This is a genomic window from Paenibacillus phytorum, assembly GCF_013141715.1.
In the GTDB taxonomy this organism is placed as follows: Bacteria; Bacillota; Bacilli; order Paenibacillales; family NBRC-103111; genus Paenibacillus_E; species Paenibacillus_E phytorum.
In genome coordinates this window covers 1-115,343 of record NZ_WHOA01000197.1, presented here as the reverse complement: position 1 = coordinate 115,343, position 115,343 = coordinate 1, and the positions used below count along the sequence as shown (strand labels likewise).

The 115,343-nt window shown below is 46.3% G+C and carries 92 protein-coding genes, 2 pseudogenes and 3 riboswitches (1 of these 97 running past the window's edge); of the genes and pseudogenes, 35 read left to right on the top strand and 59 right to left on the bottom strand.

Annotation, left to right across the window (positions count from 1 at the left end; all coding sequences use genetic code 11):
- Positions 1–8, bottom strand: partial view of a HoxN/HupN/NixA family nickel/cobalt transporter gene (locus tag GC098_RS27960; protein WP_171646470.1) — the 5' end (the start) only. The gene continues 1,018 nt to the left of window position 1, outside the view; 8 of the gene's 1,026 nt are visible here — the first part of the coding sequence; the start codon lies at positions 6–8; its stop codon lies beyond the left edge, outside the window.
- A gap of 138 nt (positions 9–146) precedes the next feature.
- Here GC098_RS27960 and GC098_RS27955 point away from each other — a divergent pair, with 138 nt between their 5' ends.
- From GC098_RS27955 to GC098_RS27945, 3 genes are all read left to right on the top strand, one after another.
- Positions 147–989, top strand: a complete 843-nt coding sequence (locus tag GC098_RS27955; RefSeq protein WP_246359016.1) for a sensor histidine kinase — start codon at positions 147–149, stop codon at positions 987–989.
- On the top strand, positions 989–1,660 hold the full coding sequence (locus GC098_RS27950) for a response regulator (protein WP_171646469.1): 672 nt from the start codon (positions 989–991) through the stop codon (positions 1,658–1,660). The genes GC098_RS27955 and GC098_RS27950 overlap by 1 nt, the downstream gene beginning before the upstream one ends.
- Positions 1,661–1,756: 96 nt before the next feature.
- The gene (locus GC098_RS27945; protein ID WP_171646468.1) at positions 1,757–2,383 is read left to right on the top strand and encodes a YcnI family copper-binding membrane protein; all 627 of its coding nucleotides are present in this window, start codon (positions 1,757–1,759) and stop codon (positions 2,381–2,383) included.
- Between the two features lie 60 nt (positions 2,384–2,443).
- On the opposite strand, the gene GC098_RS27940 is transcribed toward GC098_RS27945, so the two are convergent.
- Both GC098_RS27940 and GC098_RS27935 read right to left on the bottom strand, forming a co-directional pair.
- Positions 2,444–2,932 (bottom strand): dihydrofolate reductase, encoded by a 489-nt coding sequence (locus GC098_RS27940; RefSeq protein ID WP_171646467.1) that lies wholly within the window; start codon positions 2,930–2,932, stop codon positions 2,444–2,446.
- A gap of 30 nt (positions 2,933–2,962) precedes the next feature.
- On the bottom strand, positions 2,963–3,907 hold the full coding sequence (locus tag GC098_RS27935) for a thymidylate synthase (RefSeq protein ID WP_171646466.1): 945 nt from the start codon (positions 3,905–3,907) through the stop codon (positions 2,963–2,965).
- Positions 3,908–4,094: 187 nt separating this feature from the next.
- A riboswitch (PreQ1 riboswitch) is annotated at positions 4,095–4,138 on the top strand.
- A gap of 11 nt (positions 4,139–4,149) precedes the next feature.
- On the opposite strand from GC098_RS27935, the gene queF reads away from it, so the two are divergent.
- Positions 4,150–4,650, top strand: coding sequence for a preQ(1) synthase (gene queF, locus GC098_RS27930; protein WP_029198588.1), 501 nt, complete (start codon positions 4,150–4,152; stop codon positions 4,648–4,650).
- A gap of 63 nt (positions 4,651–4,713) precedes the next feature.
- Here the strand turns inward: queF and GC098_RS27925 are convergent, their stop codons facing one another.
- The 7 genes and pseudogenes from GC098_RS27925 to GC098_RS27895 all read right to left on the bottom strand — a co-directional run bounded on the left by GC098_RS27925 (position 4,714) and on the right by GC098_RS27895 (position 15,291).
- The gene (locus GC098_RS27925; protein WP_246359015.1) at positions 4,714–5,397 is read right to left on the bottom strand and encodes a DUF421 domain-containing protein; all 684 of its coding nucleotides are present in this window, start codon (positions 5,395–5,397) and stop codon (positions 4,714–4,716) included.
- A 41-nt stretch (positions 5,398–5,438) separates the two neighbouring features.
- Complete coding sequence (locus tag GC098_RS27920; protein WP_171646555.1) at positions 5,439–6,683, bottom strand: ATP-binding protein; 1,245 nt, start codon at positions 6,681–6,683, stop codon at positions 5,439–5,441.
- A gap of 153 nt (positions 6,684–6,836) precedes the next feature.
- Positions 6,837–7,259, bottom strand: a pseudogene (locus GC098_RS27915) (DNA alkylation repair protein); the annotation flags it as partial.
- Between the two features lie 81 nt (positions 7,260–7,340).
- Positions 7,341–10,739 (bottom strand): cadherin-like beta sandwich domain-containing protein, encoded by a 3,399-nt coding sequence (locus tag GC098_RS27910; RefSeq protein WP_171646465.1) that lies wholly within the window; start codon positions 10,737–10,739, stop codon positions 7,341–7,343.
- Positions 10,740–11,678: 939 nt separating this feature from the next.
- Entirely contained in the window at positions 11,679–11,930 is a 252-nt protein-coding gene (locus tag GC098_RS27905; RefSeq protein WP_171646464.1) for a hypothetical protein, read from the bottom strand.
- Between the two features lie 47 nt (positions 11,931–11,977).
- Positions 11,978–14,029: a molybdopterin-containing oxidoreductase family protein gene (locus GC098_RS27900; RefSeq protein WP_171646463.1), complete on the bottom strand. Its 2,052-nt coding sequence runs from the start codon at positions 14,027–14,029 to the stop codon at positions 11,978–11,980.
- Between the two features lie 74 nt (positions 14,030–14,103).
- Positions 14,104–15,291 carry a helix-turn-helix domain-containing protein gene (locus GC098_RS27895; RefSeq protein WP_171646462.1) on the bottom strand — a complete coding sequence of 396 codons (1,188 nt, stop codon included), beginning with the start codon at positions 15,289–15,291 and terminating at the stop codon, positions 14,104–14,106.
- Positions 15,292–15,508: 217 nt separating this feature from the next.
- Here GC098_RS27895 and GC098_RS41745 point away from each other — a divergent pair.
- The 6 genes and pseudogenes from GC098_RS41745 (at position 15,509) to GC098_RS27865 (ending at position 20,947) form a co-directional block, all read left to right on the top strand.
- Positions 15,509–16,547: pseudogene (locus tag GC098_RS41745) on the top strand (ABC transporter substrate-binding protein).
- Positions 16,548–16,599: 52 nt separating this feature from the next.
- The gene (locus GC098_RS27885) at positions 16,600–17,478 is read left to right on the top strand and encodes an ABC transporter ATP-binding protein (RefSeq protein WP_171646461.1); all 879 of its coding nucleotides are present in this window, start codon (positions 16,600–16,602) and stop codon (positions 17,476–17,478) included.
- The gene (locus GC098_RS27880) at positions 17,471–18,307 is read left to right on the top strand and encodes an ABC transporter permease (RefSeq protein ID WP_171646460.1); all 837 of its coding nucleotides are present in this window, start codon (positions 17,471–17,473) and stop codon (positions 18,305–18,307) included. The genes GC098_RS27885 and GC098_RS27880 overlap by 8 nt, the downstream gene beginning before the upstream one ends.
- Positions 18,308–18,333: 26 nt before the next feature.
- Positions 18,334–19,677 carry an LLM class flavin-dependent oxidoreductase gene (locus GC098_RS27875; protein ID WP_171646459.1) on the top strand — a complete coding sequence of 448 codons (1,344 nt, stop codon included), beginning with the start codon at positions 18,334–18,336 and terminating at the stop codon, positions 19,675–19,677.
- A gap of 13 nt (positions 19,678–19,690) precedes the next feature.
- Complete coding sequence (locus tag GC098_RS27870) at positions 19,691–20,614, top strand: TauD/TfdA dioxygenase family protein (RefSeq protein ID WP_171646458.1); 924 nt, start codon at positions 19,691–19,693, stop codon at positions 20,612–20,614.
- Between the two features lie 150 nt (positions 20,615–20,764).
- Positions 20,765–20,947, top strand: a complete 183-nt coding sequence (locus tag GC098_RS27865) for a hypothetical protein (protein WP_171646457.1) — start codon at positions 20,765–20,767, stop codon at positions 20,945–20,947.
- Between the two features lie 86 nt (positions 20,948–21,033).
- On the opposite strand, the gene sdaAA is transcribed toward GC098_RS27865, so the two are convergent.
- The 19 genes from sdaAA to GC098_RS27770 all read right to left on the bottom strand — a co-directional run bounded on the left by sdaAA (position 21,034) and on the right by GC098_RS27770 (position 44,348).
- Positions 21,034–21,921: an L-serine ammonia-lyase, iron-sulfur-dependent, subunit alpha gene (gene sdaAA, locus GC098_RS27860; RefSeq protein ID WP_047681686.1), complete on the bottom strand. Its 888-nt coding sequence runs from the start codon at positions 21,919–21,921 to the stop codon at positions 21,034–21,036.
- Entirely contained in the window at positions 21,922–22,599 is a 678-nt protein-coding gene (gene sdaAB / locus GC098_RS27855) for an L-serine ammonia-lyase, iron-sulfur-dependent subunit beta (protein WP_171646554.1), read from the bottom strand.
- A gap of 208 nt (positions 22,600–22,807) precedes the next feature.
- Positions 22,808–23,683, bottom strand: coding sequence for an SMP-30/gluconolactonase/LRE family protein (locus GC098_RS27850; RefSeq protein WP_171646456.1), 876 nt, complete (start codon positions 23,681–23,683; stop codon positions 22,808–22,810).
- A 7-nt stretch (positions 23,684–23,690) separates the two neighbouring features.
- On the bottom strand, positions 23,691–24,593 hold the full coding sequence (locus GC098_RS27845) for a fumarylacetoacetate hydrolase family protein (protein ID WP_171646455.1): 903 nt from the start codon (positions 24,591–24,593) through the stop codon (positions 23,691–23,693).
- Positions 24,594–24,616: 23 nt separating this feature from the next.
- Positions 24,617–25,906, bottom strand: coding sequence for an aspartate aminotransferase family protein (locus tag GC098_RS27840; protein WP_171646454.1), 1,290 nt, complete (start codon positions 25,904–25,906; stop codon positions 24,617–24,619).
- Positions 25,907–25,933: 27 nt separating this feature from the next.
- Positions 25,934–26,785: an amidohydrolase family protein gene (locus GC098_RS27835; protein ID WP_171646453.1), complete on the bottom strand. Its 852-nt coding sequence runs from the start codon at positions 26,783–26,785 to the stop codon at positions 25,934–25,936.
- 20 nt (positions 26,786–26,805) lie between these two features.
- Entirely contained in the window at positions 26,806–27,576 is a 771-nt protein-coding gene (locus GC098_RS27830; protein ID WP_171646452.1) for an IclR family transcriptional regulator, read from the bottom strand.
- A gap of 374 nt (positions 27,577–27,950) precedes the next feature.
- Positions 27,951–28,136 (bottom strand): twin-arginine translocase TatA/TatE family subunit, encoded by a 186-nt coding sequence (locus GC098_RS27825; protein WP_171646451.1) that lies wholly within the window; start codon positions 28,134–28,136, stop codon positions 27,951–27,953.
- 61 nt (positions 28,137–28,197) lie between these two features.
- On the bottom strand, positions 28,198–29,577 hold the full coding sequence (locus tag GC098_RS27820) for an extracellular solute-binding protein (RefSeq protein ID WP_171646450.1): 1,380 nt from the start codon (positions 29,575–29,577) through the stop codon (positions 28,198–28,200).
- 165 nt (positions 29,578–29,742) lie between these two features.
- Entirely contained in the window at positions 29,743–31,779 is a 2,037-nt protein-coding gene (locus tag GC098_RS27815; RefSeq protein WP_171646449.1) for a peptidase C14, read from the bottom strand.
- Positions 31,780–32,206: 427 nt separating this feature from the next.
- The gene (locus GC098_RS27810) at positions 32,207–33,934 is read right to left on the bottom strand and encodes an IlvD/Edd family dehydratase (RefSeq protein ID WP_171646448.1); all 1,728 of its coding nucleotides are present in this window, start codon (positions 33,932–33,934) and stop codon (positions 32,207–32,209) included.
- 36 nt (positions 33,935–33,970) lie between these two features.
- Complete coding sequence (locus tag GC098_RS27805; RefSeq protein WP_171646447.1) at positions 33,971–34,747, bottom strand: SDR family NAD(P)-dependent oxidoreductase; 777 nt, start codon at positions 34,745–34,747, stop codon at positions 33,971–33,973.
- Between the two features lie 272 nt (positions 34,748–35,019).
- On the bottom strand, positions 35,020–36,621 hold the full coding sequence (locus GC098_RS27800) for a type 2 periplasmic-binding domain-containing protein (protein ID WP_171646446.1): 1,602 nt from the start codon (positions 36,619–36,621) through the stop codon (positions 35,020–35,022).
- Positions 36,622–36,809: 188 nt separating this feature from the next.
- Positions 36,810–37,697 (bottom strand): carbohydrate ABC transporter permease, encoded by an 888-nt coding sequence (locus tag GC098_RS27795; protein ID WP_171646445.1) that lies wholly within the window; start codon positions 37,695–37,697, stop codon positions 36,810–36,812.
- A gap of 13 nt (positions 37,698–37,710) precedes the next feature.
- Positions 37,711–38,670: an ABC transporter permease gene (locus tag GC098_RS27790; RefSeq protein WP_171646444.1), complete on the bottom strand. Its 960-nt coding sequence runs from the start codon at positions 38,668–38,670 to the stop codon at positions 37,711–37,713.
- Positions 38,671–38,684: 14 nt separating this feature from the next.
- Positions 38,685–39,713, bottom strand: coding sequence for a zinc-dependent alcohol dehydrogenase (locus GC098_RS27785; RefSeq protein WP_171646443.1), 1,029 nt, complete (start codon positions 39,711–39,713; stop codon positions 38,685–38,687).
- A 269-nt stretch (positions 39,714–39,982) separates the two neighbouring features.
- Positions 39,983–42,097 carry a putative phage tail protein gene (locus tag GC098_RS27780; protein ID WP_171646442.1) on the bottom strand — a complete coding sequence of 705 codons (2,115 nt, stop codon included), beginning with the start codon at positions 42,095–42,097 and terminating at the stop codon, positions 39,983–39,985.
- A 44-nt stretch (positions 42,098–42,141) separates the two neighbouring features.
- On the bottom strand, positions 42,142–43,287 hold the full coding sequence (locus GC098_RS27775) for a GNAT family N-acetyltransferase (protein ID WP_171646441.1): 1,146 nt from the start codon (positions 43,285–43,287) through the stop codon (positions 42,142–42,144).
- A gap of 170 nt (positions 43,288–43,457) precedes the next feature.
- Positions 43,458–44,348, bottom strand: a complete 891-nt coding sequence (locus tag GC098_RS27770) for a helix-turn-helix domain-containing protein (RefSeq protein WP_171646440.1) — start codon at positions 44,346–44,348, stop codon at positions 43,458–43,460.
- A gap of 140 nt (positions 44,349–44,488) precedes the next feature.
- On the opposite strand from GC098_RS27770, the gene GC098_RS27765 reads away from it, so the two are divergent.
- Together GC098_RS27765 and GC098_RS27760 are read left to right on the top strand one after the other, a co-directional pair.
- Positions 44,489–45,499 (top strand): Gfo/Idh/MocA family protein, encoded by a 1,011-nt coding sequence (locus GC098_RS27765; RefSeq protein WP_171646439.1) that lies wholly within the window; start codon positions 44,489–44,491, stop codon positions 45,497–45,499.
- The gene (locus GC098_RS27760; RefSeq protein ID WP_171646438.1) at positions 45,496–46,482 is read left to right on the top strand and encodes a Gfo/Idh/MocA family protein; all 987 of its coding nucleotides are present in this window, start codon (positions 45,496–45,498) and stop codon (positions 46,480–46,482) included. Before GC098_RS27765 ends, GC098_RS27760 begins: the two co-directional genes overlap by 4 nt.
- Before the next feature lie 82 nt (positions 46,483–46,564).
- On the opposite strand, the gene GC098_RS27755 is transcribed toward GC098_RS27760, so the two are convergent.
- The 8 genes from GC098_RS27755 to GC098_RS27720 all read right to left on the bottom strand — a co-directional run bounded on the left by GC098_RS27755 (position 46,565) and on the right by GC098_RS27720 (position 59,045).
- Positions 46,565–47,920, bottom strand: coding sequence for a redoxin domain-containing protein (locus tag GC098_RS27755; RefSeq protein ID WP_216625448.1), 1,356 nt, complete (start codon positions 47,918–47,920; stop codon positions 46,565–46,567).
- A gap of 147 nt (positions 47,921–48,067) precedes the next feature.
- On the bottom strand, positions 48,068–51,118 hold the full coding sequence (locus GC098_RS27750) for a glycosyl hydrolase (protein ID WP_171646436.1): 3,051 nt from the start codon (positions 51,116–51,118) through the stop codon (positions 48,068–48,070).
- A 12-nt stretch (positions 51,119–51,130) separates the two neighbouring features.
- Positions 51,131–52,132 carry a glycoside hydrolase family 130 protein gene (locus GC098_RS27745; RefSeq protein ID WP_171646435.1) on the bottom strand — a complete coding sequence of 334 codons (1,002 nt, stop codon included), beginning with the start codon at positions 52,130–52,132 and terminating at the stop codon, positions 51,131–51,133.
- 30 nt (positions 52,133–52,162) lie between these two features.
- On the bottom strand, positions 52,163–53,053 hold the full coding sequence (locus tag GC098_RS27740) for a carbohydrate ABC transporter permease (RefSeq protein ID WP_171646434.1): 891 nt from the start codon (positions 53,051–53,053) through the stop codon (positions 52,163–52,165).
- A 17-nt stretch (positions 53,054–53,070) separates the two neighbouring features.
- Entirely contained in the window at positions 53,071–53,967 is an 897-nt protein-coding gene (locus GC098_RS27735; protein ID WP_171646433.1) for a carbohydrate ABC transporter permease, read from the bottom strand.
- A 78-nt stretch (positions 53,968–54,045) separates the two neighbouring features.
- On the bottom strand, positions 54,046–55,443 hold the full coding sequence (locus tag GC098_RS27730) for an ABC transporter substrate-binding protein (protein WP_171646432.1): 1,398 nt from the start codon (positions 55,441–55,443) through the stop codon (positions 54,046–54,048).
- Positions 55,444–55,609: 166 nt separating this feature from the next.
- On the bottom strand, positions 55,610–57,241 hold the full coding sequence (locus GC098_RS27725; RefSeq protein ID WP_171646431.1) for a response regulator: 1,632 nt from the start codon (positions 57,239–57,241) through the stop codon (positions 55,610–55,612).
- A complete protein-coding gene (locus GC098_RS27720; RefSeq protein ID WP_171646430.1) occupies positions 57,219–59,045 on the bottom strand; it encodes a sensor histidine kinase in 1,827 nt (608 codons plus the stop codon). Before GC098_RS27720 ends, GC098_RS27725 begins: the two co-directional genes overlap by 23 nt.
- Before the next feature lie 229 nt (positions 59,046–59,274).
- Between GC098_RS27720 and GC098_RS27715 the strand changes: the two genes are divergently transcribed.
- Positions 59,275–59,706: a VOC family protein gene (locus tag GC098_RS27715; protein WP_171646429.1), complete on the top strand. Its 432-nt coding sequence runs from the start codon at positions 59,275–59,277 to the stop codon at positions 59,704–59,706.
- Between the two features lie 56 nt (positions 59,707–59,762).
- On the opposite strand, the gene GC098_RS27710 is transcribed toward GC098_RS27715, so the two are convergent.
- The 11 genes from GC098_RS27710 to GC098_RS27660 all read right to left on the bottom strand — a co-directional run bounded on the left by GC098_RS27710 (position 59,763) and on the right by GC098_RS27660 (position 68,802).
- Complete coding sequence (locus tag GC098_RS27710) at positions 59,763–60,263, bottom strand: DinB family protein (RefSeq protein ID WP_171646428.1); 501 nt, start codon at positions 60,261–60,263, stop codon at positions 59,763–59,765.
- A gap of 150 nt (positions 60,264–60,413) precedes the next feature.
- Positions 60,414–60,623: a hypothetical protein gene (locus GC098_RS27705; protein ID WP_171646427.1), complete on the bottom strand. Its 210-nt coding sequence runs from the start codon at positions 60,621–60,623 to the stop codon at positions 60,414–60,416.
- Between the two features lie 155 nt (positions 60,624–60,778).
- Entirely contained in the window at positions 60,779–61,651 is an 873-nt protein-coding gene (locus tag GC098_RS27700) for a proline iminopeptidase-family hydrolase (protein WP_171646426.1), read from the bottom strand.
- A gap of 63 nt (positions 61,652–61,714) precedes the next feature.
- Positions 61,715–62,242: a TetR/AcrR family transcriptional regulator gene (locus GC098_RS27695; RefSeq protein ID WP_171646425.1), complete on the bottom strand. Its 528-nt coding sequence runs from the start codon at positions 62,240–62,242 to the stop codon at positions 61,715–61,717.
- Positions 62,243–62,328: 86 nt separating this feature from the next.
- Positions 62,329–62,733 carry a DUF6855 family protein gene (locus tag GC098_RS27690; protein ID WP_246359014.1) on the bottom strand — a complete coding sequence of 135 codons (405 nt, stop codon included), beginning with the start codon at positions 62,731–62,733 and terminating at the stop codon, positions 62,329–62,331.
- A gap of 154 nt (positions 62,734–62,887) precedes the next feature.
- A complete protein-coding gene (locus GC098_RS27685; protein ID WP_171646423.1) occupies positions 62,888–63,244 on the bottom strand; it encodes a YmaF family protein in 357 nt (118 codons plus the stop codon).
- 102 nt (positions 63,245–63,346) lie between these two features.
- Positions 63,347–63,718 carry a response regulator gene (locus GC098_RS27680; RefSeq protein ID WP_312880375.1) on the bottom strand — a complete coding sequence of 124 codons (372 nt, stop codon included), beginning with the start codon at positions 63,716–63,718 and terminating at the stop codon, positions 63,347–63,349.
- 164 nt (positions 63,719–63,882) lie between these two features.
- Positions 63,883–64,284, bottom strand: a complete 402-nt coding sequence (locus tag GC098_RS27675) for an S-layer homology domain-containing protein (RefSeq protein ID WP_171646422.1) — start codon at positions 64,282–64,284, stop codon at positions 63,883–63,885.
- A gap of 9 nt (positions 64,285–64,293) precedes the next feature.
- Positions 64,294–64,473 carry a hypothetical protein gene (locus GC098_RS27670; RefSeq protein ID WP_171646421.1) on the bottom strand — a complete coding sequence of 60 codons (180 nt, stop codon included), beginning with the start codon at positions 64,471–64,473 and terminating at the stop codon, positions 64,294–64,296.
- Between the two features lie 94 nt (positions 64,474–64,567).
- Positions 64,568–65,689, bottom strand: coding sequence for a response regulator (locus GC098_RS27665; RefSeq protein WP_171646420.1), 1,122 nt, complete (start codon positions 65,687–65,689; stop codon positions 64,568–64,570).
- 26 nt (positions 65,690–65,715) lie between these two features.
- On the bottom strand, positions 65,716–68,802 hold the full coding sequence (locus tag GC098_RS27660; RefSeq protein ID WP_312880373.1) for an ATP-binding protein: 3,087 nt from the start codon (positions 68,800–68,802) through the stop codon (positions 65,716–65,718).
- A 733-nt stretch (positions 68,803–69,535) separates the two neighbouring features.
- Between GC098_RS27660 and GC098_RS27655 the strand changes: the two genes are divergently transcribed.
- Positions 69,536–69,622, top strand: a complete 87-nt coding sequence (locus tag GC098_RS27655) for a putative holin-like toxin (RefSeq protein WP_171646552.1) — start codon at positions 69,536–69,538, stop codon at positions 69,620–69,622.
- Between the two features lie 152 nt (positions 69,623–69,774).
- Here the strand turns inward: GC098_RS27655 and GC098_RS27650 are convergent, their stop codons facing one another.
- The gene (locus GC098_RS27650) at positions 69,775–70,368 is read right to left on the bottom strand and encodes a sulfite oxidase-like oxidoreductase (RefSeq protein WP_171646418.1); all 594 of its coding nucleotides are present in this window, start codon (positions 70,366–70,368) and stop codon (positions 69,775–69,777) included.
- Between the two features lie 25 nt (positions 70,369–70,393).
- Complete coding sequence (gcvH, locus tag GC098_RS27645; RefSeq protein WP_171646417.1) at positions 70,394–70,783, bottom strand: glycine cleavage system protein GcvH; 390 nt, start codon at positions 70,781–70,783, stop codon at positions 70,394–70,396.
- A 186-nt stretch (positions 70,784–70,969) separates the two neighbouring features.
- Positions 70,970–71,066, top strand: a riboswitch (glycine riboswitch).
- 3 nt (positions 71,067–71,069) lie between these two features.
- Positions 71,070–71,177, top strand: a riboswitch (glycine riboswitch).
- A gap of 105 nt (positions 71,178–71,282) precedes the next feature.
- Between gcvH and gcvT the strand changes: the two genes are divergently transcribed.
- From gcvT to GC098_RS27605, 8 genes are all read left to right on the top strand, one after another.
- Positions 71,283–72,377 carry a glycine cleavage system aminomethyltransferase GcvT gene (gene gcvT / locus GC098_RS27640; protein WP_171646416.1) on the top strand — a complete coding sequence of 365 codons (1,095 nt, stop codon included), beginning with the start codon at positions 71,283–71,285 and terminating at the stop codon, positions 72,375–72,377.
- Positions 72,378–72,411: 34 nt separating this feature from the next.
- On the top strand, positions 72,412–73,767 hold the full coding sequence (gene gcvPA, locus GC098_RS27635) for an aminomethyl-transferring glycine dehydrogenase subunit GcvPA (RefSeq protein ID WP_171646415.1): 1,356 nt from the start codon (positions 72,412–72,414) through the stop codon (positions 73,765–73,767).
- Complete coding sequence (gcvPB, locus tag GC098_RS27630; protein ID WP_216625447.1) at positions 73,764–75,245, top strand: aminomethyl-transferring glycine dehydrogenase subunit GcvPB; 1,482 nt, start codon at positions 73,764–73,766, stop codon at positions 75,243–75,245. Before gcvPA ends, gcvPB begins: the two co-directional genes overlap by 4 nt.
- A gap of 940 nt (positions 75,246–76,185) precedes the next feature.
- Positions 76,186–78,423 (top strand): AraC family transcriptional regulator, encoded by a 2,238-nt coding sequence (locus GC098_RS27625; protein WP_171646414.1) that lies wholly within the window; start codon positions 76,186–76,188, stop codon positions 78,421–78,423.
- A gap of 253 nt (positions 78,424–78,676) precedes the next feature.
- Positions 78,677–79,618 carry an ABC transporter permease gene (locus GC098_RS27620; RefSeq protein WP_171646550.1) on the top strand — a complete coding sequence of 314 codons (942 nt, stop codon included), beginning with the start codon at positions 78,677–78,679 and terminating at the stop codon, positions 79,616–79,618.
- Positions 79,619–79,636: 18 nt separating this feature from the next.
- Positions 79,637–80,512, top strand: coding sequence for a carbohydrate ABC transporter permease (locus tag GC098_RS27615; protein ID WP_171646413.1), 876 nt, complete (start codon positions 79,637–79,639; stop codon positions 80,510–80,512).
- 66 nt (positions 80,513–80,578) lie between these two features.
- The gene (locus GC098_RS27610; RefSeq protein ID WP_171646412.1) at positions 80,579–82,252 is read left to right on the top strand and encodes an extracellular solute-binding protein; all 1,674 of its coding nucleotides are present in this window, start codon (positions 80,579–80,581) and stop codon (positions 82,250–82,252) included.
- A gap of 115 nt (positions 82,253–82,367) precedes the next feature.
- On the top strand, positions 82,368–87,419 hold the full coding sequence (locus GC098_RS27605) for an OmpL47-type beta-barrel domain-containing protein (RefSeq protein ID WP_171646411.1): 5,052 nt from the start codon (positions 82,368–82,370) through the stop codon (positions 87,417–87,419).
- Between the two features lie 73 nt (positions 87,420–87,492).
- Here the strand turns inward: GC098_RS27605 and GC098_RS27600 are convergent, their stop codons facing one another.
- The gene (locus GC098_RS27600) at positions 87,493–88,416 is read right to left on the bottom strand and encodes a Gfo/Idh/MocA family protein (protein ID WP_171646410.1); all 924 of its coding nucleotides are present in this window, start codon (positions 88,414–88,416) and stop codon (positions 87,493–87,495) included.
- A complete protein-coding gene (locus GC098_RS27595) occupies positions 88,416–89,696 on the bottom strand; it encodes an MFS transporter (RefSeq protein ID WP_246359013.1) in 1,281 nt (426 codons plus the stop codon). The genes GC098_RS27600 and GC098_RS27595 overlap by 1 nt, the downstream gene beginning before the upstream one ends.
- Before the next feature lie 125 nt (positions 89,697–89,821).
- Here GC098_RS27595 and GC098_RS27590 point away from each other — a divergent pair, with 125 nt between their 5' ends.
- A complete protein-coding gene (locus GC098_RS27590; RefSeq protein ID WP_171646409.1) occupies positions 89,822–90,379 on the top strand; it encodes a hypothetical protein in 558 nt (185 codons plus the stop codon).
- A 443-nt stretch (positions 90,380–90,822) separates the two neighbouring features.
- Here the strand turns inward: GC098_RS27590 and GC098_RS27585 are convergent, their stop codons facing one another.
- Both GC098_RS27585 and GC098_RS27580 read right to left on the bottom strand, forming a co-directional pair.
- On the bottom strand, positions 90,823–92,331 hold the full coding sequence (locus GC098_RS27585) for a leucyl aminopeptidase (protein ID WP_171646408.1): 1,509 nt from the start codon (positions 92,329–92,331) through the stop codon (positions 90,823–90,825).
- Between the two features lie 106 nt (positions 92,332–92,437).
- Positions 92,438–93,451, bottom strand: a complete 1,014-nt coding sequence (locus GC098_RS27580; RefSeq protein WP_171646407.1) for an aldo/keto reductase — start codon at positions 93,449–93,451, stop codon at positions 92,438–92,440.
- A 233-nt stretch (positions 93,452–93,684) separates the two neighbouring features.
- Between GC098_RS27580 and GC098_RS27575 the strand changes: the two genes are divergently transcribed.
- Positions 93,685–94,845 carry a PepSY-associated TM helix domain-containing protein gene (locus GC098_RS27575; protein WP_171646406.1) on the top strand — a complete coding sequence of 387 codons (1,161 nt, stop codon included), beginning with the start codon at positions 93,685–93,687 and terminating at the stop codon, positions 94,843–94,845.
- A 102-nt stretch (positions 94,846–94,947) separates the two neighbouring features.
- Here GC098_RS27575 and GC098_RS27570 read toward each other — a convergent pair whose 3' ends face one another.
- Complete coding sequence (locus GC098_RS27570; RefSeq protein ID WP_171646405.1) at positions 94,948–96,318, bottom strand: anti-sigma factor domain-containing protein; 1,371 nt, start codon at positions 96,316–96,318, stop codon at positions 94,948–94,950.
- A gap of 29 nt (positions 96,319–96,347) precedes the next feature.
- The gene (gene sigI, locus GC098_RS27565) at positions 96,348–97,127 is read right to left on the bottom strand and encodes an RNA polymerase sigma factor SigI (RefSeq protein WP_171646404.1); all 780 of its coding nucleotides are present in this window, start codon (positions 97,125–97,127) and stop codon (positions 96,348–96,350) included.
- Between the two features lie 197 nt (positions 97,128–97,324).
- On the opposite strand from sigI, the gene GC098_RS27560 reads away from it, so the two are divergent.
- Positions 97,325–97,966 carry a helix-turn-helix domain-containing protein gene (locus tag GC098_RS27560; protein WP_171646403.1) on the top strand — a complete coding sequence of 214 codons (642 nt, stop codon included), beginning with the start codon at positions 97,325–97,327 and terminating at the stop codon, positions 97,964–97,966.
- On the opposite strand, the gene GC098_RS27555 is transcribed toward GC098_RS27560, so the two are convergent.
- Positions 97,937–98,518, bottom strand: a complete 582-nt coding sequence (locus GC098_RS27555; RefSeq protein ID WP_171646402.1) for a hypothetical protein — start codon at positions 98,516–98,518, stop codon at positions 97,937–97,939. The two genes, GC098_RS27560 and GC098_RS27555, sit on opposite strands and share 30 nt — an antisense overlap.
- A 155-nt stretch (positions 98,519–98,673) precedes the next feature.
- Between GC098_RS27555 and GC098_RS27550 the strand changes: the two genes are divergently transcribed.
- Positions 98,674–99,519, top strand: a complete 846-nt coding sequence (locus GC098_RS27550; RefSeq protein WP_171646401.1) for a LytR/AlgR family response regulator transcription factor — start codon at positions 98,674–98,676, stop codon at positions 99,517–99,519.
- Between the two features lie 409 nt (positions 99,520–99,928).
- On the opposite strand, the gene GC098_RS27545 is transcribed toward GC098_RS27550, so the two are convergent.
- Positions 99,929–100,351 (bottom strand): hypothetical protein, encoded by a 423-nt coding sequence (locus GC098_RS27545; RefSeq protein ID WP_047680975.1) that lies wholly within the window; start codon positions 100,349–100,351, stop codon positions 99,929–99,931.
- Between the two features lie 215 nt (positions 100,352–100,566).
- On the opposite strand from GC098_RS27545, the gene GC098_RS27540 reads away from it, so the two are divergent.
- The 9 genes from GC098_RS27540 (at position 100,567) to GC098_RS27500 (ending at position 114,862) form a co-directional block, all read left to right on the top strand.
- Positions 100,567–101,073, top strand: a complete 507-nt coding sequence (locus tag GC098_RS27540; RefSeq protein ID WP_171646400.1) for a DUF4912 domain-containing protein — start codon at positions 100,567–100,569, stop codon at positions 101,071–101,073.
- Between the two features lie 9 nt (positions 101,074–101,082).
- On the top strand, positions 101,083–103,917 hold the full coding sequence (locus GC098_RS27535; protein ID WP_171646399.1) for a 1,4-alpha-glucan branching protein domain-containing protein: 2,835 nt from the start codon (positions 101,083–101,085) through the stop codon (positions 103,915–103,917).
- A 353-nt stretch (positions 103,918–104,270) separates the two neighbouring features.
- The gene (locus tag GC098_RS27530) at positions 104,271–106,679 is read left to right on the top strand and encodes a sugar phosphate nucleotidyltransferase (protein ID WP_171646398.1); all 2,409 of its coding nucleotides are present in this window, start codon (positions 104,271–104,273) and stop codon (positions 106,677–106,679) included.
- Between the two features lie 30 nt (positions 106,680–106,709).
- Positions 106,710–106,964 carry a hypothetical protein gene (locus GC098_RS27525; protein WP_216625446.1) on the top strand — a complete coding sequence of 85 codons (255 nt, stop codon included), beginning with the start codon at positions 106,710–106,712 and terminating at the stop codon, positions 106,962–106,964.
- Positions 106,965–107,123: 159 nt separating this feature from the next.
- Entirely contained in the window at positions 107,124–107,642 is a 519-nt protein-coding gene (locus tag GC098_RS27520; RefSeq protein ID WP_171646397.1) for a DUF4912 domain-containing protein, read from the top strand.
- Positions 107,639–110,713 (top strand): 1,4-alpha-glucan branching protein domain-containing protein, encoded by a 3,075-nt coding sequence (locus GC098_RS27515; RefSeq protein ID WP_171646396.1) that lies wholly within the window; start codon positions 107,639–107,641, stop codon positions 110,711–110,713. Before GC098_RS27520 ends, GC098_RS27515 begins: the two co-directional genes overlap by 4 nt.
- A 222-nt stretch (positions 110,714–110,935) precedes the next feature.
- On the top strand, positions 110,936–112,897 hold the full coding sequence (locus GC098_RS27510; RefSeq protein ID WP_171646395.1) for a glycoside hydrolase family 15 protein: 1,962 nt from the start codon (positions 110,936–110,938) through the stop codon (positions 112,895–112,897).
- A 185-nt stretch (positions 112,898–113,082) separates the two neighbouring features.
- Positions 113,083–113,661: a TetR/AcrR family transcriptional regulator gene (locus GC098_RS27505; RefSeq protein WP_171646394.1), complete on the top strand. Its 579-nt coding sequence runs from the start codon at positions 113,083–113,085 to the stop codon at positions 113,659–113,661.
- A gap of 73 nt (positions 113,662–113,734) precedes the next feature.
- On the top strand, positions 113,735–114,862 hold the full coding sequence (locus tag GC098_RS27500; protein ID WP_171646393.1) for a cytochrome P450: 1,128 nt from the start codon (positions 113,735–113,737) through the stop codon (positions 114,860–114,862).
- A gap of 321 nt (positions 114,863–115,183) precedes the next feature.
- Here the strand turns inward: GC098_RS27500 and GC098_RS42025 are convergent.
- On the bottom strand, positions 115,184–115,343 hold a 160-nt coding region (locus GC098_RS42025; RefSeq protein WP_512699024.1), incomplete at its 5' end, for a HupE/UreJ family protein.

The window sequence follows — 115,343 nt, the reverse complement described above, 5'->3', positions numbered from 1 at the left end:
TTCCACATGATTAACACCCTGCCTTTCTTTTCGTGTTACGATTTAATAATAATGTAGCACACGTGTGCATGACTTGAGAAGTACCTGCCTCATTTTTTTGTGAAGAAATCTAACACATATCTGATATAATAGAAACCGTTCCAAAGATGGACTATGGAAAGGAATGGATCGGCCCTATGTCTCTTCGTATTTTCAAGCTTTTTACGATTCTAGTGCCTGTTTTCATCATCGGCGGCTTTGAGTATATTCGTCATGAATTTTTACTTAATTATTTAACCATGGAAGCTGGTAATTTCACGATTACCATCATTACTTTGCTGCTTTCCTATCTCTTTGCTTCGTGGATGTTTCAAAGTATTGAGCGCAGCAATGAGAAAGTGACAATCGGTGAAGCCCGCAGAGCCGTGTATGAAGAACGCGAGCGTTTGGCCAGAGAGCTGCATGATGACTTGGCACAAACCCTTTTCTTCCTTAATGTGAAGTTGAAGCAAGGAGATTTGGAAGAAGCCAAAGCAGCGGTGTCCGAAATCGATAACTCGCTGCGACAAGCCATTTTTAATCTGAGAACACCACCGGAGGAAGGAGCTAACTTCCAGCAGCGCATCCATAAATTTCTGGAGAATTGGCAATTGGTGACAGGTATTGAGCTTCATGAGAAGTTAACCGTCGAAGAAAACAGCTTCTCTTCTGGAGAAGAAGTTCAGCTTTTCGGCATTATACAAGAAGCGTTCACCAATATACGCAAGCATTCCATGGCAACGCAAACTTCAATTATTCTGGAAGCTCATCCAGAGGAATGGCGTCTACACATTACCGATAATGGAAATGGATTGCATCACGGAACATCAAAAGGGAAGACCTATGGTGTTGAATTGATGCAGAAACGTGCAGCCGAGCTAGGTGCATCTTTCGAGTTAAATATGAAAGAACCGGGCCAGTTGGCTACGGGAACTACACTTTTGGTACAAGCAAATAGGAGGAAGAACTAATGCCCAGCAATCAGCCGTTCCGCGTTCTCATCGTAGACGATCATCCACTGGCTAGGAAAGCGATTCGCAGCATGCTGGAGCCTGTCTCCGACTTCTATATTGTAGGAGAAGCGAACAGCGGTGAAGAAGCTATTCTTCTTTGCGGCGAGGTCGCGCCTGATGTGGTTTTAATGGATATACATATGTCCCCTATGGATGGACTTGAAGCAACGCGGCGCATTAAGCAAGCATACGGGGCTATACGCATCGTCATGCTCACCGTGTCCGATGATGTAGCTGACCTTTTTACAGCGCTGCAATTCGGAGCTCAAGGCTATTTGTTAAAAAACATGGACCCAGACGAATGGCTCACTTACCTTCGAGCGCTGCTCGACGATAATTCAGAAGCCGCTAGGGGGATGGCGGATAAGCTTTTCCAAAGGTTCCGCGCCCCCATTGGTATGCATACAGAAGGCCCGTCACCGAGCATGTTGACCTCTCGGGAACAGGAAATTACCGCCTATGTTGCCTTAGGGGATAACAACCGGCAGATTGCAGAAAAGCTGCTGATATCCGAACATACGGTTAAAAACCACATGAAAAATATATTGGTAAAGCTTGGACTTGAGAATCGTGTCCAGCTCACCGCATTCGCCATTAAGCACGGATTGACACGAAAAGGACAAAACTAGTCAAAAAAATAGCCCAGTCGAGTCATACTCTTATGCTTGTCGATCAGGTAATATGGACAACATGATAAGAGTTAACTTAAAGGGGGAACACGTTTTATGTTTAAAAAACTGATGTTAAATGCAGGTATTATGTTAATTGGCTCTATGCTTCTCGCGGGTATCGCCAGCGCCCACGTTACTGTATATCCGAAAGAATCCACTCAAGGCAGCTACGAGAAATTCACGGTACGTGTGCCTTCAGAGAAAGACATTCCTACTGTGAAAGTAGAAGTGAAATTCCCTATGGATGCTGTAGCGGTTTCTCGCTTTGAGCCCAAAGCAGGTTGGACCTACGAGCTAGCTAAAGATACAGCTGGTAAAATTACAGGTGTCACTTGGAAAGCAACCGGAGATGGACTTGCTAGTACAGAATTCGGTGAATTCAATATGCAAGGCAAAGTAGCGGATGCTGCTACCGAGATCGTGTGGAAAGCATACCAAACTTATAAGGATGGCAGCGTAGTTGAATGGGTTGGCGCTAATGGATCTGACAAGCCTGCTTCTGTAACGACAGTTAAAGCAAAAGCAGCAACCGGTGCTACGACAGACAGCCACGGTCAAGTAACGGCTGGCAGTGCTGCAGCCAGTGGCACATCATCCAACACTCCTCTCTACCTCTCCATTGCTGCAGTCGTACTTGGAGCTTTATCCCTGATCGTGTCGCTTACAAAAAAGCGTAAATAATAAAAAAGGCCTTGAGCTCTCTGTGATAATAACAGATAACTCAGGGCCTTATTTATTTCCTTAAGCTTGTTTTCTTTGGTAGATTCGGAAGTAGTACTCGTAAGGATTTTTCTCGTTCCGTTCGCCTTGTTCACTGGATACCAACGTCCATTCAGACAAGTCTAGTTCGGTCATAAACGTATCCGCTTCAAACTCATGCTCGATGTGTGTAATATACATGCGGTCCACGACGGAAGTAAACAGTCGGAAGATTTCCGCCCCGCCGATAACGAACAGTTCCTGATCACGGAATTCGTCCACCGCTTCTTGCACAGAATGAATAACTTCACAGCCGTCCGCTTGGAACTGTGGATTTTGAGTGAGAATGACGTTGCGTCTGCCCGGTAACGGCTTGCCAATGGAATCATACGTCTTCCGCCCCATAAGAATAGGGTGACCCATCGTCACGGATTTGAAAAACTTCAGATCCCCTGGTAAATGCCAAGGCAATGTATTATTCACACCGATGGCTCGGTTGCGATCCATTGCAAAAATAAATGAAATACTCATGCAGGAGCCCCTCCCTTCGTCATATGTTGTTTATACAGCCACAGGTGCTTTAATCGTTGGATGCGGATTGTATTCCAGCATTTCAATATCACTAACGTCGAAATCAAATATTGAAGCGACATCCTTGTTCAGCTTGAGCGTTGGCAATTCGCGCGGCTCGCGGCTGAGCAGGGTTTGAATTTGATCCATATGATTCGTATAAATATGGGCATCTCCGATCGTATGGACGAACTCACCGACGCCTAACCCGCATTCATGTGCAATAAGATACGTTAGCAGTGCATAGCCAGCGATATTAAAAGGTACGCCAAGGAAAGTATCTGCGCTGCGTTGATATAATTGGCAGGACAGCTTGCCCTCCGCCACATAAAACTGAAACAAGGTGTGACAAGGTGGAAGCGCCATACTAGGTACGTCCTCCGGATTCCATGCAGATACGATGAGACGGCGAGAATCAGGGTTCGTTTTGATCATATGAATAACTTCTTTAAGCTGATCAATCGTACCTCCCTGCGTCGTCGTCCAATCCCTCCATTGCTTGCCATAGACATCCCCTAGCTCACCGTATTGCTTAGCAAACTCGTCATCCTCGAGCACCTTTTTCACAAACTCATCCATTTGCTCATCGTATTGAAGCTTGAAGGTCTCGTCTTGCTGTGAGCGTAACCCGAAGTTACTCATATCCGGTCCCGAATAATCCGCGCTCTCCACCCATTTCTTAAAAGCCCATTCATTCCATATGTGGTTATTATGTTGTAACAGATAACGAATATTCGTGTCGCCTTTAATAAACCACAACATTTCACTAGCGATTAAGCGAAAAGGCACTCTTTTCGTCGTCACCAAAGGAAATCCTGCCGCAAGATCGAAACGCATCTGTCTGCCAAATACTGAAATTGTCCCTGTCCCTGTTCTATCTTCCTTTTTCGTACCATTAGTAAGAATATCTTGTAATAGTTCCTGATAGGCTTTCAAGCTTACGAACCTCCATCTCTATGTTGCACATGTATTTATCTATTTTACCCGCATAGAGCCCATTTGGCTACATGTCTACAATCGTGAATATACGGAAACTTTCGTATGAAAATATGGCCTCTCCACGAAATCCCATCAGCGATGAGGATGCATTTTGCGTGCGTATATGGTACATTTCTAATGAAAAATACAAGAGGTTCGCGAACTCCCTCTCTAAAAAACTATGAAATGAGGAACCACCCATGTCAGCAGGCAGAAGCAATGAAGATTTGAAAGAGATTACCTTATTAGGCAATCAAGGAACCAAGTATGTATTCAACTATGATCCCACTTTATTAGAAGCATTCGATAACAAGCACCCGAACAGAGATTACTTTGTTAAGTTTAATTTCCCTGAATTCACTAGCTTGTGTCCAGTAACTGGACAGCCCGATTTTGCTACACTCTACATCTCTTATATTCCGAATATTAAAATGGTGGAGAGCAAATCACTTAAACTGTACCTGTTCAGCTTCCGGAATCACGGTGATTTCCACGAGGACTGCGTCAATATTATTATGAATGATTTGATCGAGCTGATGGCGCCTCGTTATATCGAGGTTTGGGGCAAATTCACCCCGCGCGGCGGCATTTCTATCGATCCTTATTGCAACTGGGGTCAACCCGGCACGAAGTTCGAAGCGATGGCTGAGCATCGATTGATGAATCATGACCTCTACCCGGAAAAAATCGATAATCGCTAATTAGCAGATCATAAGCATTTAGCCTAGTCAATCCCTTGGATTGGTTAGGCTTTTTTGCTAAATCTATTTAAGCTGATAGAAAAGTCCGTTTGAATCGGACCATTCGGCAAAAAGAACCCGTTCATGATGGCTGATTCCACTCAGCTGCAAAAGCTGCTTCAGCCATTCCGGGTCACGGCCGAGACGCCCCAGTGCTGCTTCATTGATACTCCCATTCTCAATAATACTCTCCGGCAGGCAGACTCTTTTCTTAGGGGAATCTGCCTCCCCATTGTTTTGGTTTGCCGGATCCATTTGGCGGAGCACACTAATGCTGCCATTCGTCTCGAACAACGCATAGGCGACTTCCCTCATAGAGAACACATCATTTTCCCGCAGCAGCATACTAAGTTGACCAAAGTCAAGATTGTTGCGCTTCATCGCCTTAAAGTCGATAATCCCATCACGGATCAGCAAATCGGGTGTTCCGGTTGCATATCGGGAAATCCAAGGGACTGTCCAGATAAACTTCTCAAGGGCAAGTGCAAGCAGTGTCCAGATCACAAGTGCGAAGACGAGATGGCTGAGATGAACATTGTCATCATAAATCGTATTTCCAACTAACTCACTAAGCATTAAGGAGGAGACAAAATCAAAAGCCGTAAGCTGAGAAATCTCTTTCTTTCCCAGAAGTCGTGTCATAATCAGCAATCCAACCAAAGCAACAACCAATTTTACGGCTATGCTTACATACATCGTAATTTCCATCATCATCACTCCCATATCTGTCACTTAAAATGGTATGACCCTTACAAAGGCAAAGTAATTGTGACAGTCGTACCGACGCCTTCCTCACTTTCGTAGTTCATTTCCCCATTCATCGTTTCTATAATCCGAATGCTAACGGCTGTCCCTAATCCCGTTCCAACATCTTTCGTCGAATAGAACAAATTACCGATACGAGAGAGCTGATCTTTCGTCATTCCCTTACCATTATCAATAACCTTGATTTCGGCTCGGCCAACCAATCTTTTTAAGCTTACCTGCACCTCTCCGTTGGCCGGCGTCGCTTCAATGGCATTTTTAATCACATTCACCAAGGCTTGCTGCAATTGTCCACGATCCGAAAAGATATAAATATGATCCTCAAGATTGACAGTAATCTCAACACCATTCTTCATCGCCATTGGCGTTAGAAGCACAATAATGTTGTTTAATACGTCAGAAAATGAAAAAGATTCTATTTTGGTTAGTTTCGGCTTGGAAAAATTTAAGTAATCATTAATAATCGATTCTGCTCTCGCTAGCTCCTCCATGGCAATATTCAGGTATTGTTGATTCTTCCCTTGCTCATTCGGGCGCATAAGCTGCAGAAACCCTTGAACAACAGTTAACGGATTACGAACCTCATGTGCGATGGATGCAGCTAACTCGCCAAGCGTTTTCATTTTTTCAGCTTTTTGAATTTGAACTTTCATTTTAAATCGCTCTTCATGTATTTCTTGCAGCAAGGATGATAACCAGGTTCCTAAAACTAGGAGTATACCAAATGATATCATAGCAGGAATAGTAGCAAGATCAAACGATTCAAAACCTTTGTAAAGAGACACATAGCTCATTAAAATGAGCAGCATAACCAGTAACGGACTTAACGAGACCAATATAGCTGCCTTTATTCGTGAACTTCCTGTTAATTCTTTGATCTTGTAAGAAGCTACAAAGGGGATAATAAAACTGAGTGTCATGCTGATATAGCCAAAAATAAGCGCATCGCCACCAAGATACGTACGCATCAGCAATATCATAATATAATTAGTAAAACCTGCTAAGGGTCCCCAATAAATGCTCGAAATTATAAGGGGAACATAACGTAAGTCCCAGTACAAATCAAGTTCGTAGTAAGAAAATAATAAGCAAAGTGAGGAGGCTGTTCCATAAAGCAAGCCCATCACGATCGGTGACTGATCATTGCGCCATCGATCTCCAAAGACACTCTGTAATAAGACAGGAGCAAGGACGATAAGGATGTTCAAAAATAATTTTTCTAATAACATAGCTGACACTGCGCTCCCTTCTATCCACACCTTCAATGTTTCTGCAAGGGTAAGCGTTATCCTTTTTTTAACAGGGGAAAAAATGTTAAAAAAGGCTGCAACCGAAGCGGCATCTTACACTGCCGTTCAGTCATAGCCTTGATAAACTCTTTTTTAACAAATACACGTCTTTTTCTTCGTTCCTACTCGGCCCATCGATTCCACTTTATGAATATATTCACTCGCGAGCGGTACTTTACAAGCCGTTTGACCGACGTCGACATGAACCTTGCCGATCTCATTAGCTACTTCCGTCGCAGCTTCAAATAGAGGAAAACAATACGCACCCACCGTAATAACGAAGGTGTTCATTGTATATCTAACACGATTTCTTTCCGCGTGAATCGTAGTTCTCACTTGCTCCAAAAGCTGCGCAATTTCGTGAAGGTCGAGCTTCTCATCGGGTGTGATACTAATATAGTTTGCATAAGTACTCCATCCGGATGTGGCAATTAATTCGTCGGGAGATTGCAGCCATTCCCTTGCCAATTGGGGCGCGCTGCTGCTTTCTGCAGCCACGCCCGCTACCGTATATTCTTGATGCGAAATCCCTTTGCCTTTTGCACAGAGTAAAGAGTCGAGAGGGAGACCCCGCCGACTCTTGATCATTTAATAGCTTTATTTGGCCTTGTCTTTTTCCTTTTCGCTGCCTCTCATCACAATGAGCTTGTATATATTAGTGGAGGTATCCTCAGCTGTCACCTGAACTTCAATCGTGTTCTCACCCTTTTTCAAGTGAATAACATCAGATGCTGCTCCACTTACAACTACTTCTCCGTTTACCGTTACCTTTGCCCGGCTGTCTGCAACAGTTGGCGTGACGGTGATCTTACTGGTTCCATTTGACACCGAAGCCGTGTATGCTGTTACATTCGCTCCGAATACCGGACTTAATGTTCCCGCACTAATCGTCAAGCTGCTTAGATTCGCATTGTTTGATAACAGCCGAGTTACTGTCAGTCGATAAGTCTTTGTAGAATGATCTTCGGCCGTAACAGTAATGTCGATCCTATTTTCGCCGACATTTAGCCGAATGTCATTGGAAGCCTCTCCATTTACAACTAATGCTCCGTTCACTGTTATCTTCGCTTGACTGTCTGCCGCCGTTGGATGGATGCTGATTTGAGCTATCTCATTAGACACACTTGACGTATATTCGGTTACAGCTGAATCAAATGCAGGACTTAATGTACCTGCTCTGATTGTCAAGCTGCTTAAGGTATTGTCGGTTGAAGGCCATATTCCCGTAGCCGTCACACCAGCTGCCTTTTCATAATTGGTCCCGATATTGTTTAAGAAATTCTTACTGACCGTAATGTTTGAGCCTGCCTGCAGCTGAATCCCATTCGTATTTCCTGTTAGCGTATTCCCTGTAATTTGTACGTTTTGAGGATCTCCCTGTCCTACACTATTGGCATTTTGGTCACCGTTATCGTGTTCGAGCAGAATTCCCCAGTAATTGCCCGCTGTATTATTGCGAATTAGATTATTGATAATCCTAGTACCTGGTCCGTTTAAAATGTTGATCCCAACGCCATTATTGACAGTTGTTGTGTTTTCAATTGTGTTATGCTCGATCAATGTATCTGGCGTACCCATCGTAACGACAATGCCTTCACGTGAGTTTCGAATGACATTGTCATGAATGTAGTTATTAGGTCCCGTTTTGCTATGGTTACTTGGCGCTGTACCACCTGTGTTTCCAAGACCTATGCCACCGCCGGTGAAGATGTTTTCGATCGTATTCCCGTGAACTTCGTTCAGGTACTCGAGCTCACCGTGAAGATCAATAGCATCCAATTTGGTATTGGTATAGTGATTATTTCTCAGAACGTTATTGTGCGCTACATTTTGGATGAGGGATCCATGACGCAAATACGGCCCTTCAAACGTAGAATTTTCCACCACATTCCAATACGTATCATTATCAAAACCGAGCCTGTCGACCTTCGGCATTCCTTGAATGGATGTTCCGTAGCCAGCTCCGCCGCCACCGAGATCGGTTGCATTGCGGAATGTACTGCCGCGAACTACGACATCATGACTGTTCTCAATCCGAATCGCCATCCGTCTAAACCGTTCAACAGTAACCTGATCAATGGTCACGTTATAGGACGGATTCTCGCCATAGTTCGCTATGGCAATCATACTGTCGGGTCCCCCGGCCTCTGGATTATTCGTAGCATGCTCTAAGGAAAATGTACGATTCCAAGTTGAGGTTACTGTCAGGTTCGAAACGACAATATCGTGTTGATTGGACGATTTCAAGACAGAACTATTCTTGACATCGTCAATACTTGATTTCAAAAGAGTGCCAGTTTGGCTTTCTCCCCTTACATTCACTCCGGATTTGAGTTTTATGTTAATAAACCCATCAGGCGACGTTTTTAAGTTATACACACCATTCGGTAAAAAGACTTCATCGCCGAAAGTGGCAGCATTGATGGCATTTTGAATAGCTATCCGGTCATCTTGTTCATTATCCGTAGGATCGGCGCCATAATCTACCACATTAATGGTATTTCCCGTTACAGCGTTAGGTGTATGCTTGGCATGCTCGGAACCATCTGGTTTCGTCAAGCCAGCCTTCGTGAAAGGAACTGTGCCTGGGGGAGCCGTAGGCGTAATATTCGGAACAATGGCTACCGGTGTATCTCCGAATAAAAATGGTGCATAAATCATCACTTCCGTTAAGCTGGTAAACGTACTTCCATCCGAATTACCATGTCCGACTACTCGTAGGAAGCGTGCATTGGTATCCGGGAAATCAAATGCCTGCATGTTAACCGTATTCGCGCGGCTGCTGCCACTAAACACATTCGTCCATGTTGTAGCGTCATTTGAAGTTTGAATATCGATAAGGGTAGAACGTTGATCTCCTTTATAAAAAGCTATGCCCACGTACCCGATACTCTTCGTTTGCCCTAAGTCAAACATCACATATTGACCATCGCCAGAAGCTGACCAACGGCTGTATAGATTGTTATCCAGCGTATTGCTCTCAACATTACCATCGCTGCTGCTAGCATTAACTTCCACAACCTGTAGGGGAGTAATAGGAGCAGTTAACGTTGTCGCGGTGTAAGTCAATGGGGTCGAGGAATAGTTCCCAGCCGCGTCTCCGGCGATAATCTTATAGGTATAACTCGTATTTGGTGTTAAGCCTTCGATGTTATAATACGTACTGCCATAAACAGTAGAAAGAACGGAGTCATTTTGATAGACCAAATAGTTGGTTACTAAGGTATCATCTACAGCTGCTGGCCAGGTTAATTGGACAAAGTCCGTTCCCAGATTGCTTGACTTTAAGGCAGCGTTTGATGGCCAAGTAGGTGGTGTATTATCACCTTGTACTACGCGTTTCACCACTAACTGCGGCTTAGGATTGGACGCCGTCGTTTCTTTGGAATACACATTAACGGATCTGCCTAAGCCTTGTGAATCACCGACAACAAAGGATACTGCACCATCCGATAAATGCTGTCTTACATAGTTGGTCACGTCTACCGTATATAGAGCCGGCTTGGATATCGTGTTAGGCTGAGTTACTGTAATTTGCCCGAGCTGAGCTAATTGAGCCAGATCTGTTTGAGGGGCTGTATTCCAAGTAATTGCTGCTTCCTGCCATGTCGTATCGCTCTGAGCGAACACTTGTAAAGCTGTGTCCACGTCATTTGTACCGCTCCCCCGTTTTGCTGAGACCTGCAAATAATACTTGTATGCACTGTCCGAAACCGCAGCCACGTTAAATTTATAGTAAGCCTGTCTTTTGACCGTGCTGCTGGATAAAATGTTGTAAATACCAGTCGTGGAGCTCGTTTTGGTATCAAAGTTCGTATTTGCGATTGCTGCATTCGTAGTGTCCATAGCGATAGCCGCATCCGCTGTAGGCAGCAGGGCAGCTACATCAACCTCAACATCAGTCGCTTTCCCTGGCGAAGGGATGAGGAGTAATGAGAAAACCATTGAAATCATTAACATCATGGCTAGCTTTCTTTGAATGAGATGAATTTTCATGTCAACAAGCTCCTTATTCTGTTTAATAGTTTGAAATATATATGTAAGCGCATACAAATACCTTGTGACCATCATCATACTCTCTTTCAAGCTAATTTTATTGTCATTTATTTAGGTCTTAGAGGGTATTATTAGGATTTTGGCGTCTTAGCGGCAATCCTCGTGCGACTTAGTTGCAAAAAGTGCAGCAAAATTAAATGATGCTGTCTCCTCTGGCAAGAATAACTGCATTTTGTGCAGCAAATATCAGCATTTCGAGCAAAAAAGGGTAGGTAAACGCCAAATTTGATGCACTATCTATATGCATCATTTCTCGTGAAAACGCTGATCTTGACAGATTTAGCTGCACTTATTACATTTGGCCTCCCGAACAGACTTTTCTGCCTTCTCAGGCCTGCAAACCCGCTGACTTACCTACTTTCGACAGTTGAGAAGTCTTTTTCAGACGTCTCGCTCCACTTTCGCTCCATCCGGGCCTCCGAGACAGTCTTTTCTGCCTTCTCAGGCCGCAAACCCTCTAAATTACCTACTCTCGACAGTTGAGAAGTCTTTTTCAGACGTCTCGCTCCACTTTCGCTCCATCTGGGCCTCCGAGACAGCCTTTTCTGCCCTCTCAGGCTGCAAACCCGCTAACTTGCCAACTCTCGACAGTTGTCCTTTTCAGACGTCTCGCTCCACTTTCGCTCCATCTGGGCCTCCGAGACAGCCTTTTCTGCCCTCTTAGGCTTCAAACCCTCTAACTTACCTACTCTCGACAGTTGTCCTTTTCAGACGTCTCTCCACTTTCGCTCCATCTAGATCATGGAACAACAGGGGAGTTATCGAGGAACTAAATTGAAACTAGCAGCAGTCCGCTTTTCACTTCAAAGGAGGGATTGCCCTACGTAGCTAAAAAGAAAAAACCGATCCATGGGGATCGGCATTCGGTATCTTCTTCTTTTAAACTAATATAAAGATTTTCGGTTGGTGCACCGGCGGTTGAGGCTGAGGGCATTGCGGGAATGGTAGAATATCTCGGATTTGATTGAAGGCATAATGTTTTGTAGTAAATTGGGTGTGGTATAAATATTCAATTATATAAATAGACCCACCTTGAATACTGCATAGAATACCTGAAACACCAGTCCCGTCCATTAGGGATACACCTACTGGACTTCCGATCCAGCCATACGCTTTGTGCTGTAATGACATAGGTCATCACCTCCTGAATTACCTTATGCGGCGAAGCGCCTAAGGATTCAGTTTACTTCGCGCTTCTCCACCCGCACACGGCCTGAGAAGAACGTAGCGCCGCCGCCCATATCGGCTACTCGGTCTGGCGTGAGCGCGTTAACCAAAGCTTTGTTCCCCGACAAATCCGCCCAAAGCCCTTGACTCACAACCACGCCTGGCAGCACATCCGAGCCAGCCGCTACGACTAATTCGCACTCTCCGCGATCATTCCAAACACGGGCAACATCGCCACTGACCAAGCCTAATGCGGACGCATCCGCCTCATTCATATGAAGCTTCGGCGTTTTCTCCATTCGGATATGCTTCTCGTTATGCGCAAACGTCGAATTCAAGAAGTTATGATTCGGTGCCGGAACGAACAAGAATGGCAGGTCCCCTTCATCCACAAGTGGCGTATATGTCGGAAGTGGCGGGAATCCTTTACTCTCCATCTCATGAGAATACAGCTCGATCTTCCCGCTCGGTGTCTTTAATTCCCCAGGGAATAATGGCTTAACATCCGCCTTAATAAACTGTTTTTCGAGCAGTGTTTCATACGATATGTTGTTCAGAGCTGGGTTTCCGGGATGATCCAAAGCTTGGCGAATCAAAGCTTCATCAGTATCCCTCAAAGCTTCATCCTCATAGCCCATCTCCGCCGCCAACAATCGAAACACATCCACATTCGCTTTGCTTTCCCCATAAGGAGTCATGACGGGAAGCTGAAGGTGCACATATTGATGCCAATAGGAGCGGTAAAAGTCCGTATTTTCAAAGGAGGACGTAGCAGGAAGCACAATATCAGCGAACTTCGCTGTTTCGGTCAGAAACAAATCATGAACCACGGTAAACAGATCCTCCCGCTGAAGTCCCTCCCTAACCTTATTCGCATGAGGAGCAACTAACGCTGGGTTGGAATTGTACACATAAAGCGAATGAATAGGCTGATCAAGCTCCAGCAAGGCGCTCCCGAGTAAATTCATATTGATTTGTCGAGCTTCCTTCTTCCGCAAATCGGGTCGCTGTAAGGCGGGAATATTGTGCTCCAAATAGCTGCCATTTCCTTTAATCGCGCCGCCGCCTTTATGCAGCCACTGCCCCGTTAATGCTGGTAAGCAAGCTATGGTCCGCACACACATACCACCGTTATCATGGTGCTGAATGCCGTTTCCAATTCGAATAAAAGATGGCGAAGTCTGACCGTATAAGCGAGCTAAGCGGTAGATATCTTCCACAGGGACGCCCGTTATTGTAGATACCACAGAAGGATCATATTGACGCACATGTTCCCTTAGCTCCTCATGCCCAGCGGTATATTGCTGCATAAAAGCTTCATCAACCAAATTCTCAGCGAACAAGATATGCATGATTCCGAGAGCAAGGGCAGCGTCTGTTCCTGGCAAAATCGGAATAAACCAGTCCGCCCAGCGGCCTGTTTGGTTCTTATGAGCGTCAATCACGATGATTTGCGCGCCATTCTTACGGGCTTTTTCAGCCAACATAACCTGATGCATATTCGTGCTGACCGCATTAATGCCCCACATGATAATCAGCTTGGCATGAACCGTATCCTCTGGATCTGTCCCGAAGCTGCCTCCCATCGTATACTTGTAGCCTACTGTGCCTGCTGATTCGCAGATCGAATAAAGCAGCCGGCTTGCTCCCATCCGATTAAAAAAGCGACGATCCATCCCTTCCGTCCCAATCCGCCCCATGTTGCCATAAAAGCTGTAAGGCAAGATAGATTCTGCGCCTTCATCCTCGATCAGCTGCTTCCACCGACTTGTTATGGTTTCGATCGCTTCTTCCCAGGTAATTCTTTCAAACTGGCTGCCTTCACCCTTAGGACCCACCCGCTTCATGGGATATTGCAGTCTTTTTTCATCATATATACGAGCCGTCATGTTGCGGACTTTATTGCAAATAGCCCCTTGTGTTACCGGGTGATTGGGGTCTCCCTCTATTTTAACGATCTTCCCAGCTTCTTTATGAAGCAGCAAACCGCATTGATCTGGACAATCCAGTGAGCATACGGATGGGAAAATGCCATTTTGTTCATCTCGCATTGTTGTAAGCATTCGGCACTCCTTTCAACACTTCCATTCTTTTTTACTATATACCGAAATGAAGCGAAGCGAAAGCCTCTTTGCATTCAGTACAACTGCTCCAAGGCCCAATCCCCTTCCAACGGATCGCAGCTCACAAGGGGCAGCTTTAATGCCTTAATGGCTAATTGCAAATATTCACCTTTGAAACAGATTTCTTTGGATAAAGGAAGTGATAGCTGCTGTAGAACGTTCATGTCTTTCGAATAAAAAGCAGCGTCCCATCTTACTTTGGCGATTATACGTGCTGTAATTTCTGGAGGAATTCCTTTGGCCCGGGAAATAAGCTCGGCAGCTGCACGAGGATGATTACGGATAAACGTGTGGACCCTAACATGTGCTTTTAAGTAAGCAACTGCGTCTCCTTCATGATGTCGCGCCCAATTCTCATCAGCAACAATTCCCGTTAAATAATTCTCCCCCATTCCCTCTGGAAAAAGCACCTGACCTACGCCATGGTATTGAGTCAAGCTGATATACGGCTCCCACATGACACTTCCGGCAAGCTTCCGCTTCACGATCCCCGCCATGCATTCATCCATTTCTTTATGTTCAAAATGATTCTCATGACCTCCAAGCGATTGAAGCAGCTTCGATAAACGATAACCCGCACTCGATTGCGCTGCCGATGAAAGCGGCCACTGGCAGATCTCCGAAATATCGGTGATCTCCAGCCCTTTGCGCATAACGAGTGAAATCCCTTGCCCACCGGAGGTTTTACCGTCAAAGGCGAGGAGAATAGGGCGAAATGCAGGCAGCGTCTGACTCAGTGATTGACTAAGTACAATCGGATAGTCTCCCAAGGAAGCAATCTGGATGCTGCCCCCAATCAATCCCTGCAGCAGCAACGTTCCATTTGTTGCATCAAACCATTTTACATGCACAGAACGGCTAGGATTTACTAAGATGAGCTCTTCCTCCAACCAGCCAAGCTCTTTCATGATGAGCGCTGTCCACATATGGGCCGTTCCGCTTTGATAACCAACCGTTATCGTGGGCAGCTCCTTAGAAGTGACGGTTGTTGAGGCGCCTGAAGCAAGTGCCGGATTCTGTAGGCTAAAAGAGTGATGACGAACCCACTGTTCCAGTTCATTCTTATCAATTAAGATCTCTTTCCCTATTTTCACAAAAGGAAGCTGCTTTAATTTACGCCATCTGTCAAAGGTGGATCGGCTTACACCAAGCAAATCGATCGCATCATGCAAAGAAATGAGGTTGAATCGCTGGTTGGTCATGGTCATCGCGCCTCCTGCCGGGGTTAAGATGGTCATTCATCGTCATTCATGTTCATGTGTTTCCAATTCATTGACAGTTCACTGGGCTGAGATTATATTTCATTATAGAAATATATTCATAGTAAGTCTATAGGAATTATATAATTTACGACCGGGCCTCTGGAGATAACTTGGTTAGAAATCAACGAAAGCAAATTATCGTTAGGGGGATTTGATCATGATTCATTTTGCTAAAAAAAGCTCCACGACAGCCATCGTATGCCTTCTTGCTTCCTCTCTCCTATTGACAGCCTGCGGCAAAACAGAGACGACGGCATCTGCGAGCGGCGGCGCACCCGAAGTAACGGAGCTTCGTTATCAAGGAGGTGTCGGCTCTGTTACTTTTCCAGAATTAGCTGATGATCTGGGGTACTTAGCTCCATTGAAGCTGAAATTTATCGGCAACACGATTAGCGGTCCGCAAGATATTCAAGCCGTCGTTACAGGGGATACCGACTTTGGCGGAGCTTTTAATGGGGCTATCGTGAAATTGATATCTGCCAAAGCTCCGATTAAGCCAGTTATTGCTTATTATGGTGTCGATGAGAATACGTGGACGGGATATTACGTTTTGGATGGCAGCCCCATCAAATCTGCAAAGGATTTAATTGGTAAGAAAATTGCAGTGAATACACTAGGCTCATCATGAATTCGTCATAAAGGAATACTTGCACAGAGCCGGCCTAACGACGGAGGAGATCAAGCAAGTGACGCTTGTTGTCGTACCGCCGGTCACAACGGAACAGACGCTGCGCGCAGAACAAATCGATGTAGCCACACTAGGCGGTGTGCTGCGTGACAAAGCGCTGGAGCGCGGCGGCATTCACCCTTTGTTTAAGGATATCGATCTGTTTGGCACCTTTAGTGCCGGCAGTTATGTGCTGACCGATAAATTCATCAAAGCGAATCTGAATGCCTCGCGTAAATTTGTCGAAGCAACCGCCAAAGCTATTGAGTGGGCTCGCACAACACCACGGGATGAAGTTGTTGCTCGATATGAGAAAATCATTAACGCCAGAGGCAGAAAAGAAGATACTTCTACTGTGAAGTTTTGGAAAAGCACCGGTGTTGCCGGTAAAGGCGGCTTGATCTCTGACAAGGAATTCGATACTTGGATCCATTGGCTGGAGGACGAAGGCGTACTTAAAGAGGGACAATTAAAGATCAAAGGTCTGTACACGAATGAATTCAATCCTTTTGTAAATGAGAAAAAGTAACTGCTTATGAAGCCAGTTTATGAATGATGAAACCGTTAAGGAGGTGCTGCAAATGACAGCTAAAATAAGCATTCAGCATGTGCAGAAATCGTTTCGAATCCAACGAAACCTGGGGCATTTGAAAGAAGATTTACAGCCTATTTCCGCCCTAAAGGATATCAATTTGGAGGTGAAGAAAGGCGAGTTCATGGTCATCGTAGGCCCTAGCGGCTGCGGCAAATCAACATTGCTCGACTTACTTGCGGGTTTAACGAAGCCAAGCAGTGGGCAGATTTTGTTAGACGGCAAGGCCATTACAGGACCGAATCTGGATCGCGGTATCGTGTTTCAGCAGTATGCGCTTTTTCCGTGGAAGACGACGCTTGCGAATGTGGAGTTTGGTCTCGAAGCCAAAGGGGTGGGTCGCAAAGAACGACGTAAAATTGCCCTAGAGTTCATTCATCTGGTTGGGCTTGCCGGCTTCGAAAACCGTTATCCCCATGAGATTTCAGGAGGCATGAAACAGCGGGTTGCGATCGCCAGAAGCTTGGCCTACGATCCTGAAGTGCTGTTGATGGATGAACCCTTCGCTGCGCTTGATGCGCAAACACGTGAAACCCTGCAAAGCGAACTGCTGCGTATTTGGGAGGCTACCCAAAAAACGATCATTTTCATCACGCATGGCATTGAAGAAGCGGTTTATTTAGGCCAGCGTGTCGCTGTAATGACCTCTCGTCCAGGAAGAATCAAGAAAGTCATTGATATCCCTTTTGAATCACGCAGAAGTGAAGAAGATTTGCGATCCCATCCTGACTTCGTCAAGCTGCGCCATGAGGTGTGGGATTTGCTTAAAGACGAAGTAACGAGAGCCCAGGAGCAAGAGATAGCCAAGAGCTTGGATGGCTTTGAGCACAATAAATCTGCGTTAAAAGGAGGCGTTATTAATGGCTAGTGTGAATGCGGGGAAAGCCCTGGTTCTTCGTGAAAAAGAAAGCTTTGATGTCGCCCTATGGTCCTTAGCGAAGCTAAGAAAACTGTTCAAAAATGCCATTGTCATCGTGGCCTTGCTTTTCGTATGGGAAGTGGCGCCTCGTATAGGGCTCGTTGATCGAACGTTCTTCCCTCCGATTTCCGAAATAGCGGCTGCTTGGTGGCAGTTGCTGCTATCGGGTGATCTTACCGAGCATACAATAGCCAGCTTATCGCGTTCTTTGGGCGGATTTACGCTGGCAATCCTCATCAGCATCCCTCTTGGTCTCGCCATCGGTTGGTGGAAGCCCGTATCGGAATATCTCAATCCCTTGCTCGAATTATTGCGAAATACGGCCGCACTTGCCATACTTCCGGTTTTCATCCTATTACTCGGACTTGGTGAAACCTCGAAGATTGCCATCGTGCTCTATGCCTGCACTTTCCCGCTTCTATTGAACACCATTAGCGGTGTCAAAAATGTCGATCCACTTTTGATCAAATCAGCTCGTTCGATGGGTTTATCGCCAGTTAGCTTGTTTCGCAAAGTGATTATCCCTGCTGCAACTCCGACTATTTTCGTAGGCATTCGGCAGGCTGGAGCCGGTTCTATTCTAGTGCTCGTTGCCGCTGAGATGGTCGGTGCGAAGTCCGGTCTCGGTTACTTAATTCAATACACACAGTTCAGCTTTCAAATTACGAATATGTACGCAGGCATTATCTCTATTTCGGTTATTGGTTTAATCATTAATTACCTACTTGTTACGCTAGAGAAGAGATTAACAGGCTGGAAGCAAACCTATAGTGAGTAAAAAAATAAAAGGGTGCGTGAGTGATCATGAGTAAAGCGAAAAGACAACTGCATTTAAATGTATTCATCATGAATACGGGGCATCATGAAGCATCATGGAGACACAAAAACACAGAGCCGGAGAATATTACGGATATTCGATATTTTCAACGGATTGCGCAAATTGCGGAACAGGCTAAATTCGACTCCCTCTTCTTGGCGGATGGATTGGCGGTCAGTCAAAACATCAAGCATGGCGCGTTTGTTGGGCTTGAACCATTCACTTTGCTATCTGCCTTAGCCGCGGTAACCGATCATATCGGACTTATCGGCACCGTCTCTACAACGTATAACGAACCCTTTCATGTTGCGCGCAAATTTGCCTCGTTGGATCACATAAGCAAGGGGCGAGCAGGCTGGAATATCGTCACATCCGGAAGCTCTTTTGAGGCTAGTAATTTCAGCAAAGATGACCATTTGGAGCACAGTAAGCGATATGAACGGGCCAAAGAATTCTTAGACGTAACGACCAGTCTGTGGGACAGCTGGGAAGATGAAGCTCTGATCATTGATCGAGAATCGGGCACCTTCGCAGATCGAAGTAAAGTTCGGGAAATCAATCATGTCGGCGATACCTTTAAAGTGCGCGGACCGCTGAATATACCAAGGTCTCCGCAGGGATATCCGGTGCTTGTTCAAGCCGGTTCTTCCGAATCTGGCAAAGAATTCGCCGCTCAGTATGCGGAGGCCATATTCACTGCTCAGCAAACACTCGTAGAGGCCCAACAGTTTTATTCAGATGTAAAATCTAGACTTGCCAAGTATGGACGATCTCCTGAGCAGTTGAAAATCTTGCCGGGCATCTGCCCCATTATCGGTCGCACCGAATCAGAAGCCAAAGAAAAAGAGCAAGAGTTAAACGAATTAACCGTTCCGGAATATGGGCTAAATCAGTTGTCCAATATGTTGAATATTGATTTATTCTCCTATCCGTTGGATGGACCTCTTCCGGAGCTGCCAAGCTTGTCCGACATCAATGGGAATAAAAGCCGCTTCCAGCTTGTCGCTGATTTAGCGAAGCGCGACAATTTAACCATTCGCGGGCTGCTTCATCGTCTCGCAGGCGGACGCGGTCATCGTACTTTTGCTGGTACGCCTATTCAAATAGCAGACCAGTTGGAAGAATGGTTCTTACACGGAGGCAGTGACGGCTTTAATGTGATGCCGCCTTATTTACCAGCCGGATTGGAAGAATTCGCACAATTCGTCATACCGGAACTGCAGCGAAGAGGATTGTTCCGAACGGAATATTCAGGAACTACCCTGCGGGGACATTTGGGCTTGTCCCGACCTGCTAATCAGTATGCGACTGCTGCCGTTGGAGGCGCATAAATATAATAATTAAATGGAACAAGTTAAGGTAACTCCCGGTCACATTGAGGTGCTTCCGATTGCAGGCAGAATTGGCGCAGAAATAAAAGGGGTGAGCCTTAACGCTGATCTGGATACTCAGACGGTTAAGACGATCCGCGAGGCTTTATTGCAGCACAAAGTCATTTTCATTCGTGATCAGCACCAGCTGGATGACGCAGGACAGGAGGCTTTTGCTCGCCTGCTTGGTGATCCTGTTGCTCATCCGACGGTGCCAATTAAAACCGGAACTGATTACGTTCTTGAGCTTGATTCCGCTCATGGCGGGCGGGCCGATTCTTGGCATACTGATGTGACCTTCGTCGATGCTTACCCGCAGGCCTCTGTTCTCCGTGCCGTCGTGGTTCCCGCTTCCGGCGGTGACACGGTTTGGGCGAATACCGCCGCCGCTTATGAGCACCTCCCCTCCGAACTGCGTACTCTCGTTGATCAGCTATGGGCGCTGCACAGCAACGACTACGATTATGCCGCGCAGCGTCCTGAAGTCTCTCCAGAGAAGGAGCGTCATCATCGGGAAGTGTTTGCCTCCACGGTGTATGAAACCGAGCATCCGATCGTTCGTGTGCATCCCGAGACGGGTGAACGCACCCTTGTGCTTGGCCATTTCGCGAAGAAAATCCTGGGCCTATCTTCCGCAGACTCTGCTCAACTACTGTCTCTACTTCAGGGGCATATTACTAAGCTGGAAAATACAGTTCGTTGGCGCTGGTCTGCCGGCGATGTCGTGATCTGGGACAATCGCGCAACGCAGCACTACGCGATCAACGATTATGGTGACCAGCATCGGATTGTGCGCCGAGTCACTGTAGACGGCGATATTCCAGTGGGTATCGATGGCCGACAGAGTGTAACACGCTTCAAACAACCGTCCGAGTCGTTAACTAAAACAAGTGCATAGATAAAGAAATGCCCCACTACAAGGTTATTGGCCTTGTAGGGGGCATTTGTTAGTTAATCCGCCACCCAGAACAATGGGGTGAATCCAGTGACTTTAAGCATGTTTTTCATTGTTACGGAGCCAATTTCTTGCGCTCCCCACACTTTAGCGATGAAAAACATCGTCTCAGCAGCATTCTTTGTTGGACGGGGCGGTTCCAGCGACTTTAAGCATGTTTTTCATCGTTACGGAGCTAATTTCTCTCACTCCCTCCACTTTAACGATGAAAAACATCGCCTCAGCAGCATTCTGCGTCAGGTGGGGCGAATTAAGAACAAAACAACCTTCGGGTGACGAACAACTGTATCCACTAAAGGCCGGAATTCATATTTTCAATACAAAAAAAGCCCGCAGGTGAACCTCACCCACAGACTTGATTATTAACGCTGCTTCTTACCCAGATTCAGCTCTTTCATGATTTGTTGGCCTGTCGGTGTTTGAGCTAAGCCACCTTTGGCTGTCTCCCGGTGTTTCTCCGGCATTGCCGTGCCTACTTCATACATCACTTGAACGACTTCATCCGAAGGAATGACGGATCTGACACCGGCCAAGGCCATATCGGCTGCTGCCATTGCATTAACCGCTCCAAATCCATTACGGACAATACAAGGAATTTCAACCAAACCGCCAACTGGGTCGCATATTAACCCCAAGGTGTTCTTCAGCGCGAGCCCAACTGCGTGCATCGCCTGTTCTGGCGTACCGCCGCGAAGCTCCACAAGCGCACCAGCTGCCATACCAATGGCGGACCCAACTTCAGCCTGGCATCCTCCTTCTGCACCGGAGACGAAGGAGTTGTTGGCGATTACATAACCGATCGCGCCAGCGCTTAACAAGCCATTGACCATATGGTCATCATCCCATCCAAATCGCTGCTGACTGCTAATGAAAACACCTGGAATAATTCCGCAGGAGCCAGCCGTCGGCGTGGCAATGATTCGTCCCATGGAAGCGTTAACTTCTGAAACAGCGAGTGCATAAGCCATCGCTTTGCAGGCTTCTTCGCCTAAGGATGCTTCTGTCGTTGTCATATAGCTCGCAACACGTTGAGCGTCTTTTCCCGTCAACCCGCTTCGGGATGTTGTATCTTCTGTCAATCCTTTGGCGACGGCTTCTTTCATGATTTGGTAATACGCTCGCATCTTTTCAAAGACATACTCAGGTGATTTACCCGATTCTTGGCTTTGATCAGCAAGCATGACTTCTGCAATGGTTAATCCTTCGGAAGCACACACTTCCGTTAATTGTTTCAATGTCCGGAATCTCATTTATTCGCCTCTTTCTGCGAGGTCTACTTTTTTTATTTCGTGTATCATGCTTAAATTTTTAAGCTCTTCTATAAGCGAATCTGGAATCGATACATCCGTCTCGATCACTGTCATCGCTTCCCGATCGCGGCCCTTCCGATCCAAATCCATGAAACCGATATTGATTTCGCTGCGCCCCAATAAGGCGGTAATATCTGCAATCATCCCTGGACGATCATGATGGGAAATAACTAACGTAGGGTATACCGCAGTAAATTTTACATCAAATTGATTCACATTAACAATCTCAACATTGCCTCCGCCGATCGATGCTCCCGTCATACTCAATTCCCGTGTTTCTGATGAAAGATTGAATCGAACGGTGTTGGGATGATCAGCTTTATCTTTACTTGTAAGGAAGGCAATCTCCACACCAAGCGCTTCAGCCTCTTCCGCAGCAACAGGAATACGCGGATCATCGGTTTCATAATCCAGTAGACCGCCAATTAATGCCAAATCGGTGCCATGCCCCCGGTAGGTATCCGCGAAAGAACCGTATAGTGTGATTTCAACCTTCTTCGGCTGTTCGCCAAGCAGTTGTCTGACAACACGTCCTAGCCGGACCGCTCCTGCGGTGTGAGAGCTTGATGGACCGATCATAGATGGTCCGATGATCGAAAACACATCTTTAAAACGCATCATGCAGCTCTCCTAACATATAGTGTTGTTCCCTTTACTCCCATTGTATGAAGCCAATACAATAAAGACAAGTCTTCAATGCGTCCTTATATTCCCATATTATATTCAAAGGCAGAGCCTTCCATCATAGTAACATATTCAACAATCTTTATATATGAAAAAGCGATCCCCCCTTATGGTCTAAGAGAAAAGATCGCTTTTCGAAAAACTAGCCAAATTTATGAAACGGCATCCCTTTTACTTTTAATTGCACACTAAAGATGGCTCCTGCATAAGGCTGTTCCAATTTTTGCTGCTGATTTAATCCCTGCCATGCACTAGTAATGAAGAGTTGATCAAGGGTTTCTCCGCCAAAAACACACGATGTGACCTGAGCAGCCGGCACTTTTATTTCATCCAATAGACTTCCATTCATGGGGTTCCATCTGGATACTTTATATCCACCCCATAGTGCGATCCACAGCATCCCCTCCGTATCTGTCGTCATTCCATCAGGAATGCCTTGACCTTCCGGAATTTGAACAACAACTCTAGGATTGCTTATCTCCCCTGTTTCAAGCTCGTAATCAAATGCGTTTACCTGCTTTGTCATAGAATCTATATAATACATGATGCGGTTATTAGGGCTCCAAGAAATTCCGTTAGAAACACTAACATTCCCCAACATCTTTCGTACTGTCATGTTCGGATCCATGCAATAAAGCGAGCCTTCCTCTTTCTTTCCATTCATACTCATGGTGCCCGCCCAGAATCTTCCCCTCGCATCGCACTTACCATCATTAAACCGATTATCGGGCAAATGAGCTTCCGGGTCTGCAAGATGCACTAATTTTTCTGTATCGAGATCGAGAAAATAAAATCCATGCTGGGCGGCGAGAATAGCTCCACCCGACTTTCTTAGCGCAATTGCACCTACTTGTTGTCCAATGGCAATCATTTTTTCCACCCGAGTTTCCAGGTTCAAAATATGAATTTTCCCTGCCGGAATGTCTACCCAATACAGCAACTTGCCATCAACATCCCAACAAGGCCCTTCTGCAAGTTCAGCTATTTGGGAATGAACTATTTTCAAATTGTGCGTCATTCTGCCACTACTCCGCAACGAACCGATTGGTCAGTGTTCCGAGCTTTTCAATTTCAATCGTCACGATATCCCCGTCCTTCAAATACACTTGCTTTTCTGGTGGATACCCAAGTACAACCCCTTCAGGTGTTCCTGTTAAAATAATATCGCCCGGCACTAGCGTCATATGCTGGGATATGTAGCTGACGATTTCATCGCAATGGAAAATCATATCCGATGTATTCGAATGCTGACGCACTTCTCCATTTACATACGTTTTAATTTCAAGATCATTCGGGTTGCCCACTTCATCCGCCGTCACGACATAAGGACCGATAGGCGCAAATTTATCGCAAGATTTACCCAACAGCCATTGTTGTGTCCTCACCTGCAAATCGCGTGCTGATAGATCATTAGCATTACTGTAGCCAAAGACGTGACCCGGCGCTTGCTCCTTGGAAATATATTTGGCTGTTTTACCAATTACGATCGCTAATTCCGCCTCATAGTCAACTTTCTCCGAAACCTTGGGCAAAGAAATATCATCGCCGTGACCGGTTAAAGTGTTGTTGAATTTATTGAACAAAATCGGATATTGCGGTATCTGTGCACCCGTTTCCTCCGCATGTCTGCGATAATTAAGTCCCACGCAAATGATTTTATTCGGATGCGTAACGCAAGGCCCTAAAACTAAAGTCGATTCGTCCAATAAATAAGCTGTTTTGTCGTTATCCAAAGCAAGAACCATATCGATATATTCACGCAGTTCGTTTAACGCACCAGTCCCGCCTTCAATAACTTCGTGTATGGTAGTAGGTATTGTTTTTTCTGTGGAGATAGATGATAACGCCGCCAATACGTCGACCACGCCTTGATCCTTTTTCACACCTAAGCGGTAAGTACCTTTTTGAATAAACGTTAATAATTTCATATTTAAATACTCCTATCTATGGGTCATTTGATGATTAACTCTTTCAATACGGATTCGATGATATCAAGTGTTGTATCAATATCCTGATCTGTATGGCTATAACTGATATGATTGCGTTTAATGTTCATTGGCATCTTATAGATGCCCTTCTCGATTAATTTCTTACGATAGGTTACGTATAACTCCGCGTCATTTTGCTGTAAATCAGAATAGTTCTTCGGCTCGCTTTTCATGAAATAAGTCGTCCACACAGAACCAAATCCTGCCACATATGCCTCGATGCCTAGCCGTTCGTGAATGCCACGAATGCTGGAACGCATCTTCTCGCCCAAGCGGAAAATGTGCTCATGTACCGGTTCGTTCTCCATCAGTTCAAGTGTTGCTATAGAAGCGGCTGTGCCTACGGCATGACCGTTATAGGTTCCCGCAAACCAGACATCTCCGCCTGGATACGTATTGAATCGCTGCATATACTCACGCTTACCAGCAACAGCGGCGATTGGGTATCCGTTCGCCATCGCTTTGCCCATCGTTGTCAAATCTGGAGTAACCCCAGCCACCTTCTGAAAACCGCCGATATCATGACGGAATCCGGTAATGACTTCGTCAAAGATCAGCAGTGCTCCATATGCCGTGCAAAGCTCACGAAGCCCTTCCAAGAATCCAGGCTGCGGCATAACGCACCCGATATTGTGAGGAATCGGCTCCACAATCAAGGACGCGATTTGCCCTTTGTTCTCACGGAAGGTCCTTTCTACATCATCAAGATCATTAAACGTACAGACCAAGGTATTGTCGATCGCTTCGTCCATCATGCCAGCTGATCCGGGATCGCGTTTACCGATCATGTCCCAAGCGCTGAGCATGTTGCGAGCGACATAATCGTGCCAGCCGTGATAGCAGCCTTGAAATTTGATCAGTTTATTGCGTCCTGTAACCGCACGCGATAAACGAATCGCATGATAAGTAGCTTCTGATCCTGAATTGCAAAACAGCACTTGCTCTGACGAAGGGACGTGTTTACAAATTTTACGTGCTAGTTCCACTTCCAGATCCGTACAACCAACGCCGTACAAATCAGTTCGCTGAATAGCTTCAATTACTTTTCCATTAACATAAGGATGGCTATGCCCAAGAATAATCGGGCCAAATGCACCTTGATAATCAATGTACTTGTTACCATCTGCATCGTAGATGTAAGCGCCTTCACCTTTTGTAAAAACCTTCATTGGATTCACGTTACGAATGGACGTATGAACCCCGCCTGGCGAGTAAAGTTTCGATTCTTCATAAAGCTCTGCATTTTTGGACATGTCTCATTGCCTCCTCTTAATTGTGATTTACTTTACGATCTTGGTCAGGCCGAGTAACTCCGGCGTATTGCGATGAATAATATCCTCGATGATCTGCTCCGGAATACGCGGCATCTTAGTGCCTTCAACCAAGTGGTTAATATTCCGAAACAGGTCTATCGTTTGCTGCGTTGTGAAGAAAGGATAATCGGAGCCGAATAAAATCTTGTGCGTCACCCCATACTCCATCGCAGAAACAAGCGCATTATAAAACTGCCACGGCCGTGACCCTAGTGCCGATAAATCCATATACATATTGACGTTTTTTCGAACGACGGCAATGCACTCATCCACCCACGGGTGTCCCATGTGAGCAATGATCATTTTGAGGTTAGGAAAAGCACGGGCTATCGGGTCTAATAATGCCGGTCTGGAGGCGTCGAGATACCCTTCTGGTACGAAGGAAGTACCTTGGTGCCACATAATCGGCAATCTCAATTCATCAGCCTTGGCATACAAATCAAAATGACTTTGTTCACCCGGGTAAAAATTTTGATAAATCGGTCCAAGCTTAAGTCCACAAAGCCCAAATTCCTTGATAGCTTCTTCAAACAGACGAGCGGCATTAGGCCTGTTTGGATCGATGCTTGCAAACCCGTACAAGCGTCCAGGATGTTTAGCTACATACTCAGCTACAACTTGGTTAGGTACGTTGATGCCCGTTGCCGGAGCGTCGAAAGCAAGCACAATGGCCCCATCAAATTGTTGTATGTTTTCTTCATGCTGCTGTGGAGTGGCGATGATGTCCATATGTTCACCCCAACTACGCTTGACAGCAGCTAAAAAGGGCCCCTCGGTTTGTCCTGGAAGAAACAGATGGGTATGGCAATCGAATATCATAATTCTGTCCCGCCTTTCATTTATTTGCCGCCGAGGTATCCCATCGCACGTGAAATTTGTCCGGCCGTTTCTTTTACTAAATTCCCAATTGTCAAAAACTTGATAGCCGGCAAATCTTTAACTAACGAGGTAATGCTGATGGATGCGATGATTTCCCCGCTGGAGTTTCGGATTGGAGCACCTATACAGCGGATGCCCTCCTCAAACTCCTGATCTTCAATAACGAAACCATGTTCACGAACGAAAAGCACATCGCCCTTTATTTTTTCAAGCATACGATCGATTTGCTGCGTAGAAAGAGTGGCATCTTGATTCAAAATATGTACAATCTCTTCCTCTGTCTTGTCGCAGATAATCGCCTTCCCCACACTCGACTGAAACAGTGGTTGGGCTTGACCGATTGTCGTGGCGAAACGAACAAAACCTTTGCCTTCCACTTTATCTGCATAAACGGGTTTGTTTTCTACTGGCACTGCCAAATGAGCGGTAAATGGCGTGTCTTGGGCTAAGCTTTCCAAAAATGGACGTGCAATTCTTACTAAGTCCATTGCTTTAAAATAACTAATGCCCCATCGCAAAACACCGTGTCCAAGCCGATATTTCCCTTCCGGCGTTTTTTGGATAAGGTCGTTTTGTTCAAGTGTATTCATGATTACAAATGTCGTCGACTTCGGAAGCTTTAATTGAATATGCAAATCGCTTGCTGAAAGCTCAGCCTCTGAGAGTGCATTCAGAATTAGAATGGTTTTCTCAATCGCTGGAACCGAATACTCTTTCGTTCCTTGGGTCATCATGTTTCCTCCATACTTTACTCATAATCTATAAGTTAAATTCAATATATTGAACGTTGTCTATAAATAATATAGGGTTTCTACAGCATATTTGCAACTGCTTTTTCATGAAAAACACGTCTATAAATCGTCTAAAAACCTAGAAATCCCGTTTTTATATAAAACAAAAAGAACTTCTGGCTATTATTGATCCGTTAAATTGATTCTACACATTAAACAAAGTTCAATATATTAGATTCCATTCAACAGAATCATGCGCGAAGCTAAAGAATCTTTCCCTGAAATTTTACCGAAAGTGGAAGAAGACCGTCCTCCATCCGGCAAACCTTGCCTCAGAGAGAACGATCTATTTAACTGCTTCTTTGGAAAGTTGTTTAAAGTTTATTGGTTTCTTCCACACGAGTTTCCTTACGAGTCTGCAGTGGAGGATGTGATTCATCGTCCCCTATTAATTCCTTGGTTCCTTTTTTAAACTCCTTCAAGGTTTTGCCAAACGCACGACCTAATTCTGGCAGCTTGCTGGGGCCGAACAATACAAGTGCAGTTATAACTATTAACATAATAGTTGAAGCACTAAAATGCGGCACATAACTCACCCCTTTTTGGTTAAAGGTACTAATCTTACAAGGAACTAACGGTTAGGCGCTCTTCGATATGTGAACACAGGACCTCTTCGGTTTCCAAGCCGGCCCAATACATCTTTAATTCCTGGTTTATTTCGGATAGTTCTCTCGCGCTAATAGCTAAATCCGTGAAATATCTAAAGCCGGGTATCGTTTCGCGAAATAGCGAAAATCTAGAAGGAAGATAGCGCTTTTCTTCCCCTACCCACTCTGCGGCCGATTTTCTGGCTGGAAGACTGTATGTGTTCTGCCGAACGAATAGTTGGGCTTTATTGCTGGTTAAAAACTCCACCAATTTAACGGCGGCGTCCTTGACCTGCGACTGACGGTTGACAGCAAACCCCGTGTTAAGCAGCATCGTCATTGGCGTACCAAAATGCGGTACGGGCGCGATATCAAAGGACAACCGCTCACCAAGTAAATAATTTAAATAAAAGTAACTGGTCATGATCATCGACGCTTTGCCTTTGGCCAGAAGCAGCTCCGATTCGCCTGTCGTAATTCCTTCCGATAAAGATGGAATACTATGCTTCATCTCCCCACAGTAGCGAAGCGCATCCATCATATGCGTACCGGCAAGCTTAAGACGACCGTCTTCATGCCGCTCGAACTTCCCCCCGGTTTGCAGCAGAAGAAGAGGCCAACGGTTCGATGAATACAAGTCGCAGTGAAAGCCAAGCCGTTCATTCGGAATGGCAAGCCGTGACGAATATTCGATCAGATCCTTCCACTGCCAACTGCTATCTGGCTCGGACAAATTAGCTGCTTGAAAGTGTTCCCGGTTATAACAGAGAATGAGCGGCGAAAAAATAAACGGCTGCACGAGCTGCCGACCATCCACATTAAATGCGTCTGACAAGAACGAATATATCTCCGGATTGCGTTCCATCGGCTCCAGCAATCCTTCATCTCCGTTTTCCACACATTCCTGAAAATTCTTAAAGTTTATCATGACTACATCGAGAATGCCGCTGGACAAGTAATCGCTGATATAACTGTAGCTGTCGCTGGATGTAGGCACTGCTTGTACCCGAATATGCGGGTTTTCCTTTTGAAATAGGGAAAGCAGCCGGTGAATATCCGCCTCGCCGGTGACGGAGCTATGGAAGCCTAGCTTCACAGTGACGAAAGCGCCGTCCGGAGGACCGACAACCTTGGTTCCGACACGCGGTATTTTCTCGATCAGCCCTTCTGCGACAAGGACTTCGAGTCCTTTTCGCACAGATTGGTTGCTTAAATTGAATTGCGCAGCGAATGTTTTTTCGGAAGGCAAATATTCGCCTACCGACCGCTTTCCTGTCAATATTTCTTCCCGCAGCGTGTTGACGAGTTCACTCAACCGCTCGCGTGACGATTTGCGAGTTGTCCGTTCTTCCATCTATAGACCTCTTTTCCATCCGATACACTGTCAAGAACAGGAATAAATGGACGCATCCTGTATCCGCATTGATATAAGTCATTATAGCAATGTTCCACTATTGCATGTCAATGTACTTAGGATTCACGACATAACTATGCCGATATGTCGTGAATCCCGTAAAGTTTAAATCATTGAAAAATTGCCTACACTGTGTTTTACCGTTTCATTTTCTGCCGGCAGCGCTGCTCGGTTGACTCCCTCTTCCACGCAAGACGTCATGAAGAAGTACGTGCTATTTCCGAATGCACCATCCGCCACTTCATATTTACCACTCGTAAAATGGGAACCGATCGCTTTCAACTTGTTCGTCCCGCCTTGAATGTGGAAATGTCCCGTGTTCACATCCGCTGCGATACTCGTGTAGTTCCCGAAATTCCAGGTAACGACATTGGACGGATCCACGCTCTTCAGGAACGCCTTCTCACCATTCACTCCGCTAAATACGGCGCCACCGTCGATCGTGATCCACTGATCGGGCTTATTCTTCGCATTGTTGACGTCGCCAACCTTGTCCCAAGCGCCAGTGAATAAGAAGCAGCAATCCACTAGTCCGCCTCCCTGCATGATAATTTCACGGGTGCCGACCTTGACCGTGCCTCCCACCTGAGGCAAACCCTTAAACCACGTATTGATGAGTATCAGCTTATTGATACTTCCGAGGGTTACTTCCTCAACGTTGTAAAACTCACTGTTAAGGATCGTCAACTCCCCGTTGCTCGGCGTAAAACCGACCTGCGTCGTCCCCGTGCGGATCGGACGGGCGATTTCATACCCCTTCAGCATGCCGAAGGAACAGCTGTCGATGATGTTTTTCCTTTTGCCGCGGGAGGAACTCTTCGATATCGTTACCATCTCTTGTGCTGTGCAGCCCCTCATTTGCAGGCCATCCATGTTGACCCAGAATGAGCCGGAATTCGCCATTTTCACCCCGGGCTTCGTGTACGTCACTACGGCATGGCAATCTTCAAGCGTCAGGTCAGTCAACCGCTTGTGCGCGACGATCCGCGATGCGATATGCTTCTTAACCGTCACCCGCTTGGCGCTGTCCCCCCAGGTCGTGCCGCTGTTCGCAAACGACAGCAGACCGGAGTTGTTGATGTACGTTAGATCATGCTCGAATTGACCGTGCGTTACGAACGGGCCGTACTCATCGCCGTCACCATGGCAGTTCTCGACCATGCAGTAGGCCGCGCAGGTAAAGTCATTCAAATGACGCGCGTTGCTCGTATTGCAATCTCTGACATGCCCGTACAGCACGTTGATCTGCTGCGTCAAATAGCCAGTGCCACCCCAATCACGTTCTTCCGGGTTCATCAATTGACAGCGTTCCGTTACATAATGGGTGTTGTATCTCCGCATGACGACCGGCCAGAACACTTTGGTCGCCTTAATGCCAGACGCGTCACATTCGACCGCGAATTCGTACGCGACAGGGTTTGATCCGATCTGGTCCCACGTCGGGAACGGTCTGAGGCTAGTACCATTAGGCGGTACCGGTATGCCCATAAAACTCATATTCCGCACATTGCAGCGGAAGGCCGGGTTGATCTTTTTATAGGTAATCAGACGTCCTTTGTTAAGTTGCCAGCCAAGCTTATAATTGAAGCGGACGTGGGTGGCATCAAGAATCTCCGTCACTTTGATCAGGTAATCGAGCTCACGCTGCGCACCTCCGCTTGGATTGTTCTTGATTTGCGCGTGCCACCAGCTATCAACTTCGAACATCGACGAATCGGTGACTTCGAAAATATCCGAATATTCAATTAAATCTTCAGTCAGCGTTACAGTCTGCGTCACGCCGGTTACAACTCCTTGGAAAAACAGGACAGCGCCGAATGGATTGTCCAATGTGTTCAGCTCGATTCCCACGGTCGTTATGGTATGGCCGTGAAAATCAACCTCGATGTCGCTGCGATGGAACACATGGCGCTTCACGAAGTTCAGATCCGAGTGCGCTTCGACACGGTGGATCGAAAGATCGTTGATCAGCACATCCAGTGCGTCATCTGCATTCTTGCTCCCGTCGAAAATGCCGAACCAACGGAAATCCCCCACGCCGTTATGCACGACTTCAAAGCAGCCTCCTCCATTAGGAGGCTTCTGCCCCTTATCATCGTCATTTTGCTCGCGTCCCTTGCCGCCTTTAATCGGCCTGTGCACCGTGCCGCCGTTATCAGCTTTGTTGCTGCCCGCCACAAAGCGAACCAACTTGCCGCCTCCGTCGCCGTTATTGTTGTACCCGCCAACGAGCACATACAGGCCGTCCGTTAGCTGGCCGGATGGAAGGGACTTCAACTCCACCACGTTGTTGACCCGCAGCACTTGATTATCCCCGTTGCTGTTCGATTGCGCATTATCAGCCGAGGCGAACCTGGGAGCTAAGGCGCTGCCAGCCAACATAGCGCCGCCAAGTCCTATCGTTGCCAACACTTTTCGTCTACTGATGGTTTCGTTCGCCTTACCGTTCGTCAGATTCTCCTCGTTGCTTACGTTTGTCGCATTCGATTTTTCCTTTTTGTCATTTAGGAAGAACATCGTTCAACAGCTCCTTTTCGTAAGGGGGTTAGGTAAGCCCAGTACTTATTTGCTATTTGCGAAGCTCTGGCGGCAGCAGGAAGTCGAAATCGCATCCCTCGTCCGCTTGAAGCACACGCTCCAAGAACAGAAGTCCGTACCCGCGATCGTATGCAGGGGCAGGGGCCCGCCAATCCGCTTTGCGTTCACGGAGCGTCTCTTCATCTACATGAAGCTCCAACTTGCGCATGTCGATATCGAGCTCGATATCATCGCCGTTCCGCACGAGCCCAAGCGGTCCGCCAATGGCTGCTTCCGGAGCAACGTGCACAATCAAAGTGCCGTACGAAGTGCCGCTGATGCGTGCATCGGATATCCGCACCATATCGCGCACGCCGCGTTTCAGCAGCTTTTGTGGAATCGGGATTTGCCCGATTTCCGGCATTGCTGGGGCGCCTTTCGGTCCGGCATTTTTCAGCACGAGCACGCTGTTCTCATCGACATCCAAGTTCGGATCGTCGATCCGTGCGTTCAGATCGGCTGGTGATTCAAAGACGACGGCTCGGCCACGGTGCTTTTTGAGATGCGGTGAAACCGCCGTTTGCTTGATCAGCGCGCCGTTCGGGGCGAGGTTTCCGCGCAGCACGGCAATGCCTCCTTGCGGAGCAATCGGCTGCTCCAGCGGATAAATCAGTTCCCTGTCGGGGACCAGCACGCCTCGCAGGTTCTCGGTAACGCTTTGGCCGGTAACCGTCAAACAATCACCGTTCAGCAGCGACTCAATCTCCTTCATGAGCGACGGTACGCCGCCAGCTTCGAAAAACTCCTCCATCTGGTATTTCCCGGATGGACGGACGTTGAGGATAAACGGCGTCGTTGCGCTGATTTCGTCGAACCGTTCAAGCGGCAGTCGGTAGCCGAGCCGTCCCGCGATGGCTACCAAATGGATGATCGCGTTGGTCGAGCCTGCGCACGCCATCGTAACACGAATCGCGTTGTCCAGTGATTCCGGCGTAATGATGTCACGCGGACGGATGTTGCGGCGGACGAGTTCAACGATCTGTTTACCGGTCTGCTCCGACATATGGCGGCGCCTGGAATCTGGCGCAGGAATTGCCGCACAGCCCGGAAGCGCCATACCAAGCGCTTCGGCGATCGCTGCCATTGTGCTGGCCGTACCCATCACCATGCAGTGGCCGTCGCTGCGGCAAATCGCATTCTCGGCGACCGTGAGCTGCTCATCTGTGATATTGCCCGCTTTATGTTCAAGCGTGAACTGGTAACAATCTGTGCAGGCGCCAAGCGTTTGCCCGTTTAATTTGCCGTTCAGCATCGGCCCACCCGTAAGCACAATCGCAGGTATGTTGGCGCTGACAGCAGCCATAAGCTGCGCCGGTACCGTCTTGTCGCAACCGCCGATCAGCACGACGCCATCGATTGGATGGGCTTTTACCATTTCTTCCGTATCCATCGCCATCAGATTGCGCAGCAGCATTGTGGTCGGCTTCACGTAAGGCTCGCCGATCGAAATGGTCGGGAACTCCATCGGCAGACCGCCCGCCTGCCAAACACCGCGCTTGACGTATTCGGTCAGCTCCCGAAAGTGGGAGTGGCATTTGTTCAGCTCACTGAACGTGTTGCAAATGCCGATGACTGGCTTTTTCAAATCATCGTCCGTGTAGCCCATTGATTTCGTGAACGAACGGTGGATAAACCCCCAAAGTCCCGTATCGTTAAAATATTTTTCGCCTCGAAGTTTGTCTTCACCGTTTGTCCCCCGGTTGTTGTCCTGTTCTGCCATGTTCGTAAGTCCTCCCTGACTGTTGTCTCGATGTGTTTACAAATCGCTGGCATTGGCGAGATGGCCGCCGTCTACAACAAGCGTCGTGCCCGTAATGTAGGACGCCTCGTCGGATGCCAGAAACAGAAAAGTGTTCGCCACTTCCTCTATGGTTCCTAGTCGGCGCATCGGCGTACGTTCGGTAAGCGTAAGCAGCCCATCCGATTTCTCCTTCAACTCGCGGTCAAGCGGCGTATCGATGAAACCGGGGGCAACCGCATTGACGCGAATGCCATTTCCGGCCAGATCAACGGCCATCGACTGCGTAAGCAGAACAACACCGCCTTTCGATGCGTTGTAGTGAGCCAATACAGCGCTACCGGCCAAACCGTTCTTCGAGGCCATATTGACGATCGAACCCTTTAATGCACTCGCGATCATCTTCTTGGCCACCCATTGACTCAGTTGGAACGTTGCGTTCAAGTTGATGTTGATCACCTGCTGCCAACGTGACAACGGAATGTCTACAAACGGCTCGCGCGTTGCGATGCCCGCGTTGTTCACCAGAATGTCAATGCCGCCCCAGCAGTCCCACGCCGATTGTGCTGCATTATCCACCTGCTCCGGTACACTCAAATCACAGACAACCGTTGCGACCTGAGCTATTTGCCCCCGCTCTAACGCAAGTCTCCGGATCGTGTTTGCGGATACTTCAAGCTGATCCTCTCGGTAGTCAAGCAGTACAACGCTTGCCCCCTCCTGCACGAATTTATCGGCAATGCCTTGACCAATACCTCTGGCACTCCCCGTAATCAGCGCCCGTTTTCCTTGCAAACGCACGTTAAAAGCCTCCCTTCTGTTGCAGTGGGGATCATCTAAAAGACAGTCCCGCTCGTCCGTGCTGATTAAGCGCGGAAAACGCGCTTAATCAGGCACCTCCGAACAAATAGGCGCGAAAACCGCGCTTTCAGCGAGAGCTCAGCGAGCCGAAGCTCGTCAGTTGAATCTGAGAAGCCGAAAATCGACTTCTCAACAGAGCGTCAGAGTGGCGAACATGTGGATCATTGGCCACTCTGACTTTGCATGACCCGAACGACGATAGCGTACTAGTTTTCCGATTTGAACTTAATCGTTTTGCCTTTCGCCGTAGAAGCAAGCTCGGCATAGTTGTCGAAAATCGCTTTACCGCCGAATTTTGTCATGATCTCTTGGCGATATTGCGGCCAACTGGAAGCATCCTTATCTTTATACACGACTTGTACGTGCAGCTCGTTCATTCGCTTACGCATTGCGCCTAGATCCATGCCTTCCTTGACAGTGAGGGCGGTACCAACGGACGGAAGAATTTTGTACGAGTTAATTTTCTCTACGATTTTCTTATCGCGTTCGGTAATTTTCGGGTCGACGACATTAAGCCCGAATACCTCAGGTTTACGAGGCGTGAACCAGCCGTATATTTCAAGGAAGTTGTTGTTGTCGATGACGTCTTTTTTATAAGCATCTTGATTGACTTCTATCGTCTTACCGCTGCGCTTATAATGAACGCCTTCCTTGCCATATCGCGTCAGCAGAAAGCCTTCTTCGCCGGCGAGCCAGTCGAGAATTTCGATCGAGCGCTGCACTTTCGCATCGGAAGCTTTGGAGCTGATCAGGAACGGATTGCCTGGAATTGTTTCGACCCATGTGCCGGTTTTTTCCCAGGGATGGAACGGCTGCCAATCCGCGGTCGCTTGACCCGCTTGCTTCGATTTCATTTGCAGGCCTGCCGGGTTGTTGTCGAAAGCAAGGTCTCTGCCTTGACCGATCACGATGCCCGCTTTGCCTTGCGCCGCTTTGTCAAAGTGTTGGCCATATTTGTTCAGGAACCAATCTGGATCGACAACCTTCAGATCAAGCAGTTTCTTGATATCGGCAAGAACATTTTGCATGCGGATGTCGGAACGGACGTCGATGAACTGGTCGCCTTCTACGTAGGTGTCACCGACCAAGCCGTTATTCAAGAATTCCGGGAAGTCCATCGAAACACTTGCGCCGCCGCCTGCCGCTGTAAAACCGTATGTGTCGTTTTTGCCGTTGCCGTCCGGATCGTTGAACGTGAAGGCTTTCATGACGCCAACGAGTTCATCGTAGTTCGTCGGCATTTTCAGGTTAAGCTTGTCGAGCCAGTCTTTCCGAATATAGAAAGTACGGTAGTAGCTCGTTTCGTATGGAACTGGCGCACGCTTAAACGCGCTTTGCACCTGGTACGATTTCAAATTGGCTTCGGTCACCCAGCTTTTAAAGTAGTTCGGCATTTTCGCCGGTGTGACAATTCCGGTCAAGTCGCGCGCGACTCCGTCCCGAATGTAGTTGTTGGAAGGTACGCCTTCTGCGTAGAAAACGTCCGGTATGTCGCCGGAAGCGATCATTGTATTCAGCTTGTTGGTGTAGTCTTGACCGAGCGGTAAGTAATTCATTTTCAGAGTGACATTGAACTTCTCTTCGATCGCATTCTTCACGAAATCTTTATCAGCCGAAGGAAGCTGGGAACTTGCGTCCGCAATGACCATCCATTTCAGATCAAGCTTTTCCTTCTTGGCATCCGGGCTGGACGAAGCGTTTGTGTTGCCCGCTGGCGACGGAGACGCCCCTTCTTTCGCATCCGAGCATGCAGCAAGCACGAGTGTAGACGCCAATAATACGGCAGTTATTTTTGAAAACGTTTTCAAACTAATGACCTCCCTAATTCGTTTTCGAAGAATGAGAATAAAACCACCATCAAGCACAATTACTTACGTCAGTAAATTAATTCCAATCGTTTGATCGCAAACCGCTGCAGATCCTTCCCCCAACTTGTCACCTCCCCATTCAAATAAGCGGTTTTCAAAACTGCCCTACGGTAAAGCCGCTGCCGGGCTTACCCTTTGACGGCACCCAGCAGCATGCCCTTTACGAAATATTTTTGCAGGAACGGATAAATGATCAGAACCGGTACGATCGCTACCACAACGGTCGCCATCTTGATCGTCTCCGGTGGCATGGTGTTCAGCGATGATTGCGGAACCGCAAGCTCCTGGCTGATGGCCGGCGACACAATCATGTTGCGCAGCACGACCTGCAGCGGATACAGACTACGGTCATTCAAATACATGACCCCGCCGAAGTACGCGTTCCAGTGATTAACACCGTAAAACAGTCCGAGTGTCGCCATAATCGGCATCGAGAGCGGCAGCACGATCCGCATGAGCGTACCGATATCACTGCAGCCGTCCACCTTCGCCGCCTCTTCGATTTCGTACGGAAGACCTTCGAAGAAAGTCTTCATAATCAGAATATTAAACGATGAGACGAGACCCGGAATGATAAGCGCCCAGAGTGTATCCATCAAGCCGGTTGCCTTGACGGTCAGGTAGATCGGTATGATGCCTCCCGAGAACAGCATGGTGAACACGATGCCCATCAGAACGATGTTGCGCCCTGGCAGAAATTTCTTCGATAACGGATACGCCAGCATCGTCGTAATCGCCAGATTGCACGCCGTGCCGACGACCGTGATAAATATCGTCACTTGAAGCGCTTTGGGAACAGTATTACTGGAAAAAATCGTGTTGAACGCATCGAACGTGACGGCATGCGGTAAAATGATAAAACCGCCGTTCTTGAGTACTTCCGTATAAGGCGTGATCGACATGACGAAAACAAAATAGATCGGAAACAGTGTCGCCAAACAGAAAAGTGCGAGCACAGTATAAAGAACGGCATCCACGATGCGGTCTGATTTGGTTTTCTTGAGTATGAATGGCATAACGATGCCTCCTTTACCAGATGCCGGACCCGCCGACTTTTTTGGCCAGTTTGTTCGCTCCAATAACGAGTACCAGACCGATCACTGATTTGAACACGCCCATGGCCGCAGGAACACTGAATTCCATTTGCTCAATACCACGACGGAAAATCCAGGTGTCCAGAATGTCACCAACATCGTAAACACGAGCGTTCAGGAAAATGTATACTTGCTCGAAGCCAGCATCCATAATATGCCCGATCCGCAAGATCAGCAGTAAAATGAACACTTCACGAATACCTGGCAGCGTAATATGCCACATCTGCCGCCAACGACCAGCGCCATCAACAACGGCCGCTTCATATAATTCGTGGTTGATGGAGGCCAGCGCCGCCAAATAGATGATAGCGCCAAAACCGGTGCTTTTCCAAATATCCGACGTGACTAGCAGCGAACGGAAATATTCCGAGTTGACAAGCACGTCCAGTTCGCCCCAACCCATATCACGAAAGAATGTAGTAACCAACCCCGCTCCTGGTGCAAAGAAAGAAAATACAAGACCGTACACAATAATCCACGATAAGAAGTGAGGCCCATAGGTGATCGTCTGCACGACCCTTTTAAACCATGGTGCACGAATCTCATTAAGTATAAGAGCCAGCATAACGTCAGGAAGCATGTTGAACAAAATGCGGTACACGCTGATCAGGATCGTATTCCGCATCAGACTCGGAAATTCCGGCGACGAGAATATCATCCGAAAGTTGTCGAACCCAACCCATTCACTTCCCCATAATCCCTTCATCAGGTTATACTTCTTAAACGCGATTACAAGTCCGAACATCGGCACATAGTGATAAATGATGTAATAGGCGATTCCCGGAACCATAAGTAAATACAGCCATTTATAGCGGAGAAATGTTTTCCAAAAATGAGTGCTCATCCGTTTCTTTACGGTGTGGTCCTCGGAAATCGCATTAACGTTTGCTCGCATTTCCCATCACCCCTTCATAGTTTGTCAAAGGAATCCGATAGTTGAGCGGGGTCTGGTTTGGCGTATCGAACGACAATCCCCATTGAATTCTGCGGCTTTTCTAGGCAGCTTTGATACATGGAGGGCAAGTCGTCGAGTGCACATTCATTGGTGATGAGCGATTGAATATCAATTCGCTTCTGCGCCATCAAACGTAAGAACTCCCCCATATTTCTGCCCTCCGTCCAACGAACGTAGCCTATCGGGTAATCGACCCCTCGCTGCTCATAGGTATCCTCATAGCGTCCCGGGCCGCCCGCACGTGAGATATGTACACTAGCTTCTTTCATAAAAAGCAGATCCCGATCGAATTCCGTTCCCGTGTCCCCGACAATCACCACGCGACCTCGGTCACGCAGCCAACCAATCGCATCATCCATCATACTGTACTTCCGGTTACTCGCACAGAGCATGACGGCATCCGCACCTATAATGGAAGGATCAGATTCAACAACCCTCTGAAGTTCATCTCGTGAGCGGCAGGCTATTGCCCCGATTGCTTCGAGTGTGCGGCACCGTTCCTCCATCAGCTCTAAACCAATCACCTTGTAGGACGCTGCATGCGCGATTCGGGCGATCACCTGCCCTAGTATGCCAAGCCCCGCTATGATAATCGTTTCCCCGAAGCTCAGTTCAGCTTGACGCAGGGCATGAATCGCAATCGCGCCGATACCGACAAATGCGGCTTCCTGCTGTGTGACGCCTTCCGGTATCGGCGCTACCAAATACTTCGGTACGAGCAGAAACTCTCGGTGGGCAGGCACTCCATAACAAGCGACTCGTTGTCCGGGAACGACATGAGTCACCCCTTCCCCAACCTCCATGACAATGCCGCTTGCGCTGTAGCCCAAATTTGCATCCCCATTATTTTGTATCATCATCAGCTCGGTACCTACGCTCACGACAGAATAATCCGTTCTCACTTTGACGAATTGAGGTATCATTTCCGGGTTCGGAAGTTCCAATAATTGTGCTGACCCGTTTATGCCTTTTACTGCTTTCATTATGTCTACCTCTTTCTGGTTTGTATCTGATTTAATAAATGCACTAGTAAGAACATCAATTGCCTTTTGTGATTTGTTTCTGATTTATTTTTATTATAAATAACCCATATGTTTATTGTCAATCAATTTTTTAGACTGAAATCGCTTTCAATGTTAGGTTATCTAACTTTATTTCAGATTTCCCAACGTTATGTTATTTTATTTAACATGAACATCACAAAGAAGCCTGCCTAATGAAAGACAGACTCCAACAATTATTATAATGGTTATTAGGAAATGATCATGTTTCCTGCTTTGTGTTTCAATATATCACTTTCAACTGGGAGAGAGGTCCGGTCGACACCTTCTTCGATGCAGGCCATCATGAGCAAATACGAGCCATTGCCAAACGATCCATCCGCAACTTCATACTTCCCGCCCGAAAAGCGTGAGCCAATCGCTCTCATTTTATTGCATCCGCCTTGGATGCTAAAGTGTGCCGTTTCAGCATCAGATGCCGTGCTGTTGCAATCGCCGAAGATCCACGTCACGTTCCCCCTCGTATTCCCGCTCTTTACAAACGCTTTCTCAGCATTCGTTCCGCTGAACAACACGCCGCCATCTACCGTAATAGACTGGTCATTCGTTCCCCTCACATCCGGATCAAATACGCCCACCAGCTTGATGCCGCAATTGTCGAAACCGCCGCCCTGAATGATTACCTCAGCACTCCCGACATGAATCGGGCTTACTTCTGGTGAAGCTCCTTTAAACCATGTGTTAATCAACACCAGACGGTTTATGCTGCCGATCGTATTATTATCTACGTTGTGAAAATGGCAATTTTGCATGACGAAATCCGTTATGACTGGACGAAAGCCAGCATGGGTGATTCCGGGAAGCCGAGCGATCTCAGCATCCTTCGTCAATCCAAAAGAACAACCGTCAGCGAGATTACCTCGCTTCGATCGAGATGAGCTCTGCGAGAGAGTAAGCATCGTGTCAGCCGTGCAACCCCTCATTTGCAAGCCATCCGCATTGGCCCAAATTGTGCCAGAATCGACCAATCCTTCTTTCCAGACAGCATGAACATCCTCCAGCGTCAAATCGGTAATTCGCTTATGAGCAACCACTCGCGAAGCAACGTGCTTTTTGACAGTGATCCGTTTAGCACTATCTCCCCATGTCGTACCGCTGTTGGCAAACGACAGCAAACCCGAATTGCCGATATACATGAGGTCATGCTCGTATTGACCGTGTGTGACGAACGAACCGTGTTCATCGCCATCACCGTGACAGTTCTCAACCATGCAGTAAGCGGCACATGTGAAATCGTTCAAATGACGCGCGTTGCTTGTATGGCAATCGCGGACATGTCCGTACAGCACGTTCAACTGCTGCGTCAGGTAACCGGTGCCGCCCCAAATCACTTCCTCGGGGTTGATTAACCTACAGCGCTCCGTTACATAATGCGTGCAGTAACGCCGCTCGATGACAGGCCAGAACACCTTCGTCGCTTTGACATCGAAGACGTTACACTCTACGGCGAATTCGTAAGCGATCGGATGTGAACCTATTTGGTCCCAGTTATCAAATGGTTTTTCGCTTGTAGAACCATTATCGGGAACCGAGACACCGATAAAATTCATATTCCGCACATGGCTGCGGAAGACAGGATTCATCTTCTTGAAAGTGATCTCCCGCCCAGCGGCAAGTGTCCAGCCGAGCTTATAGTTAACACGGATATGGCTGCCGTTAATTATTTCCGTGACTTCCAACATATAATCCAGTTCACGCTGCGCATTGCCTTCTGGGTTGTTCTTAACTCTGGCCATCCACCAGTCGCCCACCTCAAAGGCTGACGAATCGAACACTTCCAGCACATCCGTTTGCTCCGGAAGCTCTGTAGAAAGAGTAAGGGTTTGCACTTCCCCAGACGCCTTCCCTTGGAAGAAAATAACGGCCCCGAATGGATTGCTTTTCGTATTTAACTCGATGCCTTCCGTTGTGACGTTATGTCCGTAAAAATTGAGCTCGATGTTGCTTCGATCGTACGTATGCCGTCTGACAAAGTTAAGATCCGTATGCGCCTCGATCAAGTGAATCGAAGAATCGTTCACCATCGCGTCCATCGCGTCGTCCGCATTCTTTGTCGCATCCAGAATACCGAACCATCGGAAATCACCTACTCCGTTATGGACCGTTTCCCATCGACCGCTGCTTCCGATATGAGGATCATGAATCGTCCCACCGTTGTCGGCTTTGGTGCTGCAAGCCATCCAGCGAACAAGCTTGCCGCCACCGTCACCTTTTTGATAATAACCATCTACATACACAAGCTGTCCATCATCATTAGGATTGGGTTTATACGCTAGCAGTTCTTCCAAGTTTGATAGTTGGATCATTTCATGGCCTCCGATTACTACACTTTGCTTTCCAAACGAATGACTTAAACAAAATTCAACCCTCCTGCATGTGGAAACGGAACGGGAAACAGCTTGCCTAACAGGTCTTCTAACGGCTTGGGAACGTTAAGCTCAGCTTCCGGATCGAACAATAACGCAACAAGCTCCTCCCCGTTCAAGATTGCCGTTTCCTCACCGTCCATCAGGAGAATGACCCCTCCGTCAGACGATCTTCGAAGGCTTAATCTGGATGCGGCCGCAGAGGATTTCTCGGACAAATAAGGCAATAGTTCGCTGTACAACCGCTCCGGATTAACGATATGGATGGTTCCATGGTTCCTCATCATCTTGTTCGGGAAATCCGCCAGTACACTCAGCAGCTCGGTTTCATACCACATAACTGGGACTTCAAGGCAGTCCAGTTTCTGCTCACGTAAAGCATGATGGAGAACAGACGCTAATGCTTCTGCACTGCCGCCCCATTCTACAACAAAGGGGGCTTCTCTTTTTACATCTGCACCCTGCATGGGTACCGCAATGATAGCGTAGGCAGCAATACCGTCAGATTCGAACGCTGCAAACACAGCATGCTGCATATGACAACAGCTGGCGATGGCTTCACTATCGATCAAGCCTGCAAGCTCTGTCACCCCTTGCTCATACCTCACTGTACGTTTGGAAGCAGTATCATGAAGTCGAAACCAATCTTCTGAACCAATACGCCGAATGGCAATGCCGGGACTGGCAGTGAACGACGAAAGCTTCTCATGACTAGCAGATAGAATGAAGCGTGTACCTCTGCCAAAATAATGGCAGCCATTACGCATATAGAGCGAACGGTCTCCCGAAACCAGCAGCATACTTGATCCGATGCGATCGGCTTGTGCTAATACCTCGTGCAGCATATTAGAAGCAATTTTCATTCCTCTATAGCTCGGGTTTGTGCATACGGAGCCAAGTGATAGCACGCTCAGTTTAACGGCTTCGATACGTATGACAGAGGGAACAAGCCCCATGAAAGCGACAAGCTCCTCACCCTCAAATGCGCCTAATGACTGTTGGAGACGTGCGTCGAACGCAGCCGGGAACGCTTTCAACATCGAAACTTGCTCAGCATCACGAAACGTCTCATCTGAAAGACGAACAGCCTGTTCCATTTCGTTTGTATTCACTTTACGAATCTCAATCATGGAATTTCCTCCTTGCGATCTGATAGCCCTCTTATCATCTGATTTCATTCTGATTCATTATCACTCTAAAACTATTCAATTTTTATGACTTCTAGTTTGTTTCAGGTTTGTTTTATGTAAATAATTAATCAATTCCTGGCGGTTGTCAACCTTTTATTTGAACCATAGACTTATTTGATTTGGCTGTCCACACTCATTTTTCGAAGATATTGTTTAGGTGTACATCCGTTGAATCGTTTAAACAACTCATAGAAATGGGCCATATTCTCTATCCCAACAGACTCGGCAATTTCGTTCACACTACGGTTTTCGGTAACGAGCAGCCGTTCCGCTTTAGAAATACGCTTTTGATTAACGTAATCGGTAAACGATGATCCCATCTTTTTTTTGAAATATTTCGAGAAATAAGAGTAACTCATACCGGCGATTTGGCTCACCGCCCCCATTTCTATTTTCTCAGTCAAATGGTCGTCCACAAAAGCTACAAGCGACCGAATGATATCGCTATCTGCATCCACATTGACATGCGTCGTTAACAACTCCCGGTTGTCATGGCGAAGCAGCATCAAGAGCAGATGCTTGATATGCATGCTGACTGCGATCTCATAGCCTTTATTTTTCCCCATAACCTCACTATGTGTATCCGTGATAATCATGCCAATTTCCTTCTTCACCTTTTCGTTTTCCCTAAAAATGTAATTCAGCTCTTCTAAAGGATGAAGTATTTCTAAAAAATGTCGGTAATACATCATCATAGCCGGATCGAAATAAGGTTGTAGGTCTATGTGCAGCACGATGTAGACGAGATCCTTATCGCCGATTTTTCGTCCTCTGTGCAATTGGGAAGAACCGATAACTACCACATCCCCGGCATTAAGCGAGTAGACGTGATTAGGCGTCTGAATTTCGTGAGTCCCTTCTTCAACCAAAATGAACTCAACCTCTTTATGGTAATGCCAAGGATTCACGTCTTTCTGTTCTTTTCCCGACTGGGTAAATCTCCACACTTTCATACATAACGACGCGTTTTGATAGGGGATCGGCTCTTTAAAAATGTCCATAAATTTCAATCACCGCACTTTCAATCAGCACTAATATGGATATAAAAAGAATAAATGTCCGCATATACGGTAACCAGTAATACGCATATGATATAACTTAGTTAGAAGTAATTATACATCAAAGTGAGGAGTGAGTTTGCATGAAAGTAGCCATTATTGGTTGCGGGGGGATGGGAAATGTACACGCCCTCAGTTACGTTAACATGCCAGATGTGGAGCTGGTAGGCGTCTGCGATACGGATTTCAAACTAGCGCAAGAACTTTCCACGAAAACAGGGGCACGTGCGTTTTCTTCCTTTGAAGCCATGCTGGGAGAGACTGATTTCGATGTCGTCAGTGTGACATTGCCAAGCTTCTTACATAAAGAATATACGTTGAAAGCAGCAGAAGCCGGTAAACATGTGATTTGTGAAAAACCGCTTGCGCTTAATTTAGAAGATGCAGAAGCTATGATTCAATGCTGCGAACAAAATGGCGTTCGTCTTTTTGTCGGACACGTTGTTCGTTTTTTCCCCGAATATGTGCAAATGAAACAAGCCATTGATGAGGGGAAATTAGGCCGAGTCGGCGTAGCTCATGCCAAACGGATAGGCTCACATCCTGGGAATCTCAGACCTTGGTTCTACGATATGGATAAAAGCGGCGGCGTCATTGCCGATCTCATGATACACGATATTGACTTTTTTCGCTGGGCGATCGGTGAAGTTAAGTCGGTATATGGCTTGAATCAACGTGTAAATGACATCGACTACGCGCTGGTCACTCTTCTTTTTGAGAACGGAGCAGTTGCCAATCTGGAAGCATTTTGGGGATATCATGGCCCCTTCCAAACTGCCGTGGAAATTGCGGGGAGCAAAGGCATAATACGCGGCGACAGCCAAAAAAGCAGTTCTCTGCAAATCTGCAAAGCCCCTTCCGATTCAGATGACAGACGTTTCGCCGAAGTTCCGCAAAGCCCAGGATTCTCTAGCCCCTATGACTTGGAGATAGCTCATTTCATTCAATGCATTCGAGATGGAAGCGAATCCATCGTAACGGCTAATGATGCTTATAAAGCATTGGAAATTACCATGGCTGCGCTGGAATCGGTACGGACAGGGAAGTCTGTGGGGCTGCAGCTAAGCTCAAAGCTCGGGGAGGAGACAGCATGAAGAAATTAAAAGTAGGTATGATCAGTTTTGCGCACGGCCATGCATACTCTTATTTGAATTCGCTCAGGGCCATGTCGAATGTCGAAATCACCGGTATCGCTGACGAGATCAAAAGCCGCGTAGAAGATGTAACGACCAATTATGGACTGCCCTATTATGAAAATTATGAGGATTTGCTCGCCACAGATCTTGACGCCGTTGTCATTTGCTCGGAAAATGCCCGTCACGCAGAGATAACGATAGCGGCTGCTAGATCCGGCAAGCATGTGCTTTGTGAAAAGCCGCTTGGCATCTCCGTTTCCGAAATGGAAGCTATGATTTCCGCCTGTAAAGAAAACGGCGTTCAGCTTATGACTGCTTTTCCATGCCGGTATTTGGCTTCGGTTATTAAAGCGAAGGAAGCGGTCGAACAGGGAGAGATCGGCGATATCATTGCCATTAAGGGAACAAATCGTGGCTCGCTTCCGTCAGGTTGGTTCCTCCAATCGGAGTTATCCGGTGGCGGAGCCTTGTTGGATCATACCGTACACGTCATGGACTTGATGAACTGGATTACCAAATCCGAAGTGAAAGAAGTATACGCGTATTCAGCCACTTTATTTAACGAAAACCTGGATATCGATGATACTGGCATGATTCATGTCAAGTTTGCCAATGGCGTATTTGGCGTCTTAGATACAAGCTGGTCACGGAACGCGTCGTTCCCTACCTGGGGAGACGTGACTATGACGATCATCGGTACGAAAGGAACCATTTCCATCGATGGTTTTGCTCAAAAAAACGAGCTATATAGTATGGAAAATGGAAAAGGCGTATGGAATTTCTGGGGTGACTCCATGGATGATTACTTGGTGAGATCATTCGTTCATGCGCTGCTGAATGGTGAACAGGTGCCGATCACCGGGGAAGATGGATTACGTTCAACCGTTGTCGCTTTAGCGGGTTACAAATCCGTGGAACTGGGGCAACCCGTTTTGTTATAAGGTCCAAATGGTAAAAAAACACCTTTTCAAAATACGCTAGAATGCGTACATGAAAAGGTGTTTTCAGTTACTCTGGAGATCATTATTTCGACTTTTTCGTTCTCTCATCCAAAGCATTCAATTGATCCACATGATAGTGCATATCCTGTAAGATTTCACTTACTTCACTATTTATCGTCGTTTCAACTTCCCCAATTTTACTCAGATCAATTTGCGCTTGGTGCTGGCTATCCTTGATGTGGTTCAGTTCGGCACCTAGCTGCAGCGTGTCATTGGCAATCACTTTAACTCCATCCGATATGGTAAGGATATGGGCTGAGTTTACGGAAATTCGCTCTCTAACCGTATCCATCGTTTCTTCAAACGTAGAGAAAGACGAAAAGCTTTCATTAATTTTCTCATCAATCGCTTGCAGCTGCGCTGTGATGTTACCTGCCGACTCCTCCGTTCCATGAGCCAGTTTGCTCACTTCCTGGGCAACAACGGCGAAGCCTTTCCCATGCTCACCTGCACGAGCTGCTTCAATGGATGCATTTAGCGCTAGAATTTTGGTCTGTCGGGAAATTTTGGAGATGACCTCACTCATCTCATTAACGACAAGGGTCATACTAATTAATTCATCCATCAATCCACGTGTTGTTTGAATGTTATGACTTAATTGTTGATTCAACTGTTGAATATCCGTGAATTCATCGGATGTTGTGTTCAGTTGATGACTATATTGGTTTAATTCCCCAGCCTTTTTCTCATAAACGCTCACAAACTCCTCTAATTGCTCATAATTACCTAGAGAAGATTTCTTAAGTCCTTCAATATTATGTAGATTCTCCTCTATACTCTTCGTCACATAGGCAGCTGAAGTATTCACGTGCTGAAGGGTGGATTTCATATTCGCTAAGAAAACCGGAAGCTCCTCTTGAATCGAGTTACCATGGTCAGAGACAATAGAAAGGGTATCTATCACTTCTAAAATCTCCTTCGCAGATGGTCGATCCGCTTGGTTCTCACCAATATAGGAATAGCGAATGGTTTGATGTTCATCAATAATATAAGTGCTTGGAATCGCAATTCGGAATGAGTCCCATTTAATTGGCGTAAAAACTTCATAAGACTTTATGATTTCTCTCGTTTCGTCCGAAAGAATGGGGAATTTGATGCCGTTCGCGTTAACATAATCTTTGATGTTGGCTAGCTTTTGTCCAGCGATAGCAATGAGATTTACGCCCTTTTCCAAAAATCGTTCATAAAACTCATTTAACTCTGGCATCTGTTTCTGGCAATTGTGGCACCATGTTCCACGCAAGAAAATAATAACTAACGGCTTGCCCTTGAAATCTTCTAGTCCCTTCATACCTTGTGTAGAATCTAGTCGAAATGGTGCTGCTTTCTTCCCTATAGATAAACCTTTCTTAGCCATGCTGCCACCCCAATTTAACATTATATTCGTAAATAGCTTCCTTCAGTCTAGCCGAAAATCAGAGGGATTGCTACCTTATTTTGGACAAAAATTTTAAAAATCCGACAAAAAATGACCCACTTCTAGGCCATCAGCCTTAGCAGGTCATTTCGCACATATTACTTTTATTTATTTCAGTTCAATACACGGCGAAGCATCTAAACCGAATCGAACGAACGTGTATCGGTCCGTGTAAATAGACGTATTCTTGTCTATATCACTATCAGTCCAACCGGGCTTATCTTTAAAGCTGTCAGGTCCTACTTTATAGAGCTCGCCTTTTATGTGATGATGTGGTCCAAGCAGATTTCGACAGCTGTTTGCCATTTCTACCTCGATCCAATTATCGCCTTTACGTAGAAATGAAGTGATGTCTGCCTCATAAGGCTCCCAGAGGAACGTTCGAACCTCTTGACCGTTAATAAACAACCGACTGACAATGGTATCTGGTGGTGTGGAAAAGCTCCATTTTGCCTCCATCCAATCGTTTCTATCGATATATACCTTTTGCTGCATATGAATTTTACCGCTATAGAAGGGAAATCCTTGACTGACAAGATCCCCAGTATGCACGGAAACAGGAAGTTCCGTAAGGACAAACGGCCCCATCGTATGAACCGCTTGACGCTCTCCGTTCAGGTACGGCGAACTTGACTCTACACCGAAAGACCCAATGATGTAGATATTCTCGATTTCTGTTTCAAACGTCAACTTGTTTCCTTCCGATTCAAACTGTCGCGCATGCTCAATTGCTGCGTAAGTCTGAGAAGAGTTGTAGAAATAAGATTGAAGGCGAATTCGATTTACTCCTGGAACGATCAAGCCGCTAATATCAACTTTTTGGAAAGAAATATCTCGCCACCAGCCACAGCTTTTTGATTCCACCTGACGCCCGTTCACTTCGATTTTGATATCTTCCGGCTTCTCCAAGACCACATATAATTCGCGTGAAAGATCAACATCAAACGCAACCTGGAATTCGAACTCTAGTTCAATATGAACAGGTCGACCAAAAGCTAAAAGCAGCTCTTGAATGAAAACCACGGGCAGTGGTCCTGACCAATCTCCATCTTCAACACGTAAACGGCATGTATCCAGCGTTAAACTGTTTTCCTCAATATTAGAAATCTTCCAAGTATGATCTAAAAGGATTTTCGATTCTGGTTGCCAAGAAGTCGCTCTATTTATATCAAACATCTCTTCACTTTGTGCTGCTTCTTCAGGCACAATCTTCACAACATAGGACTGCCCCGGGTGAATGGTCAATGGAATACGTACGCCACAATCGGTATCTTCCTGTTCGATAGGTGTAACCCCGCCTGTTTCCAGATCAATTAAGGATACTCTTCCTTTTCGAAACAACTCTACCTGTATGGACTCATAGCGTTCCTTACCGGAATTTACTATGTAATACATAATCGCGCCGTCCAATGCTAATGTCTGAACATTCATTGTATCCTCGGTTATAGCTTCTCCGGCACGATCCAACATGCGGATTGACGGGGATACAGTGCTTGACAAGGCGTTTAGCAGCGCTTTTGAATTCCATTCGGGTTTGAGCGCGCTCTCAATTAGCTGATCTAACTCCTTATCCAGTTGTCCATTAATAAGCGTCGGAAATGGCGCAAATGCAACAAGACAACCGCCTTGAAGAACGAATTGCTTCAACAAATCAACCGTAACGCGGTTTAACGTTACACTTGGCGGAATGATGACAACGCGATAGGCCGCTTCGCCAATAATAAAGTTGCCGTTACTGACATTACCGTGATGTTCAATAATACTTTCACTGCCGTAATCGTGCTCTACGAATGTTTGGCACATCCAACGGGAAAGCTGGGTAAAAGCCTTATGATAAGGTTCGATTTCTGAAGAATCCTCACCACATTGTTGAACCCAAGCAGACCGGATCGGGTGCAGAAGCAATACTTCGGTCTGACGAGTTCCTTCAGAAAGCAACATCGATAACCTCGCGAAGTAATCATTAAAACCTTTATAATCCTCCCACCAAGGCTGCTGATAAAATAGAGAAGGCGGATAGTCACGTTTTCGTAAGCCTCTTAAGGTATATCCCTGCAAATGCTGACACATCAAATTAATACCGTGGACAAATTGCCACTCGCCTATTCGCTTAAGGTCCTCAAAGCTGACATTCCAGCCTGAACACCCGAAGCTTTCCGTAATAGTCTGCTTTTTTCCAAGTTGATGGGCTACCGAGCCTACCTGTTTAGGAACAATAGGCTCTTCGCTAATAAATCGACCTAACCAATCACAACCCGGAATTTGTAAATACTCATAAAAAGCCATTGGATCCCCGACTGATGTCACTTGATGCATGAGTACTTGTTCATCTACAACGTGACCTGTTGCCGACCATCCCTTGCTAGCACACCAGTCCCCAATTTGTTTCGCGTAGCTTTGAGTGAACAGCGTGGTTACGCATTCCCAATAGTCATATCTTGCTTTACTGGAGCCTTCGACATCCATAAACAAAGCGGGAAGAGCTTCCTTCAGGTCATAGCCATATCTGGACTCAAAAGCTTGCTCCAAATCAAACGACCAGGGCAATTGCCCGCGAGCAAACTGCGGTTCGTCCGTAAACACACCTTTCAGATCGTCTCCGAACTCTCCGCCGAAGCGTTCCCAGTAGGCCTCGTAGGTCGTTTCAATGAAAGCACGAACGGTTTCCATACTTAGCGTATCGATATAATATGGATTTACTTCATAGAAAAACCTTAAATCTGCGCTGCTCTCATCTTCACATGATAGTAAACGATAGCCATGTTCTGATTTGGCATAGAAACCGATCGTTCTCTCAGCCGGGCTCTGAAAAGGGGCTTGCTCATAGGCCAGTCTTTTTTGCTGGTAAGCGATCCCCATTGCTGGAACTTTACCATCTGCGAAGCCGCTCGGCCATCCATTTTCATCATATAACAATGGGGTCATACCGAGCTCTTTGCTTTTCTCGATACAAGTCCGCACAGCTGACATCCACTCCTCACCCATATATGGAGTAAGGAGTCCTCCTCTGGCATGCATAAAAAATCCACCTATTCCGGCTTTATGCATTTCCTCGATCTGTCGTTCCAACTCCTCCGTTTCCAATTTATCATTCCATGACCATAACGGCACAGATCGATATTGGATAGGAGGATTATGAAGTTTATCCCAAATATTCATCTCACCTTCACCTCATGCTTTCAAGCATAATTGAACAAGATCATCCACATGTGCTGTAGCCAAACAGACCACCGCATCAGCAGCGCCATAATAGATTTTCACTTCTCCTGATGGCTCCAAAATCATGCCTCCAGGGAAAATGACATCGTTACGGAATCCGCCGTCGATCTCATAGCTGGCTTCCGGCGCAAGCAAGGGCTCTTGATACATGCCGATTACTTTTTTCGGATTGTGGAGATCGAGCAGCATGAGACCTGCTGTATACCTTTTTTTCCAAGTAGGTTCCCAGCCGTTCTTCCCTCTTGTCTGATCTATATCCACCGCATGAAACGTGGTCAGCCAGCCTTTTTCTGTTTTTATAGGAGGAGCGGCAGGCCCGATTTTATCATTGGCGAAGGGAACATGCTCAACCGCCAGCAGAAGATCGGAATTGCCCCAATATTTCAAATCCGGAGAATCGGAGATCCATGTGTCAAATCGATCTGCCCCTCCACGGCTGTATACGGTAAAAGGCCTTTCCAAACGAACGTATTTGCCGCCGATTTTCTCTGGGAACAGCACCATATTGCGAAGATCCGGAGTCGATAAACTGAGTACTTCGAAGTTTTCAAAATCATCGGTAACGGCGATACCTCCGCGAATCCCATGCTGCGTATCCACAGCAAAGCACATGTAGCATCGACCGTCCATAACCGTCAATCGAGGGTCATAGGCCCGAATAATTTCTCCATCATTCATCTTAAAGCAAGGCTTCGGTCCAGCCTCCCAATGGATCCCATCACGACTGTACGCAATCCCAAGATCCGTCGTGGAATGCGGCTCAAGTGTTTGTTCACTTCTGGAACCATAATCATTGCGGAAAATCATGACATATTGACCGTTAAATTTGGTAACGCCCGCGTTAAATACAAGCGCAGTCGGGTAAGGAACCCTATCCGCGTCCATAATCGGATTAGCAGGATGACGATGAATGAATGGACTCGACTTTAAAATTCCAGGTACAGGTAAAACCATAGTAGACAACCTCCAAATGATATTTGTATTCTAGCCTTTCAGTGAACCAGCCGTCATTTGCATGAACGATTTATTCGCGATCATATACACGACGAGCAGCGGTAAGATCGATAAACAAGCTCCTGCCAGCATATAATGCGTTTGAACCGCAGCCGATGCCCCATAGCGCAGATAGGATAATCCGACGGTTAACGTTTGGAGTTTGGGATTGGTCATCGTAAATACTAACGGTCGTAAATATTCATTCCAGGCTCCACAAAAAGTAAACAGTGCCCCTACACCCAATCCCGGACGCATCAAAGGTAAAATAATTCGCCAAAATATCCCGCCGTTCGAGCAGCCGTCTATACGCGCAGCCTCATCTAATTCCCGGGAAATACCTTGTAAAAAGCTCAGTAAAATAAAGAAAATATACGCGTGGCCACTCACCAGAATGAGGACGACACCCCATAAATTTGTGTGCAGGTGGAGTTTGACCATAAGCTCAAATTGTGGCCGGATAACAACGGCGCCAATCGATATGAACATAGTAGATGCTTGAATTGCAACGAAAATGGCTTTACCGGGGAATTTAATCCGGTCAACCACATAAGCGGCCATCGATGCTACGATTAGCGTTCCGAACGTTGTTGCTCCACTTAGAAAGAGACTGTTCCATGTAAACCGAGCGAAGTTGGCTTGTACCCAGGCTTCTTTGTAATTCACGAATTGCCAGGAGGATGGAAAAATATTTCCACCTTTCGTAATCTCGATATTAGACATGAAGGAGCCAAGAAAAGTAACAACAATAGGAAACACAATCAGTAAGGCTGTTACTAGTAAAAAGATCCACAACAGTACTCTTCCGCCTATTTTCGTAAATGAAAATGGCTGGGTTTGTTTATTTATCCGTACATTCGATAACGTTTCTGTAACTTCCATTTTCCCAGCATCCTCCCTCATTGAAGTTTGTTCAGACGTCTAGACATCGCATGATAAGCTAGTGTGATGATGCCTACAATGACGGCTGTAACGAATCCAACGGCACTTCCGTAGCCGAATTGTTGGTCCACAAGTGTCCCTGATGGTGTCGGGAAGAAAAGCTTATACACGTACAAATACATCACTTCCGTCTTTCCTACCGGGCCGCCTTCGGTCAAAACCATAATGCTTTCATACCCTTTAAGCGAATTAATAATCGCCAGCATGATCACGATTTGCAGCACTGGCCCTAACATTGGAATGGTTAAGTACCAGAATTGCTGCCATTTATTTGCGCCGTCCAGCGACGAGCTTTCATACACATCGTTCGGGATATTTTGAAGACCGGCAAGGAACAGCAGCATGTAGTTGCCTACAGCACCCCATACAGCGATGATGATCGTCGTGAACAGGGCATGTTTGGGACCGAGCCAATCGATTCTTTCGGAGATGATGTGAAACTTCAGCAAATATTGATTGAGAATGCCGTTATAGGAGTTGAAAATAATGAAAAATACGACAGCCATGACAGCAGAACTAATGATCGTCGGCATGAAATAGATGGCTCTTAGCCAATTGCGGCCGCGCAGCTTTTGATTCAGAATAACGGCTAGCACCAAGCATAATGGCAAAGTAATGATTAACTTACCGCCTGCATAAATGAATGTATTCAAGACAGAGTGCCAATACTCCGTGTCCTGCCAAAGCCTCCTGAAATTATCAAATCCAATAAACGACGCTTCTCCGAACCCCTTGTAGTCATAAAACATATATCGGATAGCCCAAGCAATCGGATAGACGCCCAGCACCATGGTCAGTAGAAAACTTGGAAATAAAAATAAATATGAAAACCCGATCTGGCGTGTCCTGTTCATCCCGTTCCCTCCTGTAATATCTATACTTAGAGAGCGAGAGTGGAGTTATTCACTCCACTCTCGCGATATCAATAGCTATTATTTCATCATCAGCTTCATCGGATCGAAGCTTGGATTTGGCTGCACTTTCACTGTACCTTTAGCTACTGCTTTATCGAGAGCATCATTGTAGCGCTTATTCAGATCTTGAATGATTTGATCCAAGTTCCCACCACTGATCATGTATTTGAAAAATGCATCATCTTTTTTCATACCTTCAACAGTTACAGTAGGCTGCAGCGGCCAAGTGCCGTCGTTTCCAACTGGAAGGAAGCCATCAATACCTTTGATTTCCGGTTTTTTCGCTACGGAAGAAACAGAAGGCACCATGGATAGACCGAAACCTTTTTCATGGTACGTTTTCAAGACTTCGTCCGTATACATGAACTGCATGAATTTCCATGCTTGGTCTGCATTTTTGGTTGTGTTGCTGATGGATAACCACTGACCTCCCAAGAACGATGTAGCGCCTTTAATCGTTCCATCGATCGTTGGAACCGGTGCGGCTGCCCATTCGATTTTGGCCGGGAACTGATTCGCATAAACTCCTGGTTCTGATGAGAAGGAGATGTACATCCCGATTTTGCCTTCCGCGAATTGCGCGCGCAGCGGGTCAATATCCAGTGATTCCATACCTGGCAGCGTACTTCCGTCATCCACCATTTGTTTGAACGATGAAATGATTTCTTTGAATCCTGTGAAATCAAACTTCGCGGTTCTGAAATCATAGCCAAGTCCGCCGTAACCACTCGCTTCAGCAATTACTCTTGCCGAACGTCCTAATGCGCTTTCCGGGCTTTTGAAGTTTTGAGCAAAACCATAAGAGCCGGAAGCTTTACCTACAGCCGTTATTTTCTTCGCATCCTCGACCATATCTTTCAATGTTTTCGGAGGAGCAGCAATGCCCGCTTTGGCGAAAAGCTCTTTATTGTAAACAAGTCTCAGTGTTGAACCATAGTTCGGAAGACTGTACATTTTCCCATCAATCCGGTTGAAATCATCAATGACTGGAAATTTCTTCTTGATCGCATCATCTAGGTAGGAATCAATTGGCTTCAAATATCCTTTTTGCGCAAAAGGTTGGATCGTATTTTCCTTTACGCGGAGAATATCAGGTGCCTGTCCGGAAGCGAAGGCCAAATCAATCGCCTGGTTGAAATCTTCCGTCTTCACAACCATTTCGACTTCAATGTTCTCGCCGTTCGTTTCGTTAAATTTCTGCACAACACTTTTAATGTAATCCATATCATGACGATCACCCGTCCAATAAGTCAGCTTCGTCTTATCTTTCTTTACAGAAGCTGCACTAGCGGGTTGTTCAGATGGCTTGGCGGATGCTCCCGGGCTAGTTGCCGCATTGTTGCTTCCGTTGCTGCAAGCAACCAGGCTGCCTGCCAGTAAAACGCTTAAAGTGACCGTCCCAATTCTTTTTACCATTTGTAATCCTCCCTTTTGTTTGCGAACACGTTGTATCGTTCTGGAAATGCTTTTGTTTACACTTTTATACTAAAAGAATTCGTTCATTCTGATAATGTGGTCAACTCATGAACAAGGGCAGATATTTCTACATTTTACCCCATTCAGTTAAAGAAAAAGCAAACCCTCATAGCTTCGAGGACTTGCCCAGAGACATATCTTTAAATTCAGTCGGCGTAAGGCCCGTTTGTTTCTTGAAAACTTCACTGAAATACCGCCTATGCTCATAGCCGAGCTGCTGCGCGATTTCTTGCACTTGGTAGTCTTCAATGAGCATGGATTTCGCACGTTCTATCTTCGCTATGGTTACGAACTGCTGGAATGCAGTTCCGGTTACCTTCTTGAACAAATTCGAATAATACCCCCAGCTTAAGTTAGCCTGTTTCGCGCAATGCTCCAAGGTCAAATCCAAATGGAGATTCGATTTGATGTATTCCGCAGAGCGATAAATGATTTTCTGCGACTCACTTGCTCTCTCCTGATTAATCATGCGGCAGCCGATATCGCACAATTGAACGAACCATTCTCGATACTCTTGCAGATCCGCACCGCTCTCACCTCTAATTTCATGGACTTTCGACTCGAAATCGACCATGCTCGCCCGCGGAAATTTTTCCAAAAGAACCCGCAGCATCCGTAACACGAGTCCTTGCAGCAAACGTTCGACGACACCCGGCTCAGGTAAGACAGACGCTTTGCCCATCTCGTTGAAAATGCCCTTCGCCCATTCCACACATTTATCCAAATTACCTGAACGGAAAGCGAACAGAAACTCATTCTCGCTATCCTCGGTATAAATCCACTCCACAGGGAGCTCTGGCGAATCGGCGTTGTAACTAAACGCACCATTGCCGCCTGTATAGAAGTGATAAGACAACGCGCTTAGCGACTGCTGATAGCTTTTCGGAAGCTCCTGCACCGCACTCACTCTTTGACCGATGCCAATTGAAATCGTGAACTTGGTGTGTCTCGCGATATTTGCACAGCAGTGATCTGCAATTTCAACCGGAGGCTCGTCAGACGCCATATTCAAAATGCAAATGTATCGATTAAACGCTTCCCTGAACACGACAGCTGTCGTATAGAAGGAAATCGTTTCCTCCACGATATTTTGCAGAGAGAACCGTGCAAGCTCAAGCTCCTTAACAGGGACCTCGCCGTACTTGTCCGTGAACTGATCGATCTGAATCGTCATCACCGCAAAGGGAGGATTCAGTTCATTAATGTCCAGGAAGTCCGACAATCTAGCCAACTCCGCTTCACTGGTTTGATGATGGACGAGCAGAGATAAGTATTCCTGCCGCAGAGCTGGCATACTTTCTTTGATCTTCTGCTGAAGACCAAGCACGTGCGTACGGCTAAGATTTTCCTGCTCCCATACTTCTTTGGCTTTCACAACGGCTTTCACGATTTGATCCACAGAGAAAGGTTTTTTCACATAATCAAGCGCGCCATATTGAATGGCTTTTTGAGCATAATCAAAATCCGTATAAGCACTTAAAATAATGACCTTACTGTTCGGCAGCACCTCTAATATACTGCGTGTCATCTCTAATCCGTCCATCTTGGGCATCCGAATATCGGTTAGAATAATATCAGGCAAGCTTTCACGAATGACAGACAACCCTTCCTCACCATTGGTTGCGCTTCCCACGATTTCGATGCCATGATCATGCCACGGGATCTTCTTCGTAATCATGTCCACAACGCTTCGGATATCATCAACGACACATAATTTAACCAGTCGGTTCATGTTCATGGAAATCCTCCTCTCCTTCATAGCTTGGGATCCATAGTTCAATTCGTGCTCCCCCTAAGTCGTTATTGGTGATCTCCATTCGCTGTTGATCGCCAAAATACAGCTGTAAGCGGGTATAAATATTGCGCAGCGCGTAGCCATGCTTGGACGTTGTCGGGTGAACAATACCCTGAAGGAGCTTCTCAGGCACAAGCCCATGCCCATTGTCTTCCACCGTTATATGCAGCCAGTCCCCTTCGGTACAAGCGCTAATCTGAATGTTCCCACCTGAAGTCATATCTTTAAAACCGTGTAAAATGCAGTTTTCAACTAGCGGTTGAATCATAATCTTTGGTACCAAGCATGTGAGCAGCTCCGGCTCTACCTCGAATTCGCATACGAACAAATTCTCATAGGACCTTTGCTGAATGGCCAAATATTGACGAACATGCTCCAATTCATCACCCAATGTAATCAGATCGCGCCCTCCGCTAAGGCTTAATTGGAACATTTGCGAAAGCGCCAGGATCATTTCATTCACGTCGTCGTTTTCGCCCAAAACCGATTTGCAGTAAATCGTATTCAATGTATTATAGAAAAAATGAGGGTCCATCTGGGCCGATAGCGCCTTAATTTCAGCCTTCCGCTTATCGCGCTCACGGTTCTTCACGTCCTCAATAAGTTGCTTAATTTCGTCCAGCATCCGGTTAAAACGGAATCCGACCTGGGATACTTCGTCCTTATAAACGCTTTCAAAACGAACTGAAAGATCATTCTCTTCCACCCGCTTCATCAGCTTTTGCAGTCTGTACAGCGGTTTTAAAAGCAGATAGGTTAAATTATTCGTTATGAATAGCGATAAAATAATAAACCCGATAATCACATAGGTGGTTGCTCTTTTAATCCCATTCAATTTGGCCAACAAGTCATCCTTCGCTTGAACACTGACAATCATCCAATCGTCCTTCACTTCCAGTCGCGAATAATTAACTAAGTAGTCCTTCTTATCATTCGTGTAGAAAAAAGAGCCTTTCATTTGATCACTCAATTGCTCAAAAAATGCGGGCTTTTGAATAAAATGGTCCTTACTCGTCCTATCCGCGTAATTCACATCTTCTCCTTTGGCATCGATGAAATAATATTGTTTATTCGTTTTGGTCAAGTTTTCCATAAAGAGATCACGCAGATCATCTTCTTTCACATTGACCACGACGTATACATTGGTTGGTTCATAAACCATAAAAGAGTCTTCGCCGACGCCTTCTGTAACGAGTGAAATCACCCTTTGCTGACCAGTAAAAAATGGATCGACATGCCCTTTGCTCCAGAAACCACGATTCAATTGCTTGAAGTGCTCATACATCTCCGATTTATAAAATGAATTCGCCGTGTTCCGCACACTGGAGGTCGGATAAAAATCCCCGATCGGTGTGGCGATCAGAATACTTTCAATCATCGAATCATTGAATTTCACCTGGGAAAAGACATACTGCAATGAGGTCAAAGACTTGTAGTAGCTAGATCTATCATTCGTTTGTACATCCTTCATTAATTGCTTAAAGGCATCGCTGAACATCAACGCTCTTATGGCAATGCCGATGTTCTTCAGCCGTTCATTCACGATTTGTGCCGATTGATTAACGGTATCTTGACTAGACTGCATGGCATTACGCTGAATCTCCTTAGAAGCTATCAAATACGCAATACTGCCAGTTGCCATCAGACCCAAGGTGATCAGAACAACAAAAGTAAGCCATATTCTTTGTTTTAAAGAAAAGGAATGAAATAGTTGTTGAATTGGCGACCACATTCGAGACTTGTTCATGGATGTCTCCATCACCTTTCGTGTCGTGAAAATACGGACTTCATCTATTTTATTATAGTATAGGATGATAAATTTCGACATGAGGGAAAATCATGATAGAGGGCAGCTTTTTCAATATGCGGGAGGAAACGGTGTCTCAATGCGAACAAATGTTCTTTATTTTTTATTGAAACTATGGTAATAATAAGAGGTAACCTATTTTAGTGTGAAATCCAAGGAGGCATTTATAATGACAGTGAGATTAACCCCCTATCTAGTAATGGAAGGCAATGCGAAGGAAGCTATTCAATTTTACGAAAAAGCATTAGGTGCCCAAGTTCTTTTTTCTCAATCTTTCGGTGAGATGCCAGCGAACCCTGATTTTCCTTTACCGTCAGAAGCTATGGAACTCGTCGGACACGCGATGCTGCAAGTTGGTGAATCCAACCTGATGCTATCCGACACATTTCCGGGCCAAACCGTTCAAAAGGGAGAAAACGTAACCATCTGTATTACAGCAAAAGACGTGGAGAAATCAAAGCAGTTTTATGAAGCTTTGAAGCAAGGCGGTCGAGTAATCATGGAGCTCCAAGAGACTCACTTTAGCCCTGCGTATGGACAAGTTACCGACAAGTTCGGCGTATCTTTCCAAATTTTCACTGAAGGAACATCTATGAATTAAGGTTATTAGCTCAAAACGGCCCTGTTCGCATCCACTGCGACAGAGCCGTTATCATTTCAGGAGTACCAATAAAGCGCATACTCGGTCATCACGGATGCATGCCCCATTTGACGCAGCATAGCTGTAATATTACCGCGGTGATAGGTTGCGTGATTGACGACCTGCAGAACCATTTCAGATAAGCTGGTTTCACGCGGTCTCGTATAAGGATTATCGAGCATAAGCTTCTTCTCCATATTTTCCTGTTGGTTCAAAAACGTTTTAAAACGCTCTGATATCTGGACGTACAGCTTTTCCATTTCCTCAATGCCTTTCGACTCTACGCCAGCAGTCAATTGAGCTGAATCGGCCATTGCTTCCCTCATGCTTTTACCGGAAATAATGTCTAACCAGCACGCATCCACCAAGTAAATATGAGCGATCGCCTTGGATATCGTAGAAAAAACGCTTTGAATCTCCTTATTGTATACGTCCTGAGGAAGTTCTTTTAATCGATTCAACATGGTTTGGTTCGCCCATACGTGGTAATCGTACATTTCTAGTGCAGGATGAGTCATAGATATCGTCTCCTTTTTCACTGTTCTTGCGTCTTTTCAAGTGTTACCTTTATCATACAGCAAATACCCTGACAGCCTTATGTCAGGGTATAAATAATAAAAACCCCATGTAGGGGTTTTTACATACAGTCAAAACGTTGGATCTTCGGTTCACATTTGTTCGCGTTCGCGTTGTTCCTGAACCACTCGAAACCAATCCCAGCCACATACAAAAATGATAATCAAAAAAAGAATAATGCCTAACGCATTCCACCAACCGCTGTCCAGAATATCTGGAAAAGCACCAGTTCCAAGAATTAATAACGGGATGAGCCACACTACATTTCTCTTCTTTAAACGAATCGCCTTTAGTCTAAGCAAGATGTACTATCCCCTATATCGTAAGTAATATGGTTTGATCCTCGTATAACCTTCGAACCCATATAACTCTTTATGACCGTCTCTTAGTCAGAAATGTTCATCCAATATGTGGAAGTGATCTCATCTCATTTATATACTCGAGTTCGGCGTAGTTCTCACTCCGCTTTACTCAAAAAACCACGGACAATCCTTACATATTCATGGGTTTCTTCTAAGTAACTCACATGAGAACTTTGTTCGAAGACATGGAGCTCAGACGCCGGGACAATAGATTGATAATAGTGGGTCGACTCTGGAGACGCTTCGTCATAACGCCCACAAACGAAGAGTGTAGGGATTTGGATTTCATGAAGTTGTGGCGTGCAATCGTATGTTTTCAGATTGCCTTGCGGACTGAATTCAGAAGGTCCCCACATCGTCATATACACATCTTTATTTGCTTTTGCACGACTCTCAGCAATGATTGAAGGCAGAGGGTCCAGTCTGCACACATGCCTTTTGTAATATTCGTTCATGGCTTCTTGATACTCTTCTGAATCCGTTGTACCTTGTTCCTCATTACGCGTGATCGTGAGTTGAACATCCTCGGGTAAATGAGCCAAGAATTGGTCCGCGTCTTTTTTCCAACGCTCCGCACTGAGACATGGACTTGATAAAATGACGCTGCGAACACCCGAAGGCTTGCGTTCTATTAAGTAAGATGCTGCCAGCATGGTACCCCACGAATGGCCCAAAAGATGAACCTCTTTCAAATCGAGCGCTTCCCTAATAGCTATTAATTCTTCTATAAACCGTTCCGTTCTCCACAATAATGGATCCGTTGGTCTATCTGAATTCCCAGAACCAAGTTGATCATAGAAAATGACAGGCCTCTCGTCAGCCAAGACGTGAAGAACAGATTTTAGCGGATCATGTGTATTACCAGGTCCACCGTGTAGGACAACTAGAGGTGTCTTATTTCCATCACCAATTCGCGTATACCAAACCCGGCCTCCAGGAACGTCTATATAGCCTTCAATTTGTTTCAAATTACTTGCCTCCAGTGAGTGAGTGATTGATTACTACCATTCATATAAAAAGCCAGAATCAGCTTATTCATCCACAAGCATTAATTCTGGTACAGACAGCGCCATTGAAATATTGCACAACATCCCTCTAGCAAGAAAAATCATGGTTCTCTCATAAGGTTTTTCGAAACCTAACCGCTTAAAAGCTTCTAGCACCACCTGGTGAACATCCCGATATCCCTTCTGCATGACCTCTGCGATCATATCCTCTTTAATCGTTTGAGCTTGCATTTGCAGCAGTGTTTCATTTTGATAAGATTTCATAATATGAATATAAGCATCAACCAGTTCTTTCTCTAGCTGATCAGGAGCAACGGTCTCAATAACCGCGCGGAAAGCCTCAAGAATTCGTGTCCAAGACACTTCGAGCGCTTCTTGCAGCAGGGCTTCTTTCGTTGAAAAAAACCGAAAAACATAAGGCTGTGAAATTTGTGCGCGTTCCGCAACTTTTGCTGTCGTAGCCCGGTAATAGCCTATTTCAGCAAATACTTCGATTGCCGCGGATACAATATCTACTCGTCGATTGACTGAAGTTGAAGAATTCTTTGTCATCATTTATTCCACCTTTAAATTACCTTTATTAGTTATTGATCAATTACTAATCTTAGTTTAACTTATCGGAAATTAATTTGCAAATCCTACATTTCGGGATAAAAAAATATACGATTGTTCCTTGGATTGTGTTCAACTTCCGCAAGTCCTAGTTCCTCCATGAGTGGAGGTACATACATGCCAAATCGACCACGAAAACCTTTTTTCAAGCCATACCAACCACCAACCGGATTTTCCGGTGAACGGCCCCATGCTTCAACTGTGCCTTCTTTTGCAGGCTTTTGCTCATCTGCACTGCCTAATTCCATCCAGTCACCATGCTGTTTGAGCATGGCATATAAGTCATCCACACAACGATAGTCATAATGCAAAACAGTTTTACCTACCGTGCAAACGATAATCGCCTTTCCATCTTTTTCATCCTTATACATTTCATATTCAGATGTTTGAGGAGGCGTTTTTAATTTCCAAGGGTTTTCTTTGGTTCCCATTACAGTTGACATCTTAATTCTCCTTTGGGTTATCATTAATGCACTGAACACAATATAACACAACACCTCGTCCTACAAAATAGTGCTGCACCACAAAGAGGCAAGTTGCAATAGCAACCTGCCTCTAACCATTTAGATATTATACATTTGTTCATTAGACAAGAGGCGCTTGAATCAATGTAGCGAAATTAAATTGGTGCATATGACCATCATTTAAGGTGGTTTGGCCAGTAACAAAATGTACGTGTTTGCCATTTCCAACTGAAATAGCAGGTCCCGTTCTAATTTTTTTCAGATTATGAAAATGGTTTAAGAAATCAGTTTTCGAGAGATCAATTTCGTGGACATGACTTGTTCCTACCCGAATTGCTTGCCCTGTAACACCAGCAAAGCGATGGTTATGTCGATCAGCGCCTACTTCAGCCAGTTTCGTACTACCTTCAAATTCATGTACGTGCCTCTGTACGACTAAGTTTGTTTTTTTCTTGATTGTAGGCTTTTTCTTCTGCATCCGTGGCATGCCTCCTTATGATGATGTGACTTCACAACATCCTATTAAGGGAAACAGATATAAGTGCTAGGTAAAAATTTAATTGTGCACTTTTCAACTATCTTATTTAGAAGATATTACGCTTTCAATGGCTACAGCAATTCTATCCTTATTAAAAGGCTTTACGAGAAAATCCATTGCACCAGCCTGAATCGAATCGACAACCAATTTTTGTTGTCCCATAGCCGAACACATAATCACCTTTGCGTGGCGATCAAATGTGATAATTTCTTTTAGTGCGTCAATGCCATCCATTTCGGGCATTGTTATGTCCAAGGTCACTAAATCAGGTTTATACCTCTTATACAAATGTACGGCTTCAAGACCGTTTTTGCCTTCCGCCACAACCTCATAATTCAAGTTCTCGAGTATATCTTTTAACATAGCCCTCATAAAAGCGGCATCATCTACGACCAGTATTTTTGTTGTCTTCACTACAATCCCCCTCAGAAACAAACTTCTCTTCTATTCTACATAACACTTCTCTCAAAATTCTCACATAAACCCATTTTTTGTCGAAAATGCCTTTGCTGCATACATGTTTGCATGAAAAATAGGACAGATCACGTTGGATCTGTCCCACCTCAATTAACATTTTCTTAACGGTCAAAATGCTGGATCAATCTGTAAATCAACGCTGCCGTTTCTTCGCGGGTCAATGAATTGCCCGGTCTGAACGTTCCGTCTTCATAGCCGTTCAAAAGCCCGGCTTGACGAACTTGATCAGCGTAGCCTCGCGCAAAATAAGGAATGTCTGCAGCATCCGCGAATGGTTTCGCCGAAGCTGCAGTATTGCCATTGCCGCTTGAAATGCCGTCAACCACACCAAGCGATTGCAAGGCATATATGCCTGCTGCAGACCATCTGTTTTTCGGAATATCGTCAAAACGGACTTGATTGCTTGTGTTGAACAACGCGTACTTGCCTAATCGGTTCACATCCACGGTGACTTCACCTTTGGCGGCGTCGACCGTGCCTTGCACGACTTCCCATTTTTTCATGTACTCATTCTAACGGTAAATAGCCAGTTTATCAGCATCGCGGTTGCTGCGTGCTTCGTAGTGGAATTTCACTTCGACAGGCTGCTCCACATTGTTACCGTTCCGGACAATACCAATCTCGTAAATGCCGGTTACAGGCTGCTTATCGCTTCTCCTCCTTGCAAATGGATTAGTGCTTATCAATTTCAAAAAAATAGTTCTATATGCCCATTTCACCACCCACGAGACTAAAAAAAGACAAAAAAAGACAAGGAGATCTTCTCCCTGCCTTGTCACATTCACTTTAGTTGCCTGTTTCCAAATAAGCCGCTGCTTTGGCACTCATTTCCTTCGGCGGCTCAATCCCAAGCTCTCTCCGGTACAGCTGTTCAAAGCTTGCGTAATGTTTGGCGATTCGCTCTCGCCTCCCGCTGCTTGCATACACATCCATTAAAAATTGATTCATTTCTTCATTTAATGGAAAGATGGACAGATACAAGTCAAGCTTTTGTTCAGCTTTTTCCCAATCTTGTGCGGCTACATCACGGCCTACCAGCCCGCGGACAAGAGATGTATATTGCTTGCTGTACCCTTCCTCCAATGGCGGCTTCCATAAGTAATCTTTACGTTCCAATAAGAGGCCGCGATACAAAGAGCAAGCGCGTTCCGCTTGTGCTGCATCCGGCATGTCCTCCAATAGAGTAGGCTCGCACCGATGAAATTCCAGCAAATCGTATTGAACCTCCAGTGGGTCCAGCATGTAGCCTTCATTCGTTTTGACGATGTCCATGCCGATTTCCTGTTCTTTCAACAGCTTTTTCAGCCGGTAGATCGTATTGTGAAGATTGTGCGAAGCCCTGTCCTCCAGCATATCCGGCCACAAAATATCGGCCAAATGCCACTTGCTGATGTCCTTACCCGGATGACAGAGGAAGAACGCGAGCAATTCCTCCGTCTTCCGCGTCGGCCAGCGAACCAGCACACCATCTGGGTTCTTGACTTCTAACCCGCCAAAGCATCGAATCGAGGCATGACGAATTGGCCGCTCCGTCTGCTCGGCGGGGCGCTCCAATTTCAGGAGGCGATTCGTTACCCGCTCGATAGACGACGGTGTTACCGGCTTTAAAATATAATCAAAGGCATAGACTTGGAAAGCTTCCAGCGCGTACTCCTTGTAAGCTGTCGTAAATACAATCTTCGTATGGCCCTGCTGCTCGTTTAATTTCACTGCCAGCTCAAGCCCGTTCATCCTGGGCATTTCCACATCCAGGAATGCAATATCCGGCCGAAGTTCGGGCAAACTGGTCACAGCCTCCAACGGATTGCTGAAAGTGCCCACAATCGTGCAATGCGGATTTCGCCCGATAATGACTTTCATTAATTCAAGAATCGGCTTCTCATCTTCTACGATCACAACTCTAAACAATTGCCCTCCTCCTTTCTTGTCTATGATTATGCCTCATCACTGCTCCCGGCCAGCGGTAAATACATCGTCACCTTGGTGCCCTGCCCCAATTCCGAATCGATGTTCCACGTAGCTCCGGGTATCGAATCTAATCTTCTACGAATATTCGAGATACCAATGCCGCCTACACCCTGCTTGCCGCTGACAAGACCATAGAGCAAGTCGTCATCCATTCCGACTCCGTCGTCTTGAACGGTAATTTGCAGGTAACGGTCTCCTTCCTGGATGGTCAACGTAACAGTGCCGAACCCTTCCTTCTCAAATAATCCGTGACGAATCGAATTTTCTACAAACGGTTGGATGCTTAATGAAGGGATCGCCATATGCTTCAGACTTTCGTCGATGTAACATATAAAATCAAACCGATCGCCAAAACGGGCTTTCTCGATCTCGACATAAGCGTCGATCAGCTCCAGCTCCTGGCTCACGCTAACAAACAAATCGTTGCGGTCCATATCGAGAATATAACGCAAATACTGGCTTAATTGAGACAGCAAATAGGCCGCTTTCTCCCCATCCGTATAACAAAATGAGATTACGCTGCTAAGCGCATTATACAGAAAATGGGGCTTGATCTGCGCTTGGTGAAATGCCAGCTCATTGCGAATCGCCTCTTGGATGGACGTTTTCATCGCGATCAGCGTCTGAATGCGAGCAATAAGCGGCTCCGCCTCAAACGGTTTGGTCAAATAATCGTTCGCTCCCGCCCTGAAGCCAATTGCGATATCCTGTGAAGTATCCTTGACCGTTGCAAACAATATCGGCAAATCAAGTATCGAATAATGAAATCGCAGCATGCGGCAAAGCTCGATCCCCGATATGTCAGGCATCATGACGTCCAGAATGACCAAGTCGATCTGTGCGTATGCTTTGATTTTGACCAAAGCTTCTTTAGCCGAAAAGGCTGTAATCACGTTATACCTGTGTCTTTTCAAAATATTCAGCAGCGTATGGATGTTGGAAGCCTCGTCGTCCACGATAAGAATCGTATGTGCATGCTGTTCCAGAAGATCCAATGAAGATTTACTTTCCGTCATTCTCGTCACCGTAGTTTCGATCATGGCGGCAGCCTCATCTGCAGCGGTATAATTCACCATGTGCTTCAACGTAAACACCATGCGCGTGCCGACATTCACCTCAGACCAATCCACCCAAATTTGCCCTTCCATTCGCTCGATCAATTTACGGCTAATATACAAGCCCACGCCCATTCCCGTGTAGCCGTCATCCGGTAAAACCTGCTCGAGCTGCTCAAAATATTCAAATATGCTCGATCGCCGTTCCGCATCAATACCAATTCCCGTATCGGTGACGGATATACGGATCATGTCTCCGTCTACGACGGACGCGACGGTAATGCTTCCTTTTTCGGTATGCTTGATCGCATTATGGATCAGGTTGTACAACAATTGTCGCAAGCGGCTCTCGTCAGCATGCACCCATACATTTGGAGGAACCTGATTCTCCAACTTCACATCTTTGCCCGCCAGCTCGAATTGCAAGACGTCAAACACAATCTGAGTCACCGCTCTCATATCGACAACAGTCATATGCATGCGCAGCTCACCGTGCTTAAGACGGGTAACATCAATCAAATCGCGCATCAGCATCGATAGCTTAACCGAGGTATCCTTGATCAGCCATAGATTTTGCTTTTGTTTGGCGGATAAATTTTGCTCGTCATCATCCAGTAAGTACGAGGTAATGTTCATAATGCCGTGCAGCGGCGTCTTGATTTCATGCGACGTATGCATTAAGAACTCGTCCTTCAGTTGATTGGAAATCGTCAATTGATGCGTCAATGTTTCCGTCTTTGCATAGGCCGTCGTTAAACGGGCAGCCAATAAAAGATTCATTAACGATATGAAACCGATAACGGCAGCTTTTCCTCTTATATCTGTCAAAATCACATTTTCCGCATACAGAGTCCCGTCGATCAAAAAAATCAACAATGAAATGATTACGCCGATGAAAAGCAAAAGCTCTTTTCGTTCCGATGTCCCCTTCGGGCTAGTTCCGAATAAATAAATCATTCTGCCGAGCAAATAAAGAGGGACCAGTGCCATGTACAGAAAGAACAAACCTCTCACTTCATTATAAATCGAATAGGGAAGTACGAGAATCGCCACTATGTACACGAGATTCGGAGAAATTAAAGCAATCTTCATTCGATGCGAGATCAGTCTGCCGTCCATGGAACTAAAGAACAAAATACTTAGCACCGAACTGAAAAACTCGCTTAAATCCAGCGCTTTATAGACAACATAAAAAGGTATTTCCGGCATGAGCCTTTGAAGTAATTTCTCGCCAAACAGCAATTGAATGAGCGCGAGGGAAAACAAATACATCCCACTATACAAGTACGTCTTTTCTCGGTTGCGCAAAACATAAAGACTGAGATGATAGGCGCCAAACATGACAAAAATGAGCGCGTAGGCCAGATCGCTGCCAATCAATAAGCTATTCAGCTTCGTAATATCTCCATGCCATCCGAACTGGATGGAATTGATAATACCGCCGTTGACAAATTCATAATTGGCCACTTGGATAATGATCTCGATTTCTTTGCCTTCCGCATGAAAAAAAGTGCTGTACGGCGTATTGCCGGAAATGTTCGCTTCTTTGACAATGGCCGGACTTCCGCTCCCGCCCTCTAATTTGCCATCGATATACAAGCTGTGAGACATACGAACACTTCTTACTTTTAAACCATAGATATCATCGTAGTTATCTACCAGCACTTTAAGCCGATAAGTTCCAAAGCCTTTTCTGCTCATGCCGCCATCTTTCTTTTTACCTTCCCATGTGCCTGGGACAAATAGATAAGAAGCATCGCTCCGCACAGCCTCGCTAAAATCAGCAGGTTCGAGCAGCTTCCCCTCATAGAACTCCCACTCGCCGTCCAGTGCGACCAGCCCTTGCTTGTGAAAGTCCCAACCCGATAAGTCCAGTACTCCTTGCTTGGCAAGCTGTGAATCACGATTCGGAATTGTATGCGAATAAATAGCTATAAATAATAGGATCGAAAGAGATAAAACGATGCCAATGCCAATAAACTGGCGAAAATTATTCACGATAGTGTCCTCTTTCCCTGTCATGCGTGCAAGGTCATGCATTTGATCCTATCATTTCATACTCACAAAAAACTCACAAGCCCTCAACTTTTGACCAGTCTCCCACCATAAAGAGTGGATGCGAAAATCTGATTATTTAGTAGATTCATAGCATCGCTAATAATCCAAATAAGATGATGTGTAGGAATTGGAATCCTTCGTCACTTGAGGTTGCCCGATGAGAGAATGCATATTCTCTGTTAAATGATGTTGTAGAATGTGCAACAATTGCTGCCCAAATCCCGCCTCTCTCCCTTCTTTGTTGCATCATGTACAACAATTGAGCCCAATATAGGCGATTTTGCGATAAATGGGTTCAAAATGTTGTACGAACTGCAATTTCAGGCTGAGAAATAGCCTTTAGGCGTACTAATTGTTGTATGAATTACAACATCGGTAACCACCCAGCTCAGCAAAACCATAGCTTCATAGTAAATAGGAGTAAGCTTCGCCTTCTCCACTACTCCCAAAAAAATATAAAAAGCTGTCTCAAAGTCAATTGACTTTTAAGACAGCCCCATATCCATTAAGTATTTAATCGAAATCGTATCGCTGCTCCTTGAAGGATCGCCGTACGCTTCTCAAAGTATACAAAAGTTCATGATAATCTAAGATAAACTAGTAAAATATGCTATAATAGACTCGTACAGCACGACCTTGGGTGCGGCATTTCTCCAGAAAGGAGGAGGATGCCATGGAAACTTTCCAAGCGATTATGATTATGTTTGCGTTCGGAATGTTCATTCTAGCGCTGCTAACATATATCGATAAAAGAAAGTGACCCACTTCTAGGTTGGTCGCCTTAGTGGGTCACTTCTGCACGTATTCAGTTACTCAGGAGAATCTCACCCAGTCTGTACTGGAGACGGACCGCGAATCCGTCTCTAACTATCTTTACTGTAACATATCCCTTATATTCATGCAATAAATGTTCTAATCGAAATCGTATCGCTCTTCGGCCCACGGATTACCATACATATGGTACCCATTCCGCTCCCAAAAGCCTGGCTTATCCTTCGGCATAAATTCGATGCCGCGCAGCCACTTCGCGCTTTTCCAGAAGTAAAGATGCGGCACAACCATACGAACCGGAGCCCCGTGGTCAGGTGTCAGCAGTTCGCCATTGTGTCTGATGCCCAGAAAAGACGTCTCACGGAGGAAGTCCTCGATCGGGAGATTCGTCGTCCAGCCATGCTCAGCGTGCAGCATGACATGGGTGGTTTCCGGCTTCAGCTTCACTTTGCTCATAAGCTCAGAAACAGCAATGCCTTCCCACACATTGTCCAACTTGGACCATGTGGTTACGCAGTGAATATCGTTTGCGAACTCTTTGCGCGGAAGAGCCATGAAGTCTTTGTATGAGATCTGGAACTCCTCCTCAACCAAGCCAAAGACACGAAGATTCCATTTGCTCATATCATTATAATAAGGCACGGACCCGTAATGAAGCACAGGCCAGCCTTGTGTAAGCGTTTGGCCAGGAGGAACACGGTGATTCTGTTCCTGTGGCTTTTGCCCAAATAACATGAGATAACCTCCATCCTAAAAACTACTAGTCGTTACCGATGTAAGATGCATATTCAGCTGGAGTAAGTAAGCCTTCCAAAGCTTCAGCACCTGCAACTTCGACTTCAACCATCCAACCCTCACTGAAAGGTGCACTGTTTACCAACTCAGGTGAACCTTCCAAGGAACTATTTACTGCTGTTACTTTGCCCGAAACAGGCGAGAAAATATCCGAAACGGTTTTTACCGATTCCACACTGCCGATGCTTTCATTCGCGGTAACGGTTGTTCCGACTTTAGGAAGCTCAACAAACACAATATCTCCCAATTGATCTTGGGCAAAATCAGTAATGCCTACGCGAACTACTGTATCCGACAGCTTCTCTACCCACTCATGCTCTTTGGTATAAAATAAATTGGCTTGTACTTCACTCATCGTTAAACGCCTCGCTTACCAGCAAATTTTGCTTTTAGCTTAATCTAATGGGAACATCAAAGTCAAGACGGACCCAATAAATTTTACCAGCACAGTCGAATGCCTCTAAATTACAAAAGTTGCAGTTGACAATTCACACCAATTTGGGCACATAATAATACTATAAAACAAATTGAATATTGGCGAATGATGGTATAGGGAGAGACCGCAGGGCAAGCTCGCGGCGCCGAAGGAGTAAGCCCCAAGTGGTGAATCTCTCAGGCAAAAGGACCTGTATCGGACGCAACTCTGGAGAGCTTCGAATTTCCGCGAACAGCGGGAAAACGGACACCCAAGGGGAAACTTGACGGACATGAAGTTCGCGCGAGGTAACTCTCAGGTAAAAAGGACAGGGCAAAAGGTATGTTTGTGTTGCATACGTTTTGCTCTTTTTTTGCATTTTCTGTCTTATATTTCGGGCAAAATAGCAATGTCAACAATCGAAGGTGAGGTTACGAGCATGCTAAAACGAACACCGCTCTTCCCGATTTATGCGGAGCATGGAGCGCGAGTCATTGATTTTGGAGGCTGGGAGCTGCCCGTGCAATTCGCCGGTATTCAAAAAGAGCACGACGCCGTTAGGCAGCAGGCCGGGCTTTTTGACGTGTCCCATATGGGGGAAGTCCGAGTAAGCGGAGAAGACGCCCTCCCTTTTCTGCAAAAAATAACAACGAACGATGTGTCTAAGCTGGAAGCAGGTCAATGCCAATATAGCCTTATGTGTTATCCGACTGGTGGCGTTGTAGACGATCTTCTCGTTTACAAGCTTGGTGATAACAACTACATGCTGGTGATCAATGCATCGAATATCGACAAAGATGTGGAATGGATGCAGCAAAACCTTACGGGCCTTGTGGAATTGGTCAACATTTCGGAGGAAACGGCAATGCTCGCGCTGCAGGGACCGCATGCTGAACTGATTTTAGCTAAACTTACAGACGCGCCTATCCAATCTTTGAAAACGTTTCGCTTCCTTCCTGAGGCGGATGTTGCTGGGATTAAAGCACTCCTATCGCGTACCGGATACACAGGGGAAGATGGCTTCGAGCTCTATGTGGATCAAAAGGATGCTGTAAAGCTGTGGAAGTTGCTTCTTGAAGCAGGTCAAGAGCATGGTCTCGTGCCAGCTGGCTTAGGCGCTCGCGATACCTTGCGTTTTGAAGCTCGTCTCCCCCTTTACGGGCAAGAGCTTTCCAAGGATATTACACCGTTAGAGGCTGGACTTTCGTTTTTTGTGAAGCTGGATAAGGGAGATTTCATAGGTCGTGACGTGATCGCTGGTCAAAAGGCAAACGGTACACCTCGCAAACTCGTCGGCATCGAAATGGTCGAACGCGGCATTCCGCGTCCGCATTATGCCGTTTTCATTACGAATGGTAAACAGATCGGTGAAGTCACAACAGGGACGCAATCTCCTACTTTCAAAACGAACGTGGGCTTGGCTTTAATCGATTCCGCTTACAGTGCGCTGGGCACGGAATTGAATGTGGAAATTAGAGGGTCGCAGGTCAAAGCTAAAGTCGTTGCCACCCCTTTTTACAAAAGAAAACCGTAAGCCATTCGTCTCAAGAGAGGAGCAAGCCGTCATCATGAAGCACCGCTATCTGCCAATTACGGAACAGGATCAAAAAGAAATGCTGGAGACTATCGGCATCTCATCCATGGAGGAGATGTTTCAAGATATACCGCAAAAGGTTCGCTTTCAGGGCGAATTGAACGTATCGAAGGCGCTGGATGAGCAAGGACTGCTGCGCTATATGCGCGGTCTGGCGAGCCGCAACGCCGACTTTGACCGTTATGCCAGCTTCCTCGGCGCTGGCATCTACGATCATCACCTTCCGGTGGTGATCAATCATGTCATCTCGCGTTCAGAATTCTACACAGCGTATACGCCCTACCAACCGGAAATCAGCCAAGGCGAGCTGCAGGCGATTTTCGAGTTTCAGTCGTACATCTGTGAGCTCACCGGTATGGCCGTGGCGAACGCCTCGATGTACGATGGCGCTACGGCGCTGGCTGAAGCCGGCGCCCTGGCTAGCGGAGCGACGAAACGCAGTCGTCTGCTCGTCTCAAGAGCGGTGCACCCGGAAGCGCGCGCTATCCTGCGCACGACCGCCCGCGGGCTGAACTTGGAAGTGGTCGAGATCGGCCTCACGCCAGAGGGCGTGACCGACTTCGAAGACCTCACTTCCAAGCTCAGCGATGACGCGGCTGCCGTCATCCTCCAATCGCCGAATTTCTTCGGCTGCTTGGAGGATATCGGGGCCGCAGAGCCCCTCGCGCACGGCGCGGGTGCACTGCTCGTCGTGAGCGCGAATCCGCTCACGCTCGGGCTGCTCGAGGCGCCGGGCAAGCTCGGCGCTGACATCGTTGTCGGCGACTGCCAGCCGCTCGGCATCCCAGCTGCGCTGGGCGGGCCGACGTGCGGCTACTTCGCCGTCGCCGAAAGCTGGATGCGCCGCATGCCTGGGCGCATCGTGGGCCAAACCGTTGACCGCGATGGCAAACGCGGCTTCGTCCTTACGCTCCAAGCGCGGGAGCAGCACATTCGACGTGAGAAAGCCACGTCGAACATTTGCTCCAACCAAGCGCTTCTCGCGCTTTGCGCATCCGTGTACTTGTCCACGATGGGCAAGCAGGGCATCCAAGACGTTGGCAAGCTCAACGTCCAGAAAGCCCACTACGCGGCGAACCGCCTAGCCACGTCTACTAAATTCTCGCTGCCATTCGCAGGCAGCTTCTTCAATGAATTTGCCGTCAAACTGCCTGACGGCACGAACGTGCAGGAGCTGAACAGTAAGCTCCTGCAGAAGAACATCATCGGCGGCTACGACCTCGGCCGCGACTACCCCGAGCTCGCCGGCCATATGCTTATTGCCGTCACAGAGCAAAGAACGCGCGAAGATATCGATGCCTTCGCAGCTGCACTGGAGGAACTCGTATGAGCGAAAACAACGTGAACGTGAAATCAGACGGTAAAGCGCTCATTTTTGAAATGAGCCACCCTGGTCGTGTTGCCTATTCACTTCCTGAATCAGATGTGCCAGACGTCAATTTGAACGATCTCCTGCCAGGCAAGTTTAGGCGTCAGAACGAACCCGACCTGCCAGAAGTATATGAAGTAGACGTCATCCGTCACTATACGGCGCTTTCGCGCCGCAACTTTGGTATCGACAACGGCTTCTATCCGCTCGGTTCATGTACAATGAAATACAACCCAAAAATCAATGAAGACGTAGCCCGCTTCCCTGGCTTCGCCAAAATACATCCGTACCAACCGGAAGAATCGCTGCAAGGCGCGATGGAGCTGCTCTACAATCTCCAAAATGACCTTGAAGCCCTCACCGGCATGGACCGTGTAACACTACAGCCAGCGGCTGGCGCTCATGGTGAGTGGACCGGACTGATGATGATCCGTTCCTACCACGAGAGTCGCGGCGAGAAGCGGACCAAAGTCATCTGCCCCGACTCCGCGCACGGCACTAACCCTGCCAGCGCGACGGTTGCGGGGTTCGAAACGATAACCATCAAATCCAACGAGCGCGGCCTCGTGAATCTCGATGAGCTTCGCAAAGCCGTTGGTCCCGATACCGCAGCGTTAATGCTAACGAATCCGAATACACTCGGCTTGTTCGAAGAACAAATCGTCGAAATCGCCGAGATCGTACATGCCGCAGGCGGACTGCTTTACTATGATGGCGCTAATGCCAACGCCATTATGGGCATCACTCGCCCCGGCGACATGGGCTTCGACGTCGTGCATCTCAACCTGCACAAAACCATGAGTACTCCGCACGGCGGAGGCGGACCTGGAGCAGGCCCCGTTGGCGTCAAAGAAAAACTGATCCCGTTCTTACCTACTCCGCTCGTTGCGAAACGGGAAGACGGCAGTTTTTATTTCGACTACAACTATCCGCAAACGATCGGCCGTGTCAAAGGCTTTTACGGCAATTTCGGCATCCTCGTCCGCGCGTATACCTATATTCGTACACTCGGTCCAGAAGGCTTACGCAAAGTATCCGAGTATGCTGTCTTGAATGCGAACTACATGCTTGCTAGACTGACACCATATTTTGATGTACCTCACCCCCGCTTCTGTAAGCACGAATTCGTGCTTTCTGGCAACCGCCAGAAGAAACTCGGTGTACGTACACTCGACATTGCCAAAAGATTACTCGATTTCGGTTATCACCCGCCTACGATCTACTTCCCGCTCAGCGTTGAAGAATGCATCATGATCGAGCCAACAGAAACCGAAAGCAAACAAACCTTAGACGAATTCATTGACACAATGATCGCCATCTCCAAAGAAGTCCAAGAAAACCCGGATCTCGTCAAAAACGCTCCCTATACCACCGTCGTCAGCCGTATGGACGAAGCGCTTGCTGCCCGCAAGCCTGTCCTGAACTGTACTTGCGGATAAATAACCAAGATACAACAAGCCCGCCATTCAAGCTGTTTCAGCTGAAGTGGCGGGTTTTATTTATCTTCCTATTTGCATTATCCCTTTTACTCAGAAAAAAAGAGTAAAAGGTTTCGCAGTGTTTTATTATTAATGTATATAGTTCATTTTCAGAGGCGGGGACGGGGCGTGATCATATTTTTCTGGAGTTAGAACAGTTCTATTTAGTTTGGGGAGTTCCACAGTGATGTGATAATCCCCATTTTTATCCAGTTGGTGTTTCCGTTGCTTCAATTAACTTTTTCCTTGCATCCTCTCTTTCCCACTCAGTCCTTTCAGAAACATATTTTCTGAGCAGTCTACAAAACTGCCTTCCTCGAACATGAACCAAGGGGATAGTGCTCATAGAAACCCTCAACTAAGTTGAACTCACCTCACCGAACTTATCCTGAACCAAGGGGATAGTGCTCATAGAAACCCTCAACTAAGATGAACTCTCCTCACCCAGCTTATCCTGAACCAAAGGGATAGTGCTCATAGAAACCCTCAACTAAGATGAACTCTCCTCACCCAGCTTATCCTGAACCAAAGGGATAGTGCTCATAGAAACCCTCAACTAAGTTGAACTCACCTCACCCAGCTTATCCTGAACCAAAGGGATAGTGCTCATAGAAGCTCTCAATTAAGATGGACTCACCTCACCGAACTTATCCTGAGCCAAAGGGATAGTGCTCATAGAAACTCTCACTTAAGACTAACTCCCCTCATCAAGCTTACCCTGAACCAAAGGGAAAGTGCCTGTAAAGTTAATCATATAGAAATGCCAGTATCAAGCGGATTCACTTATACAAGCATGATCCCTGAATATTTTGCATATAACGTACGACAGTGAGCGGTCGCGAGACGAACGCGGCAGAACTGTTATTTCATTGCATATGGATTATGTTAGAGGAGCGTTTTTATGACCAAACCATGGTTTTATCGGCTTCTGTTTTCCTATTTGCCTGTATTTTTCATGATCACTTCCGTGCTCATTGTGCTTATTATTCTTTCGATCAGCCAATTGTCCAAAAAAGAAGCTGAAAATGCAAATAAAACGTATGCTTTGCATATCATGCAGTCGGTTGACTATGCCTTGAAGACGATAGACGAATATGTGATCAAGGAACTGCAGACAAATAAGCGGATTGACCAGTTTTTTGACAACAAATTTGAGGGAAATCCCTATTACTCGGCTTATGAAGTCACAGAATTGATTCGGGGGATGATGAATTACAACAAGTTTATTGATTCAGTTTACTTTTACCGGGTTTCTGATCAAATGGTCATTAGTCCAAACACGATGATAACAGCAGACCGTTTCGGCGATAAAGTGTTCATAGAAGAGATGATGGAAAGCCCTTCTCAGTATCAGCTGACGAATCAGCGGATCTTTAAAGAATTTGCTGAGATGGATCAGCGTAAAGTCGTCATTTCTTTAGTACGAAAGATTCCTCTGTTATCCGGGCAAAAAGGCATCGTCGTTGTTAATATCAGTATGGATTCTATTGTAAGAATGGTCGGTGATATGTCCAATTCAGGGATCAGCTTCATTGAAGTATTCGATCCCGAAGGTAAACAGCTGATGGCATCTGGAAACGCTGATGGAGTAGCAGGCTCTAGAAAAAGAGGGTCCGAGCTGACCCGAATCCATTCCAATTATACAAACTGGGAATACCGAAGCGGTCTCAACGATGACTATTTGTTTACTTTCACCTCTGTATTCTCCTATGTATGGATCGGATTGGGACTGGTTATGGTTGTCCTTGGTGGGGTCTGGATGACCTATGTGACATATCGCAATTATCGGCCGATTAAGTTGATTATGTCCCGTATTCATGCCTATTCCGAACTGAAGTCGATGGGCGCCCACGGCAAGAAACAAGACGAATTCCAGTATATTGATCGAGCCATAGGCAACCTCATGGAGTTATCCAGCCGCTATGAGAAGCAGCATGAGGAAGATATCGTATTCAGGCGGCGGCACTTTTTCAAAGAATGGCTGGAAGGCAGCCGAGCAGTCGATTATGAAGACTGGAAAGCAGAGATGAATCGGCTGCAGTTGCCTTCTGGCTTCGGTCAGCTTGCTGCAGCGGTCATCGAGATGGATAAGTATATGGAAGTATGCAGAATGTTCTCTCAAAAGGATCAAGAGCTGCTGAAATATGTACTAAGCCGTGTCGTTTATGAAACTGCTGAACCGCTTGGCCTGACTGTATGGGCGGAATGGACGGCTACACACAGGCTTAGTGTTGTGATATTCGCCGATGAGAATGTCAAAAACAGCGAGAAACTCGCAGCCAATCTGTGCGAAAATGTTCGCTCCTGGGTCGAACAGCATCTGCATTTCCGCATTACACTTGGTGTCGGGCATGTGGTTGGACAAGTTCAAGAGCTCGTTCATTCCTACGAGGCTGCGGTCCATGTTCTTCGCTTTAAATCGACCTTAGGAACGAATCGAGTCCTGTATCATTGGGAATCCGAAGCGTCCGCAGAGAAGGAAATGTATAAGCATTTGCCTCTGGTCAAATCACTGGCTCAGTCGTTTCGCTTGGGGGACAAGGAGTGGAAACCCGCCTTGGAACAAATTTTCACCGAATTAAAAGTCGGGTTATTCTCCTACGATGAGATCCGCAATCTCATGAATTATTTGGTTTATCATTTACACCGGGAGATGATGGAGCTCTCAGTCGAGCTGCAGGAGTTATGGCAAATCGCGCTGCCTCAGCTGAACGACGTCATTGAACAGTTCGATACGATCGAAGAATTATATGCAGCTTGGTTTCACTTGTTAGAAGAAGTATCGCAGCGGATGGCTGATATTCGTGAAGACAGAAGCACACATGCCGTCATGAACCAGATTCGCACCTACGTGGAGACCCATTATGCAGATCCTGAGTTATCGCTTACCTCGTTAAGCGAGCAGTTTCAGCTTCATGCCTCGCATGTCAGCCGTGCATTCAAAGAGGAGTTTGGCGAAAAATTCGTTGATTATCTCGTTAAGATCCGGATGGAACAGGCGAAAAAGCTGCTCCAGAGCAGCCGTGACTCCGTCCAGGACATCGGGGGCATGGTTGGATACACGCATGCCATATCGTTTATACGCGCCTTCAAGAAGTATACTGGTGTCACGCCAGGCGATTATCGGAAGCAAGAGTAATCATGCCATTTTTCAAGAAAAGTATATTGTTAATTGATGTTTATTCACCTCTGCATCAAATCCGCTAAAGCCTTGTACAGCAAGGGGTTTCAAAAGAGTTTATTCGCTAATTCATGTATATTGAGAAGAATTGCACCTCTGAGGTACATTGATTCCATCGACGGCAAGGGAGCAAAAGATGGATCAACTTTTACACTAAAGGAGGTGACACACGATGCCACATACACCGCTAGACAACATTCAATCAGCCCCCATGATTACTACACGAAGATTTACCCACCATGCCGCCAAGTCGCTGCAGCCCCGTCGTCGTTTCAAGCAAAATATGCCGCTGTTGATTATGTTTGTACCGGTTATCGCTTACTTTATTATCTTCAGATATTTTCCAATATTAGGGAATGTAATTGCCTTCAAGAACTATAACTTGATGGATGGCATTTGGGGAAGCCCATGGGTTGGCCTAAAGTATTTCAAGGCACTTTTCACCCAACCCCAGACGCTGACCATCATCCGCAACACCGTCACATTGAGCTTATTAAGCATTGTTGCAGGATTTCCATTTCCGATTATCATTGCCATCCTACTGAATGAAGTTCGCGCCATGCGGTTCAAAAGGATTGTACAGACGCTAATCTATGTTCCTCACTTCTTCTCATGGGTCATTGTCGGAGGCATTGTCGTTACGATATTCTCTCAACAATCAGGTATCGTTAACAAGCTGTTGGAGCTATGGACGGGTCACACCACTGCCTTCTTGTATCAGGAGCATAGTTGGATAGCTATCTTCCTCGGATCTGGGATTTGGAAGGAAGCTGGATGGGGAGCAATCATATATCTGGCGGCTCTTACCTCGATCGATACGCATCTGTATGAAGCTGCCAGCATTGACGGTGCGTCCAAATGGAAGCAGATCTGGCATGTCACGCTGCCCGGTATTCGCAGCACGATTATTCTCATGCTGATTTTGAGTATGGGTACTGTCATGGAAGTCGGGTTTGACCATGTGTACACGCTCCAAAATGCAGCCGTTTCGGATGTCTCGAATGTCATCAGCACCTATATCTTTATCGTGGGTGTCCAGGGAGGACAGTTCAGTTTAACTACGGCGGTCGGGTTGTTTGAATCTCTGGTCGGCTTCTTCTTCGTCGTCCTTGCGAATCAACTTGCCCGTAAATTCGATCAAGGACTGTGGTAAGAAAGGAGCCTCCCCATCATGAAACCAACATGGGATGAGAAAATCTTTTACACAATCAATTATATGTTCCTTGGCCTTGCAGCTCTCAGCTGCGTTCTTCCCTTGATGCATATCGTATCTTTATCTCTGAGCAGCTATCAGGCAATTGTATCGGGGCATGTAACCCTGTGGCCGCAAGGCTGGACTATAGAAGCGTACAAAGCCTTATATGATGGCACGAATATGGTCAAAGCCTTTCGTAATAGTGTCGTAATTACCGTTGTCGGTGTTGTGCTAAGCATGTGGTTTACAATCATGGCGGCTTATCCGTTAGCCAAGAAATATTTCTATGCGCGTCGCTTTTTTACACTGGCTATCGTATTTACCATGCTGTTCGGAACACCTTTAATTCCTCTGTTCCTGATCGTGAAAAGCCTCGGCTTACTGGATACTTACGGCGCCATATGGATGCCGGGTCTGATCAGTGCGTTCAATATGCTTGTGCTTCGGACCTTCTTTATGAATGTGCCTGAAGAGCTTGAAGAGGCAGCACGCATGGATGGCTGCGGAGAATGGAGACTTCTCACCCGGATTATTCTCCCGTTATCCATGCCAGTCTTGGCTACGTTGACTTTATTCTATGGCGTCGGATATTGGAATTCATTCTTACACGTACTTATGTTTATCAATGACAGCACACGAATGAATTTGGCGGTAATGATTCAACAGATGGTCGCCAGCCAATCAATTCTTCAGGAGCTTAATTCCGTGAGACCGGATGATTTGCAGCAAATGACACCAGAATCCATCAAAGCGGCCGGCGTGATCGTACTCATTGTGCCTATGCTGATCGTCTATCCTTTTTTGCAGAAGTATTTCGTTAAAGGGGTCATGATCGGCGCGATTAAAGGATAACACGAAAGACAATACAACCTAACTTGAGCTGTTTTAGGAAACGAATTATCTAAGGGGGGTATATCCATGTTTATATTACGAACGGGTCATCGGAAAGCTCTATTATCTACACTTGCTTGTATCGCGGTATTGGCAGGCTGCTCCACAGCCAAAGTCAACGATCCAGGGGCATCGTCAAGTCCGAATGCGACCCCAGCAGCCGAACCGGCTAAAAGAGGAGCGATTAACGTTTCCGTCTATGATCGGGGCAATGTTCCTCCGGAGGAAGGTAACTGGGATAAAAACCGTTGGGTGGAGTGGATCAACAAGAACGGTCCTGTCGATGTTAAATATACACCCGTTCCCCGCTGGGAATCGTTCCCGAAATTTAATGCTTTGCTTGCCTCGGGAAGCGCACCGGATTTGATACTGGAGTATGACGCCAACTACAGGAACAGCTGGTATTCGCAAAAGCTGCTGATGCCGATTGATGAGATGGTTGACAAATACAGCACGAACTACAAGCAAATTCTAGAGAAATACCCGCTGCTGCGCAAGATTGGAACGAAGGAAGACGGCAAACTTTATGAAATCGGGCGTTTAAATGTTGTGGCCCCGCATCATCGTCTCTTAATCCGTGAGGATTGGCTCCAGAAATTGAACCTCCCTGTTCCGACCACAACAGAAGAATTGTACAACGTAGCCAAAGCATTCGTGAACCAGGACCCTGACGGCAACGGTAAAAAGGATACGTTCGGTATCAACCTGAGCGGCGTCGGCTTCTCCGTGATCAGCCACATCTTCGGTCGTTCGATTGATTGGGCTGAACAAAACGGAAATTTCGTACATGATTGGGAACGTCTCCAGGCTTCCGTTGAATTCCAGAAGCGTTTGTTTGACGACGGATTAGTCGATAAGGATTTTCTCACAGATAAAAACGGACAAAAAGGTATTCAAGATTTTATGAATGGAAAATTGGGGATTTTCGCGATCGACAGTGCTTGGTTTACCATTTCGAACTATGAAACTTTGAAGAAGAACAACCCTACGGCTAAGGTCATTCCTATGGCTTTACCGAAGAGTCAATTCGGACAATTCAGCCCGATTATCAGCACACCTGTGCAAATGGTCGGTGTCGTCAATGCCAAAGCGAAGGATCCGAAAGCAATTATGCAATATATTGACTGGATGGTGGATCCCCAAAATGCAAGCTTGCTGAAAAACGGTATTGAGGGTACACATTCGCAAAAAGGCTCGAATGGCTGTTTGCAGCCTATCGATACGGAGAAAAATAAGAAAGAGCTGTACACGGATGATCTGAATATGATGAGATCCGATTTGCTGCTGGGCAAATGTGCGGAAGTGTATCTGGTGAACCTGCGCCCTGAAGTGCCAACCCAGAAAGAGCTGCTCGATATCAACCTCAAATCCAAAGAAATCTATATCAATAAAGATCGTCCTATTCCTTCTCTCGGCTATGACTTCTTACCGGTCTTGCCTGATGATCTGCAAGCGATTGTCAAAAGCACAAGCAAATCCAACAACATCGATAAAGGTGACATTTGGTTGAAAGCTTTGGTAGGCGGCACTGGCTATACCGCTCAGCAAGCTGTGAAGGATGCTAAGGATGTATGGGAAAAAGCAGGCGGCAAACAAGTCGACGATTATTACGCCAAATGGTATGAGAACAACAAAACCAAGGCATTTAGTATTGATGATCTGTACAAATTCGCTGAACAGTCTCAGAAAGAGTTGAAATAGAACTAAGGAGGAGCGGCGCTCCAAAGTTAGATGTGTCGGAGCGCCGTCTACACATGACGTGGACCCCGGATAGGATTAGGGAATCCTATTGATAATCTCATTCATGGAGGTAATTATGAGCTCCCTACACAAGTCAAAACTCCTTGTTTCAATCCTTCTGTCTGCAATCATTGTCTCACTGCTCCCGCTCTTTCCAGCGTATCGTGCTTTTGCTGCGGGAACAGGTATAACCCAAGACTATTGGAACAATATTCCTGGTGGGAAAGTAGAACAGATCCCACTAAAGACGCCTCCGTCGGGTTCGAGGTTGCTCGCTAACTTCGAGACACCGAACAATACGGGGGATCTCTATGGTTCTCGTGTTTATGGTTTTCTGACGCCCCCAGTCAGCGGAGGCTACACTTTCTGGATCGCAGCGGATGACAGCTCCGAGCTATGGCTGAGTCCGGATGGTGATCCTGCGCACAAAGAGAAGATCGCATCTAATACAGTCTTCGCTAAGCCCAGAGAGTGGGGTAAATCCCCAACTCAGAAATCAGTGGTCATTCCGCTATCCAGCGGGAAAAGATATTACATCGAGGCGCTGCACAAAGAAAACACCTCTAATGACAATTTGGCAGTCGCCTGGCAAGGGCCGGGAATAGCCCAACAAGTGATACCTGGCACTTACTTGACACCTTTTGTGCTGCCTGATGCGCCATCTAATCCCGTGCAGGACGACACAGCAAATACGTTCGGGTGGACGCCCATTCCAGGTTATCCGGATGTGGCTGACTATGAATACAGCACAGATCGCGGTTACACGTGGCAAACCGTAACAACGAACCCGCTTCAACTGGACAATGTCAATTACACGACGGGACAAATACAAGTTCGGTTGAAAGAAACGACAGCTCAGCCTGCCGGAAAGATCCTTTATTCAACCGCTTTTTACACGCTAACTACAGTGGAACAGCCAACTCCAGTTTATACGATGCTTTGGAAAATCGGGCTTGATAATCAGCTGTCGACTGAATTTAGCGATTATAAATCAACACCCATTGAGTCCTTCAGCCTTCCTTCCGACTGGGCCACTCGCACAGACTGGAGTTCGGTATCTAAAGGACTGAAGCTTAGCCGCAACGGTTCTATGGTTATTACTTACAACTTGCCAGCGATCCCGGAGCATGGCGTGCAGTTCAGCTTTAGGAGCTTGGATGCGTATGTATCCGTTCCACAGTTAGCTGTATTTTCCAATGATACGATGGCCGGTTTAATCCAGATTGTCGGCTTGAACGGCGGGAATACGACTCGAAAATTCAAAGAAACTTACGAGCTTTATATTCCTAAGGAAATGCTGAAGGTTGGATCTAATGAACTGAAGCTGTCTTTGGATCGAGGCTTGTATGCGGGAACTGAAGGTGATGAATATCATTGGTTTGAATGGGATTATGCCAAACTTGAGGCATTGGGAGCTCCGGCTACGGAACCGATTCATGGGCGGTATACCCATCTAGGAACTGCGCTTGTCTCTCATGTATTGAAAGATCGCGATCTGCAAACGATGGAAGTAACGAAGTGGCTGGGACTCGCTTACAGCGGGAACGTCATTCGTTCCAGTCAATTTTCGCGGGAATGGCTGACTGCCTTGCGCGATTTGAATTTAGCACCGGTGCTGCTTCCATTCGGAACCTATATCAAGGATCCTGAGCTCTCTTCGGGGGTCGTCCCTGAGAAGCTCAAAGAGTACTACAACAATCTCATTGCAGAAAATGGGGATTTGTTCGAATACTTGGAGCTTGATAATGAACCCGGCGTATTCAACAATGCATTTGCGGCCGATTTGGCTCTTGCTAAGTATGTTAGTGAGCAGAAGCCTTTGCTAAACCCTTGGTTGAAAGCGGTTTCTCCAGGCTGGGCCTACTGGCCATCCAAAGGAATTCCTGATGGCTGGGAGCGTGATCCTGCCTACCGCAGACAGATTGAAGACTATACCGATATGACGAACGGTCACAGCTATACCTTAAGCGGGATTTCGAGTGGTGAGGGAGGCGCTGTCGTTGAGACATTAAAGACTTTTCCTGAGTATCAGGGTGACGGAATGGCAAAGCCGATGATGATGAGTGAAACGGGAGCTAATGATTTTCATACCGACAATAACCGTTACGATACATTCACACACCGTTTCGCCTCCATCTTCGATCGGGAAACGCGCAGTACCATCGGCTATCTCGATTACATCATGCAGCATGCCGCTTACTTCCGAGAGTACAGCTTGCTCAAAGAAGACATCGAGATGAAATCTGCAGACGATGCCGAAGCGTGGATCAACACGAGTGATCCCGATGAAACGCGTTTGAAGGTATTCCGCCGTTTAGCGCTTGCCTACAGTACGCATGGCAATCCGCTCCCTTATGTGTATACAAATCAGAATGAGCTTGCTGGGAAAAAAGCTTATTTCCGCGCGGTGGATACATCTAGTCTTGGTGTGAGCAACACTGGAGCAAAATCCAATAAAATTCTGCTCAATTTTGTTAATTTTGAAACGACACCGGTTACAATGAACGTCAATGTCACGCTGCCTAATAATGCCCAGTATGCGGCAGAACGCTTTGGCGCTGGCAACACGTATGCGGCTGCACGCAGTTTTACGACTATTGACGCCGCTTCGGGCGCGCAGTTATCGGAAACTCTCCAGCCAGGTGAAGCCGTGCAGTATATTTTGACCTCGTTAGAACATTCAGCACCAAGCAAGCCTACGCTGCAAGCACGGGCCGTTTCGTACAAACAAATCAAGCTGACTTGGCAGCCTTCTACGGATAATGCAGAAGTAGCCGGATATAAGCTCTATGATAACGGCGTACTGCTCGCTAAGCTGCCGAAAGCCGTAACCCGTTATTCTCATCAAGATGTAAGACCGGAAAGCGCACACTCGTATACGCTGATCGCTTATGATGACTCGGGCAACGAATCCGTACCGAGCGACCCTTTAGCCATATCCTCCTTAGCTTTGCCGGCATCTCCTTTTACCACTACGTCTACGGGAGCTTTGCATGTTGAAGCAGAGCAAACGGAGCTGGAAGGAGTGACACATCATGGCACATTCGTCGGCATGTACTTTACACAAGGACGGATGAACATGCTGAAACCGCCTGTCAAAGCAAATACCAATTACATTCTTAAGCTTAAATATAGTTCGGCCGCGAACAAAAGGGTGAATCTCGTTATCGACAATCAGCTGATACGGACGCTAGATTTGCCGGGAACGGAGCCGAACGTCTATACGACAGTCGAATATAACGTCATGATGCCTGCGGACATAAGCAACCTTGTGCTGTCCATCGTCAAGAGCAGCGATAATGTGTTCGCCTACTTCGATTGGTTCGAGCTAAAAGAAGGCATCTTGGATGAAACACCTCAAGCACTTTGGACCAATGTCATTCATTCCAGTACGAATATGTATTATTCCGCTTCTACCTTCGCTCTCGGCGCCAATGGAGCCAATCTTCATGAAACGACAACACCTGGCGATTACACAGCTATGGGCTTTAAGGGTACGGGAATCCGTTGGTATTCTGATATAGAGTCTACTTTAGGCGAGGCTGATGTGTATATCGATGACGTCCTGCAAGCAACAGTAGATTTGAAAACAGCAAACACACAAGGCGCGAAGAAGGTTGTTTTCGAAAAGACGGGTCTCCCTATGGCAAACCATATCATCAAAGTTGTCGCTAAAAACGGCCGTATCATCCATCAATCGTTTGAGTTTCTGAGTTTGGAACGCCAGCCCTTAACTCCAGGCCCTGATCTTATCGTAACAGATCTTGGAACGGATCCAGCAGATCCGTATGCCGGGCAAACGGGAATTCGATTCTATGTCACGGTGAAAAATGTCGGTATTCTCCCGACCCCTGCCGGCAAAATAACCGGAGCCGTGTTTGGTTTGAACGGCGGTTCTTTCGGCTATACGGATACGTATAATCAATCTATCCCTGTAGGAGGTAGTGCAACACTCTATACAAACGCAGGCGGTGAGAACGGATATTGGGAAGTTCCTAATGGAGAAGCCACCTACCAGTTAAGCGTCAATATCAATGATATCGGACGATTCACTGAAATGGATCGCACAAACAACACCAAGGAGATGACTTTCCAGGTGAAGAAGCGAGATATCACCCCTCCTGTGACAACAGCGACAGCGGACGGGGCAACTGGGTCAGGCACATTCAACAAGCAAGATGTGCATGTTACGTTTACAGCCGTGCATCCGACTGTTGGCGTTGGAATCAGGCAAACGGAGTACCGAATTCAGGGTGGAACATGGCATCCTGTCACAGCTCAGCCGGTCACCTTCAGCGATGAAGGGGTGCATCAAATCCAGTACCGCTCGATTGATGTGACGAATAACGAAGAAGCGCCCAAAGATTTGATTATTGGCATCGATAAAACGGCTCCAGTCACCACGCACACATCATCAGAGGGATGGCAGCGCACACCGCAAACCGTCACGTTAGCGGCATACGATGCTCTGAGCGGTGTACAACAGTCCTTTTATATGCTAAATGGAGGAACAGCTACTGCGGGAACCTCGGTTACGGTAAGCACTTATGGTGTAAACACAATACATTACTACAGTGTTGATGCGGCAGGCAATCAGGAAGCTAGTCATTCTGCGGAGGTACGCTTCGATCCACAAGCTCCTGAAATCAACATTGCCGGTCCTTTAACTGTATTTTGGACGGATCCGATTGTATTGAATGTTGGTATCACAGATGCTTTAAGTGGAGTGGCCTCATCTGTAGTCAAACTGGACGGTGCCGTTGTTAGCCCTAATATTAACCTCCAACCGCTTAGCTTGTGGATAGGTCAGCATACGATAGTAGTAACGGCAACAGATAGCGCGGGCAATACAATCGTACGTACCTTTGTATTGAAGGTGATCATGGATCTCGATCATTTGGACGATCTACTCCGTTTATTATGGAATTTAGGTTATTTCCCAAATCAAAGCACTTATAACAGCTTGCAGAACAAGGTTACTCAGCTTCAGAAATTGTTAAACCAAAGTCAGCTTAAAGATCCGACAATCTTTGATGCTGTCATCAAGGATGGCAAGTATACAGATAGTAGTACCGCCAAGCTGCTTCGGGATGCCATTCTATATTTGCAGCAAAAGTCAGAGAAGTGAACAGTAAAGAAGGGGCATATCATCCAAAGTCACTTTTGGATGATATGCCCCCTTTACCCTTTTCTGTACCTGTCTATACGGACAATCGTTCCACTAATTGATGTGACTCTAGAACAAGGTCTCCACGGATGCTGCAGGCATTCGGATTGTCCAAGCTGTCCAGGAAATGCTGAACAACACCGGCAAAACCTCTTCTTTCAAGTACCGTGTCCCAGCTGCCGAAGGAGCGTACGCGTGGCGCGGCGTCTTTTTCATAAAAAACGGCTGACTCTAGGTTTGTTACTTCTACCGATCGGCCGCTGCCGTGAAGTTCTACTTTCTCTAAATCAACACCAGCAAGTCTAACCATGCTGTAATTGCCTAGTGAAGTGTCGAATGCCAGCGTCCCTGACGCATGGAGTAGTTTGCCTGTTTCATCGACTTGTTGATTGTATGTGCTCACTTCGTACGGGCTCTCTCCAAGCCATAGCAATAGGTCCAGCATGTGAATCAGGTCATCATACAATGTCTCTTTGGCGCTATGACCTTGCTGCTTGATCCGGTGCTTAACGGCTGAACACCAATCGAAGCCGCCTGCCTCCTGCAGCCATTGCTTAGCCTCTATATAAAGGGGAGCAAACCTGCGGTTAAACCCCGCTGCCAGCAAAACCCCTTTTCTCTCCGCATAAGAAGCCATCTCGGCGGACTGTGCCCAATCGTAGGACAACGGTTTATCTACATAAACAGCTACGCCCTGTTCTATACTTTTCATAGCCAAATCGTAATGGGTAGATGTCGGACTATGTACGAAAACAGCATCCAGTCCTTGTGCAAGAAGCTCATCTAAGTTCGTTGTCCCATAAGGAATGCGATACTTTGCCTTTATCCGTTCTACCGTCGCCGGGGTGGAGCTCATGATGCCTACGATATCCACTTGCTCGTTGACCGATAAAAGAGGCAGATACACTTTTTGTGCGATATCACCTAGACCAATTAATCCGATTCTTTTCTTCGTCATTATGCTTCACTCCTCATTTGTTTTCCCAGCACCATACGTCCGACCAACAGTCCAAGTACAAGTAAAACAGCGCCAACTACCGTAGAAACACCATATATTTGCACCCACATCGGGGCATCCGTAATCAAGGCATATACTTTTCCGCCAAAAATAGGTCCCAAGAAAGCGGCAAAGCCAGTGATCGCCGAATAAGTAGCAATATACATCGGACGTTCGCTCTTCGGTGTGTCGCCAATCGTAAACGTGAACACCATCTGATTAAACCCACCCAGGCCAACGCCAAGAACAATATGAACGGCATACAGAACAACAATGGCTGGAATGAAAGCAATCGCTCCCCATAATAAACAAGCTAGTGCAATGATCGGTAAGGACCATAACAGCAAGGTTTGAGCCGTATAACGCACATTCAAATTGCCCCATACATAGTAACTCGCCATCATGACCACGGTATGAACGACCGTAATTAACGAGACAGTTTCATAATTAATTTTCATCAGCTTGAGCATGACATATGAGAAGAGCGGCACGGTTACCCCTTGCACGAATAAAAACACAGCCAAAAAAAGAATCGCTTTAAGAAAAGCGCGATCCTTCAACGGCTTCCCAATCATCCCTACCGGATTCGATGCCGTAGATGGCTCGAAGGGGGGATTCGGATATAAACCGAAGGCTAGTATATTTAAGACCACACAAACGCTGCATATGATAAATAAATAGTTAAAACCTTGCCCGCCTGGATACCGATCTAATATTTGTCCGCCAATGAAAAGAGCTAAAGAACTTACCCCGCCCAATATCGTGTTGCGAAGTCCAAAATAACGTCCTCGAACCGGACCCGGCACCGCATCACTAATCAGTGAGGTCCAAACAATTCCACCCGCGGCATTTCCCAAATGAGCAGCTGTATATAGCACAATATACATGACAACCCACAGATCTTTGGGAAATAAAAAAGGGATCAAACCCACAGAAGTCCAAAGCAATCGGTGTGAGGAAGCAAATATAAGCAGCATCCGTTTGCGGTTTCTGAATTTTTGCATGACCACAGCCATCCCAATTTGAATGATATTGACGACGGTTGTAATGGCCAACACTAAACCAATTTCGGTTGAAGTCGCTCCTAAATAAAGCAAATAACCCGTTAGAAACGGACCGCCAAGGAGCTGAAAAATAATAACCGCCGGGAACCCCTCCAACGTTGCGATGAGCAGACTTTTTCGGTAGGTGGATACTTTTTTTCTGGGTTTTCGTAAATAACCCACAATTTTCATTGTCATACTCGCCTCCTGATGTAATTCTTATGATGTATGACTGATCTTAAAGTTTACAAACTATAGGGTGCTTATGGTAAAATAGGACTGACTACCTAATCTATCATGTCAGGCGGGATCACCCAAATACTATGAAACCAAACCATTTTGGTCTTATCACAAGCTTATTACTCTTTTTGACTTTCATTGTACTCTCTCTCATGTTTCAGTCAACCATTTATTTGTATATCGCCAGCGTATGTCCGATTCTCATTGTTCCTTTTCTCCCCGATATTCGATCAAATCAGTTCATTAAGCCGAATCAAGCTAAAGGTGCTGTTAGATTGATTACAATGGAAAACAAGGACAAGGCTGATTCTGATTTTCTTGTTATCTTGTTTGAACCAGGGTATGTAAGATGGAAGCGCGGAAAGCTCTTTTTCAATATGGAAGATATCATGAAAGATGTCTATATCAAGCCAGATCCCCTCGCCGCAACAATGACGGTGTTAAAATATGATCTATTTCTACACCGACGTAAGAAAAATTGGATCGGCATTTCCTTAACGCAGCTTGAGCAGCGTACCGAGCATCTCTCTTATACAACAAATGAAATCAACCGTCTGGTCATTCGGATGTCCGACGTGAATGAATTGCTTCAAAGGCCAGTTAATCAGCAAGCTACAGCAGGACAAAGTATTGGCGCCTAGGAAGATAAAAAAAATCACCCTGCCTTGAGTTATTACGCCATTCAACCATAGTACTTCATGGTTGAATGACGGTAACTCGATGACGGGTGATTTTTTTGTGTTAGATAAACCCCGGTAAGCACTAGATTGAGGGGAGCTTATGTAAGTGATACTTCCCAATTAGGAGTCTCCAGAAGCTGTTATTTAGAGAAAATCGTGTGAAAATCGCTAAATAAGAGTCTTTAGAGACTTCTATCCTCATAAGATGACACCGATTTCTTCCATTCCTCTGTACATTAGAGCCTTTAGGGGCTTCTATTTGCTGCAAGCAAGCTTATTTAAGACAAATAAGAGCTCCTAAAGACTGCTATTTATTTCATATGGCGTGGGAGCAATTAGTAGCGTTTTTCAAAAACTGCTTCAGAAGCATCCTAATCTGATCCTGCCCATCACGGCCATAAAAACTAGTTAAGTTCGTCCCCACACAGATAAGCCGCTAAAGTACGAACCATGACACCTGTTGCACCTTTAGGCTCGATGCCTTTGGCCGACCATAACCAAGCCGTGCCGCCTGTATCCAGATGGATCCAAGGCGTTTCTTCGGCGAAGTAGCCGATGAATAGACCTGCTGTTATGGCTCCTGCCCAGCGATCAGATGAAGTCGCATTCTTGATATCGGCGACATCACTCTTCAGCATGGCACGATACTCCGGATAGTTTGGCAGCTGCCATACTTTTTCTCCAGCCGCCGAAGCTGCTTGGAGCAGCGGTTTCAGAAACTCGTCATCGTTCGTAACAGCGCCAGTCGCGACATCGGCGAAGCAGATTAAAATGGCCCCTGTTAATGTTGCAACATCAATCAGGCGATTCGCTCCCAGCTGCTTGGCGTAGGTCAAGCCATCTGCCAATATAATGCGGCCTTCCGCGTCCGTATTCAACACTTCCACGGAATGTCCGCTGAGCATTGTGACGATATCACCGGGACGATAGGCAGAGCCAGACGTCATGTTCTCCGCCGCAGGGATAACCACGACCAGATTCACCTTCGGCTTAAGTTGACCGACGACATGCAGGGCACCGAGCAGTGTAGCGGCTCCGCCCATATCGCTGATCATTTCTTCCATGCCGTCGGGCTTCTTCATCGAGATCCCGCCGGTATCGAAGGTCACGCCCTTGCCGACGAGGCCCAGCACGTCGGCGGAATCTGGATCACCCTTATATTGCAGGGTGATCATGCGAGGCGGGTTGACGCTGCCTGTGCCAACCGCGGTAAGGCCGCCCATCCCGCGGGCGGCAATCTCGTGCTCGTCCAGCACTTCACAGGCGAAGCCGTAGTGCTGGGCGAGCCGAACGGCTTCCTCTGCGATGGAAGCCGGAATGAGCTTATTGCCCGGGAGGTTCGTAAGATCCCGGGCATAGTTCGTGCCCTCCGCAACCGCCTCAGCGGCTGCGATCGCCCCCTCCAGAAGCGCTGCATCCGCAGCCGCTTCTGTGAGCAACACCGCCTGGCGCAGCTCTGCGCGCGCAGGCTCGTTCTTGCGGTACGCCGCGATGCGGTACGTACCGAGGAGCAGCCCTTCGGTCAGCGCCGAGGCGGCTGACCGGCTGTCGAACCCGCTTGGCAGCTTCAGCGCCAAGCGTTCGAACTGCAGCGCGAGTGCTTTACGCGCTGCGAACACCGCGGCTGCACGCAGCGTATCGCGTGACGCTGCGGGGCCGAGCCCCGCAACGAGCACGTACGCGTACGGCAGCAGCCCGTGGGTCGGCAGCGCCTCGAGCTCGCCTGAGGCGCCAGTGAATAGGCCCTTTGCGCGCATGCGCTCAAGGGCCTGATCGAGCTGCGGTAGTCCGAGGACGATGTCCTGGCGCAGCTCAGCTTCACTTAGGCAGACGAGGATAGCGTCTGCCCCCGTTTCATTATCCATCAATGACGTAAATACGCCCGTCGTTACATCCGTAATTTTTGCAAACATAGGTAATTCTCCTAACCTCAAGTAGTTTCTATAATTTCTGTAATTTCAATTGTTTCTGTAATTTCTGTAATTTCTATAATTTCTGTAGTTTCTATTGTCTCTCAAATTAATAAAAAGATGCGGCCTTCTGCACCACGGACTGCATGGGCAGCTGGTAAGGACACTTCTCTTCGCAAAGCGGTTTCTCTTTGCAAGGATCATGGTCTGCACAGCCTACTATTCTATCCTTTTGTCTTTGGAAAAATCCGTCGCCCTTCGGCAGCAATCCGAATTTCTCTCTAAATCTACTCGCAATCATCACGTCTGGAATTGAGATTTCGAGCGGACATGAACAATAATTGCAGCGTCTGCAATCATGTTGACCCAGCTCTATAGCTAATTGCTCCAACTCCTGACGCTCCTCGGCCCCTACTTCCTTCTCCTGCGCAGCCAAGTTTTCTTGCACTTCCTTGATACTCACCATCCCAGAAATCGTCACATGCACGTCTTGACTGTAAGGATAGCGGATCGCACGATCAACCGGCTGAATGAACCCGCCGGACAGAGGCTTCATCGCCACTTTCATTAAATCCATCTCTGTCGCTTTTGGAATCAGCTCATCAAGTGCAAACGGCTGCGCCAAATTGAGATGAAACAAAATCTGCGAAAATTGCCCTTTGGCGATCCATTTCGCCAGTAAATCTGGACGGTGACCGGAAATACCAATAAATCGTACTTTCCCTTCCCGCTGAGCCTCAAGTGCAGCTTCATAGGCGCCGCCAATATCCATCGCTTTCTTAAACTCGCTTACATAGTTCACGTAGTGAATTTGCAGTAAATCTACATGGTCTGTTTTCATCCGAACCAAGCTTCTCTCAATCTCCGCTTTGGCAGTCTCGTAATCACGTGCCCCTGTCTTCGTCGCTAGAAAATACTCCTGTCTGCGATGGGAGATGCATTCGCCAATAATTTCCTCGCTGTTCCGGTATGCTGCTGCCGTATCGATATAATTAATGCCGTGATCCAAGGCGTAATTCAATGCTTCTCTTGCCTGTTCTAGAGGTACACCTGGAAGATTCATAGCACCAAATCCAAGTGATGAAACGTTGTAGCCAGATTTACCGAAAGCCGAATATCTCAAGCCAAAATCTCCCTTCAAACTAAGAAAATCATTCATAATTGCGCTTGCAACTATTGTAATACAACTCGGTTCTACTTTCCATGAAACAGGTAATTGTAAACGCTATCATTCATTCAGTGATAACAATCGAACTTTAATAGCCATAAATGTATTGACAATGAAAGTGATAATCATTATCATTCTAAACAGACTCGTGATTTTGATAATCATTCTCAGTTATGGAAGGGGCCATTATGCGTAAATTATTATTACAAATTCATCTTTGGGTAAGTTTACTTCTAGGCTTATTCATTGTTGTCATCTGCACGACAGGCAGTCTGCTTGTCATTGAAAATGATGTAGAGAAATGGATACATCCACAGCTTTATCAGCCTACGCCAGGTCATGCCTCACTACTCGACGTTCAGCAGGGTGTGGAGCAAGCTTTTCCAAGGTTCAAAATGGATCGAATCGAGCTTCCGACAGAAGATGGTCTTTATCAGGTAAGACTAACCAAAGACGTGAGTGGCAAAGCTTCGACGCAAAATGTTTACGTTGATCCAGGTACCGCCCATGTACTTGGGCCTGTTGGACCTAGTAGAAATGTTTTCTTTACGAAGGTGCTGCAAATACACCGTTATTTACTTGCTCAGGATGTACTTGGTAAAGCTAATGCTTCCATTGTCGCCGGCTTCATGGGTATCGGTCTCATCATCATTCTAGTCACTGGTGCTTATCTGTGGTGGCCTGGCCTTCGCAAATTCGCTCTTGGCTTCCGAATTATTAGAAACAAAGGTAAGCTTGCCCTCAATTTAGGACTACATAAAACAGTCGGTATAATAACCATTCCTTTCCTTCTCGTCTTCGCCCTCACAGGTACGGTATATCAACTTGATAAATATGTGCTTGGATGGTTCGGATTGTCGACCAAAATCGAAGCAGCTGCCTCTTGGAGCAAAACAACAAAGATGAACGGTTCACCGCTTTCTCTTGACACCATCGTTCAAAACGCGCAAGAACGATTTCCTAACCTTGAGCTGGTCCGAGTTCAACTACCCACGAAGCCTGATCAGACTTATCAGTTAGCGATGAAAGAAGGTTACAGTCCAAGTGGTTCCAGCAATGTTACCGTCTATGAAGATCCCTATACGGGTGAAATTTTAGGTAAAACCAACCCAAATGCTCCTATGGCGTTTTACAGTGCCTGGAAAAGAGGTTTGCATTTCGCTGTTTGGGGTGGTGAACCTGTAAGAATCGGAAGCTTTCTCATGGGGATGATGCCCCTGTTCCTCATGATTACTGGTTTGGTCATTTGGCAATTCAAAGCTAGAGCACGCCGGAGAAGTAAAAGCTCTTCCCGCATCAAAGAATCTCCTCCAGCAACTATGGTTCCTTCAATGAGCTCTGCCGAATAAAACATACATAAACACCCTAGGCATAGCTTCACGTGAAAGTGAAGTATGCCTAGGGTGTTCATCTAGGGTGCTTATGTATATATTCTATTCTTTTAACTCCTACTAATCCCTATTATCATCGCGGTTTTTTGAATCCTTGTTCCGATCGCTCCAGCTCCAAGGGAAAATGGTGCTTCTATCATTTTCCGATTTCGGTTTCTGCGTTGGCTTGGCAGTTGGCTTTTCCGTCGGTTTACTTGAGCTTGTTGGCTTACTGGAAGGTTTATCAGTAGGCTTAGGCGTTGATGTTGCTCTAGGTTTTGAGGATGACTCTTTCTTGGAATCATCCTCATTGTCATCACCTGAGCGGTTCGGCTTTGGCGTTGATTTGTTGTCATTATTACGATCATTGCCATTTCTATCGTTCTTGTTATCGTTCTTGTTGTCGTTCTTGTTGTCATTCTTATTATTATCGTCGTTCTTATTATTATTGTCGTTCCTGTTGTTCTTGTCATTCTTCGAAGACGGTGTCGGTGTTGGTTTCACCGTAGCTTTGCCATTATTACCGTTCTTACTATTGTTACTCTTATCGTTCTTATCATTTTTATCGTTGTTCTTGTCTTTGGCCGATTTCTCGTCCTGAATTTGCTGAATTTTCTCGCTGAGCTTTCCGGATTTTTCATCTGCGATTAGCCTTTGCAGAGACGATTTATCGATCGGTTTATCCGGCTTTACTAATTTATCAATCCCGCCGTTATCCTTCGCGAGTTGATGAATCGACACTGTTTTGATGTCGTCGAGAGATACTTTCGCACCATTGTCTACCGCATTCAAATATATCGCGTACTTCCCGGCAGATACACCGCTGGCCTTCGCCTCTTGTCTTACTTCTTGCGGGGCGGCGAATGCAGTCACTTCATAATTTTTAATTTGATCCGGATGGGTTTGCTCTATATGCTTACTGACCTGAGCTTTCAGCTTTGTAGCAATCGCCTGATCATTCACATCCGTTTTTTGTTCTACAATCGTAGAGCTGATGATGATATCTCCTTCACCTCTAGCAAGTGCTCCCTGCTCGGCTTTGTCTAAAATATCAGATGTGACAGCTTCTAACGACTTACCCTTATAGACTAATGTTTGAATTAGATCAACACCATCTGAGTTTAACCCAATTAAATCCTGTACAACTTCATCATTATCAATTCCTATTTCTACACTAGGATTGATATCAATGGTTACGTAAGCAACCACTTGGCCACTTGGAACGGTTCCTGTCAACGTTGATACTAAGACAAAGCATAGTACGATTGCCGCTGCCAGTCCCGATGCAATAGCCATTTGCGGTACACGCATACGCCGCTTCACAGGTGCGTATAGTATCTCTTCCCCGACTTCACAATTCCGCGTTCCCCTCGGAAGCTTATCGAACCGACCCTCTGGATTCATGACAATAATGGAGCTCTCGCTTAATTCCATTACGATTCCCTTGTTCATGCGCTGTTCTTCCTTTCTTTATGCTTTCCTCATTCTCGAATATGTAAATAATCTCGCAAGTAAGGGTAGGGTCCGTTAAAGATGAGAGCTATCGCAATCAAATACTTACGGTTTCGCTCCAATGTTTTTCTGGAAACCTGAACTTGCTCCAGCAGCTCTTTAATCGGCAGCTGCCGTTTCGTCAGAAGAGTACGCATAAGCTCTGCATCCTGTGCTAGCGTGCGGCCGATACCGAACAGCATTTGCCTGGAATCGTCGTGTTTAGGGGATGCTTCTGTCAATTCAGAGAAATCGATATCAAAATCACTTAAACATCGGCTAAAATCCATAATTTCACTTCGCCGTTCTTCAAGTCCCTTTTGCTTTTCATAAGCTTCGATAGCTTGATGAACCTCAATTGGATTGAGTAGGTTATCTTCATCATCTTCTTGATCGAACGAGCTGTAAGGAATCTGTCCTTTGAAACGCTGTTCTTTGCGTAAGAAATCAATTAATCTCCTCCGCATGACCGTTTCTGCGAAGCCTAGGAAAGACCTTCCCATAACGGAAGAATACTGATTAATTGCTTCATTAAACGCTGCTAAAGCGATACTGAATTCGTCATCTCGTGCGGGGTCGATATATCGCTTGCAGAACCTACTTGTAACTTTAGCCACATAGGGCTGGTAGTCAGCAATAAATTGATTCCTAAGTCGTAGGTCTCCTGCTTGAATTTGATGTATGGTTACCTCAAGGGAAGAGGCATGCGGTTCACTTTGTCCCTGGGGTTCCTTCTTTCCAAGGAACTTTTTGAATAGTACCAGTAGCACCGTTCCACCTCACAGTATAGTAGTTTCGTCCCTATGTATAACAATTCGGGGGGTACAATTATATGTAATCAGAAATAAAAAGTAAATTTATTATACCATAGATGTCCAATTGGGCACCTAATGGCAAATAAAACCTAAAGTACGGTTTCATTTTAACCTTGAATCCTATACAATTAAAGGCATGGGAGGTGTTTCATTTGGAACCCGGCAATCACTTTGGCAAGTTTCTAGAGACGTTACGAGGTAAATTGTCCTTGCGTAAAGTTGCAAGTAAAAGCGGCTTGTCTCATGCCTATATTAGGGATCTAGAGCTCGGACGTAATCGTACCACGAATGATGTCATCAAGCCATCCCCTGACACCTTGAGAAAGCTATCACAAGCATACCAATATCCTTACACCGATTTACTAATAAAAGCAGGATATTTAGAAGAAGCCTCGTCTTCGCTATCTTCTATTCAAATCCATTTAGATAACGTTTGGTATGTTGAGTTTGGTATCAAATCGATACAATATGTTTCGCCTGATGGCATCATAGAAGAAAACGTAGAATCTCTTGTGGCGTTCACGAGTTTCATAGAAACATTGACGGATCATCATTTTGTGAAATTGGACATGCATCTTTTCGTCAATCTGAACAAAATAAAAAAGTATGCCCCCTCAGAAGGCAAACTTTATTTTAATGATTATGAAGAAGGTCCTAGTGTTACCATCGCCGCTATGCCGCAAAAGAAATATCACCAGACTCTTCTTGAATACGAGGCTCGCAATACAGGGTTTGTTGTGGAAGCTGAATCTAGCCCCCGGCACTCATCTTTGAAAGCCAAGTTCCTTACCTAGCATGACATAGATGAAGAGAACAGTTGCCATACTTAGCATTTGGATCGGCATCAGCGCGCTTAGCACGCTATCCGGATAGGAATGACGGTATGTAATTCCAATAATAACAACAACAATGAAGAGATAGAAGCCAGCATTTTCCTTAGTCAGCGGTATTCTCGTATAATTCGAGAGAAAAGTAAATCCGAGCCGAAGCTTATGAATGACAAGAAGAACGCCGCATTTCGTTATAATGGTCAAAAGTAATATCAAATTAGTTGTTAACGAGTCATCCTTGATATCCGTGTAAGCAGCAAGATCGGTTAAATCACAACAAAAGAGAACAATCGTAGATACGATGACCGACAGAATATACCCGGATAAAGCTATGATTAAAGTCGGTACAAGGCTAAATTTCCAAACCATCATAAGCAGCGAACAAATAATACAAATGTATAGTAAAGGCCAATTGTCAAAATAAGCGACCATCGTTCCTGCGAGTGCAGCGAGCGTTATTTGTATCCAATACGGTTTGACTCTTTGTCTGAATAGTAATAATGCGAATAAAATCATAGGTACAAAATCAATACAGGTTAGGATAAATTTCACCCATGTAAACAATTACATGTTCCCTCATTTCTATGCCTGCTCTTAAGCAGTCTACCTATTTGAATCCACACCTAGAACTATACAAGATAACCGTTCTTTTGCCTTCAAAGTGGACTAAGTTGGCTGTTTCTGAGTATAAGTTGACAGGATATATGGGGCCATGGGTGAGAGGATTGGAGTGCGATGAACGTATGGGACACCGATTCACAGTGGCCATCGTAGAAGATAACTATTGGGCAGGCAAATTACTTGAAAGCTATAGTCAACAATGCGGGCTAAGAGTCATCTCAATCGTTTCTGAAGGCGAACAATTTATACAATTATACGATCAGCTTCAACCTGACATTATGCTAGTGGACATTGGATTGGAAGGAAATTTAGATGGCATCACGATGGTTCAATCCTTGCGCAGCGCTGGATATCAGCAGAAAGTCATCATGGTTAGCGGAACGACGAATATTGACCATGTTCTGACGAGCTTTCACGATCTAGGATCCCTCTACTTTCTGTCCAAGCCAGTGATGCTGCCAAAGTTTCAAGCGGCTATTCGGAAGGCCATTTCGGAGATTCAACTAGAACGCAGTCAACAGGTACAAGCACCGAAGCCTAGAAGTACAACATGGATTACAGTCAAAAATCAAAAATCAGAGCTGCCTATATCCGAAGACTCCATCCTCTTCATTGAGAAAGAGGATAAGCGTTTGACCAGAATCCATCTCATGAATGGCGCACATATGGAATCCAGCACGAATTTAACAGATATACTGGCACAGAGCTCCCCTCATATGTTCAGTCCATTCAAAGGTTTTCTAGTCAATTTGCGCCATGTGGTATCGTATGTGAAAGAAAGTGGATTCCCCACTTCGAGAAGATTTCTTATTCATTTGAATCATACGCCTGTTAAGGTTCCCTTGAGCAGGAATCTTCAGAAGGATTTTGCGAAGCTTCTGCAGGAACTTCAATAAACACCAAGTGCTTACCATATAGATGAGTTAAGGATGAGTCTAACAAAAAAGAAGACGTTATGGGCACATTTTAACGTGACCCTACCGTCTTCTTTTTTATCGAAACTAACTAACACTACCATTATGCTCGCGGAACGTAGAGACCTTATTTTGCTCGAAACCGCTTATTTCCCGTTTTTGCGGAACGAGGAGCCGCTATTTCCCGTTTTCGATGCGTAAAACCGCAAAAACACCAAAATAGCGCTCCTACGTTCCGCATACCAGCTCCGTATCGGCTTAATCGCTGAAATAGCGACTCCTCGTTCCCCACCAGCTTAGACTAGATTAGAGTAGCAGCATTGAGAATGAAAAATTTGGAAAAGATATATATCCTGAAGAGGTGTGCGACATCTGTCTCGTCAACAAACCCCTATGTGTGCTTAGAGGTTTTTTTGTTTTTTAGTTTATCTCGGCGTACACTCAGCATTTTCAATCGTTTCTTAAGCTGATCTTCCCATTCATTATCGCCAATCGATTTCGCCACCCCAAGCAAATCAAGGGCCATATCAATTTGACAGCGTACTATATCTAAAGGCTCTTCGCCCTCATGGTTGACACAATTATCATGCAATAAATGATCCTTACCATCTACATATTCCGTAAAATCAACCTCAGGAGCACCGTCTCCGTGAGCATACTCCGCTAGTATCTCATATTCGTTCTCCACCAGATAGTGAACTTCAATGCGATGACAGACCGGGCAAAAAAGAATGGGCACATTGTGAATTTGTGTACGAATGTGCTTCAAGGTACCTTTCGTTCCAATCATACTGGCTCCACAACAAAAACTCATGAATATCCCTCCCTTAGAGCTTTCCGTTAGGAAAGCTTGCATCGTAAGCATAAACTTCTTAACCCGGATTAGTCCAATATATTCGCCAGAAAAGTTTGAAATTCCTTTTTTTTAGGACAGCTAGATTTTAGCAATCTACGCATATTTTTCTTTGGAAATGCGAATGCTTTTACAGTGAAAAGGTAGTAATTAGCATTAGAAAAGAGGAATTCACCTTGAAGGCATTACCTACCGCAGGGTTCGAGGTTCCCGATCGGTATAACAAGGACATACTACATCTTATGATCGTGGACGCACATTCGCTCTATGTTTATTGGGAAATTAGCGATAGGCGGAGATGGCTTGTTTCTCAGCATTTTGAATGCGACTATGCGTTAATGCCCAAAGTGATACGTTTGTACGATGTGACGAGCCTATATTTCAATGGCAGTAATGCACATGGATACTGGGATGTAATAACGACGTCTGAAGCTAACAATTGGTATCTTCACCATCTAGCTGCAGGTCGTACCTACCTTGTGGATATTGGCACTTACACCTGGGAGCACGAGTTCATTCCTCTTCTTCGTTCCAATTGCGTTGTCACACCTAACGATACCGAAACCAAATGGGGAGAACCGATGCAAACGGTTGTACCAGAAGTCCATGCCGAACGTGTCTACAATCGAATCAAGCCATATTTTTTTGAAAATATACAAGCCTACTCTCCCTATGTGAGGTGACGTTATCTCTTGATCAATCGCATCAAACCGAAGCCAGAGCTCAAGGGATATTTGGTTCTCATGCTGCATGCTCACCTTCCCTATATTCGTCATCAGGATCAGAACGACAATTTGGAAGAACAATGGTTCTACGAAGCCATGACGGAAACGTATTTACCTCTCATTGAAGTCATGAATCGTCTAACAAGTGATAAGATAGATTTCCGCTTGACCTTCTCCATAACTCCGACTATCTTGTCCCTTTTGAGCAATCCATACTTGCAAGACAAATATCACACTTACCTAAGTAATCTTATTGGGCTCGCAGATAAAGAACAGGTTCGATTACAAAAAAAACCTTCTCTTCTTCCTCTGGCCAAACGCTATGCGGAACGATTTCGTGAGCTTCTTACGCTATATGAGAGCTGCAAAGGAAATGTCATTGCGACATTCAAACACTATCAAGATTTAGATCGTATCGAAATTGTTACATCAGCCGCTACGCATGGATTTCTTCCTCTCATGAAAACAGAAGAGGCAATAAAAGCACAGATTATAACGGCTGTTCGGGATTATGAACGTTATTTCGATCAAAAGCCTCGCGGCATCTGGTTACCAGAATGTGGGTATACGCCTGGTATTGATCGCATTTTGAAGCAGGCTGGGATCCAATATTTCTTCACTGATTCCACAGCAGTCGCTTTCGCTTCACCGCAGCCCGCTCGGGACTTGGCTGCTCCGCTCATGACTCCCTATGGGGTAACAGCCTTTCCTCTGGATCCGGAATCCACCAGTCAAGTAAGGAGTGCCGAGAACGGTTACCCAGGAGACTTCAATTACCGTGAATACTACAGTGACATCGATCCGGCAGCAGGGTTTAAATATTACCGCAACACAGGCAAAGGCAGCCACAAGGAGCCTTATCAACCAGAGCGGGCCCTAGAAAAAGCAGCTGAACATGCCGATCATTTCCTGGCAAATCGCCAAAAGCAGGCCGCTCATTGGGAACGTTGGCTGGATCGCAAGCCCCTCATCGTATCACCCTATGATGCGGAGCTATTTGGACATTGGTGGTATGAAGGCCCGCACTTCCTTGAGCTGCTCTGCCGCAAAATGTTTCTCGATCAGCAAACGATTAAAATGATTACACCTAGTGAATATCTAGAGGAATATCCAATAGCTGCTGTCGGAAATTTGAACGAATCTAGTTGGGGCCGTAACCACTCCTCCGAAGTATGGCTGCAGGGGCATAACGAATGGATTTATCGTCATCTCCATCAAGCCGAAGAGCGAATGATCGAGCTCGCAACGAAACACGAGCATCTCTCTCGCCATGGTAAATTAAGCGCCAGCGTTCTGGAACGGGCTTTGAATCAAGCTGCAAGAGAAGTCATGCTGGCTCAAAGCAGCGATTGGGCGTTCATGATGGACGCGCAGAGTGACGTCGACCATGCTGTTCGCCGAGTAAAGGAACATCTAGGCTGTTTCCACCATCTCTGCGATCAGGTAGATCGGGAACAGGTTGACGAGATACTGCTTACAGTTTTGGAGGAGAAAGACAACTGCTTTCCTGATATCCAATTTCGAGATTACGTAAGCATACAGCAGCTCTCCCCTATCCCTATTATTCCAAACTTGAAGGAATGGGAATCATTACTGGAGGAAACTAAACACCGTCCGAACGTATTCATGCTCGCTTGGGAATACCCGCCCAAACATGTCGGCGGCTTATCAAGAGCAGTCCATGAACTATCGGAAGCTCTAGTCGCTCGTGAAGAAATCGTACATATCATCACAACCTCCTACGATGGTGCACCGAGTTTTGAGAAGATGAATGGCGTTTACGTACATAGGCTCCCTGTTAACCATTCCAGTGATACTCACTTTTACCACTGGACGTTCGAAATGAATCTTGCTATGACCGATCATCTTGTGAGATGGAAAGAAAACGGCGGGAGAATCGACCTTTTGCATGCGCATGATTGGATGGTTACTCATACGGCAAGAGAAATAAAGACCAGCTACGGCATCCCTTTAGTAGCCACGATTCACGCAACTGAATGGGGACGAAATCAAGGAAATCTATACTCCGACCTGCAGCGCAAGATTCATCATTTGGAGTGGCAGCTGACTTATGAGGCTAATCGTGTCTTTGTATGCAGCTCATATATGAAAGAGGAAGTAGGACGTATATTTAATCTTCCTCCCGATAAAGTGAGTGTACATCCGAATGGAATTTGGACTCAAAAACCAAACATAGAGACGATGAATCGACTTGATATCGTAGCAAAACAAGACAAAGTCATTTTCTTCATTGGAAGGCTTGTTTATGAGAAAGGCATTCAAATCCTGCTGGAAGCTCTGCCGAAAATCATTTCACAAGTCCCACAGGCTAAGCTCATTATCGCTGGCTCAGGACCTATGGAGGGTGAGCTGCGCTCCCAGGCTGCCTTTTTAGGAGATCGTGTCTTGTTTACCGGCTTTGTTAATGATGCTTATCGCACACAGCTTTATCGATCTACGGATGTTTGTGTGATTCCAAGTTTGTACGAACCTTTCGGTATCGTAGCGCTGGAAGCCATGGCCCACCGGAAACCTCTGGTACTCTCCGATACAGGCGGTTTAGCTGAAATTATTAGGCATGGTGTGGACGGCTATAAGGCACTCCCAGGTCATGTCGATTCATTAGCATGGCATATTACGGATATGCTGCTGCAGCCAAAGCAGGCAGCCAAGATGGCTGATAGCGCCTACCAACTGCTGCAACAGCACTACAAATGGAGCCATATCGCTCAAAATATCCAGAATGAGTACCAGAAGCTTACCCACTATCAACCTGCCATTCAGGTTAAAGCAACAATTTAGCCTTAGCCACTCAATGGGAGGGAACTAGAAGACGCTATTTCTTTCAAAATGCTCATTTTCTTTCGTTAAGGGAACAACGATTCGCTATTTAGCCCAAATAAGGGAAACTAGCCCTATTTATAAGGAATAGCGGAACGACGTTCCTCAATGTGCAGCATTTTGGGGTAAATCATACAAATAGCTGATTGACGTTCCCTTTGCCTACAACAATTACGGGAAAACCGCTCTTACTATGTAAGTTTTCTACGAAAACTCTAAAGTTAATGCTTACGATGCCAGTTTTGCTAAAGCAAAACTCTAAGGTTTATGCTTACGATGCCAGTTTTCTACGAAAACTCTAAGGAGGTACCACAATGAAGGCTGTCATTATGGCCGGAGGCAAAGGAACTCGACTTCGTCCCCTTACTTGTCATCTCCCCAAGCCCATGGTGCCTCTTCTCGGTAGGCCCTGCATGGCCTATATCATTGAACTGCTCCAAAATCACGGCATTCAGGACATAGCAGTTACTATGCAATATAAACCTGAAGTGATACGCGACTATTTTGGCAGCGGACAAGCTTTTGGCGTCAATCTGCATTATTTTGAAGAAACAAGTCCCCTAGGCACAGCTGGGAGTGTCAAGCATGCTCACGAGTTTCTTGACGATACTTTTATTGTTATAAGTGGGGATGCATTAACGGATTTCGATTTGAATCAAGCACTCGCTTTTCATAAAGAAAAGCAAGCCAAAGCTACGTTAATCCTGACTCGTGTCAGCCATCCTTTGGAATATGGTGTTGTTATCACGAATGAAGAAGGACAAATTACTCGTTTTCTGGAAAAACCAAGCTGGGGTGAAGTGTTCAGTGACACGGTAAATACAGGTATTTATATTTTGGAGCCTGAGATGCTGGAACGCATACCGCTGGGGCAAGAATTTGATTTCAGCCAGCAGTTTTTCCCTGCCTTGCTCGAAGAAAACAAAGGGCTCTATGGGTATATCAGCTCTGGATATTGGACTGATATCGGCAACCTGCAGCAATATCGTCAAACCCAGTTTGACATGCTGGATGGGAAAGTGAAGCTCGACATTCACGGAACACAGATCCGCCCCGGTGTCTACATCGCAGATGGTGTAGAGACAAGTGATACCGCACGTGTGATCGGACCTGCTTTCATTGGGAAAGGGAGCAGGCTGGAAGATGAAGTAGAGATCGGCGAATACTGCATCATCGGGCAAAATAACCGACTCTCCAAAGGGAGCAAATTAACGCGAAGCGTGCTGTGGGATCATAACCATATTGCTGAGCACAACGAATTGGCCGGTTCCACACTGACTAGTCGGATTATTTGTAAAGAAGCCTCCTATTTGGGCGATGGCTCAGTTGTTGGCAACCATGTGGTCATTGGTGCGAAAAGCCGCATTGAATCCAACGTGAAAATTTGGCCCCATAAACAAATTCGTGATAAGACCCGGCTTAATACCTCCTATATTTGGGGAGATAACGCAACCAAAACGTTATTCAAGACAAGCGGTGTAAGTGGTATTCCTAATCTAGATTTAACACCGGAATTAGTCGCTAAATTCGCCACAGCATATGGAGCAACCTTAGCCTCAGGCAAAACGCTTATGGTAAGCTGCGCTCCCCATACGTTCACTCGTTTATTAAAGCGTACACTGACAGCGAGCCTACAATCTGTAGGTACGCATGTTATTGATTTAGGGGATTGTTTTGCACCTGCGTCTACCTTTGCTATTCGTCATTTAGGTGCTGCTGGGGGAATTCACCTCGAGTGGTCCGGCAAAGAAAATGATGTCTGCAGTCTTCTCTGTTTGGACGCTGAAGGACTGCCTATTCCGAAATCAGCAGAGCGTAAAGTGGAAAACAGCTTTTGGCAAGAAGATTATGGACGGGCCACTATGAAGCAGATTGGCAGCTACAAAGAGGAAGTGCACTGGTTACAAACTTATATAGATGCTTTGGCCCAAGAAATCGCATATGAACGTGATCATCCGTCTGTATCCCCTCTTCGCATCGTCATTGAAGCGAGTTCATGGCTGCAGCCTTTCATTGTTCCATTTTTCGAAAAACTAGGGCTTGAAGCTATCCATGTTACATCTACAAGTATGCAGGATCCGCTTCATGTCTTTATCCCACTATCTGGCGCGAGTCTCGGTTTACGTGTTCACGATGATGGACGAACCATGCAGTTAATAACAGAAAAAGGCGAGCTCGTAGACAGCGATTTACAAACCGTTTTCCTCTATCTTTGTTACCTGCACAGCCGTCCAGGAGCAACCATTGGTGCTCCCGTCAGTGCACCCCAGCTTCTAGAAAGCATGGCCGAGGGGCTTGGCGGGAAGATCGTTCGTACGAAGGAATGGTCACGAGCCATCATGGAAGCTACACAAGAAGCGAGGATACATCCCTTGTTCGATTCACTCTTTGCCATTGGTCTGGTGATTCTCCATTTGGAAAGAACCGGCATTCCGCTCTCGGATCTGCTCTCCTTGTTTCCTAGCTTTCATCTTCTTCGTGAACGTGTAGATTGTCCTTGGGATTCTAAGGGAGAGGTTATGCGGAGCATGATGGAACGGACGAAAGATGTACCCGTTGATCTAATCGATGGCATTAAGTTTTATCATGAGAATGGGTGGGTCCTGCTGCTGCCTGATGCCGATGATCCTGTCTTTCAGCTCGTAGCACAATCGGCGGATCCCGAGCTTGCTGAGCTGCTTGTCCATTCCTATCGTGGACACATTCTAAACGCACTTGAGTAAGCATAAATATAGTATAGATGGATCCGATACGTGGTTTCCGAAGTCTACGATGAAGGGGAGAGCGGCGTGAATATGATTCCAAGCGTTTCTAGACAGATCGCTTTTGTGCAGTATGACGATCAATCCTCCAGCATGACCGTGCAATATCATACCGGTTTCAAAGCATCTTATACCAATGTCAAACAGGATGAATACCTTTTGATATTTTCTTCGGTGAATCGGTACGATTCCTTAATGAGACTTACGGAAAACCGGTACATGGAAGGGCAAAATCCAACCAAGTAAGGATATACATGTGATCTCCCCCTTTTAGATAAGGTGGAGATTTTTCGTTTGTATGGTGCATATGCTACAATGTTGCTCAAGATCCTTGCAGCTTATTTTCCATAACTACCCTGAGAAAAGGTGAGACCGATACCTATCCAAGCTCTCTCTGTTGATCCTATGGATCGGGATACACTTCACTTGCTTATCCAGTCCCCGACTGTTCTGTTTGCCTACTGGCAGCTCTCTGGCAGAAAAAAGAACATGGTACAGGAACATTTCGATACAGACTGGCAGGCGCTCCAGCCTACATTGCGATTTTATCATGTAACCGATCTAGCTAAAGATAGCCACCAAGCTGACAGCATCTCAGAACTTCATCTCCCCCAAGGAGAATCATGCTTTCTGAGCGGGTTTCACCCAGGCCAAAGTTACTTCGCGGATCTTGGCATTGTGAATGAACAGGGGCAGTTTCTCCCGCTTCTGCGTTCCAATACGATTCAGACTCCCCCTATAGATACGAATCAAGATTTTCCTTCTCAGCAAATAACGAATGATCAACTAGTAACATACCGGCCTATTGCCGTTTCCTTTCAGCTAATGACGCCTGAAGCTAATGAGCATTTCTCAGCCTATTCGGTGTATTCACCGAAGACCGCATACTCAGCAGATACGGAATCTGGAGGCGATACTGATTGAGCACAAACACAAACGCCAACGAGAGCACCACCTCTAATGTACAAGGATTCGTTGCCTTGCTTTTGCATGCCCATATCCCCTATGTTCGACATGAGGAGGAGGACATCACCCTAGAAGAGCGATGGTTCTTCGAAGCCGTTGTCGATAGCTATCTTCCTTTGATCGAAATGATGGAGCGGCTTCTTGAAGATGAAGTGCCTTTCCATCTCACTTTGTCTTTGTCCCCGACGCTGCTTGCCATGCTCGAGGATTCACGTTTAAAGAAGAGGCTTCGCAGGCATCTGACATCGCTGTGTGAACTGGCTCAGCGAGAAGTTATTCGTCTGTGGGGTCATGCCGACTTCGGTCCTACGGCGAAGCTCTATGCCGACCAGTATCATCGGCTTAAGGCTTTGTACGATCGCCTTCGGGGCGATCTGATTGGTAAGTTCCGCAGCCTAAGAAGCACGGGCTGCTTAGAATTAATAACGTGCGCCGCGACGCATGCCTTCTTGCCGCTAGTCAAGAACGACGCCGCGCTGCGCGCGCAGCTCGAAGCCGCCGTAACGGAATTCCGGCGGCATTTTGGGTCCGCTCCGGCTGGCATTTGGCTGCCGGAGTGCGGCTATACGCCTGCGCTGGAGCCCCACCTGCAGGCACTTGGCCTTCGCTACTTCGTAGTGGACGCTCATGCGCACGCGCAGGCTGTGATGACGCCACAGGAGGACGCGGCGAAAGCGAAGGGCGCAGCGGGGACGCCGCTGCGTACACAGAGCGGCGCGTGCGCCTTTGCTCGGGACCTCGAAGCCGGCGCTCAAGTATGGAGCGCCGAAGTCGGGTACCCGAGCGATGCCAATTATCGCGAGTATTATCGCGATATCGGCTACGACCTCGGCCAAGACGGCGGGGCCGAGTGGGAGTACTTGAAGCCCTATGTGCTGCCGGACGGCGCACGCATACATACGGGCTTCAAGTACTACAGCGTCACCGGCGCAGCCGCAGGTGACGTTAAAGCGCCCTACCACCCGGCGCGGGCCGCTCAGAAAGCTCAGCAGGATGCTGAGCATTTCGTCGCCAGCCGGGTGGCGCAGCTTCGCCGCCTCGCTGAGGAGCGCGAGGCGGTGGCTATGGCCGCCGGCGACCGCGAAGCGCGGCCGGCGGAACCGCCGGTCATCGTATGTCCATACGATGCCGAGCTGTTCGGGCACTGGTGGTACGAAGGCCACCAGTGGCTTGAGGCTGTGCTGCGCGGGCTCGCTGCCGCGCGCAGCCTGGAGGGCGTAGTCGTGGACACGACTACGTTAGGCGGCTACGCCGCCGCCCATGCGCCAACCACGGAAGCTGCGCTTCCTGTGTCGAGCTGGGGCCGAGGCGGCTACGCCGAGGTCTGGCTGCAGCCGCGCAGCCAGTGGGTACATCCGCTGCTGCACGCGGCGGAGGATCGTATGGTGCTTGCTGCGCAAAAGCACCCGAACCCCGAGCTGCTCACGAAGATGCAGCAGCGTGCACTGAATCAAGCCGCGAGAGAGCTTTTGCTCGCGCAAAGCAGCGACTGGACATTCATCTTAGATGCGGAAACGGTAACCACCTATGCGGCTAACCGTATAGAAACGCATTTATCGCATTTTCATAAATTACTTAACGGGCTAGAAACAGCAGCTTCAGACAAAGAGCTATCCGAATTCGTGATTTCCTTAGAACGGAGATCCCCCTTTCTACCGGAGCTCCACTACCGTCTTTTCCAAACTAACCCTTCAATAAGTTTGAACAGCTCTTTGAATAGCTCTTTGAATAGCTCTTTGAGTAGCTCTTTAGATAGTACTTCATTAAAATTCTCATCCAATGCCAAGTCCTCACCTCTTCGTATTCTTATGCTCGCATGGGAATATCCGCCGCGTGTCATCGGTGGTCTCGCCAGAGCTGTTTGCGACTTATCTAAGCATCTTGCTGCATTCGGTCATGAAGTTCATGTCGTTACGTGTCTTGCTCCCGATTGTCTTCCCTATGAGCGGTCTAATGGGGTGCATATTCATCGTGTAGAGGTTCTCCAGTCCACTGGAGCCATTCACTTCCTGGATTGGGTATTCCAAATGAATATGGCTTTCACCGATGCCATCCATCGCTTAACATTGCAAGGCATGCAATTTGATATCATTCATGCTCATGATTGGCTTGTCTTTTATGCAGCCAAAGAATCCAAAAATGCGCTCCAGCTCCCGCTCCTTGCAACGATCCATGCCACTGAGTATGGTCGAAATCAAGGGAAGCTGGATACCCCGGTGCAACAACGAATACATGCCTTAGAAAATAAGTTAGCCGACGAAGCCGATCAGCTCGTTGTCTGCAGCCTTTATATGCAGGAAGAAGTCATTCGCCTATTTCATGTACCTATCCATAAAATTACACATATACCTAATGGTGTTATTCCTTTTCGCGCAGCTGCTGCTTCCCTTGAAAATGTTAATCCGCTTCTATCTAATGCTCTTTTTAGCGGTGATAAACAGAATCGAATTATTGCTTTCCTCGGGAGGCTTGTTTATGAAAAGGGCGTGCATATCCTCATAGCTGCAATGCGGCTCGTGCTCAAACGTTACCCTGAAGCTAAGCTGATTATCGCGGGTATAGGACCAGAACTTGAGGGATTAGAGAGATTGGCCGCTCCGTTAGGTGACCGTGTCAGCTTTACAGGATTCTTAGATGAGACCGACAAAAGTCAGCTTTTGCTTTCCGCGGAGCTTTGTGTAATTCCAAGCCTCTATGAGCCATTTGGTCTAGTAGCCTTGGAAGCAATGGCAAACGGTACACCACTCATCGTATCGGATACAGGAGGTCTTGCTGAGATTGTCGATCATGGCATTAACGGCTGCAAAGTGCTCCCGGGGGATGCAAACGCACTCGCTTTTCAGATTGCCCATTTTTTTGAAAAGCCTGACGACGCAACCGAACTCGCTGCGGCCGCTTTGAGCAAAGTCAGCGAGATCTTTCATTGGGACCAAATCAGCACGTTGACAACAGAAACTTACGAAAAATTGATTCTCCTTCACCCACAGAGGTCAGGTATATTCCCCAACCAGAAGGAAATAATAAAATAATATGGATAACTATGCCAGTTTGTAAGCGTGACCAGTGGGAATTTTCAGATTTTTTTCAAACAATCATTGATTCCTTGGTAATAATTAGGTAACCTATTGGCAAGCCCTGTGCTAACTATGTCCTAGTCACTAGCGAATCGAGGACGCGATATCCCAAGCTGGATACCTCAAGGACGGGTTCTGAATCGCGCGATCAAACAAACGAGTGGGGAAGTGATTTTATTGCCTAGACATCTGGTCATCGGAAACGGAAAATTTCTTATTAACCTCGATCAGCATTCCTACATGCGAGATCTGTATTATCCTTTCGTAGGCCAGCTTAATCATATTGGCGGTTATCAATGCCGTGTTGGTATATGGGTGGATGGTTCCTTCGCATGGCTGAATGCCCCTGAATGGCAATTTAAACTTGCCTACGTCGAGGATTCGCTCGTCACCGAAGTGACAGCTACACATCCCGGTCTTGGTGTCACTCTGCTCATGAATGACGGGGTTCATCAGCGCGAGGATATATACCTCAAACGTATCCAACTTACGAATCACAAAAGTACCGTTAGCGAAGTACGGATGTTCTTCAATCAAGACTTGCTCATTAATGAGACAGAAGTTGGGGATACAGCCGCTTACTATCCAGCGAATAATACGGTATTCCATTATAAGAAAGACAGATATTTTATGTTTAACGGCAGTACAGGAACCGAAGGCATTTATCAATACTCTACAGGTGTCAAAAGGTTTTATAATGCCGAGGGAACTTGGCGCGACGCGGAAGATGGGCATTTGATGGGCAATGCCATTGCTCAAGGCTCTGTCGATAGTACCATTTCTTTTCGACTCTTCGTACCACCGAACGCCAACCAAACGCTCTATTATTGGATGGGTGCAGGCAAAACGCTGGAGGAAGTCAAGAAGCTCGATGCCTATGTCAAAGACAGCCACCCCGGAAAACTCCTTGACCGCGTAACCGTGTACTGGCAAAGATGGGCAAACAAAATTGAACGCGATTACGGCGATCTGCCGCTCGAAGTCCAACGACTTTTCAAACAAAGTCTACTGCTAGTCAGGACCCAAACGGATGTAAACGGTGCGATCATCGCTGCGAACGATTCCGATATTATGCAAAGCAACCGCGATCATTACAGTTATATGTGGCCTCGAGACGGTGCTTTAATTGCTTATTCCATGTCCATGGCTGGCTACCAAGGTATGATTATTCCTTTCTTTAACTTCTGTGCGAACGTGCTGTCACCCGAAGGTTACTTGCATCATAAATACAATCCGGACGGCACCGTAGGCTCCAGTTGGCATCCATACATTCATTCCGGACGGGTACAGCTTCCTATCCAAGAAGATGAGACTGCCCTTGTGTTATATGCCCTTTGGCAGGATTTCCAGAAAAATGGAAGCCTTGAATTCGCCCAATCCCTCTATCGCAATCTCATTCGCAGAGCGGCCAGGTTCATGTCCACTTACATTGATCAGGAATTGAACTTGCCGAAGCCAAGTTATGATCTGTGGGAAGAACGTTACGGTATATTTACGTTTACAGCTTCAGCGGTTTATGGCGGACTTATTGCCGCTTCCAACTTCAGCAACCTGTTCGGGGATGAAGAGCGAAGCAATCGTTACAAGCATACAGCGGAGAAAATCAAATCCGGTATCCTTAAGCATCTATGGGATGAGGGAGAACAACGATTCGTTCGCGGCTTGTACATGGAAGATGGCGAATGGGTGAAGGATATGACGCTCGAAAGCTCCGTTTACGGCATCTTTGAATTCGGCGTTCTGCCTGCTGATGATGATCGTGTGGTGAGCACGATGAAAGCCAACAAGGCTGGACTCATGATCAAAACCGAAGTCGGAGGTTCCGCTCGTTATCATCACGACTATTACTTCCAACGCTCTACGGATATTGAGAACGTGCCAGGTAACCCTTGGATCATATGTACATTGTGGATTGCCGAATGGGAAATCGAGTACGCCAAGTCACTGGCGGATCTCGAAGCACCGCGTCAAACACTTGAATGGGTTGTCAAACATGCAATGGAAAGCGGCGTTCTATCAGAACAATTAGACCCTTTCACAGGTGAACCGGTATCCGTTGCTCCACTCACTTGGTCGCACGCCACTTATGTGCTGACTGTCGTGAAGTATTTGAACAAATATAAACAGCTTACCAAGTAAGGAGCTTTATCGTATTTCAACCTCCCATGGATTTGAACACTTGTTCATTCCGGGAGGTTTTTTTTCATTTCATTTTGAGAGTAAAATCTCCTCGCGTTCTAAGTTGACATCTCTTTTTCCAATATGTTACACTTCTGTTGTACTGACCAGTCAGTTTTATCTTGAATATCGAAAGGCGGATCTCGTTGAGTAAAGAGAAAATTATCCAAACAGCAGTTGAAGTATTTTCAGAAAACGGTTACCATCGGGCAAGTATGGATGAAATTGCTTTGAGAGCAAATGTCGCCAAAGGAACGCTTTACTATCACTTTCCAGGTAAAGCCCAATTGTTTAAGACGCTTGTTAAGGATGGTTTTCAGGAGATTATTGATAAAGTTCAGGCCGATCTTAAAGCCAATCTTACTTTGGAAGAACAAATCAAAAGGATCATCAGGCACAATCTCGATCTGTTTTTGGAATCAAGCAGTTTAGCGCACATCGTTTTCAATGAACTATCCAACGGTATCGATCTGGAAGTGCTGGAAGAACTGAAGAAACTAAGGATTGATTACATTCATTTTCTTGCCGAAGTCTTGGAAGAAGGAAAGCAAGAAGGCGTGCTTCGCGATGTTAACTGCAATTTGGCCGCGGCGGGGATCGTTGGGATGCTCGACAGCGCAAGTAATTATTTTTTGAACAATAACAATGAATTGACTCGTGATCATATTGAACAATTCTTTTATACGATCATTACTTCAGGTTTGTTTTTGACTAGCGGTGAGTAACCGCCATTTTTTTCTAGTTGCTATACTGACTAGTCAGTTCAAATAAAATAAGATGGAAGCGATGGTGTAACATATGGATTGGAGAACGGCTAATGAATTGATACCTTTGTCTTATTTTAAAGAAATACGTGCCTCCTCCCCCGTATCGTTTAAAAAGGAGACCGATTCCTGGGACGTTTTTAAATACGAAGACGTCAAAACGATTTTTTCCGATCATGAGCATTTTTCTTCGCAAGGTGTCGAAACGACGAAAGATCCGATTGAGGCGAGTGTTCTAAGACAAGATCCGCCTAAACACCGGCAATTGCGGATGCTTGTTTCTCAAGCTTTTGTACCTCGGGTAATCGAAGGACTGACGCCAAAGATTGAGGCGATAGCGAATGCGTTGTGTGACCAAATGGAAGCAAGCGGTAAGATGGATGGGCTTCATGATTTTGCAAGTCCGTTACCGATTATCGTCATTGCCGAAATGCTAGGTATTCCTCAGGATGATCGAGAGCGTTTCAAAGCATGGTCGGATGCGCTGGTCGGAAACAACTCCGAGCGATATTATCAATGCCAACAAGAGATGAGTGTCTATTTTACCGCTATAGCGGATCAGAGACGGCTTGAACCGCAGGATGATCTGATTAGTCGTCTAGTCCGCGCGAAGGCAGATGGCGAACAATTAAGCGATCTGGAAGTGATCGGCTTCTGTATCTTGCTCCTTGTAGCAGGAAATGAAACCACAACGAACCTCATTTCCTCGGCACTGCTCCTCATCGATAGCCATGCAGATGTAAAAGAGCAGCTTTTGGCGGATCGCTCCTTGGTTCCACAGGCTCTTGAGGAAGTTCTTCGTTATTGTTCACCTGTTCAAACGATGATTCGAACGGTAAAAAAGACCACAGTTCTACGCGGGCAAACACTAACTCCCGGACAAATGGTCAACATCTGGATTGGCTCGGCCAACCATGACGAAGACATATTCGAGCATCCGGACATCTTCGATATTCACCGGAATCCTAATCCCCATCTTGCTTTTGGTCACGGAATTCACTTCTGCTTAGGAGCGCAATTAGCTCGTTTGGAAAGTAAAATTGCTATTCAAACGCTGCTTACTCGATTCCCTGAGTTCCACCTTGATCGCTCCCATGTGTTGGAGAGGATCGACAGTTGGATGATGTTTGGAGTCAAACAGATGCCTATTATTTTGCGGTAATCATAAAAGTTGTTTTCAGATCACTGGTTTTAGTTCGACTGATTGACTAAATATGCTGGAGCGAGAATAGAATACGGCTTACGCCGTTCTTAGGTGAGAGTATTTATAAACAATCTACGCCCAAGTGACGTTATGCTGAAACATTCGCATACTTATCTGTGTAAAGTTGCACTTTGTACAACTTTAAGCAAGCTAATCCGCGTTTTCCAACCGAATGTTGCAGAGTCGTAGTTCTGATACAAAAAATCACCCTGATTGCAATAATAAAAAAGAGCTAGCATAAATACCGCTAACTCTCGTGTTGATCAATTAATGGCCTAATTACAATCTTTCAATCAACCAATAAAATGCCAGAACAAAAATAAGGCAAGACGTTGAAATCATCATTTTACGATACCACGGGAACCTTCGCAACCAAAACAAGAGGGGCAGTAATAGGCATAAGACCATCAGTTGGCCCGTTTCTACACCTAAATTGAAC

Bases quoted from the DNA above. Each gene is read 5' to 3' on its own strand.
- GC098_RS27955 (WP_246359016.1), top strand. From the start codon at position 147: ATGGACTATGGAAAGGAATGGATCGGCCCTATGTCTCTTCGTATTTTC.
- GC098_RS27950 (WP_171646469.1), top strand. From the start codon at position 989: ATGCCCAGCAATCAGCCGTTCCGCGTTCTCATCGTAGACGATCATCCA.
- GC098_RS27945 (WP_171646468.1), top strand. From the start codon at position 1,757: ATGTTTAAAAAACTGATGTTAAATGCAGGTATTATGTTAATTGGCTCT.
- GC098_RS27940 (WP_171646467.1), bottom strand. From the start codon at position 2,932: ATGAGTATTTCATTTATTTTTGCAATGGATCGCAACCGAGCCATCGGT.
- queF (WP_029198588.1), top strand. From the start codon at position 4,150: ATGTCAGCAGGCAGAAGCAATGAAGATTTGAAAGAGATTACCTTATTA.
- GC098_RS27925 (WP_246359015.1), bottom strand. From the start codon at position 5,397: ATGGAAATTACGATGTATGTAAGCATAGCCGTAAAATTGGTTGTTGCT.
- GC098_RS27920 (WP_171646555.1), bottom strand. From the start codon at position 6,683: ATGTTATTAGAAAAATTATTTTTGAACATCCTTATCGTCCTTGCTCCT.
- GC098_RS27910 (WP_171646465.1), bottom strand. From the start codon at position 10,739: ATGAAAATTCATCTCATTCAAAGAAAGCTAGCCATGATGTTAATGATT.
- GC098_RS27905 (WP_171646464.1), bottom strand. From the start codon at position 11,930: ATGTCATTACAGCACAAAGCGTATGGCTGGATCGGAAGTCCAGTAGGT.
- GC098_RS27900 (WP_171646463.1), bottom strand. From the start codon at position 14,029: ATGCTTACAACAATGCGAGATGAACAAAATGGCATTTTCCCATCCGTA.
- GC098_RS27895 (WP_171646462.1), bottom strand. From the start codon at position 15,291: ATGACCAACCAGCGATTCAACCTCATTTCTTTGCATGATGCGATCGAT.
- GC098_RS27885 (WP_171646461.1), top strand. From the start codon at position 16,600: ATGACAGCTAAAATAAGCATTCAGCATGTGCAGAAATCGTTTCGAATC.
- GC098_RS27880 (WP_171646460.1), top strand. From the start codon at position 17,471: ATGGCTAGTGTGAATGCGGGGAAAGCCCTGGTTCTTCGTGAAAAAGAA.
- GC098_RS27875 (WP_171646459.1), top strand. From the start codon at position 18,334: ATGAGTAAAGCGAAAAGACAACTGCATTTAAATGTATTCATCATGAAT.
- GC098_RS27870 (WP_171646458.1), top strand. From the start codon at position 19,691: ATGGAACAAGTTAAGGTAACTCCCGGTCACATTGAGGTGCTTCCGATT.
- GC098_RS27865 (WP_171646457.1), top strand. From the start codon at position 20,765: ATGAAAAACATCGTCTCAGCAGCATTCTTTGTTGGACGGGGCGGTTCC.
- sdaAA (WP_047681686.1), bottom strand. From the start codon at position 21,921: ATGAGATTCCGGACATTGAAACAATTAACGGAAGTGTGTGCTTCCGAA.
- sdaAB (WP_171646554.1), bottom strand. From the start codon at position 22,599: ATGCGTTTTAAAGATGTGTTTTCGATCATCGGACCATCTATGATCGGT.
- GC098_RS27850 (WP_171646456.1), bottom strand. From the start codon at position 23,683: ATGACGCACAATTTGAAAATAGTTCATTCCCAAATAGCTGAACTTGCA.
- GC098_RS27845 (WP_171646455.1), bottom strand. From the start codon at position 24,593: ATGAAATTATTAACGTTTATTCAAAAAGGTACTTACCGCTTAGGTGTG.
- GC098_RS27840 (WP_171646454.1), bottom strand. From the start codon at position 25,906: ATGTCCAAAAATGCAGAGCTTTATGAAGAATCGAAACTTTACTCGCCA.
- GC098_RS27835 (WP_171646453.1), bottom strand. From the start codon at position 26,785: ATGATATTCGATTGCCATACCCATCTGTTTCTTCCAGGACAAACCGAG.
- GC098_RS27830 (WP_171646452.1), bottom strand. From the start codon at position 27,576: ATGACCCAAGGAACGAAAGAGTATTCGGTTCCAGCGATTGAGAAAACC.
- GC098_RS27825 (WP_171646451.1), bottom strand. From the start codon at position 28,136: ATGTTAATAGTTATAACTGCACTTGTATTGTTCGGCCCCAGCAAGCTG.
- GC098_RS27820 (WP_171646450.1), bottom strand. From the start codon at position 29,577: ATGGAAGAACGGACAACTCGCAAATCGTCACGCGAGCGGTTGAGTGAA.
- GC098_RS27810 (WP_171646448.1), bottom strand. From the start codon at position 33,934: ATGGCAGAACAGGACAACAACCGGGGGACAAACGGTGAAGACAAACTT.
- GC098_RS27795 (WP_171646445.1), bottom strand. From the start codon at position 37,697: ATGCCATTCATACTCAAGAAAACCAAATCAGACCGCATCGTGGATGCC.
- GC098_RS27790 (WP_171646444.1), bottom strand. From the start codon at position 38,670: ATGCGAGCAAACGTTAATGCGATTTCCGAGGACCACACCGTAAAGAAA.
- GC098_RS27785 (WP_171646443.1), bottom strand. From the start codon at position 39,713: ATGAAAGCAGTAAAAGGCATAAACGGGTCAGCACAATTATTGGAACTT.
- GC098_RS27780 (WP_171646442.1), bottom strand. From the start codon at position 42,097: ATGATCCAACTATCAAACTTGGAAGAACTGCTAGCGTATAAACCCAAT.
- GC098_RS27775 (WP_171646441.1), bottom strand. From the start codon at position 43,287: ATGATTGAGATTCGTAAAGTGAATACAAACGAAATGGAACAGGCTGTT.
- GC098_RS27770 (WP_171646440.1), bottom strand. From the start codon at position 44,348: ATGGACATTTTTAAAGAGCCGATCCCCTATCAAAACGCGTCGTTATGT.
- GC098_RS27765 (WP_171646439.1), top strand. From the start codon at position 44,489: ATGAAAGTAGCCATTATTGGTTGCGGGGGGATGGGAAATGTACACGCC.
- GC098_RS27760 (WP_171646438.1), top strand. From the start codon at position 45,496: ATGAAGAAATTAAAAGTAGGTATGATCAGTTTTGCGCACGGCCATGCA.
- GC098_RS27755 (WP_216625448.1), bottom strand. From the start codon at position 47,920: ATGTTAAATTGGGGTGGCAGCATGGCTAAGAAAGGTTTATCTATAGGG.
- GC098_RS27750 (WP_171646436.1), bottom strand. From the start codon at position 51,118: ATGAATATTTGGGATAAACTTCATAATCCTCCTATCCAATATCGATCT.
- GC098_RS27745 (WP_171646435.1), bottom strand. From the start codon at position 52,132: ATGGTTTTACCTGTACCTGGAATTTTAAAGTCGAGTCCATTCATTCAT.
- GC098_RS27740 (WP_171646434.1), bottom strand. From the start codon at position 53,053: ATGGAAGTTACAGAAACGTTATCGAATGTACGGATAAATAAACAAACC.
- GC098_RS27735 (WP_171646433.1), bottom strand. From the start codon at position 53,967: ATGAACAGGACACGCCAGATCGGGTTTTCATATTTATTTTTATTTCCA.
- GC098_RS27730 (WP_171646432.1), bottom strand. From the start codon at position 55,443: ATGGTAAAAAGAATTGGGACGGTCACTTTAAGCGTTTTACTGGCAGGC.
- GC098_RS27725 (WP_171646431.1), bottom strand. From the start codon at position 57,241: ATGAACATGAACCGACTGGTTAAATTATGTGTCGTTGATGATATCCGA.
- GC098_RS27720 (WP_171646430.1), bottom strand. From the start codon at position 59,045: ATGAACAAGTCTCGAATGTGGTCGCCAATTCAACAACTATTTCATTCC.
- GC098_RS27715 (WP_171646429.1), top strand. From the start codon at position 59,275: ATGACAGTGAGATTAACCCCCTATCTAGTAATGGAAGGCAATGCGAAG.
- GC098_RS27710 (WP_171646428.1), bottom strand. From the start codon at position 60,263: ATGACTCATCCTGCACTAGAAATGTACGATTACCACGTATGGGCGAAC.
- GC098_RS27695 (WP_171646425.1), bottom strand. From the start codon at position 62,242: ATGACAAAGAATTCTTCAACTTCAGTCAATCGACGAGTAGATATTGTA.
- GC098_RS27690 (WP_246359014.1), bottom strand. From the start codon at position 62,733: ATGGGAACCAAAGAAAACCCTTGGAAATTAAAAACGCCTCCTCAAACA.
- GC098_RS27685 (WP_171646423.1), bottom strand. From the start codon at position 63,244: ATGCAGAAGAAAAAGCCTACAATCAAGAAAAAAACAAACTTAGTCGTA.
- GC098_RS27675 (WP_171646422.1), bottom strand. From the start codon at position 64,284: ATGAAAAAATGGGAAGTCGTGCAAGGCACGGTCGACGCCGCCAAAGGT.
- GC098_RS27655 (WP_171646552.1), top strand. From the start codon at position 69,536: ATGGAAACTTTCCAAGCGATTATGATTATGTTTGCGTTCGGAATGTTC.
- GC098_RS27650 (WP_171646418.1), bottom strand. From the start codon at position 70,368: ATGTTATTTGGGCAAAAGCCACAGGAACAGAATCACCGTGTTCCTCCT.
- gcvH (WP_171646417.1), bottom strand. From the start codon at position 70,783: ATGAGTGAAGTACAAGCCAATTTATTTTATACCAAAGAGCATGAGTGG.
- gcvT (WP_171646416.1), top strand. From the start codon at position 71,283: ATGCTAAAACGAACACCGCTCTTCCCGATTTATGCGGAGCATGGAGCG.
- gcvPA (WP_171646415.1), top strand. From the start codon at position 72,412: ATGAAGCACCGCTATCTGCCAATTACGGAACAGGATCAAAAAGAAATG.
- gcvPB (WP_216625447.1), top strand. From the start codon at position 73,764: ATGAGCGAAAACAACGTGAACGTGAAATCAGACGGTAAAGCGCTCATT.
- GC098_RS27625 (WP_171646414.1), top strand. From the start codon at position 76,186: ATGACCAAACCATGGTTTTATCGGCTTCTGTTTTCCTATTTGCCTGTA.
- GC098_RS27620 (WP_171646550.1), top strand. From the start codon at position 78,677: ATGATTACTACACGAAGATTTACCCACCATGCCGCCAAGTCGCTGCAG.
- GC098_RS27615 (WP_171646413.1), top strand. From the start codon at position 79,637: ATGAAACCAACATGGGATGAGAAAATCTTTTACACAATCAATTATATG.
- GC098_RS27610 (WP_171646412.1), top strand. From the start codon at position 80,579: ATGTTTATATTACGAACGGGTCATCGGAAAGCTCTATTATCTACACTT.
- GC098_RS27605 (WP_171646411.1), top strand. From the start codon at position 82,368: ATGAGCTCCCTACACAAGTCAAAACTCCTTGTTTCAATCCTTCTGTCT.
- GC098_RS27600 (WP_171646410.1), bottom strand. From the start codon at position 88,416: ATGACGAAGAAAAGAATCGGATTAATTGGTCTAGGTGATATCGCACAA.
- GC098_RS27595 (WP_246359013.1), bottom strand. From the start codon at position 89,696: ATGACAATGAAAATTGTGGGTTATTTACGAAAACCCAGAAAAAAAGTA.
- GC098_RS27590 (WP_171646409.1), top strand. From the start codon at position 89,822: ATGAAACCAAACCATTTTGGTCTTATCACAAGCTTATTACTCTTTTTG.
- GC098_RS27585 (WP_171646408.1), bottom strand. From the start codon at position 92,331: ATGTTTGCAAAAATTACGGATGTAACGACGGGCGTATTTACGTCATTG.
- GC098_RS27575 (WP_171646406.1), top strand. From the start codon at position 93,685: ATGCGTAAATTATTATTACAAATTCATCTTTGGGTAAGTTTACTTCTA.
- GC098_RS27570 (WP_171646405.1), bottom strand. From the start codon at position 96,318: ATGAACAAGGGAATCGTAATGGAATTAAGCGAGAGCTCCATTATTGTC.
- GC098_RS27555 (WP_171646402.1), bottom strand. From the start codon at position 98,518: ATGATTTTATTCGCATTATTACTATTCAGACAAAGAGTCAAACCGTAT.
- GC098_RS27545 (WP_047680975.1), bottom strand. From the start codon at position 100,351: ATGAGTTTTTGTTGTGGAGCCAGTATGATTGGAACGAAAGGTACCTTG.
- GC098_RS27530 (WP_171646398.1), top strand. From the start codon at position 104,271: ATGAAGGCTGTCATTATGGCCGGAGGCAAAGGAACTCGACTTCGTCCC.
- GC098_RS27520 (WP_171646397.1), top strand. From the start codon at position 107,124: ATGGATCGGGATACACTTCACTTGCTTATCCAGTCCCCGACTGTTCTG.
- GC098_RS27500 (WP_171646393.1), top strand. From the start codon at position 113,735: ATGGATTGGAGAACGGCTAATGAATTGATACCTTTGTCTTATTTTAAA.